Genomic DNA, 115,343 nt, shown 5'->3' with positions numbered 1-115,343 from the left:
ATTGCGGAATCATGCCCTCGTCGAACGCGTCGTTCGTCGCAAGACGAGCCACCACCTGAGCGTTGCCGCGGCGGCGCGCCGTCGGTGCCGTCAACACGCCGACGTCCGCGAGTACGCCCTCCCATTCGAGATACGCGGCCGCAGCGAGTGGCGCGGCGGATTCTGCGGGCCTGTCGTCGTCGAGCAGAGTGAACCAGGATCGCTTGCGGGTCAGATCGGCGGCGATGACGTCGTCGGGTGCGCATCGGCCTTCGAGGTCGAGCACGTGGCCGAGGTCGTGGGAGATCAGCGGGTCGTGTCGATCCAGCTCGGTACCGATGTCGCCCGCGAACGACAGCACGACCGGCCCGTGCGTCCGGCCGGGTGCCTCGCACGACGACGCCAGGGTGCCGCGTCGGGCAAGCTCGTCGTCCGACCTGTCGGACGCCTCGGAGACAGCTGCTTCCGGCCCGACCAGGGCAGTGGCGTCGCCGAGACGAAGAAATGTGACCGACGTCGCCTCCGGGACGACGAGGGTGTGACGGCGTCCGTCACGCAGCGCAGAGTCGGCGAGCCCCAGGTGTCTGGACCATGCAAGGCGGATGATGTCGTGATGATGCGAATCCACCGGGTCCACGCTATCTCGAAGTTTTTTCGCCCCCGACGTTTCGCATGACTCAGAACAATGGCATGATCACGGATGAGATTGGAGCTTCGACGTGAAGGTCCAGCTCGCTACAGAAGGTTTACGGTATGACGCAGGGCAGTGTTAAGTGGTTCAACGGCGAAAAGGGCTTCGGCTTCATCGAGCAGGACGGTGGCGGACCTGACGTGTTCGTTCACTACTCCGAGATCCAGGGAACTGGCTTCAAGACGCTCGACGAGGGTCAGCGCGTGGAGTTCGAGGTCGGCCAGGGTCAGAAGGGCCCCCAGGCAACGGGCGTTCGCGCTATCTGATCCCCTTTCAGGGATCGCCAAACCCGGATTTTGCTGACGGCTCTACGCTGTCCCACTACCGGTGACGAGAGGCCGGACACACGGAGAGAGATCTCCGAGTGTCCGGCCTCTCGTTCGTTAGACGGCGTCGCCGCACGTGCGCGCGAATGTATAGAGGGCTATACATTCGCGCGCACGTGCGCCGAAGGCGCCTACTCGCCGATCCACTCCGCGAGAAGGTGATGAATGTGTCTGATCTTCAATTCCTGGTACCGGGCGAGGGGGATCGTCTTCGCCTGCGTCGTCTTCAGCCCTCGCTGGACCTTCGGCATGTTGTAGGCATCCTGGTCGAACACCCGGGCCGAACTTCCGAGAATCGTTGCCTCCAACCATGATTGGTCGGGGTCGAGCCATTGGGTCTTGGCCGGCTTCGGCCGTTCACCCTTGAACGGCCCGAGGAGGTATACGTCCATGATCGACGTTTCGTGGTCGTCGCCGTTGGGCCGAAACCGGTACACGATTCGCTGGTAGGCGCCCCACGGATGAAAGTTCGGGAACACCGTGTAATAGATGCTGTCGAGTGACTCGGCGTCGGACATGTTGTCCGCCTTGACATCTCCGATGACATCGCGCAGTCCTTCGCGGGCCAGCATGCCCGACATCTCGCGAGCGGTCACGCCGTCCGGAAGCGTCACCATGGGATCTTCGTCGATACGGGCGTCGACCATCGAGTCGAACATTTCCTGCTCGGTGGGGACGAAGTTGATGTGGGGGCTCGGGACTCCGTTGGCAGTGATGCCGCGGTTGAAGTTTCCCCAGCTGTCGTACTGGCTGTTGGAGTCCCCGGTCCCGACGACGCGTTGTGGATGCGTCGTGATCACGTGAAACGCTTCGGAGAACGCCTCCTGCGCGATCTTCCAGTTCGCTTGGATGACCTGAGCGACGTGGGCTTGGATGTACCGATCCTCGAGTGGCCACGCCTCGAAGTGCTTACCGAGATCCCCGAGAAAGCTGTCGAGCGATTCGGATTCGGGGTCCATGTTGATGAACACGAAGCCGCCCCAGGTGCCGACCTTCACCTGCGGAAGGTCCATCTTCCCCTGATCGACCTGTGGAAAGTCCCAGGCGCACGTCATCGACTTCAGGGTCCCGTCGAAGTTCCACGCGAAACCGTGGAAGGGACAACGTATTTCGTTACCTGCAGGTCCGGCCTCCTCGCGTAGCGTTCGTCCGCGGTGCAGGCACGAGTTGTAGAACGCGCGGATGCTCATGTCCTTGCCGCGCACGATGAGGATGGACTTCTCGCAGATCTCGTAGACGAGTGTGTCGCCGGGCTCGGGAATCTCCTCCTCGCGGCACGCCATCTGCCACACCTTGTACCACACGCGGTCTCGTTCGAGCTCGTGATATCTGCGGCTGATGTAGCGCGAGACCGGTACGAAATTCTGGTCCTCGTAGAGGTCGTGGCTTTCTTCGCGCAGGATGGGCGGAACCGGGTGGGTGTCGGTGTCGAGAAGGCGTTGGTAGCCCATTCCGTTCTCGATGAATCCGTCGTCGGTCCCCGACGGCGGGCGATCCTCGATATCGGTCACAGCTTGCCTCCTTTGTCCAGCGCCGCGGCGCGGGCTTCCTCGGCGAGTTTGTCGGCTTGCATCTTCTCCAGTAGCTTCGCGGCTCCCATGAAGCGCCGGTTCTGGGTGATCGGAATAGGTTCTCGCGGACCGAGTCCCACCCAGCGCGCCAGTTCGGGATCGACGGCTTTCACCTCACCGTGCAGGTACCTGCCCTCGGGGTCGAACGTTCCGGTTCGTCCGTCGCGAGTGGTCACCAAGACGTTGAAATCGTCGTCGAATTCGTAGATCGCGTGGCTCATCGGATGCTTGATCTGTCGCATCGCGGTTCTCCTTGAAGCGGGGCTGAGGCCTTACTTAACGTCGAATGCACTTACTGTAACAGTGGCACGTGACGGCAGACACATATTTCTTGAATTGGACTACATAAAGCCCTGCGGTCGAGCGGCCCAGCGCACGGCGCCTGCCACCAGGCGCCGGTACACCGGATCGCCGAGGGTGGCCGCCGAGTCTCCGGGCTGCAGGTAGGCCAGACGGCTTCGACCATTGGTTTTCGTCCACCCGCACAGCGACGAGCCGGGCTCGTGATGCCACCCCTCGCGTTCACCGCGCCTGCCGGCCATGGCGAGGGCGGTGGACCAGTGCACGGCGTCGGTCATCTCGGCGTCACTACGCAGCAGGGGCGTCACGTCGTCCTCGAACACCTGGCAGAGGTACGTCTCGTCGACGATGTCGAAGGTCGGGGGGATTCCCTCGACGACCGGGTGCGACGCATCCGCAACCGAAATTCGTTGGGGTACGTCGAGTCGGTAGCCGGAATCGGGTTCGTCGATTCCGCGAACGACGCCCGGTCGATAGAGATATTTGCCCCCCACGAATTCCGACCACCCCTCCCAGGTCGCCCACGACGCGATGGCGTGGTGCAGGACCACGTATCCCAGTCCCGTCGTCGGTGCCGACGCGATCGCGTCGCGTAACGCAGCGGGGGGATCGGACGGTTCGGGCAGCGTCCCCGGCATGTCGTAGTGGAGGCAGACGTCGAAAGTCGTCAGCTCGGTGGGCCCGAGGGCGACGTCGGCATGTTCGAACCAGGTGACGTCACCGGGCAGAGACTCCAGCAGGGCAGCGAAGGCGTCGCGGTCGAACGAATGGCCTCCGGTGAATGCGGCGATGCGCATGGACACACTCCAGAACTCGACAGAACAACTGTGGTTGCAGTCAAGTTACTCGAATGCGCCGACGTGAGCGGCTGTTTCAGCGACCCACGATCATCTTCGAACACACGTCGTTGATCGCGGCGCGCAGACGCGGTGTGGAGATGTTCGACAGTGGCCCGCCCTCGATGCGCAGAGGCTGAATGGCGATCGTGGTTCCGATCATCGTCCGAACTCGCAACGATCGCGCGGCCTGCTGGGCGGCCGCTGCCCGCTTGTTCGACGGGATCTCGACGGCGGGGAAGTAGTCGAACGCCCGTCGGATATGGCGCTCCATGTACTCCTTGGTCAGCAGGCGTGTCCCGGGAGTGGCTCCGCCCGCGATCTGGAGAAACAGCATGCGCGACGCGTTCGGATGTTCCGCGGTCCAGTCCCACACCGCATCGATGACGGCACGGAACGAGTCCGCGTCGGCGTCCACGTCGTCGGGCCTGGTGTTCTGTGCGGCGGCCGAGCTCGCGTCCATCGCGTAGCCGAGAGCGCTCTCGAACAGTTCTTCCTTGCTCGAGAAGTGGTAGTAGACCGCGGTCGCCACCATGCCTGCTGCTTCGGCGATCTCCTGGATCGACGCCTCGGCGAACCCTTTCGTCGAGAACACTCGAACGGCGGCCTGGACGATGAGATGCCGACGGGACGGCCGATGGGCGGAATTCTTGGTCGATGCAGCAGGCGCGGGGTCGGCAGGCATCGGTTCGTCGCCGAATTCGTCGTCGACCTGCGTCGCGAGATCCTCGTCGACAGCTTTCCGTCGCGCCACAGCGTGCTCCCGTTCTCGTCGGCCCCTCGGGTGGGTCCATCCTCACACACCACGTCCACGGGTCGGGCGACCTGTTCGCGACGAGAAGCGGGTCGCCCACCGCCGGGCCGACACCCTGCCTGTCATGATCTAGGTCATGACAGGCAAGAAGGGGACGGCGAGGAGCACCGGTAAGGCCTCGGAGGACGGGAGCGTCAAACGTGCCGCCCACCGGCCGTCGCGTCGCGAGATGGTGATCGACGCTGCCATGCATCTGTATTCGGTGCGGTCCATCGAGGACGTGACGGTGGCCGACATCGCTGCCGAGGCACAGATGACCTCCGCCGCTGTCTACTACCACTACCCGTCGAAGGACGACGTCCTTCTCGGTGGGCTTCGCCTGTATTCGGAGGGTCTGCTCGACGAATTACGCCGTCGGATCGACAGCGACGACTCGGCTTCTCTGGGCGACGTCATCGTCGGGCTGCTCGAATGGACGGATCAACATCGCCCGGCGTCGCTCGTGTACTTCGTGCACTCACCCGGGTGGAGCTTGTCCATCGAGTCTCTTCGTCGGAGTGTTCGTTTGGCTGTGCTGAATTTGTTCATGGCGGAACTGCGCACCCGGCACGGGATCACGGTTCGGGCGAAACAGGCTGCAGCCGCGACCGCGTTGTCGAGTCTGTTGGAAGTGTCGATGTCGTCCTGGCTCACCGAGGACGCGGTACTGGCCAACCTCGGGCGCAGACGGTTCTCGGACGAAGTGCGCGACGTGGCGGCCGACATCGCAAGCCTGTGACGGGGCCTGCGAAGAAAATTTCTCCCAAGTATCTTTAGACCGACGATAGTTTGTGGTTGACTCGGACCATGCTCAGTCAGCCGCGCGCTCGGTCCATCGACCTCGACAACCCGTTCGCCCCGTTGAACGGTCTGTGCGAGCTGGTGCTCGTGCGTCACGGCGAGCAGAAGTTGAGCAAGGATCTCAGCGCAGGCGAGACCGTCGACCCGCCGCTGTCCGAGCTCGGTGAGCGTCAGGTCGACGCCGTGGCCGAGCGATTGGCTGCAGCCCGTGTGGACGCCGTCTACAGTTCACCGTTGAGTCGTGCACTGCGCACCGGAACCGCGATTGCGGAACGTCACGGGCTGACCCCGTTCGTCCGCTCCGAACTCGTGGAATACGAAGCGTGGCAGAGATTTCCGGCCGACCGATCCCCGTTCGAGGTCCTGCCGCACGACGAGATCGCCGCGATATTCCGTGACCACATTCGAACGCGGCGGTACGAGGTCTTCCCGTACGCCGAGGACGCCCAGGCGTTCCGCGAGCGTGTGCTCGGCGTCGTGGAAACGATCGTGGACGATCACCTCGGTGAACGTGTCGTGGTGACGTGTCACGGAGGCGTCATCAACGCGGTGCTCGCCCACGCGCTCGGCAGCGGTCTCGACATGCCGGTGCGGGTCCACCACACGTCGTTGAGCGTCGTTCGCGGCGCCGACACTCGTCGCGCCGTCCAGTCGGTCAACGACTTCACGCACGTGCTCGACTTCCAGACCCATGTCGGAATCATGAATCAGTAACCGCCGCAACACCGCACACGAACTTTCGACACCGGCGCCCAGCGCCCACAGCAGCCAAGGAGTCATCACATGGATCTCGGTCTCGCCGGAAAACGAGCGCTCGTCAGCGGCGCGAGCCGTGGAATCGGCCTGTCGATCGCACGCACTTTGCTTGCCGAAGGTGCGTCGGTCGGAATCTGCGCGCGCGGAGAAGAACACCTTTCCGACGTCGCCGCCGAATTGTCCGGGGCTGGAACGGTTTTCCACAAGGCGGTCGATGTCGGCGACGCCGCTGCCGTCGCGTCGTTCGTGGACGACGCCGCGGCAGCGCTGGGCGGAATCGACATCGTCGTCGTGAACGCCTCCGCAGCCACCGGCAAGGGCCCGCAGGCTTGGCTGAACAGCTTCAACGTCGACCTGATGAGTCTGGTCAACTTCATCGAGGCGGCGACGCCGCACCTCGAGACGAGCGACGCCGCGTCGGTGGTCACCATCAGTACCACGTCCGCTCTCGAAGCCGGGCCGATCACGACGGCCAACAGTTACGGTGCGCTCAAAGCAGCTGTGCTGCAACACTCGTCGGCTCAGGCCCGAGCGCTCGGTCCGAAGGGAATCCGAGTCAACGCAGTGTCGCCCGGTCCGATCTTCTTCGAGGGCGGGGCGTGGGACACCATTCAGAGCAGCCGCCCGGCCTTGTACGAGGCTGCGCTCGCGTCCGCGTCTCTGGGTAAGCTCGGTGCCGCCGAGGACGTCGCGAACGCGGTGTCCTTCCTGGCATCGCCCGCAGCCGGGCATATCACCGGGACCAATCTGGTGGTCGACGGCGGGTTCACCAACCGCTTCGATTTCTGAGTTCGCGATGGGTGACGACGTGACCACCGCCGCGGACGTGGTGATTCTGGGCGGCGGATCGGGAGGGTACGCGTGTGCGCTTCGCGCCGCGCAGCTCGGAATGTCGGTCGTCCTGATCGAGGCGGGCAAGCTCGGGGGTACCTGTCTGCACAACGGGTGCATTCCGACGAAAGCGCTGCTGCACGCCGCCGAGATCGCCGATTCCGTCAAGGAAGCAACGAGTTTCGGGATCAAGGCGACTCTCCACGGTGTCGACATGAGCGCGGTGAACGGCTACAAGGACGACGTGATCGCCGGCTTGTACCGCGGTCTGCAGGGCTTGATCGCGTCGCGGTCCATCGACGTCGTCGTCGGGCACGGGCGTGTCGTCGGCGAACGTACCGTGGAAGTGACGCACGACGGCGGCGGCACCAGCACCTACCGCGGCGACGCGCTCGTGCTCGCGACGGGCTCGCAGTCGAAGTCCTTGCCCGGCCTGGACATCGGTGGGTCGGTCGTGACGAGTGACGGCGCACTCCAGCTGGGCGACGTGCCCGGCCGCGTCATCGTGCTCGGCGGTGGGGTCATCGGATGTGAATTCGCGAGTGTGTGGTCGTCGCTCGGTGCCGACGTGACGATCGTCGAGGCCGCCCCTCGCCTGCTGCCCACGGAAGACGTGTGGGTGTCGAAGCAGGTCGAACGAGCATTCCGCAAGCGTGGTCTGACGCTGCGCACCGGAAGTTCCTTCGCGAGTGCGGCACAGCGTTCGGGCGGCGGGGTCGATCTGGAGATGGCGGACGGAAGCCGTCTCGACGCCGACCTGCTGCTCGTCGCCGTCGGACGAGGTCCCCGCACCGACGGCATGGGTTTCGTCGAAGCTGGAATCGACCTCGATCGCGGGTTCGTGGTCACCGACGAGTGGCTGCAGACGTCCGTGCCCGGGGTCTTCGCCGTCGGAGACATCGTGGCCGGACCACAGCTGGCCCATCGGGGATTCGCTCAGGGAATTCTCGTGGCAGAACAGCTGGCCGGGCTCGACTGTATGCCCGTGAACGACAAGGGTATTCCGCGGGTGACGTACTCGAACCCGGAAGTGGCGTCGGTCGGACTGACCGAGGCCGAGGCGCGCGAGCAGTACTCGGACGTGTCGACTGTGGTGTACGACCTCGGTGGAAACGGTAAGAGCCGCATCCTGCGCACCTCCGGCGGTGTCAAGCTCGTTCGTGCGGGCGACGACGGACCGGTCGTCGGCATACACCTGGTCGGTGCTCGCGTCGGTGAGCTGATCGGAGAGGCGCAGCTCATCTACAACTGGGAAGCCACGGCAGGCGACGTCGCTCAGCACGTCCATGCACATCCCACGCAGGCAGAGGCGCTGGGTGAAGCGCACCTCGCCCTCGCGGGCAAGGCGTTGCACGCGCACGATTGAAGCCACAGGAGGAACGATGTCGGGACCGGCAGGTCGGATCGACGCGGTGTTGGTGTGCGGCGGGCAGTGGCACGACTTCGACTATGCGCGTGTGGAATTGCTGTCGGAACTGGCCCGGTACGAGAACGTGCGCACCAGGGTGTTCGAGGACTACGACTGCGCTGATGCCCTGGCTGCGGCAGATGTGCTGATCACGTATACCTGCAACCGAATTCCCGACGCGACGCAGCAGAAGACGCTCGTCGACTTCGTTTCTCGCGGAGGCCGTTGGTTGGCTCTGCACGGAACCAATTCGGCAATCGAACGAACTCCGGCCGGTTCGCCGAGCAAGTACGTCACACCTCGAACGCTCGGGGTACTTCCCGCAGTGTTGGGGAGCCAGTTCCTCGGGCATCCGCCGATCGCGCCGTACCGGGTCGAGATCACGGAACCGGAGCATCCGCTCGTGGCCGGTATCGGCCCGTTCGATGCCGTCGACGAGCTGTACGTCAGCGAGCTGCATCCGCCGATTCGTGTTCTCGCACATACACGATTCGTCGGGGAGTCCACGGGATTCGAGGAGGGGCACACCACGGTGGACGAGCCGCGGCCGGTGCTCTACACCAAGGATCACGGTAGGGGTACGGTCTGTTACTTCACCTTGGGACACTGCCGCGGGCGATTCGACGTGCAGGATCTGGGCATCGACGACCTGGGCCGAGTCGATCGGGGAAGTTGGGTCGTCCCGCAGTACCGAGAGATTCTCTCGCGATGCGTGTCGTGGGCCGTCTCCGGTGAGATGACGGCGCCACGACCCGCGTCGGCCGGACAGGTCAGATGATGTCGACCGTGTCCAGAATTTTCTCTGCGTAGGATCTGTCGCCGTCGATCGACACGTGATCCCGCCACGAGCTTCTGGTGGTACCCCACAGAACGAAGTCCGTTGCGCGCGAGGTGATCACGGTGTCCGTTCGAGAAAGACCCGTCTCCACGGTCAGGAGTTCGGAACCGGGAACGAGTGTCCACTCGCCGCCTCCGGCGCCGGTCAACTTCACTCCGATCGGACGGTCGAGCACGGCCGATACCGGCGTACACATCTGAGGCAGGCCCGTCCACATCCACTCGACCGCGACGCGAACCAGATCGTCCTCCGGGTCGGGAATCGGACGCACCACCGGACCGTCGGGACCGAGTAGATCCACGTACATGTGGCACCACATGTCGAATGCGAAGGCGTCCGACAGCTGATGGGTGCGGTAGGTTCCCAGGTCGGTCAGCACCATGGGCTGCTCCGCGAGATCGTCTCGCTGCATCGCCCCGAGCACACCGACCGCACCGTCGAGATGGGCGAGGAACTCGTCCGCCACCTGCGTGTACGTCCGGTCACGCCGCGCGTCTACGAGTCGGTTCTGCAATTCCTCGGCAGTGATCGGCGGCGGTACCGCCGGGTCGGGTCGGTCAACGCCGCGAAGTTCGAACCGGTGTGGGCGACGAGGTCCTTGACGGACCAGCCGGCGCACCGACTGGGCGCCGACCACTCGTCGGGTGTGAGGCTGCGGACGACCACCGAATATCGTTCGGCGAGTTCGCGGCTGGCTTCCAGGCCGGATGTGCTCATCGAAATCCTTCCCGTTCGTCGGCGTCGTCGCTCAGTACGACGCCGTGCCGCCGTCGACCGAGAGGATCGCCCCGGTGATCCCCGCACCGGCGTCGGACGCGAGAAGCATCGCCATCGCCGCGACCTCTTCCACGGTGTTGGGACGTTTGATCGACGATTCCTCGGCGAACATCGCGACCATCTCGTCGAACGTCAAACCCATGGCTTTCGCCGTGTCCGGACCGTTGTTCTTGATGATGTCGGTGATGACGAGACCCGGACAGATCGAGTTGACGGTGATGCCTTCGATGCCCACCTCGCGGGCGATCGACTTCGTCATGCCGTTGATCGCGTGCTTGGCTGCGACGTAGGCGGTGAACACGGGTTTGCCGTGCTTGCCCTCGACGGACGAGATGTTGATGATGCGTCCGTACTTGCGCGGCAGCATGTGTTGCAGCGCGCGACGCGTGGCCCAGAAGTTGGAGTTGAGGTTCCAGTTCATGACGAGCGTCCACTCCTCGTCGCTGAGTTGCGCTGTCGGCTGCAGATCTCGTGCACCGCCTGCGTTGTTCACGAGGACGTCGATGCGGCCGAAGGTGGCGACGGTCTGCTCGATGAAGTCCTCGACGTCCGCTTGGGACGTGACGTCGCCCGCGAAGAACGCGGCACGCTCGCCGACTCCGAAGTCGGCGAGCGCTTTGTCGCCTTTCTCCTTCGAACGGCCGTTGAGTGACACCGTGGCTCCTTCTGCAAGCGCGGCGGCGGCGATTCCGCGACCGATGCCCTGGGTTCCGCCGGTGATGGCGACAACTTTGTCCTGCAGTTTCATCGAAGGTCTCCCTCTACGGATTCGGTCGGGGAATTCGGGAAGTAACTTGCTTCCGAGTGCAGTCTTACATGTAGAGTGTCGTGCATCACAGTCTTTTGTGAATTCGATGTCTAGAAACTGGTTCCACCGCATCCGGTGACGACAGAGACGAGAAGCGCAGTGGCCGAACAGGGTTGGTTGGTCGATACCGTTCCCAGCACGAGACTTCCGGTGTACACACGTCTCAATGCCAGTGACGTGTTGTCCGATCCCATCACGCCACTCGGGGCCGACCTCGGGTGGATCCAGAACATTCTGCCCGGATGGAACTTCGGTTACGCCAGCCTCGGCAGCTACTCGCTGGCCGAGAAGCCCGACGTGGCCGCGTCGTCCGGGATCTTCTACGGACACCTGTACATCAACCTGTCGATGTCCCGGTTGGTGGGCATCCGCGGCGGACTCCCGGTCGAGCTCGTCGACCAGCTCTTCTACGGCGGGGATCCGAACATTCCCGCGTACGTCGGGCATCCGGACGACGAGAACGCCGACGCCACCGAGCGATTGACGGCACGCAACGCCTGGGTCCTGTCGACCGAGACGTTTCCCGAGTTGGAAGAAGACCGGGTGCTCGCAGATCGGCTTCGCGCCGAGCGGCCCGACCTCACGGCTCTGACGCCTGCAGCTCTCGTCGCGCGCGCACGATCGGTGATGCCGCTGGAGCGGGTGGCATGGCGCGGCGAGGTGATCGCGACCAACGGCGCTGCCGTCGGCCCGGCCGTTCTCGGTCAACTTCTCGGCGCCGACCGACAAGACCTGATCGTGTCGTTGGTCGGGGCGGCGGGCGATGTCGATTCGGCAGTGCCGTCGTACGCGTTGTGGGAACTGAGTCGGCTCGTCCGGAGCAACACCGAATTGATGGACGCCTTCGATGCCCGCACCGGGGGTGCCGACGCGTCCGTCTCGGGCATCGACAGCAAGTTCGACGCCACTCTCGAGCGTTTTCTGCTCGACTACGGCTATCGAGGTCCCAACGAATGGGACCTCGGCTCTCCGTCGTGGGAAACGCATCCCGAACTCGTCCTGGGCCTGGTCGACCGCCTGCGACTGCAGGACGATTCGGCGTCGCCGACGGTCCGCTCGTCGGATCACGCGTCGGACTCGGCGGAGGCGCTCGAGCTGGCACGCGCCGCGGTCACGGATGACGACGGGCGCGCGACGCTCATGACGGCGCTTGCGTCGGCGCGACGGTTCTCGGCGTGGCGTGAGCGCGCGAAGACCAACTGCATCAAGGTGCTTCACGAGGCGCGGGTTCCGCTGGTCGAGCTGGGGCGCCGTCTGTACGCGGACGGTGATCTGGAGTCGGCGGACCACGTCTTCATGGCCGTGGACGAGGAACTCGACGTTCTCGCCAGTGCGCCGCACTCGTTGAAGGCGACCCTGGCAGAGCGTCACCGCGAGTGGAAACAGCTGTTCGGGCTCGAGCTGCCGACGTTCCTCGACACTCGTGAACCGTTGCCTGCACTGTCGACGCTGGCCCGTCGGGGAGAGACGGCTGTGGAGCCCGTCGAGGTCGGAGACGTCCTGCAGGGGTCGGGTGCGTCGTCGGGCGTCGTCCGGGGCCGTACACGCGTGGTCACGTCGATGGCGGATCTCGGCGAGTTCCAGGTCGGGGAGGTTCTGGTCGCTCCGCAGACGGACCCCTCGTGGACGCCGTTGTTCATGGTGTCCGCAGGAGCGGTCACCGACGTCGGCGCCATGGGTTCTCACGCGATGATCGTCAGTCGCGAGCTCGGGATCCCCTGTGCGGCAGGTGTTCCGGGAGCCACGCGCCGCATTCCCGACGGTGCGCTGGTCGAGATCGACGGATCGAGGGGCACCGTGACGATCGTGGAGCTGCCATGACCACGGGTGTCGCGAGCACGACCCGCGCCGTATTCCTGAGCGAACGGCCGACGCCGAACCGCCCTCGGCCCGAGCACTTCGAAGTTCGAGAGCTGGCATTGCCCCGGCCCGGCCCGGGACAGGTTCTGGTCCGCAACGTGTTCACGAGCGTGGATCCGTCGATGCGGGGCAGGCTGGGTACGTCGGCGATGCACTACACCAGTAACTTCGTCGTCGATGCACCGCTCGACGGATCGGCACTCGGCGTGGTCGTCGAGGGCACCGACGAGGTCCCGGCCGGCTCGTACGTGCGACACCGACTCGGGTGGAGAGAACACGCTGTCGTCGACCTCGCGGGCGCCACGGTGATCGACCCGCGCGGAATCGAGCTCCATCACTGGCTCGGCATTCTCGGGCAGACGGGTTTCACCGCATACTGCGGACTCGTTCGAGCGGGCGAAATGCACGACGGTGACACCGTTTTCGTGTCTGCTGCGGCCGGCGCGGTCGGCAGCGCTGCTGGACAGTTCGCCAGGTTGCTCGGTGCGTCGAACGTCATCGGTAGCGCTGGGGGACCGGACAAGGCAGCGATGTTGACCGATCGCTTCGGCTTCGACGTGGGTATCGATTATCGAGACGGACCGATCGGGTCGGCTCTCCGCGCAGCTGCGCCGAAGGGTATCGACCTGTACTTCGACAACGTCGGCGGTGATCACCTGGTTGCCGCGTTGTCGTCGCTACGGCAGCGTGGACGGGTCGCACTGTGCGGCATGATCTCGAACGGTGGACCGGACAGTCCTCCCATCGATCATTTGATGAACGCGATCCTGAAGCGAATCACGATTCGCGGGTTCATCGTTCGCGATCACGAAGACCTTCGTGTGGAGTTCGAGAACCGTGTGACCGACTGGCTGTCGTCGGGCGCTCTCGTCGCGGAATCGACGGTGCACGACGGCCTGGACAACGCGGTCGACGCATTCCTGTCCATGCTGGAAGGCGGCAACGTCGGCAAGGCCCTCGTCCGGCTGTCGTGACGGCGGAGTCCGTCAGGCGTTCACCGTGCCACGCAAGTGTGCGGTGTCGTTGATCGACGCCACCACGACCACGCCCGAATCCAACTTCTGCACGCGGGCCACCGAGGTGTAGGCGGGGTTGTGCCAGAACGTCTTCGGCATGTCCAGAACGTCGGCTACCGCTGCATTGATCACTCCGCCGTGCGCAACCGCGACGACGCGTCCGGACGGGTAGCGGTCGAAGATCTGCTCGAGTCCTGACCGTGCCCTCGCCCTGAACTTCGGGAGATCGAGGCCAGGGACGTATGCCTCGAAATTGCCCGTCGTGACGGCAGTGAGGCGTGGGTCGTCGGACGCCATGTCCTCGACGGCCATGTAGTGCTCGGGATCGATGTCGTCGTCCCACTCCCGGAGGTCCTCCAGCACGAGGTCGACGCTGCGGCCCATGCCTGCGGCAAGTTCGTCTGCAGTCTCGCGGGCGCGCACCAACGGACTCGAGACCACGGCGTCGATCTGTTCGTGACGCAACCACGTGGCGAGTCGACGGGCATCGGCGATTCCCTCGGGCGCGAGCGACGGATTTCGTACTCGCGAGACGGGCTGGCCGTGCCGGACGAACAGTACTTCGATCATGGGTGCCTTTCGTGTGGCGGGCGTCAGCCTGCAATGGTGCGAGCGGTGCTCCAGAACGGTGCTCTCAGCGCTTTCTTGTCCAGCTTGCCCATGGCGTTGCGCGTCAGTTCGTCGACGACGACGTACTTCTTCGGGCATTTGTAGGACGCCATCGACCTCTTGGCGAACTGTGCGAGATCGTCGACATCCACGTCGCTGTCGGTGCAGGGAACTACGAGCGCCAGAAGCGCTTCGCCCAGGTCGTCGTCGGGGACCCCGATCACGGCGACCTCGGCGACGTCCGGATGGGTCGACAGCACGCGTTCGCTCTCCGCGGGATACAGGTTGACGCCGCCGGAGACGACCATGTCGGCGACACGGTCCGTGATGAACACGTATCCGTCGTCGTCCACGTAACCGACGTCGCCGAGTGTGGCGACGTTCGGGAGGATGTACGCCGCTGCGGTCTTCTCGGGATCCGCGTGATACTCGATGCGACGTTCGGGCGGCGTTCGGAACCCCAGGACTCCGACCTCGCCGCGGCCCAGTTCCGTGCCGTCGGATCCGACCACGACGGCGTCGAACGGCGGTATGGCCCTCCCCACCGAACGCGGATGTTCGAGCCATTCGGTCGAGTCGATTCTGCAGACGGTACCGATCTCGCTCCCGCCGTAGGACTCGATCAGAACGGGGCCGAACCAGTCGATCATCGACCGCTTCACGTCGGGTGGGCACGCAGATCCCGTGTGCGCCACGTACTTCAAGCTCGTCGTGTCGTACCGCGATCGTACGTCGTGGGGGAGGGCCAACAGCCGCTGAAAGTGGGTGGGAACCATCAGCGTCGACGTCACCGAGTGAGACTCGATGGCTGCCAGCGTGCGTTCGGCGTCGAACCGGCCCATGATCACCACGGGCCGACCGGACAGCAGGTGACGCACCGACGTCAACGGCCCGTTGTGTTGCAGCGGCCCGACGACGAGGTGCACGCCGTCGGGGTAGCCGGAACGCGCGGACACCGCGTCGGCGAACTCGCGGGCGGTGTCGACGGAGTGAGGCAACCATCGCACCTGGGTACCCCGTGCCCTACCGGTGGTGCCGGACGTGTAGACCAGCGGCGGCCGTGCCGGACGGGATTCGGGCGCCGCCGAAATGCGTCCGTCCGCCGGCCGAACGAAGTCGGCCCACGCCACGGTGCCGGGTACCGCAGTGTGACCGTGAACCACGACCGTCTTCGATCCGGACTCGTTCGCGGCGCCCGTCGCGGACTCCAGACCGACCGGGCCCGTCACGACGGCGACGCTCCCCGAATCGACCAACTGATCGGCCATCTCGTTCGACTTGAGCTGCCGTGACACAGCAACGGTCCCCACTCCTGCCCCGATGCACGCGACGTGCGTCAGCAGAGTCTCGATGGTGTTCTCGCCGACCACGGCGATGCGATCGTCCGGCCGTGGGGCGACGTCGACGAACCGCTCCGCAAGGGCGTCGAGGCTGGTCACGACCTCCGCCCACGTCATGGTGCGACGGTCGTCGACCAGGGCGAGACCGTTCGGGTCCTCGGTCGCGCGATCTCGTATGCGGTCGAGCATCTGCCGTCCTCCACAGGTAGGTCGTCGAAAGTGCGCGTGCTCGCGCTCATCGTGCGATTTACTGAACGTCAAGTCAAGTAAGAGGTGTGAGAAGAACCGAGCAACTAACTCGATAGTGATTCTACTTACACTGGGCTACTCTGTCGGTGATACTGAACGTGGAATCAACAAACTCGCTCCGAGAGCCAGAATGAGGTGCACGTGGTGACCGCAACCGCGACCAACGCCGGCCACGAGGCCGTGGAGCCGGTCGGCTCCGACGATCCGACGCCGAGCAAAGAGGTGGTGCTGGACCTGCACAGGCGCATGGTCCGCATCCGACAGTTCGAGACCGAGGCGGGCCGGCTCATGGAGGGCGGCAAGCTCCCCGGCTTCCTTCACCTGTACGTCGGGCAGGAGGCCGTCGCGGCGGGCGCGATGAGCAATCTGCGCGACTCCGATCAGATTTCGTCGACGCACCGCGGGCACGGCCATGCCGTCGCCAAAGGTGCACAGTTCCGTCAGATGTTCGCGGAGTTGTTCGGACGCGTCGACGGGTACTGCAAGGGCCGCGGCGGATCGATGCACATCAACGACCTGTCGATCGGCATGCTCGGCGCCAACGGCATCGTCGGTGGCGGTATTCCGATCGCGGTCGGAGCCGCGTTCGCAGCGAAATACCGCGGCGAGGACTCCGTGGCGATTCCGTTCTTCGGCGACGGCGCCAGCAACATCGGCGCGTTCCACGAGGCCGCGAACATGGCGGGCATCCTGGAACTCCCGGTCGTGTTCGTCTGCGAGAACAACGGCTACGCCGAGTTCACCGCGCTGCGCGATCACATGAAGCTCGAGAACGTCGCAGACCGTGCGGCCGCGTACGGGTTTCCCAGCGAGATCTGTGACGGCATGGATGCGATCGCCGTCCGCGCCGCCGTCGGGCGCGCGGTCGAACGCGCTCGCGCCGGAGGCGGTCCGACGCTCGTCGAGGCAAAGACGTACCGGTACTACGACCACCAGGGAGTGAAAGGTCTGCGCAAGACCTATCGAACGCAGGAAGAGGTCGCGGCCTGGCGTGAGAAGGACGCGATCAAGCTGCTCGAGGCCCGCGCCGTGGCGGAAGGCATCGTGACCGAGGCCGAGTTCGCGACGGACTGGGCCGAGGTCGATGCCGACATCGCCGAATCCGTTGCCTTCGCCGAGGCCAGTCCGTTCCCGGACGTGGCCGACTTCGCACTCAATGTCTACAGCGACTGACCCGAAAGAGCCGACACCGATGTCCACTGCACTAGCTCCGAATACCGACCCGGTCGACGCGCCCCGGGTCACCACGTACGTCAAAGCCTTCAACGAGGCTGTGGCGCAGACGATGCGCGAGGACGACGACGTGTTCGTCATCGGTGAGGACGTCGCTGCGTACGGCGGCGTGTTTCACATGTACGACGGGCTGTTGGCCGAGTTCGGCAAGCGACGCATGGTCGACACGCCGATCGCCGAGATGGGGCTCATCGGCCTCGGCGTCGGCGCCGCCGCGCGTGGTCTCCGCCCCATCGTCGACATCATGTTCATGGACTTCCTGGCCGTCGCTCTCGATCAGGTCGTGAACCAAGCCGCCAAGATGAAATTCATGTACGGCGGCGACGTCAAGGTGCCGATGGTGATCACGGTGGCCTACGGTGCCGGCGTCAGCGCCGGTGCACAGCATTCGCAGAGTCTCGAGAGTTGGCTCGCCCACACGCCGGGCCTCAAGGTCGTCATGCCGTCGAACGCGTACGACGCCAAGGGTCTTCTCGTGTCGGCGGTCCGCGACGACAACCCCGTCGTGTTCATGCTCAACAAGGTGCTGCTCGGGGCGCGCGGCGAGGTGCCGGAAGAGTCGTACTCGATACCTCTCGGGCAGGCCGCGGTTCCGCGAGAGGGAGACGACGTCACCATCGTGGCGTTCGGACGCATGGTCACCGAAGCTCTCGCCGCCGCGGATGCCCTTGCCGAGTCCGGAGTGTCGGTCGAGGTGGTCGATCCGCGTACCGTGCAGCCGCTCGACACTGCCACCATCGTGAGGTCGGCGTCGAAGACCAACCGCATCCTGGTCGTGCACGAAGCCGTGACGTTCGGTGGAATCGGCGCCGAAGTTGCCGCACAGATCCAAGAGGAGGCGTTCGACTACCTCGACGCGCCGGTCCTGCGACTCGGTGCCCCGTTCACGCCGGTGCCGTTCAGCACCCCACTCGAAAACGCGTACGTACCCGACGCCGACCGTATCGTCGCCGGGGTTCGTCGTCTGCTCGAAAGGAACTGACCCGTGGCTCAGGAGATCGTGCTGCCCAAGTTGGGGCTCACGATGCAGGAAGGCGTCATCGGTGAATGGTTGGCCCAGGCCGGTCAGCACATCGGAACGGGCGACGTGCTGTTGCGGCTCGAAACCGACAAGGTCGAGGTCGACGTCGAAGCCGAGGCGAGCGGGATCTTGGCGACGACGGCGAAAGTCGGCGAGGTGTTGCCGGTCGGTGCCGTGATCGGGTGGTTGCTCGCCGACGGCGAAGTCGCACCGACGGGTGCCGACGGATCCAGCTCGTCTCCGGCGGACCCGAAGGCTTCTTCGACGACCGCAGCATCGCCCGCGGCGTCGACCGACGGCCCGCTGAAACAGGGTGAGCGGATCAAGTCCTCGCCGAACGCGCGTCGCGTCGCCGCGGAGTCCGATGTCGACCTTGCCGAGGTGCGGGGTACCGGACCGGGCGGCCGAATCGTATCGGAGGACGTCGAGGACTACGTCGCGGCTGTGTCCGTCGTGGAGCCGGAGCCGGAGCAGGCACCCGATGTTCCGCAGCGCGAGAAGAGTTCGTCGGCACAGGCTTCGAGCGCGCACTTCGTCGGCCCGCTCGTTCGCCGCCGTGCACGCGAATTGGGTGTCGATCTGGGCACCGTCGCCGGCAGTGGAGTCGGCGGACGCGTCACGACCGCCGACGTCGAACGGGCTGCAGGCCACCTGTCCACCGACACGACGGAATCCACAGCGCCTGCGGGCCCTCGGGCAGGCGAGGTCGTCCCGCTGAAGGGCATGCGAGGCGCGATCGCGCGGAACATGATCGACAGTCTGCAGACGATGGCGCAGCTGACGCACGGCTACGAAGTCGACGTGACGGCGTTGGTCGCCGTGCGTGACAGCCTGAAAGCCGAACTGGCAGAAAACGGTTCCCGACCACCGAGTCTCAACGACTTCGTCGTCAAGGCCGCAGCTCTGGCGTTGGTCCAGCACCCGATCCTCAATGCGGGCATCGTCGGTGACGAGATCCGTTTGTTCGACACGATCGACATCGGTGTGGCGGTGGCAGTTCCGGGCGGACTGGTGGTTCCTGTCGTTCGAGGCGCGAACTCGCTGTCCGTCGGCGAAATCTCCGGACGAACCAGCGCTCTCGCTGCCGCGGCGCGGGGTAACACCCTCGGGCTGAGCGACATGGAAGGTGCGACGTTCTCGGTCAGCACTCTCGGTGCTTACGGCGTCGACTTCTTCACACCCGTCGTCAATCCCGGCAACGTCGCCATTCTCGGAGTCGGTCGGGTGAAGGACGGATTCCGCTGGGAGGGTGAGACTCCGGTCCGCACCCAGGTACTCACGTTGAGCCTGACGTTCGACCACAGGGCAGTGGACGGGGCGCCCGCTGCGGAGTTCCTGCGCACGATCGCGTCGATCCTGTCTCGGCCGTACGCTCTGCTCGCAGGGTAGCCGAACACAGAACATCGGCCGAGTCCTCGAGAGGACTCGGCCGATGTTCTGTATCTGCTGCGTGTCAGCGGTGTTCGAGCGTCGCGTGGGCGGCAGCCAGCCGCGCGACCGGGACACGTCGCGGCGAGCACGATACGTAGTGCAGTCCCACCGAGTCGATGAACGAGATCGACCGGGGGTCACCGCCGTGCTCACCGCACACTCCCAGCTTGACGTTCGGGCGCGCAGCGCGCGCCGCGTCGGCAGCCATGGAGACGAGGGCACCGACGCCGTCGCGGTCCAGAAGGGCGAACGGGCTGTCCGTCACCAGTCCGTGGTCGAGGTAGTGAGCAAGCATGGCTTTCTCGACGTCGTCCCGTGAGAACCCGTAGGTGAGCTGCGTCAGATCGTTGGTGCCGAAGGAGAGGAACTGTGCGTCGGCCGTCAGGTGGCCTGCGAGCAAGGCCGCGCGCGGAGTCTCGACCATGCTGCCGACATCGTACGGAACCTGAATCCCGGTGTCCTCGAACACGGTTCGGGCGGCACGATCGACCTGCGCGATTGCTTCCGCCAGTTCCCCGGGCAGCGAGACCAGCGGGATCATGACCTCGAGTTTCGGAGATCGGCCCTCGGCGTTCACGGTCACCCACGCCCGGAACAAGGCCTCCGCCTGCGCGGGGTACAAGCGGGTCTGCACCATCGCGAAGCGCACCCCGCGCAGACCGAGCATCGGGTTCGATTCGTGTGCTGCAGCGGCACGTTCTGCTCGAGCAGAGTCACCGTAATTACCGTCCGACGGCAGAAATTCGTGCAGGGGAGCGTCGAGCAGACGCACGGTGATGGGCCGATCGCCGACGACCCGGAGCAGTGCCGTGAAGTCCGATTCCTGGGCGGCGGTCAGCGCCGCGATCGCCTCGATCTCTTCGGCTTCGTCGTCGGCCAGGACGAGTCTCTGCACCAGAGGAAGCTGGTCTCCGAGGAACTGATGTTCGGTGCGGCACAGACCGATTCCTTCGGCACCGAGGCGAAACGCGGTTGCCGCGTCCTCCGCGTTGTCCGCGTTCGTCCGTACGCGAAGCCGGCGAATGTCGTCGGCCCAGCCGAGTAGAACCTCCAGCTCGTCGGACGGTTCCGCAGGCCGGATCGGAACGGAACCGATGTAGACGTCGCCGGTACGGCCGTTCACCGAGACGACGTCGCCTTCGTGCAGCGTGAAGTCGCCTGCGGTGACCGTGTTCGACGCCGTGTCGATTCGTAGCGTCGTCGCTCCGCAGACCGCAGGTCGGCCTGCACCACGTGCCACGACCGCCGCGTGCGATGCCAGACCGCCGTTCGACGTGATGACCGCGGTGGCGGCGAGCAGCGCCGGTACGTCCGCGGGTGTGGTCTCCGCCGAGACGAGTACGACGTTCCGTCCCTCGGCGGCGAGCCGTAGTGCGGCGTCGCTCGACAGAGCTATTTCGCCGACGGCAGCACCTGGCGACGCCGGAAGGCCGTGCGCGAGAAGTTGTTCCCGTCCTGTCAGGGTCAGTTGAGCGTGCAGCAGGTCCTGCATGAGGTCCGGCTTCAACATCCGCACGGCATCGCTTCGTTCCATCGAGCCCGCGTTCGCGAGATCGACGGCCAGGTGAGTGATGGCGCGGGGACCCGGATGTTCCAGCGGCCCTGCGCTGAGCAGGGCGAGTTGCCGGTCGCGGACCTCGAACTCCACTTCGGCGACAGCCCGCAGATGCGGTTCCAGGGTGGCGAAGATCTGATCGAGTATCTGGGTGCCGCCGGGAGTTTGGGTGAGCGGGTCGCCGGGCCCGGGGTTGGGGTCGGCACGGCGAACTCCGAGATGGAAGACGCCGTGCGGCGCGTATCTACCGGTCTCGAGGTCTCGGCTGATGGCGGAGCCGTAGCCCGATTCGTTCCAGGACCCGAGCCGGAGAGCTCGGACGTGCAATGCGATTCCCGTGTCCTCGGGTAGCGACAGCGCGCTTCGGGCTCGACGGCCACGAGGTGACGCCCAACGATTCAGCATGGCCTTCGCCGCGAGACCGAGCTGTTCGGCGGGATCGACGGGAAACGCTGCGCCCGTGGAGTTCTCGATCAGATCGAGGAGGGCGGGCACACGCGTCCTGCTGTCCGGGTGATCGTCTTCCACGTCGTCGAGGTCGTCGGCGTCGACGTCGAGAGCCTCTTCGGCGACGAACCGCAGATTCGAGGCCCACGAGTCGTAGATGTCACGGTCGCGTCCGATCACGTCGACCAACGCGTCGATGTTGCGGTTCGACAGCCCGATGACGGAAATTGCGGGCGGGAGAGCGGAGACCGGAACCGGCGCGCTGCAGCGCAGATGCATCAGCATCGGTCTGCGGTCTTGTCGAACCGCAGGCCAGATGCCGCGCACCGCGAGTTTCTCCAGCAGGTCGATGACGGTGTCGGCAGTCTCGCGATTCTGCAGTCCGGCGCCGGACCCGATCGGTACGGTGAGACCGGGAACCACCGGAAGACCGAGGGCGACCAAGTTGTCCATCTCGACGCCGTGAACGCCCATGACGTCGGCACCGAGTCCGCGAGCGCGACCCTGTCCGTACGGAACGGCCGATCTAGTCAGCGCCTGAACGCTCGTGTCCGACACGGTCATTCGGAGCTACCGGAGACGAGCTTCTCCTCGAGTGCCTCGTCCTCGGCGCGGGTGAGACCCAGCATCATCAGCAGGTGCTGGTGGAGCCACATCCACACGGTGTGATAGCCGTCGGTCAGGGGTGACGTCAGCGACGCGGTGTCGCCGTCGTCGAAACGCGTCAGGGCGCCGTTCAGACGCTCTCGGTAGTCGAGGAGCACGGGGCACTGCTTGCCCGCGCGGCGCAGCATCTTGGACACGTCGGAATGGATGTCCTCGAGCTGGTCACGCAGTTTGGCGTCGTACTGCGCGTCCGAGTGGTCGTTCGGGGAGCCGTCGGGACGGCACTGCCATGCGGTGCACAGCTCGCGAAGGCGGCGATTGACGGGAAGGAACACATGCAGAAGATCGTCGACGACGGTGCGCTCGGCCGAAGCGTCGGGAAGCCGAACAAGTGCATGGGCATTGTCGATGCCCGCTTGGGTCGGCATGACCACCGGACCCTTGGCCACGGCGTCGCCCGCGTCGATCACCGCTTGCAGTTCCGGAGTGACGGGGCCACGAATCATTCCCTTGATCACCAGATCGACCACCTCGCTCGGCGCTGCGGTGGGAGCGGACGTGTTGGTCGCGAGGTCGTTCATGGTGCTCCTCGGGGCATGTCCGGTCCCGGTTCGGGACCGACGTGATCGTGTGGTGTGTTCACACCGTCGACGGAACTGTGACGGTGCTCATAACCTAGCCGATCAGGAGTAGTTGTCAAGAAAGAAACAGCTAAATATGTACAGACTTTGGAATGTCTCGTTTCTTGACATCGAGTACGTAAAGTCGTTTACGCTCGATGTGATGGTTGCCACTCCACGAACGGGGCATGGCATGGACGGACGAAGCGAGGCGCGGGATGGACGATCGGCACGAGCTCTACATCGGCGGTAAGTGGGTCCCCTCCGTCGACGGCGGCACGATCGACGTGCTCGAGGCGGCGACGGGCACCGTGTTCGCCCGCGTTCCGTCCGGGACGGAGCAGGACGTCGACGACGCGGTTGCCGCGGCTCGTGCCGCGTTCGGCTCCTGGTCCGAGTCGCCGATCGAGGAGCGAGTGTCGGTTCTGCGACAGATCGCCGACGGGTTGGTCGCGCGCGAGACGGAGCTCGCCGAGACCATGACTCGAGAAGTCGGTACGCCGATCGCCCGGTCGCGCTCGGTCCAGGTGGGTCTCGGTGTGACGATCTTCCGATCCATGGCGGACATCCTCGAGAACACCACGCTCGAGGAGCGCCGGGGCACCTCGCTGATCCTCAAGGTCGGTGTCGGTGTCGTCGGTGCGATCACGCCGTGGAACTATCCGCTCTACCAGCTGGCGGCCAAGGTAGCGCCTGCGATCGCGGCGGGCTGCACGACGGTGGTCAAGCCCAGTAGCGTTGCGCCGCTGGCCGCGTTCGCAGTCGCGGAGATCGCCGAGTCGATCGGTCTGACGCCGGGTGTCTTCAACGTCGTCACCGGGCCGGGAGGACGGGTCGGAGAACGGCTGGCCGGCCATCCGGACGTCGACCTCGTCAGCCTCACCGGTTCCACGGCGGCCGGCGCCCGAGTAGGTCAGGTCGCCGCAGCTGGTATCAAGAAAGTGACGCTGGAGCTCGGGGGTAAGTCCGCGTTCGTCGTCGCCCCGGATGCGGACGTCGACGCAGCCCTCAGCGCAGCCGTCCGCGGCTGCTATGTCAACAACGGGCAGACGTGTACGGCCACGACGCGTTTGCTCGTTCCTCTCGACCGGCTCGACTACGTCGAAGAGAAGTTGGCGCAACTCGTGGGGTCGCAGAAGGTCGGAGACCCGCTCGACGAATCCACCGACATCGGGCCCATGGCGTCGGCCGAGCAACGACAGTCCGTGCTGCGGTACCTGTCGGAGGTGCCGGCAGAGGCGAAGTTCGTCGTCGGGGGACCGGGTGAGGTCGCGAACCTGCCGGACGACCTGAGGTCCGGGTTCTACGTCAGGCCCACCGTGGTCAGCCGCATCGACAACAACTCGTCGATCGCGCGTGAGGAGGTGTTCGGACCGGTGCTCGCCGTTCTGGCGTACGACGGGATCGACGACGCCGTCGCTATCGCGAACGATTCCGATTACGGCCTGTCGGGGGCGGTGTTCGCGGGCGACGACGACGCAGCCATCGCGATCGCACGTCGGCTCAGGACAGGCCAGGTCTCCATCAACGGCGGTCGCTTCAACGCGTCGGCCCCGTTCGGTGGGATGAAGAAGTCGGGCATCGGCCGCGAGTTGGGGCCGGAAGGTCTCGACGAGTACTTCGAGAAGATCTCCCTCCAACTGCGTACGGAAGCGAACTGACATGGACGGTGACATGGCCGGCGACGCCCATCGGGACATCACGAAACTGATGGCACGGTTCGCCCGGGCTATCGACCTTCGGGACTGGGAGCTGTATCGATCGGTCTTCACCGACGAGATCGAGATCGACTACACGAGCTACCGCCCGGGCAACGGAGGCCTGTTCAAAGCCGAGGACTGGGTTCAGCGGGGACGCATGCTGTTTCCCGGTCTCGCTGCGTCGCAACATTTTCTGTCCAACCTGGACATCACGGTCGACGGCGACGACGGCACTGTCGTGTCCTACGTCCGGGCCGAACACGTGCTTCCGAACACGGCGGGCGACGCCGTCTTCACGATCGGCGGTTACTACACCGATTCGGTCGTGCGAGTCGGTGGGGAGTGGAAGATCTGCCGCAAGCAGTTGACGGTTCTGTGGAACACGGGCAACCCGCAGGTTCTCACGATGGCACGTGAACGGGCGGCGGAGTTGCTTCGGTCCGCCTGATTCGGGCTTCGCCGGCAATCACATCTCCCGCACCGGTTCGTAGCCGTCCCAGTCCACGGCGGCCTCGGCGACCCGTCGGTACAGCGCCAGGATGCTCGGGCGAGCCTCGTAGATCTCGACGAGGTGCCCGAGCTCGGCGCGTGCGTCGTGGAATGCGAAGGCGTTGCCGTTCGGCGTCGTTGCCGTCAGCAACGCCGGCCAGCCCAGGTCGCTGAACTTCTTCTGCTGTTCGGTGAAGGATTCGACCATCATCGCAACGTGGTGGACACGTCCCAATTCTGTCGTGGTGTCGGCGAATTCGGTCGGCGCTGCCGCATGCGTCTGCACCAGTTCGATCTGCGTGCGACCCCATTGGCCGTACGCCGAGCTGTGATCGAACATCGCGGGGCGACCGTCCGGACCGACTGCGTCGGTGATTCGGTTGCGACGCACCAGAAACGGTCCGGCGCCGGTGGCCGCCGCGAATCGTGCAGCGGCCGTGCGTACGTCGTCCACGAGGTACGCCGTCTGGACGACCGTGCCCAACTGGAACTCGTCGGCTCTCACCATGTTGTCCATCCGTTTCTTGTCGATGCCTACTGATAGAGACGCGTTCGCGGCCCTAGGTTCGAGCCGAAAACTCGTGCTGGACTTATCTCTGTACATAGTTGAGTATGACCTAGGTAACAAATGCTGGGTTAAAGTAACCCACCTCACAGGGGTAGGTGTCATGGCAGACGCGCTCTGTATCACCGGGCTCTCGAAGACTTTCGTGGGCCAGCGTGCTCTCGACGGTATCGATCTATCGCTCGCGCCGGGAGAAATCCGTGGATTGGTCGGACAGAACGGCTGCGGCAAGTCGACGCTCATCAAAGTGCTTGCGGGCTATCACGACCCGGACGACGGGGCGCGCATCGAGGTCGGCGGGGCCGAGTTGCACCTGGGTGTTCCCGGCAGCGGCGAGGCCGCAGGACTGCGCTTCGTACATCAGGATCTCGGATTGGTCGAAAGCCTCGACGTCGTCGACAACCTCGCTCTCGGGCACGGCTACGCGACCACGGCCTTCAAAACCATCGACTCCCGAGCCGAGCGCGCGCGGGCACGTGCGGCGCTCGCCGAATTGGGGTTCGACTTACCGCTCGACAAGCTCGCCGGCTCGCTCAGCATGAGCGAACGCACGATGCTGGCAGTCGCACGAGCCGTCCAGGACCGGTCCGGGGCGACGACTGTCCTCGTGCTCGACGAACCGACTGCGAATCTGCCTGCTGCAGAGGCGGTTCGCCTTTTCGATCTGGTTCGTCGCATCAGGGACCGCGGAGTCGCGGTGCTGTTCGTCTCGCACCACCTGACGGAAGTGTTCTCGTTGTGCGACAGCGTCACCGTCATGCGGGACGGAAAGATCGTCAACACGCGAGATCTCGACGGACTCGACGAGGCAGGGTTGGTCGAACTCATGATCGGCCGTCGCGTGGTGGAATTCCTGGCCGAGCCGGAAGCGACGACGACTGGTGTCGGCTCGCCGGTGTTCGAGGTCAGCGGACTGTCCTGTGGGGCGCTCGCGGACCTCGATTTCTCGGTTCGCTCGGGCGAAGTACTCGGCATCGCCGGAATCACCGGCTCCGGACGTGAACAAGTAGTGCCCGCATTGTTCGGGGCGGAGGCTCGCGCCGGGGTCGTGGCGGTCGAGGGCCGCGTCGTCGAGCAGGGTCGTCCGGATCTCGCGATGTCGGCCGGCGTCGGATGCGTACCCGCCGAACGTGTTTCCAATGCGGCGTTCGTCAACGCATCGCTACGTGAGAACGTGTCGGTCGCCGACCCGTGGGCCTATTCGCGATACGGATTCTCGCGGACGAGGCGCGAGAAGTCCGATGTCGCACACTGGTTGGAGCGGCTCGGTGTACGACCGGCGGGCGACACGGAGCGCACGCTCGGCACCCTCAGCGGTGGGAACCAGCAGAAAGTCGTTCTGGCACGGTGGCTTCGACGTAACCCGCGAGTGCTGCTGCTCGACGAACCCACCCAGGGCGTGGACGTCGGAGCGAAAGCCGACATTCACACGCTCGTCGACTCGGCAGCGCACAGCGGCGCCGCCGTCCTCGTCGTCTCGACCGATCACGGGGAGCTGACCCGCCTGTGCGACAGGGTGATCGTTCTGGCGGGTGGAGGGGTCGTGGACGAGTTCACGCGGCCACGGATCGACCCGGATCGGCTGACCGCATCGACTTTGAAGAAGCCTGCATCGACGGCGAGTTCGTCCGCGTCCGCGGACAACCGGTGAAAGGATCACCATGACAACACAATCGCACGAGGGAACGTCGGCCGCGCCGCACAGCTCTCCGTCGGGTGGCGGTACTCCGACGCCGACCCGTGACCGCAAGCGTCTGCCCAAGCTCGGACTCGATCGTTTCAGCGGCCTCTACGTCTGGGTTGCCATCATCGTGTTGTTCGCGATCTGGATTCCCGACACCTTTCTGACCGAGGGGAACTTCAGGATCATCGCGGGCGACCAGGCGATCACGGCCATGCTCGCGATCGGACTCATCGTCCCGTTGGCCGCAGGTGTGTTCGACCTGTCCATCGCAGGAGTGATGGGTTTCTCGGTCGCGATGGTGTCCTATCAGCTGTCGCAGGGTATCGGTGCACCGGTAGCCGTCGTCACGACGCTGTTGTGTGGTGCGCTGATCGGCGCCGTCAACGGCTTCGTGGTGGTGAAGCTGGGCGTCGATTCGTTCATCGCGACCCTCGGTATGTCGAGCATTCTGCTGGCCGGAACCTACTGGGTCACGGACGGAAAGCAGATCACGGAGGGATTCACCGATGGATTCCTCGACATGGGCAGCAAGCCGTTCCTCGGGCTGCCGTTGCCGTTCTTCTACATGATCGTCGTGGCCGCTGTGATGTACGTCGTTCTGGAGAAGACCCCCTTGGGACGGTACCTGTACGCAACCGGTGGTAACCGCCAGGCGGCACGCCTGGCCGGTCTTCGTGTCGAACGAATCATGTTCGGCGCGTTGGTCACATCCGCCACGGTGGCCGCATCGACGGGTGTGGTGCTCGCCGCCAAGCTCGGCACCGCGGCTCCCGACATCGGCCCGTCCTACCTACTTCCGGCGTTCTCGGCAGTCTTCCTCGGTTCCACTCAGATTCGTGCCGGACGGGTCAACGTCCTCGGCACGCTCATCGCCATCTATCTACTCGCGACCGGCGTCAAAGGGCTGCAGCTCGCCGGCTCACCCAGCTTCGTCAACGACCTCTTCAACGGTCTGGCACTCATCGTCGCCGTGGCACTCGCCGCGCGCACGGCTCGTCGCAAATGAACTCCTCGAAAGGAACGCGTGTGTTCACTGGAACCAGGACCAGGGCCTTCGTCGCCGTCGTCTCCGCATGCCTGCTGGCGTCCGCCTGCAGCAGCAGTTCGGCCGACGAAGGCACCGGGCAAGCGGCCGACGTGGCCGGTGCGCAGGCGGTCGCCGATCGGTACGAGGCGGCGCCGACCGATCTCGTTCTCGACACGCCTCTCAGCAGGGCGCCCGACTCAGGAAAATACGTCATCAGCATCGAGACGCCGCAACCGATTTCGAGTGCCAAGAACGACGCGATCCAGCAGGCGGCCGACGTACTCGGTTGGCGTTACCAGCGCATCTTGATGGGCACCGACGCCGAAGCTGCGCCCAAGGCCGTCGACCAGGCCATCGCGCTCCGGCCGGACGCCATTCACGTCTCGGGCACTCCGCTCACCATGTTGTCCAAGCAGATCGAATCGGCCCGAGCGGCAGGCATTCCCGTGATCGCGGACAGTATCGCCGGACCACCGGTGCCCGGGGTGATATCCACCGCGCTCGACGGTGACGCCCAGGTGCAGGAGTGGGGCAAGATGGTGGCCAGCCAGGTGATCGCGGACAGTGACGGCGACGCGAACGTCGCGATCTTCTCCATCACGGACTACTCGATCCTGAACGTGTTCACCGACGCCTTCACCGCGCAGCTGAAGGAACAGTGCCCGGACTGCAAGGTCCAGCTCGTCAATCAGCAGGTCACCGATCTCGGGACGAAGACTCCTCAGAGCGTCGTCAGTACGTTGCAGCGTGATCCGACGATCAACTACGCGCTGTTCTCGTTCGGTGACCTCGTGCTCGGCGTCGACGCAGCTCTGCGAGGGGCAAGTCTGCAGGACCAGGTGACGTTCGCCGGTCAGACACCCACTCCCGACAACCTCCAGTCGTTGAAGGATGGCGACAACAGCGTGTGGGTCGGTTTCCCGGTCCAGATTCTCGGCTGGCGCGTTCTCGACACGCTTGCCCGACAGTTCAACGGCGACGACATCGCAGTGGCCGACGCCGCATTCCTGCCCACTCAACTGTTGAACGCGGACAACATCGACTCGGCGGTTCTCGACGAGGCCACCGGATACTACGCGGGAGTTGCCGACTATCAGCAACAGTTCGAGACTCTCTGGCAGAAGTGACAGGCCGCGATACGTGAACGAGGCAGCCGGTCGACGCGTCATGTCGCTGTCGCATCTGTCGGCCTTACACGTACCGCCCCATCGGTTCGTCGAACTCGCCGCCGCGGGCGGGTTCGACGCCGTGGGCGTCCGCGTCGCGCAGTCGGGGGAGAGCAGAGGGTACGCGCTCCCGTCGGGATCGGCGGCATTGCGTGACACCAGGAGTGCGTTGTCCGACAACGGGTTACGAGTGTTGGACGTCGAAGTGGTGAAGCTGCATGCCGGGAGCACGAGCGACGACTGGACGGCCGTGATGGAGGCCGGGGCGGAGCTCGGCGCGGAGTATCTCCTCGTCACGGTGCTGGACGACGATCTGCCCCGTGCCGCTGCTGTTCTCTCACACCTGGCAGCGTCGGCCTCGGAATACGGCCTTCGGTGCTGTCTGGAACCGATGGTGTTCTCGTCCGTTCGTGACGTACGGGCAGCTACGAAAGTACTCGACGGCATCGATGCCGGTCTGTTGGTCGACACTCTGCATTTCGTACGCGCAGGATCGACGCCGAGCGATCTGAATCCTGTGTCGAGACAGCGCTTTCCGTACTTTCAGATCTGCGACGCGTCGTTCGCGGGGCCGGCGGCCGATCCACACGAGGCCCTCTCGGAAGCGCGGACGGACCGGTTGGCGCCGGGGGACGGCGTACTGCCGCTGCTGGATATCGTGCGGGCACTTCCGAGAACTGCTGCGGTCAGCGTCGAGGCTCCGTCGTCACGAGGCATCGAGGACCCCGGCGGCTGGACAAGTCATCTAGGCGCGTCGACACGTGCGCTGCTGACACGCGCGGACGATGACGTCGAACAATCGGTGTTCGTTCATCCCACCGAGGCAGGGGCGGGCAACGGTACCGTTTGACCGCTGCCGCACGTGGCGCCACCGTCGACCGGAATCGCGGCACCGGTGACGAACGACGCCAGCGGTGACGCGAGGAACGCGATCACTTCCCCGACCTCACGCGCGGTCCCCCAACGATGAAGCGGCACCATGGCTTTCAAGGCCTCGTACCGTTCGGGGGTGCCGACTGCGATGCGTTCGGTCATCCCCGTGCCGATCGGTCCCGGGCAGACCGCGTTGACTCGAATGCCGTCGTTCGCGAGATCGATTGCGAACGACTTCGCGAGATTGACGACGCCGGCCTTGGCTGCCGCGTAGGGCCATCGATTCGGTTCGCCACCCAGCGCCGTGGCCGACGCGGTGATGACGATGGACCCGCCACCTGCTCGCCGGAACGCCGGAATGGATTCGCGCACACCCAGTACGACGGCTCGTAGGTTGACGTCGATGGACCGGTCGAACACGTCCATGTCAAGCGTCTCGATCGAACCGGACGCGGGCACACCGGCGTTGAGAACGAGAGCGTCGAGTCGGCCGAACGCACGCTCCGCCTCGGCGACGGCTGCGCGGTTGTCGGCAGGGTGCGTCACGTCGCCGACGAACGGGACGGCCCGGTCGATCCCGGCCAACCACTCCATGGCTTCGGGCGTGGTGTCGAACGCGACAACGGAACCTCCTCGTTCGAGGAGGATTTCCGTTGTCGCGCGGCCGATCCCGGATGCCGCGCCGGTGACGACGGCGACGAGCGGTCGGGAATCTCGTGACGCGGCGGAGGTCACGGTGCGTCCGCAGTCGCGAGCTGCGCGGACAGTTCGTCGGCTTTCTCGAGAAGCGGGGCGAGTCGAGAGGGCGCCGCGACCCAGTCGGCCGACGAGCGCATCTCGTCCCAGAAGTTGAGTTCCACGATCAGCTGTTCGGCACCTGTGACGAGGGCTGTTCGAATGTCGTTCTCGACGCCGGTGATGCCCTGCCCGCCCGATCCGACCGCGTCCGTCGGCCGTTGGAGGTACGAACGAAGGAACAATCGAACCGGACTCATTCCCTCCGGCCGCATCCCCGCCATGGTGTCGAGCTGGTCCAGCAGGGCTTCGGGAGTTCCGCTGCTGGGGTTCCAGATGTCGAACAGTGCCGCCGTCCTCGTCAAGCCTGCCGCGGAGCGCAAACCCGACAGCAGCGGGGGATGCGGTGTCTGCACCGGCTTCGGGCGAACCGCCGATCGCGGAATGGTGAAGAAGTCGCCGTCGAACTGGACCGGATCCGGACCCCAGCACGCGCGGACCGCCTCGACCAGTTCGCTCATACGACGGCCCCGCGTACGTGGATCGACATCCATCTGAGCATGCTCCTCGTCCGACCAGCCGGCGCCGAGTCCGGCGACGAGCCTGCCGCCGGACAGCACGTCGAGAGTGGCCAGCCGCTGTGCCAGCTCCACCGGTCGGTGGTAGCCGGCGACCAGGATGCTGCTGCCGATGGAGACGGTTCGGGTACACGCGGCGACGAAGGCCATCAGTTCCGTGGCGCCGAACACCGACCGATACGCCGGATGGACGCTCGTCGTGTGTCGACCGCCGTACACCGACTCGTTGGCCTCGGGATAGAACAGGTGTTCCTGGACCCACAGGCTGGCAAAACCGAGTTCCTCGGCAGCGACGGCGAATTCGCGTACTGCGACGGTGTCGACGTGCTCCCCGAGTTGGGGAAGCGACAGCCCGATACGAAGGCTCACAGGACGGTCACCGTCCCGGTGTTGCCGTCGACCTCGATCATGGCGCCGTCGGGAATGCGTGCCGTGGCATCCTGCACGGAGACGGCACACGGAATGCCCAGCTCGCGGCACACGATCGACGAGTGTGTGATCGTCGCGCCGACGTTGACGACCACGCCGCCGGCGAAGACGAACAGTGGGGTCCACGCGGGGTCGGTCTGTGGCGCGACGATGATGTCACCCTCGGCCAGATCGCCCACGTCGTACGGATCGTGGAGAATCCGCGCGCGTCCGCGAACGGTGCCGGGCGCGCCGCCGACGCCCGTCAGCGCGTCACCCGGCACTGCCGCCTGTGCCTTGTGTTCCTTCCGCTTGGGCCACTGCGACAACGGAAGTGGTTCGAACAGGAAGAACGGCGGTTCCAGGTCGAACAATGCGAGGTACTGCTCGCGACGTTCGGCGATGGTCGACGCGAAGGACTCGGGATCGGCGACGAAGGCGTCGAGTTCGTCGTCGAGCAGCATCGTGATGTCGTGGTGGTCGTCCATGACGCCGCGCGCGACCATGCGCCCTCCCAATTCGTACAGGGCGGTACGCATTTCCCCCATGACCTTCACGCACGCAGTCTTGGTGCGTTCACGCCACGGCATGAACTTCGTGATGGACTTGGCGGCGTCGAGAAAGCTCTGTCGCGTCGCGTCGTCCGGCATCTTGTCCGCGAGTTCGGCGGTGAGTGCGATCCTCTTGGCCTCGTTCCGCTCGCGAATCTTCTCGGGGTCCGACTCTTCGGGGCTGAGGCGCATCCCGTTCACGGCGAGAAGAGCGAGAACGGGCTTCGATTCCCAACTGTCCGAGCGAATGTCCCACTCGTTCGGTGCGCGAGAGCCGTACTTGTACAGGAAGTCGTCGAACTCGATGCGGAACTGCTTCGCATCGGAGGAGTCGCTCGCGTCCACCGCGTCCAGAAGAGTCGAGAGACCGTCGTCGAACAGTCGGGTCAATTCCTCGGACCCGGCGACGAGGCGGCCCATCTTCCACAGGGCGTAGGACGGGGCGGCGGAATCCACTCCACCGAGTCCGCTCAGGAGATCGCCGAGTTTGTCGGCTTCGCCGATGGCTTCCAGAAGCGCGCCGGCGACCGCGGGACCCATGGTGGACAGCGTCGTGGTCACCGGGTGATAGGCGTAGCAGAAGATCAGATCGGGAACGAACGACCGAGCGTGGTCGACGAGCGCCTGATCGGTCAGCTCGCGGACGTCCGGGCGGTTGGCGCGTGCGAGGTCGGCACGTTTCTTCGCCTCTTCCGCCTCGGGGAACGTGTCCGTGGTGAGCGCCCACGCAGTCTTCTTCTCGAGACCTTCGGTGAGCTCGGCATTGTTGTGCCAGGGCTTTTCGACATACTCGGGGATGTCAGGGTGATCGCCCACCCACAGTGTGTTCCACACCGGGACGGTCAGCCCCGGCAGACGGGCGCCGTTGAGCTCGGTCATCGAGAAGTTCGTGTAGTGGTACCCGCCGAAGTTGCCGATGATCTCGGGCATGGTCTCGTCGATCTCGGAGGCCAGGTGCGTGCCGAGATGGTCGACGTATCCCTCGCGCCAACCGATGTTGAGGCCCTTGTTCCACACGAGGGTCACGTTGAGTGGACTGGACGGATCGGGAAGAACTTCACCGGCGTTGGCCCGCGTGTACACGGGGTAGCGCTCGCTGAAGTCCCAGTCGGTGATCCAGCGGTCGGGTGTCTGCTCGTCGCTCATCGAGTCCTCCTCGGAGGGGGTTGGACTGTATTTCAAGTCACACTATAGAAAGTTCGTGCCAATGAAACCATGTACAGAGATTTCCCGCGGCAAGTTGACCAGGAAAATCGAGAGAAGATCTGGTTTCAGTAACTTTAGTTCAGATCTAGTATCGAATCGATAGATGTGCGAGACTCGGGTCGTATCCCGGTGAGCGACGATCGCTCGCGCCGCCGTCGTCGCGGCGCCCGCCGGCTCAGGCTCACCCGAGAGGGGCCACCATGTTCGAGAAAGTCCTCGTTGCCAACCGCGGAGAAATCGCCGTCCGTGCGTTCCGTGCAGCGGTCGAGCTGGGCGCATCCACCGTCGCCGTCTATCCCTTCGAAGACCGCAAGTCGGCGCACCGCGCCAAGGCGTTCGAGTCGTATCAGATCGGTGAAGTGGGCCATCCGGTGCGCGCGTACCTGTCCGTCGACGCGATTCTCGACGCGGCAAGGACGTCGGGTGCGGACGCCGTCTACCCCGGCTACGGATTTCTCTCCGAGAACGCGGAATTGGCGGCGGCGTGTGCGTCCGCGGGCATCACGTTCGTCGGACCGTCGCCGGAGGTTCTGAGGTTGACCGGAGACAAGTCACGTGCGGTAGCAGCGGCGAAGGCTGCGGGCCTGCCCGTCCTTGCGTCCACCCCTCCGTCCGACGACGTCGACGAGTTGGTTGCCGCCGCCGAACGTATCGAGTACCCGTTGTTCGTCAAAGCGGTCGCGGGCGGGGGAGGTCGCGGCATGCGACGCGTCGCCGAGCCCGGGCAGTTGCGCGATGCGATAGGCGCCGCATCCCGCGAAGCCGAGACGGCGTTCGGGGACGGAACCGTCTTCCTCGAACAGGCGGTGGTCGACCCACGCCACATCGAAGTGCAGATCCTCGGCGATTCGACGGGCGAGGTCGTCCATCTGTTCGAGCGAGATTGCTCGTTGCAGCGGCGGCATCAGAAGGTGGTCGAGGTCGCTCCCGCGCCCGGTCTCGATCCTGTTCTGCGACAATCGATGTGCGACGACGCCGTCCGCTTCGCGAAGCATGTCGGCTACACGTGCGCCGGCACGGTCGAGTTCCTTCTGGGCCCCGACGGCAGGTACGTGTTCATCGAGATGAATCCCCGCATCCAGGTCGAGCACACGGTGACGGAGGAGATCACGGACGTCGATCTCGTGGCGTCGCAGTTGCGTATCGCGTCGGGTGAGACTCTGTCGGATCTGGGACTGACGCAGGACGACATCTCGGTTCACGGTGCTGCTCTGCAATGTCGCATCACGACAGAGGACCCGACCGATGGATTCCGGCCCGACACAGGCGAAGTGACCGCCTACCGCACTCCGGGCGGCTCGGGTATCCGGCTGGACGGCATCGTCGGAGTCGGTTCCGAGATCGGTTCGCACTTCGACTCGATGTTGGTGAAACTGACCTGTCGCGGACGTGATTTCGCGACGGCATGTGCGCGGTCCAGGCGCGCTCTGGCGGAGTTCCGTGTGCGCGGCGTGGCGACCAACATCCCCTTCCTGCAGGCGGTGCTGGGTGATCCGGACTTCGAGGCGTGGCGCGTCACCACGACGTTCATCGAGGAACACCCTGAACTGTCGACGCAGAACGTCTCTGCCGACCGCGGTTCGAAGATTCTGCGGTACCTGGCCGATGTGACCGTCAATCGTCCGCATGGAGAACGCCCGTCGTCGATCTACGCTGTCGACAAACTGCCACCCGTCGATCTGGCGGCGGCACCTCGAGCAGGTTCACGTGACCGGCTCGCGGCTCTGGGTCCCGACGCCTTCGCAGCCCATCTTCGTGCATCGTCGGCGCTGGCGGTGACCGACACGACGTTCCGAGATGCTCATCAGTCGTTGCTGGCGACGCGTGTGCGGACACGCGACCTCGTTGCCGTCGCACCTCATGTCGCCCGTTTGACGCCGCAGTTGTTCTCGGTGGAGGCATGGGGCGGAGCCACCTACGACGTCGCCCTTCGATTCCTGCACGAGGATCCCTGGGAGCGGCTCGCGACGTTGCGCAAGGAGATGCCCAACATCTGCCTGCAGATGCTGCTTCGGGGACGCAACACGGTCGGCTACACGGCGTATCCCGACCGCGTCACGCACGCATTCGTGCAGGAAGCTGCCGCGACAGGCGTGGACATCTTCCGAATCTTCGACGCGCTCAACAACATCGATCAGATGAGACCGGCGATCGATGCCGTTCGTGACACCGGTGTCGCAGTGGCGGAAGTCGCCATGTCGTACACCGGTGACCTGTCCGATCCGAACGAGACCCTGTACACGCTTGATTACTACCTCCGGCTGGCGGACAGCATCGTCGACGCAGGCGCGCACGTCCTGGCGATCAAGGACATGGCAGGCTTGCTCCGCCCCGCGGCTGCAGCGACGTTGGTGGGGGCGCTTCGTTCGCGCTTCGACCTGCCGGTCCATCTGCACACCCACGACACCCCGGGCGGTCAGCTGGCGACGTACCTTGCGGCATGGCAGGCAGGCGTCGATGCGGTCGACGGTGCGAGCGCCGCGCTGGCGGGAACCACCAGCCAACCTGCGTTGTCGGCCATCGTCGCAGCCACCGAACACACCGACCGTGACACCGGTATCGACCTGAGTTCGGTGTGCGACCTCGAACCGTATTGGGCGGCAGTGCGTTCGATGTACGCACCGTTCGAGTCCGGCATCCCGGCCCCGACGGGCCGCGTCTACACGCACGAGATTCCCGGTGGTCAGTTGTCGAATCTGCGTCAGCAGGCAGCTGCGCTGGGACTGTCGCATCGATTCGAGGACATCGAGACCGCGTACGCAGGTGCCGATCGGGAACTGGGGCGACTGATCAAGGTGACGCCGTCGTCCAAGGTGGTCGGCGACCTCGCACTTGCGTTGGTCGGTTCGGACACGACCGCAGCCGAATTCGCCGAGCAGCCGCAGAGCCTCGACATCCCGGATTCGGTCGTCGATTTCCTGCGCGGCGAACTCGGTGAGCCCGCGGGCGGATGGCCCGAGCCGCTTCGTAGCCGCGCGCTCGTCGGTCGTCCGGACAGACCCGCCGTCACGCAGCTGAGCGACAGCGACATCGCTGCATTGGGCGAGCCGGGTGACCGACGGCGGAACACGCTCAACCACTTGCTGTTTCCCGGTCCGGCCGGCGAGTTCGAGAAGCATAGACGTGAGTACGGAGACACGTCTCAGTTGTCGACGAACCAATACTTCTACGGACTGAGGCAAGACGAAGAACATCGCGTGCAGCTCGAGAAGGGCGTCGAGTTGATCATCGGCCTCGAGGCGATTTCGGAGCCGGACACGGATGGGATGCGGAACGTCCTGTGCATCTTGAACGGGCAGTTACGTCCGGTTCGAGTGCGCGACCGCGGCGTCGAGTCGTCGACGACGCAGGCCGAGAAGGCCGACCGCGCGGACCCGAAACACCTGTCCGCCCCGTTCACCGGCGTCGTCACGCTGTCCGTGAAGGAGGGCGACACGGTCGAGGTGGGCGAGACCGTCGGCACGATCGAGGCCATGAAGATGGAAGCGTCCATCACGTCGACGAGGGCCGGTGTCATCACGCGGGTGCCGATCGCGGCCGGCGCACAGGTGGATGGCGGCGATCTGTTGTTGGTGGTCGGCTAGGGCGGCTTCGCCTCGTGCGCGCGAATGTATAGCCCTCTATACATTCGCGCGCACGTGCGCCGAAGGCGCCTACAGCCCTAGATCCCGGCCGATCAGTTCCTTCATGATCTCGTTCGATCCTGCCCAGATCTTGGTGACCCGAGCGTCCTTCCAGGCTCGGGCAGCGCGGTACTCGTTCATGAAGCCGTAGCCGCCGTGGAGCTGGACGCAGTGGTCGAGGATCTCGTTCTGCACCTGCGACGTCCACCATTTGGCCTTGGCGGCGTCGATGGCGGTCAGTTCACCGTTGCCGTGCGCGACGATGCAGTTGTCCACGAACGCCTGTGCCACATCGAGTTTCGTGACCAGCTCGGCGAGCAGGAACTTGTTCCACTGCAGCGAGCCGATCGCCTGACCGAATGCCTTGCGGTCCTTGGCGTACTGGAGCGTCTCCTCGAGGATCGGCCGGACGTGACCGAGGTTCGCCACCGCCGCACTGATGCGCTCCTGCGGCAGCAGCTGCATCATGTGGATGAAGCCGCCGTCGAACTCGCCGATCATGTTGGACGACGGCACCCGCACGTTCTCGAAGAACAGCTCGGCCGTGTCCGATTCGGGCTGACCGACCTTGTCGAGCTTGCGTCCGCGCGAAAAGCCTTCGGTTCCGTTCTCGACGGCGAACAGCGTGATGCCGCGCGCCTTCTTCTCGGGCGTGGTCCTGGTGGCGACGATGACGAGGTCGGCGCTGTTGCCGTTGGTGATGAACGTCTTCGACCCGTTGATGATGAAGTCGTCGCCGTCCTTCACTGCGGTGGTCTTCAGGGACGCCAGGTCCGATCCGCCCGACGGCTCGGTCATCGCGATCGCCGTCAGCAGTTCGCCACTGCAGAAGCCGGGCAGCCAGCGCTTCTTCTGCTCCTCGGTCGTCAGCTGGACGAGGTACGGGGCGACGATGTCGTAGTGAATGCCGAAGCACGACGCCACGGCGGCGCTCGATCGAGCGAGTTCCTCACCGAGGACTGCATTGAAGCGGTAGTCCTCGGCGCCGCTGCCGCCGTATTCCTCCGGCACCTCGAGGCCGAGGAAGCCGTTGCGCCCTGCTTCGAGCCAGATCTCCCGGTCGATGAAGCGCTGCTCGATCAGCTTTTCCTCGACGGGAGTGATGGTGCGTGTCACGAACTCGCGGACGGATTCGCGGAACGCGTCGTGGTCCTTCTCGAACAGGCTGCGCCTCATGTGTGTTCCTCCAGGTAACGGTAATCGAGACGCAATATACTCGTCGGTAACTACGCGTCGCGCAGCGTATGGCACTCTGACACCATGGCTGACCAACCCACTTCGCTCGTCAGGTACACCACCGATGCCGGTGCGGAGGTCGCAGTGTTGACCTTCGACCACGGGCCCCTCAATCTGTTCGATCAAGCGATGTTCGACGCCGTGTGCGCGAACATCGCCGATCTGACGGCGTATCCACCCCGCGCGGTGCTGCTCAGGGCCGAGGGCAAGGTCAACTCGGCGGGCGTCGACGTGCATGTCTTCGACGGCTTGTCGGCCCAACAGGGCGCCGATCTGTGGCGTCGCCTGTTCGACGAGATCGCGCATCCGCTCGAAGCGTTGCCGTGCCCGGTCGTCTACGCGGCTCACGGACTGACCTTGACGGCCGCGTTCGAGATCTCCCTTGCCTGCGACATCATCGTCGCGTCACCGAAGGCCAAGTTCGGCCTCGTGGAAATCGTCGTCGGCCTCACCCCGTCCATGGGTGGCCCGCAGCGCCTCGCCGAACGCGCCGGCTCCGGACGTGCGCGCGAGTTCGTGATGACGGGCGACCTCTACGACGCGGCCACCATGAAGGAGTGGGGCGTGGTCAACAGCATCCACGACGACGTCGACGCCTCTGCCCGTACCCTGGTCGAGCGCTTGGCCGCCGGACCGACGGTGGCTCACGCTGCCACCAAGAAGATCGTGGCAGCGTGGCGTTCGGGTGGTGTCGCTCATGCGGACGAGATCACCGCGGGCGTGTCGGGGGCGCTGTTCGAGACCGAGGACCTGAAGGGTGCGGTGAAGAGTTTCCTGGCGAACGGCCCGGGGAAGGCGACGTACATCGGTAAGTAGACTTTCTGCGATGACTACCCCGCTCGCCGAACTGCACATGCACATCGAAGGTTCGCTGGAGCCTCCGCAGATCTTCGCACTCGCCGAGCGCAACGGAATTGCGTTGCCGTACAACGACATCGACGAGTTGGCGGCCCGGTACGAGTTCACGGATCTGCAGTCGTTCCTCGATCTGTACTACGCCAACATGTCGGTGCTCAGGACTGCCGAGGATTTCGGTGATCTTGCGCGCGCGTATTTCCGTCGTGCTGCCGCAGGTGGTGTGACGCAGGCGGAGATCTTCTTCGATCCGCAGGCGCACACGGCGCGGGGTGTCGCGCTCGAGGCCGTCGTCGAGGGCTTGTCCGATGCGGTGGCGTCGAGCGAGCGGGAATTCGGGGTGAAGAGCGGGCTGATCGCGTCGATTCTGCGGGACGAACCGGTGCTGCATGCCAACAAGCTGCTCGACGATCTGCTCGCGATGCAGGCCCCGATCATCGGGCTCGGCCTCGATTCCGCTGAGGCCGGTTTCCCGCCGTCGTTGTTCGTCGACGTGTTCGCGAAGGCGCGAGCCGAGGGCTTGCACGTCGTCGCGCACGCGGGGGAGGAGGGCCCGGCGGAGTACATCTGGCAGGCCCTCGACCTGCTGGGTGTGGAACGCGTCGATCACGGTGTCCGCTGTCTGGAGGACGACGCTCTCGTGAATCGTCTTGTGGACGAGGAGATTCCGCTGACGGTCTGCCCTCTGTCGAACGTGCGGTTGAAGGTGTACGAGGATCTGTCGGAGCATCCCATCCGGCAGATGATCGAGCGCGGTCTGATCGTCACGGTCAACTCGGACGATCCGGCGTACTTCGGCGGCTACGTCGACGACAACTTCGCCGCCCTCGAGACCGCGCTCGGTCTGACGGCTCGTGAGCGAGAGATCCTGTACGACAACAGCATCAAGGCGTCCTTCATCGGACGGTGACGAACGCTTTCGGATAGCCGGTTGCCCCGTCGGGCACGGTGTCGGCCGTCATCGACGTCTGGATGTCGCCGTTCCCGTCGGTCGCGCGGGCACGGATGGTGTGCTGGCCGGGCGTTGCGGCCCACTCGTAGGTCCACTGTCGCCACGTGTCCGTCGAGTACTCCTCGGACAGTGTTGCTGCCACCCAGTTTCCGTCGTCGATCTGCACGTCGACGCCGGAGATTCCGGTGTGTTGATGCCATGCGACGCCTGCGACGACGACCGTTCCCGCGTCGACCGCTGCTCCTGGCTTGGGGGTGTCGATGCGCGACGCGGTCTTGATCGGGCCGCGCTCACCCCAGCCGCGGTCGGTCCAGTAGGCGCTGGCCTTGTCGAATCGGGTGATCTCGAGGTCGGTGACCCACTTCGTCGCGGACACGTACCCGTACAGGCCGGGTACGACGAGACGTGCCGGATAGCCGTGCTCGACGGGGAGCGGTTGCCCGTTCATGCCGACGGCCAGGAGCGCGTCGCGGCCGTCCAACAGCACCTCGAGCGGCGTGCCCGCGGTGAAGGCGTCGTGACTGGACGACAACACCATGTCCGCGCCGTCCTGGATTCCGGCCTCCTCGAGCAGGTCCTTCAGCGGGTAGCCGATCCAGGTGGCGTTCCCGACGAGATCGCCGCCGACGATGTTGGACACACACGTGAGCGTGACGGTGCGTTCGACGGCCTGCCTCGTCGCGAGGTCGGCGAACGTGATCTCGAGTTCGCGGTCCACCATCCCGTGGATGCGCAGCGACCAGTCCTCCGACGCCACCTGCGGCACTACCAGTGCGGTGTCGATGCGATAGAACTCGTCGTTCGGCGTGATGTACGACGCCAGCCCGTCGATCCGCAGGTCCGCGCCCGCGGGGATCGGGGGCTGAGGCGTCGGCGTTGGGAGCCTGAAGCCGAGTCGGTTGGCGGTGACGTCACGCGCCTGGCCGAGAAGCCGGCCTGCGGTGCCTGCCGCGACGGCGACGACTCCGGCGGTGACGGCAAGGCCGAGGAAACTACGCCGCGACATACCGTCGGCGACGGGTTCTTCGGTTCGCAGAAGGGCGTTCAGTACGACGATCCCCGCCGCGACGCCGATGATCGTCGGTAGTGCGGACAGGGGAGTGGCGGTGCTGCGTGTGACGGCGGCGAGTACGCCGACCGCCCCGAGCACCCCGAACAGCACTGCTCCCCACGGCCGTCTCAGCACCCCGGCCGCAGCGGCGATCGACGCGATGACGACCGCCATCCCGACGAACAGGGCAGTCTTGTCCGACGTGCCGAACGTGTCGATCGCCCACTCCCGTACCGCTTCGGGGGTGTTGTCGACGACGGCGGATCCGACTGCGAAGAACGGTGACGAGTTCGGCCCGAACGGCACGGCGACGAGTTCGCCGACGCCGAGAACGACTGCGGCAGCGAGAAGTCCGGACAACACGTGAGCAGAAATGTATAGCCCTCTATACATTTCTGCTCACATGCAGCGCAGCTGCCAGATACTCGTTCCCGAACATCCCGCCCGGATCGAGTTTGTCCCTCATCGCGACGAAGTCACCGAAATGCTCGTACATCTCGGCGAAATCGTTCGCCGTCTGCGAGTGCAGCTTCCCCCAGTGCGGCCGCCCGCCCACGCTGCGGGCGATCTTCTCCACCGCGTCGAAGTACTCGCGGTGCTCCCGCCGGTGATACTGGTGCACCGCGACGTACGCGCTGTCGCGGCCGTTCGCCGTCGACAGCCAGATGTCGTCGGCGGCCGCGAAGCGCACCTCGACGGGGAACGCCACCGCGAAACCCGACGACTGAAGCCATCGATCCACCTCGCGCACCACGTACGTGATCGACTCCGCAGGCACCGCATATTCCATCTCGCGGAACCGAACGGTGCGCGAGGACGCGAACACGCGATAACTCCGGTCGGTGAACTCGCGCGCCGACAGTGCCCTCGACGAGAAGGCGTTGACCCGTGGGATCGCGGCCGGGAAACGAGTCACCGCGCGGTTGACGATCTCGAATGCACGGTTCGCCAACAATTCATCGTCGAGATAAGCCCTGACACGACCGAGTGGCGCCAACGGACTGTCGGCAGGCAACCGAGTATTCGTCTTCGTCAGCACCCGGTCGGTGTGCGGAAACCAGTAGAACTCGAAATGATCCGTCTGCTCGACGACGTCCGGCAGCGACGACAGCGTGCCGGTCAACGTCGACGGCGCCTCGACGGCATGCAGCGCGAACGCCGGCTCGCATCGCAACGTGACCTTCGTGATGATGCCCAGCGCGCCGAGTCCGACGCGGGCCGCGTCGAACATGTCCGGCTCCGAGTCGCGGGAACACGTCACGACGCTGCCGTCGGCGGTCACCATCTCCAGTGCCTGTACCTGAGTCGCGATGCCGCCGAATCGTCGTCCGGTCCCGTGCGTCCCCGTCGAGATGGCACCCGCGATCGACTGTTCGTCGATGTCGCCGAGGTTCGTCATCGCAAGGCCCAGGTCCCACAACCATGCGTTCAGCGCGCGCAGACGCGTCCCGGCGAACACCGTCACCGACGCAGAACCGTCGGGCATCGGCACGACGGATTCGATGCCCTGCAACCGGTCGAGGTCGACGAGGATTCCGTCGGTCACCGCGATCGACGTGAACGAGTGGCCGGCGCCGACGCACTTGACGCGCAGTCCGGTCTCGCCGGCATGGAAGACCGTGCGTCGCACTTCCTCGACGGTTTTCGGACTCACCGCCTCCTGCGGGCGAGCGCTCTGATTCCCGGCCCAGTTCCGCCACTCGACTCCGTTCATCGCACAACTATGAATGTGCACCGTCGACACGGTCAATCGCCAGTCCGCAGAGGGGCTGCCCGCTTACTATCGGGGCATGCAGACCCGGCTGTCGGCGGACACGAGGCGTGCACAGCTGGTCTCGGCTGCCCTCGATCGCGCCGAACGGGTCGGAATCGAAGCATTGACCGTCCGCGGTGTCGCCGACGAAGCGGGGGTGAGCCAGGGGGCGGTGTACTACCTGTTCGAGTCGAAGGAGTCGCTCGTCATCGCGATGGGCGAGGGCCTCGTCGTCGACGTGACGCGAGCGCTGCAGGCTGCGTTCACCGACTCCGTCAATCTGCCGGGGGTTCCGGGTCTGCGAGAACTCGTGCACAGCGGGCTCAGCGCCATCTGGCCGATCGTCGAGAAGACCGCCGACCGGCAGCTTCTGTCCTACGAGATCAAGACCTACCTGCTACGCCATCGTGCGTTGGGGTCGGAGTTGGCCGCGTCCATCGCGACCGGGCAGTACCGCATCCGCGACGACGAGACCCTGCTGTTCTTCCAACGCTGCTCGGAGTTCACCGGCACGCGGTGGATCGAGCCCATCGAGGCCGTGGCGCGTTTCGGTATGGCGACGGTGGACGGGCTGATCCTGCGGTGGCTGGTCGACCACGACGACGTGGCGGTCATCGCCGCTCTCGACGATCTGTCCGGCATCATCGCCTCGAAGGCTGTAGAAGTGTGAGGACACTGCCTTCGGACGACAGGACGAGGAACTCCGTGACATCACTGCTGCCACGAACCGTGCACGGCCGTACCGCGTTGGACCGCATCGCAAGCGCCACCGAGTCGCTCCGACCACCGTTCGCGGCGGTCGACGCCGTCGCGCTCGACGCCAATGCCGCCGACCTGTGCCGTCGATCAGGCGGCATGCCGGTGCGCGTCGCGGCGAAGTCGGTGCGAACCCGAGCCGTGCTCGAACGGGTTCTCGGTCCCAATCTGACTGCAGGAGGCGGCTTTCGCGGGATCATGACCTACTCGCCCGCCGAAGCGCTCTGGCTCGCCCGGCTCGGTGCGCAGGACGTTCTGATGGGATATCCGACGGTCGACGCCGACTCCATCGCCGAGATCACCCGCGACAGAGTGCTGTCCGGGCGGATCACCCTGATGGTCGACGACGTGGCCCACCTCGACATCATCCGTGCCGCCGCCGGTTCCGACCGGATCAAGCCGCGTATCTGCATCGACGTCGACGCGTCCCTGCGGATCGGGCCACTGCATCTCGGGGTGCGTCGCTCGCCGCTCCGTGAGCCCGACCAGGTCGCCCGGTTCGCGGCGCGGGCGAAGGACCGCGGCTTCCGCGTCGTCGGAATCATGTTCTACGAAGCGCAGATTGCCGGGTTGCCCGATTCGAGTGTGGCCATCGAGCTGGTCAAGCGCGCGTCGGCCGCCGAGTTACGCACGCGCAGAGGAGCTGTCGTCGACGCAGTGACGGGCGTCGTCGGAGATCTGGAGTTCGTCAACAGCGGTGGGACCGGCTCGCTCGAGGTGAGCAGTGCGGACCCGGTCGTGACCGAGGTGACGGCAGGTTCGGGTCTGTTCGTGCCGACGTTGTTCGACCGCTACAAGGCGTTCGCGCCCAATCCTGCTCTGTACTTCGCACTTCCGGTCGTTCGGACGCCCACTCGCTCGGTGGCGACGGCGTTCGGCGGCGGGTACATCGCGTCGGGGCCTGCGTCGAAATCGAGGGTGCCGACGCCTGTCGCCGTCTCGTCCGCGGCGCGCGGCCTCCTGCTCGGCGGATTGAAACTGCTGCGCAACGAGGGTGCAGGCGAGGTACAGACACCCGTTGCCGGGGCCGGAATCTCGATCGGCGACCGTATCTGGTTCCGGCACGCCAAGGCAGGCGAGGTGTGCGAGCGGTTCGACGCGCTGCACATCGTCGAGTCCGACGGCAGCGTCACCACCGTGCCGACCTACCGGGGCGAGGGGAAGAACTTCGGCTAGCCGGTCTCGCCGAGTGCCATGAATGCGCCCAACGATTCGAGGCCGTGCGGTGTCGACGGGAGATACTGCGTCAGCGTCGACGACTGCACCAGCAATGCCGCCCACTGTCCGCGCGAGATCGCGACGTTGAGTCGGTTCTTCGACAGGAGAAAGCTTGCGCCCCTGGGTGATTCACCCAGGTTGGACGCGGTCATCGACACGATCGCGATCGGTGCCTCACGGCCCTGGAACTTGTCGACGGTTCCGACGAGCACGTCCCCCAGACCGGCGCCGTCGAGGTGTTCTCGAATGCGGGCCACCTGCGCGTTGTAGGGCGCGACGACGATGAAGTCGGTGGGTTCGAGGCCCCGGCTTCCGTCGTGGTTCTTCGGGTCGGTCCACTGCTTGCCGACGAGCTTCTCGATCTGTCGACGGATCTCGTCGGCTTCCTCGGGGGAGTCGGTGGTGTTCGCGTGATGGTCGACGTACACGGTGTGCAGGCCCGCGCGGAGTCCGACGAGGTTCCGCTGCAGCGTGTGCGCCTCGTTCGAGAAGAGCTTGCCCTCGTACGACAGAGCCGACACGGGTGCGCACAGGTCGGGGTGCATGCGCCATGTGCGACTGAGAAAGTAGCCGCGGTCCTCGGGCAGTGCGCCGTGCCCCGCCGACAGCCAGCCCAGAGCGGACTCGTCGACCGGTTCGGGGTGCGTGCCCTGACTGACCTGTGGTAGTTGCTGAGGATCGCCGAGCAGCAACAGATTTCGAGCGGATTGCGCGACCGCGATCGTGTTCGCGAGTGAATACTGTCCCGCTTCGTCGACGACGAGAAGATCCAGCGAGCCGGGTTCGACGCGATTCGAGTTGGAGAAGTCCCACGCCGTGCCGCCGACGACGCAGCCGTCCACGGAATCCCCGATGAACGACGGGTAATCGCCTTCACGGAGTTCGGTGAGTCCGTCGGGTGCCTTCTTCTTGCCGATCTGCTGCGCAGGAACACCGGCTTTCGCGATGCCCTGCAGTAGATTGTCGACGACCGAATGCGACTGTGCGACAACGCCGATCTTCCACCGATGCTCGCGTACCAGGGTCGAGATGACGGATGCGGCCGTGTACGTCTTGCCGGTTCCGGGAGGCCCCTGGACGGCCAGGTACGAGTTGTCCAGATCGAGCAATGCGGTGCGAATGGCCCCGATGTAGTCGCTGCCGACGAGCGTCGGAAGTGGCTTGCCGGACAGTGTTCTCGGTGTCGCTCGGGAGGTCAGGTCGGCGACGGCGGTCCGCGGAAGGTCCGGCAGTCCCCGCTGCACCTCCTCGGCGGCAGCGGTGATGGCGGCTTCCAGACTCGCCGACGGAATCGGCGACGTCGGAGCCAAAGCCATCGGGAGGTCGGCGTACGGGTCCGCACCGGCGGCGAGCTTCTCGTCGACGACGACGAACGTGTCTCCGATTTCCACGACATCGCCTCGGCTGCACGAGCGATACGTCGGGTGCGGTTGTTCGAGGCCGTCCGGGGCAGGCAGGTCGTACAGCAGTCGCACGGACTTCTCGACGCCGCCGTTGCCGATCAGACGAAGACGTCGCCGGAGCAACTTCTGCCGTGGGGTCGTCTTCGACCACTCCGACTCGATCGTTCCCGACTCGACCACGAATACGTCTGCAGCGTCGGCCCATTCGTCGATCGGCTTCTGCAGCCGGTCGAAATGAGCCCACCAGAACGGTTTTCGCTCGCGACGGTGATATCCGATGGATCCGCCGTACAGCGCGACGGCCTGCCGCACCGCGTCTCGTTCGCCGATGCCGGCGAAGTCTCGAAGCGACTGTTCGAGTGGTGACGCTTGATCGTCGATCTCGAGGGGGATCTCGGAGATCGGATCTGGTGTGACGCCTGCCTCGGATGCCCTCTCCAGCAACCAGTCTCGCAGCCGGATGGTGGAGACGCAGTCGTACTCGTTGTAGTCGGCGATGGCCGACAGGACGGCGTCCGCCTCCTCGGTGCGGCCTTCGTCGCGCAGGTCGCACCAGTTGGCGTATTCGACGATCGACGCGGCCGCATTGGTGACGTCGCCGTCGCGATCGGCAGGCATGTAGAGCGGTTCGAGTTTCTTGATGCTGTACGAGCGTTCGCCGATCCGCATCGACGACCGGACGATCGGGTAGAGGTCGACGAGCACGTTCTGCCGCAGCAGATTGTCGACGACGTCCTCGCCGACGCCGTAACGTCCGGCGAGTCGAAGCAGGGCCGTCTTCTCGTACGCCGCGTAGTGGTAGACGTGCATGCCGGGGAAGCGTCGACGCCGTTCGACGACGTAGTCCAGGAAGTCTCCGAGCGCCTGGCGTTCCTGCGCGCGGTCGTGTGCCCAGAACGGCAGGAAGGTGCCGTCGGCTTCGAGCACGCCGAACAGGTACTCGAGACCCCAGTCGTTGGAACCCGGCTCTGCCCACAACGGGTCACCCTCGAAGTCGAAGAAGATGTCGCCGGGGTCCGGTTCCGGGATCGAGCCGAGTGCGTCGGCGTCGAAGATCTCGTATTCGGCGACGCCGCTGTCGGCCTGCGCGAGCTGCAGAGCCGCCTGCGAACGCAGGTTGGTCAGAATGCGATGCGAGATTCCGTCCACCGAACCGTCGTGTGCTGCAAGTGTTCTCGTCGTCGTGATGCCCGCGTCGATCAGATGTGCTCGATGGCCACCGCTCAGTCCCGCCACGAGAAGAAGGTCGTCGCGCGCGACCACTTCTTCTTCGCACGCGTCGCACCTGCCGCACGCGGTGTACCGCGGATCGGCCCAGTCGACGGGTTCGTCGTCGGCGATGTGCTCGTCGAAAATGTCCTCGAGGTGTGCGCGCTGACGACGATAGACCGGCAGCAGGTCCTTGCGCGCGTGATCGGTGGTGGTGCCGTCACCGAGCATCAGGTGCAGCGAGTCGGCGACCTCGATGCCGTTCCGCTCGAGTGCGTCGGCGTACGCGGCGAGCTGGAGCAACGCAGGCACCCGAGCGTGCCGGGACAACTTCGTGTCGTAGACCGAATAGCCACGATCCTCCTTGACGAGGAAGTCGCAGAATCCGAGGAATCGTCCGTCGAAGAACGTCGCTTGGTACAGGACGTCGTAGCCCCACAACGCCGTTTCGACGGTGGCCGCGTTCGCGTCGGCGTAGGCGACACGCGTGCGCTCCGGCCGCGGCATGATCGACACACCGGCGCCGAATTGTTTCTGGAACGCCTCGAGTTGCCGACGTTCGTGCGCGAATCCGAGCGCCGATGTGCGTTCGAGCATCGGGTCGGCAGCAGCGACGCCTGCCTCGACACGGCCGAGGTGCGCGTCGAGCGTGCGCAGCAGCGCGTACTCGCACACCGCTGCCGCGGAGAGGTCGCTCGCGCTGAAGACCACCCGGTCGTCGAGGAGGAACACGCGGACAACTGTAGGGGACTGCTGCGACATCGAACCGAGCCAGGCAAAATAGTCGAATGCCGTTTTTCGAAGGAGTCACCGGTGCTGTCCACTACCGCTCGTGGACCACAGCTCATCCACGTCTTGTCCTGGTGTTTCTTCACGGTCTCGGACAGAACAGCGGTCATTACCACCGTCTCGCCCGCGTGCTCAACGGCGAGAACATCGATGTCTGGGCCGTCGACCACGTCGGCCACGGACTGACCGAAGGGGAGTTGTCCGACGCGTCGCAGATCGGTGGTCTGGCCGACAACGCGCTACAGCTCGCCGAGATCGCCAGGTCCGAGCGCGCGGGCGTGCCGATGGCTCTGATGGGTCATTCCCTCGGCGCGGCGACGGCGATAGCAGCCCTCCACAAGGATCCGGATCATTTCGTCTCCGCAGTGTTGTGCGGAACTCCGACGTCGACGACGGGTAAGGCCGGGGATCTGAACTCGTCGACGGTGCCGTTGCTGGCGATGCACGGTGTCGACGACCGGATGGCCCCGATCGACGCGGTGCGCGAGTGGATCCCGTCCGTCCCCGGTGCCCGGCTGAGGGAGTTCGAGAACGCCGGCCACGATCTTCTGCACGAGAAGGTCCACCGCACGGTCACGCTCGAAGCCGCGGATTTCCTGCTCTCTCACGTGTGACGTGCAGGCCGGGTACCTGCACGTCACACGAAAAGGACTACTTGGCGTAGATCGCCTCGATCTCGGCGCCACGCTCCTGATGGATGATGTTGCGCTTGAGCTTCATCGTCGGCGTGAGTTCGCCGGTCTCGACGGTGAAGTCGACCTCGAGGATCTTGTACTTCTTGATCTGCTCGGCCTTCGAGACCTTCTTGTTGGCGTCGGCGACGGCCTTGTCGATCTCGGCGACGAGGTCGGCGTGCTTCGACAGTTCGTCGAATGCGATGCCGTCGGCGATGCTGTTGCGTTCTTTCCACCCGGGAAGCGCCTCGGGATCCAGCGTGATCAGCGCGCCGATGAACGGCTTGGCGTCGCCGACGACGAGGCACTGGCTGATGAGGGCGTGCGCTCGAAGTGCGTCCTCGAGCACAGCGGGTGCGACGTTCTTGCCACCCGCGGTGACGATGATTTCCTTCTTGCGGCCGGTGATCGAGACGAAGCCGTCCTGGTCGATCGAGCCGAGGTCGCCGGTGTGGAACCAGCCGTCGACGATGGATTCGGCGGTCGCCTTGTCGTTGTGCCAGTAGCCACCGAAGACGACCGGTCCCTTGACGAGCAGTTCGCCGTCCTCGGCGATCTTCGCCGCGTGGCCGTTGATCGGCTTACCGACGGTGCCGACGCGCTGGTCCTTGGTGGTGTTGACGGTGACGGCCGCGCTGGTCTCGGTGAGTCCGTATCCCTCGTAGACCGGGATGCCGACGCCGCGGAAGAAGTGGCCCAGCCGTGCGCCGAGTGCTGCGCCTCCGGACACCGCGCGGTCGCATTCGCCACCGAGTGCAGCGCGGAGCTTCGAGTAGACGAGCTTGTCGAACAGCGCATGCTTGAGGTTCAGCACCAGGCCGGGGCCGCCCTTGTCCTTGGCCTCGCTCCACTCGATCGCGGTGGCGGCAGCCTTGTCGAAGATCTTGCCCTTGCCGCCGTCGTGCGCCTTCTGCTTCGCCGAGTTGTAGACCTTCTCGAACACACGCGGCACCGACAGGATGAAGTTGGGCTTGAAGAGGGCGAACTGGTCGAGCAGCGTCGAGATGTCGGAGGTGTGTCCGACGGTCGTCTTGGACTCGAATGCGCCGAACGAGATTGCACGGGCGAACACGTGTGCCATCGGGAGGAACATCAGCGTCCGCCTGCCCTCCTTCATCGCGTCGCCGAGTGCGAGCTGAACGGCCTTGGTCTCGGCGTAGAAGTTGGAGTGGGTGAGCTGCACACCCTTGGGCCGACCGGTGGTTCCGGACGTGTAGATGAGCGTCGCGGGCGACGACGCGGTGACCTGACCGCGGCGGGCATGCAGGTCCTCGTCGCTGACGTCCACGCCGCGGGTGGTCAACTCGTCGAGCGCGCCTGCATCGATCTGCAGAACCTCACGCAGCTCGGCGGCGCCTTCGGTGACCTCTTTCAACGCCTCCGCGTGGGCGGGAGTCTCGACTACGAGGAGCTTGGACGAGGAATCCTCGAGAATCCACTGCGCCTGATCGGGTGCGGACGTCTCGTAGATGGCAACGGTGCAGCCACCTGCGGTCCAGATGGCGTAGTCGAGGACGACCCACTCGTAGCGGGTGGCCGACAGGATGGCGACACGGTCGCCGAGTTCGATGCCCGATGCGATGAGGCCTTTGGCGACGCCTGCCACTTCCTGCGCGAACTGCTTCGCGGTGACGTCGACCCAGGAGCCGTTCACGAGACGCTGGAACGGCACCAGGTTGGGGGACTCCTTCTCGTACCGAAACACGGTATCGGCCATCGAGACATCATCAGGAATGGTGAATGATGCCGGCACAGAATATTCGCGCACTTGAATCCCCTCCGAAAAACTGACGTATAGGTGTGCATTTCATCACATTCCGAGCCGTAGTGCACTACCGATGGTTGTCCGGTTTGCGAATTTCCGACCTGTCCTGCGGAGTTAGGTGTGACTCGAATGCACAATAACCGTAACGGGTCACATTCTCGACACCGAGTGTCGGTTCGGTCACAGAAGCAGGGCGGTGACCTCGTCGTCCGTCAGTTGGTGAAAGTCGCCGTACGCAGCGCCGACGCCGTCGAGGTGGGAGTCGACGCGGCACCGGACCTCGTTCACGAGCGGCTGGATGCGGGCAACCGCGTCGGGCGACGCGACCGGGACGGCCAACACGATTCCCGCCGCACCTTCGGCAGCGGCGACGCGGCAGGCTGCCTCCGCGGTGGCACCGGTCGCCATCCCGTCGTCGACGATCACCGCGAGCCTGCCCCGACGCGAGCGTGGGCCGTGGCGTCGCCACCGCTGCGCACGCCGCGCGAGCTCGATCTCTTCCTGACGTCTGACGTGGTCGATGTCGTCGGCCGTGATCCTCAGGTGATCGATGACGTCGCGGTTCAGGATCAGCGTGCCGTTCTCACCGATCGCGCCCATCGCGAGTTCGGGCTGTCCCGGTACTCCCAGCTTGCGGACAGCAATGACGTCGAGTTCGGCCCCGAGCGCGGAGGCGATCTCGGCCGCGACGGGCACGCCGCCTCGTGGCAGCGCCAGTACCAGCGGATTCTGCCCTGCGAGGTGACCGAGATCCTTGGCCAGGATGCGGCCGGCTTCCATACGATCGGCGAACATCATCACTGTCGACGCTAGAACGCCGGACGGCCGTTCGCTCGACAATCCAGCCACGAGGTCATCGGCGGTTCATGACAGGGACTAAACTCGGTTGTATATGAGCACAACAGAGCCGAATCAGGATGCCGCCGTGACGTCTGACGAGTCCAGTTCCACCAGCCCGGTTTCGTCCGACGACAGCGCACAGGCGACGTTCGCGGACCTCGGTATCGACGAGAGAGTCCTGAAGGCTCTGCATGCCGTCGGCTACGAATCTCCGTCGCCGATCCAGGCCGCCACGATTCCGCCGCTGATGAACGGCAGTGACGTCGTCGGCCTCGCGCAGACCGGAACGGGTAAGACCGCAGCGTTCGCGATCCCCATCCTGTCGCGCCTCGACGTCGAACGTCGGATCCCGCAGGCGCTGGTTCTCGCGCCGACGCGTGAGCTTGCGCTGCAGGTAGCCGAGGCGTTCGGCAAGTACGCTGCCAACATCCCCGGTCTGCACATCCTCCCGATCTACGGCGGCCAGGCCTACGGCATTCAGCTGTCGGGGCTGCGCAAGGGCGCGCAGATCATCGTCGGAACGCCGGGACGCGTCATCGACCACCTCGAGAAGGGGACGCTCGATCTGTCGCAGCTCGAGTACCTCGTCCTCGACGAGGCCGACGAGATGCTGAAGATGGGCTTCCAGGACGACGTCGAGCGCATCCTGTCGGACACCCCCGAGTACAAGCAGGTCGCGTTGTTCTCGGCCACCATGCCGCCCGCGATCCGCAAGATCTCGAAGCAGTACCTGCACGACCCGGTCGAGATCACCGTCAAGACCAAGACCACCACGTCGCCCAACATCACGCAGCGCTACGTGCAGGTCGCGCATCAGCGCAAGCTCGAGGCGCTCACTCGAATCTTCGAGGTCGAAGAGTTCGAAGCGATGATCATGTTCGTCCGCACCAAGCAGGCCACCGAGGAACTCGCCGACAAGTTGCGCGCACGGGGATTCTCGGCGGCCGCGATCAACGGCGACATCGTGCAGGCGCAGCGCGAGCGGACCATCGGTCAGCTGAAGAACGGCACGATCGACGTCCTCGTCGCCACCGATGTCGCGGCCCGTGGTCTCGACGTCGACCGCATCTCGCACGTCATCAACTACGACATCCCGCACGACACCGAGTCGTACGTGCACCGCATCGGCCGTACCGGTCGCGCGGGCCGCGCCGGTCAGGCACTGCTGTTCGTCGCGCCGCGGGAGCGGCATCTGCTCAAGGCCATCGAGCGCGCGACGCGTCAGCCCATCACCGAGATGCAACTGCCGAGCGTCGACGACGTCAACGCGCAGCGCGTCCAGAAGTTCGGCGACTCCATCACCGAGAGCCTGAACTCGCCCAACCTGGGTCTGTTCCGCAAGCTCATCGAGGACTACGAGCGCGAGCACGACGTGCCGCTCGCCGACATCGCCGCCGCGCTGGCCGTCCAGTCACGGGACGGCGAGGAATTCCTGCTCAAGCCGGAGCCGCCCGCCCCGCCGCGTGCTCCTCGCGAGAAGCGCGAACCGCGCCCGCCCCGCAGCTTCGACGAGGATGCGGCCAGCTCGCATCACCGCAAGACCGGACAGGCGATGGCGACGTACCGCATCGCCGTCGGCAAGCGGCATCACGTCGTGCCCGGTGCGATCGTCGGCGCCATCGCGAACGAGGGCGGCTTGCGTCGAAGCGACTTCGGGCACATCAGCATTCGGCCCGATCACTCGCTCGTCGAACTTCCCGCCGATTTGGCCGACGAGACCATGGAAGCCTTGCGACGCACCAGAATCAGCGGCGTGTTGATTCAGCTGCAGCCCGACCAGGGTCCTCCCGGGGGAGGCCGCGGTGGTCGCGGCGGTGGCAAGTTCGGCGGCGACCGGCGGGGTAAGCGTCCGCGCAACTGATCTGCTCGCCGTCCCCTCCCTTTCGGCATCGATGGCCCGCCACAGCTGATAGACGGTGTGGATGGTTCATCGATGCGCAAGGTTGCCCGGTTTCAGACCGGATATACGAATGCCTCGGATCGAATTCGATCCGAGGCATTCGGTTTATCGCGGACCGAGCTGTAAATAGAAACAGCGCAGTCGTTTTACTGTTCAGCGGATCCGCTGAAGAAGTCCAATGCGCCGAACAGGTCGGAGAAGGCGCCGAAGAAATCGGACAGGAATGCGAGGTCGAACATGGTGACTCCTTGCAATGAGGGGTGTGGAGCAGGCGCATCGGTGCGCCGCACCCCACGCTAGACGCTCGGTCCACCACGCAAAAGGGTGTAACGAAAAGTACTCTCGGCTTTAACAAAAGGGCCGTAGGTCGCTTTGTCGAATTCACCGATCGTTCACGGTGGTGACGAAAGACTCCTGAGGAATCGGAGTCAGCGAGAAAACCGAACGTCAGTATTGCGGAGAATGCCGTAGGCGCCGAATTCGAGATTGTGCATCCGATCGTGAATCGAATGCACAACCTCGATCTGTCGGAATTGTCTACAGCGCAACCGTGAAGCTGTTCATCACGCGGTCCGCCGCGTCGAGGTCGGCCTCGCTGTTGGCCTGTACGGCCACCAGGGTGAGGTAGCGACCCGAATCTGCCTTGGCCGCAACGAGAATGTACGTTGCTGCGGTCTCGCCGCATCCGGTCCACACCTCGAATCGGCCGGTGTGCAGCGCGTCGCTGTAGTCCTCGCGGCCGGTCGAGACGCATCCCGACTCCGGCAGAGACTTCGTCGCCCAGTTCAGCAGATCCTCCGGTGAGGAGTTGGACACCGCGGTGTCGGACGCCATCACCGACGTGCCGACCGCGCCCCACCCGCCCTGGTACTGCTCGAGATTCGAGCTCGCTTCGACGCCGTAGAAGTAGTTGTTCCGGTCGTCGACGAACTTGGTGCCGTCGACCTGGTTCCACCCCGCCGGGACGTCGACGCTGACGACACCGTCGTTGTCCTCGACCGTCGTGAACCCGCCGGTGCTGGTCTGCGAGACGCTGCTGCCGCTCTGCGGAGTCGACACCCGGGACGAGACGGTGGTGGTTTCCTCGATCGCGTCGCCGTTGATCTGACCACGTAGGTAGGAATCGGTCGAGGGGCGGTAGACCTCGACGGACAGCGTCGCGTCCTGGCCGTGGGTGCGCAGGACGCTGCAGTAGTCGGCCATCGTGCCGTCGGTTCCGAGGGTGACCCCTTCCATGCTGGTCAGCAGGTCGCCGGCTTCGATGCCTGCTTTGTCGGCAGCGGATCCCGACGCGACCGAGTTGACCCAGACGCCGAGGCCGGTGTCGGAGTCGTCGGTCAGTGCCTCGCCGTTGATGCCCAGGCTGAGGACGTTCTTGCCGTCCTTGAGATCGTCGACGACGTTCTGCACTTCGTCGCGATGGATGGCCATGTTGGTGTCGTACTTGTCGTTGCCCGCATAGTTGACGCCGACGAGTCGGCCGTCCGGGTCGACCAACGGGCCACCGGAGTTGCCGCTGCGAATCTTCGCGTCGTGCTCGATGACGTGGTCGAGGGAGGCCCACGGGGTGTCACCGGCCGTGTCGGCCTTGGACACGATGCCCTTGGTCATCGTGAACGTCGGATCGCCGAGAGGGTAACCGGCAGCGTAGATTTCGTCGGCGGTGTCGATCTCGCCCTCGTGGAAGGCGACGAACGGGAAGTCGTCGCCTTCGAGCTTCACGACGGCGAGATCGAGGCATTCCGACGAGCCGACGACGCGGGCGCCGAGTGTGTCGCTCTGGTCTCCGCCGCGCCAGACCTTCAGGGTGCCTGCACCGGTGACGACGTGGTTGTTGGTGAGTGCGTAACCGTCGGACGAGATCAGGAATCCGGAACCGCGTCCCGCAGCCTCGTATCCACCTTCCTGCGGGGAGACGAAGGTGCCGAGCGCTTCGAGCTGGATCGTCGCGGATTGCAGGTCGTCGAATTCGACGGCGCCGTCGGGAGCTGCCTCGGCGTCGCCACCGGTGCCGATGGAGAAGGAACATGCGGACAGGAGGGTGGCGCCGGCGATCAACGCCAGAGCGGATGCAGAGGCTCTGCGGGCTGTTGTAGTCATGGGAGGAACTGTGGCCGGGTCCACTTGGAGACCGGTTGTAAGCGACTTGGACTCGGGTGGAACGGCGGCGTCGTGTCGGTGCGATCTCCTACAGTCCCGGCATTCCCCCGCCCCGGACCGGTAGAAAGGCCATCACTTGCCCTCACAAGCCTGGATAACCCTGTTGGTCGGGCTACTCGCCGTCGTCGGCGTGATTCTGACGGTCGACCAACGAACCCGCGCTGACAATCGAGCGAGCACCCCGTTCATCGCCAGGACTGACCGGGACACACTTCAGGCGCTGGCCGATTACGCTGTGACGGTAGCCGGCACTGACCTGGCAGAAACCGAACACACCAGCGACAATGGACCCCACAGTGCCTACAAGGAGCAGTCATGACGAGCACCGAAGCGCGCCGGTCCTGGACACCGGAGCAAAAGCGCCGAGTTCGCGCGGCCGCCGCAGGAGCGTCCATCAAGCTGCGCGAATACGACAACAAGCCCGTCCCTCAGTGGCTTCGCGACATAGCAGCAGGTGAGGATACCGCTCTGACCGACAAGCCCGATCGTTCGTAGGCCGGTCGGTTTCCATCGTCCTCCGGTCGTTCTGCGATATCACCGATAGTTCGCTCGTGAAAAAGGCGAACCTCAACACCCCGCGTGGATCTCGTCCGTGACGCATGATTGCACGGTGATCGCGCAGACTCGGTACGGCCAGGTGGAAGGCGTCGTCGACGACGGCATCGTCGTGTGGAAGGGAGTGCCCTACGCGTCACCGCCCGTCGGTGATTTCCGACTGCGGGCACCTCGGCCGCCGGAACCGTGGACGGGCGTGCGGGCGGCGACCGAGTTCGGACACATCGCGCCGCAGAGCGCGCACGGTCCGATGCCGATCGATCCGGGATTGACGCTCGACGAGGACTGTCTGACCCTCAACGTCTGGGCACCGGAGCGGGAGTGGAGCCTGCGGAATGACCCGGTGGGCAAGAGCGCGAGCGGGCTTCCGGTCATGGTGTGGATTCACGGTGGTGCGTACTTCATCGGGTCGTCTGCGCAACGAATGTTCGACGGCCGCAACCTGGTTCGCCAGGGCGGCGTCGTGCTCGTGACGATCAACTACCGCCTCGGGGCGCTGGGTTTCCTGGACTTCTCGTCGTTCGGGGATTTCGACACGAACCTGGGTCTCCGTGACCAGATCGCTGCGCTCGAATGGGTGCGCGACAACATCGGTGCATTCGGCGGCAACCCGTCGAACGTGACGCTGTTCGGTGAATCCGCAGGGGGCGGCGCCGTCACGACCCTGCTGACGTCGCCTGCTGCCGACGGTTTGTTTCATCGTGCGATCGCGGAGAGCTCGCCTGCGACGTCCGTCTACGGCGCAGCGCGAGCATCGTCGATCGCGGAGCGTTTCCTCGAACTGGCCGAGGTGAAGGCGGACCGCCTGCGCGAGCTGTCCGTCGACGACTTCGTTCGGGTCGGCGCCGAGCTGGTTCGAGACATTCCGTCGAAGGTGCCCGGAACGTTGGCGGTGGCACCGACGGTGGACGGCGACATCGTGCCGCACTATCCGGTGGCGTCGTTCCAGAAGGGGAGGCAGGTGCAGGTGCCTCTGCTGATCGGGACCAACCGAGACGAAGCGTCGCTGTTCAAGTTGATGAAGTCGCCGTTGATGCCGATCACACCCGACAAGATTCACGAGATGTTCCAGGCCATCGCCGCCGATCACCCACAGTTGCCGGAGGACGAGGAGGCGGAGATCGCGCTCGCGTACCCGCACTATCCATCGAAGAAGACGGCGATGGAGATCTCCCGGGACGCGGCGTTCCGCATGCCGACCTTGTGGATCGCGGAGGCGCACAGCCGGGTCGCTCCGACGTACGTCTATCGGTTCGACCATGCATCGCCGCTGTTCAGGCTGACCGGAATCGGCGCGACGCACGGTACCGAGGTGCCGTACGTGTTCGGCAACTTCGGTGTCATCCCGAAGGATCCGACATACAAACTCGGCGGTCGCAGAGCTGCGCAGACCGTCGCACGGCGCATGCAGCAGCGGTGGATCGACTTCGCGCACGGCCGCGAGCCGTGGACGAGGTACGACGAGACCGCACGGACGACGCTGTTGATCGACAAGCAGGACCGGGAGGTCGACGATCCGGACTACGAGCTCCGGCGGGCGTGGGGCGAGGAGGTCGTGGCCTTCACCTGAGCCCCCATGTGCGCGCGAATGTAGTATAGCCCGCTATACATTCGCGCGCACGGGTAATCTTTTGGATACCCTAACCTTCGTTGGGCCGCAGGGCGTTTGAACGTTTGACGGCCCAGGCGCAGGGTAACCGAGCGGCCATGAGCAGAGTCACACTCCGCGTGAACGGCGCCGACCACGACATCGACTGCGACGTGCGGACCACGCTGCTCGATGCACTCCGCGAACATCTCGACCTCGTCGGCGCCAAGAAGGGCTGCGATCACGGACAGTGCGGCGCGTGCACGGTCCTGGTCGACGGCAGGCGCATTAACAGTTGCCTTGCCTTGGCGATCGGGTACCAGGGCCGTGACATCACCACCGTCGAAGGTCTCGCCGACGGAGATGTTCTTCACCCGGTCCAGCAGGCCTTCATCGACAACGACGCGTTCCAGTGTGGCTACTGCACGTCGGGACAGATCTGCTCCGCCGTCGGCATGCTCGAAGAAGCCAAACAGGGGTGGCCCAGCGCGGTCACCGACGACCCGCCCGAGGCCGACGTCGAACTCGATCGCGACGAGGTCCGCGAACGCATGAGCGGCAACCTCTGCCGATGCGGCGCCTACGCGAACATCATTCCGGCGGTGCTGGAGGCAGGCCGATGAGGACGTTCGCCTACGACGTCGCAACCGATGTCGACGACGCCATAGCCCGACTCGCTGCCGACCCGGGCGCCTCTCTTCTCGGTGGCGGAACGAACCTCGTCGATCTGATGAAACTCGGTGCGACGCAGCCGTCCTCGCTCGTCGACGTGTCACGCCTGCCGCTGACCGAGATCGGCGTCGCCGACGACGGTTGTCTGCACGTCGGTGCTGCGGTCACCAACAGCGATCTGGCTGTGCATCCCGTTGTGCGCAGCCGTTATCCGGTGCTGTCGCGAGCGTTGCTGTCCGGCGCGTCGGGCCAGCTCCGCAACATGGCCACGACCGGCGGCAACCTGTTCCAGCGCACCCGTTGCGTCTACTTCATGGACGCGAGCAAGCCGTGCAACAAGCGTGAGCCCGGATCCGGTTGTCCCGCAATCGAGGGTGAGCATCGCAACCTCGCCATTCTCGGGGCGTCGGAACACTGCGTTGCGACGCACCCCTCCGACATGGCGGTCGCGCTCACGGCGCTCGATGCAGTCGTCGTCGTCGCGGGACCCGGTGGGACACGCACGGTTCCGATCGGCGAGCTCTACCGCCTGCCCGGCGATACGCCGCAGAAGGACACCAGGATCGAACACGACGAGATCGTGACCGGACTTCGCATCCCCGCGCTGCCCCCAGGCACGATGTCGATGTACCGCAAAGTGCGCGACCGGGCGTCGTATGCGTTCGCGCTGGCGTCCGTCGCGGCGGTGTTGCGGGTGGAGGACGGCCAGGTGACCGAGGCGCGCATCGCGCTCGGCGGTGTTGCGCACAAGCCGTGGCGTGCATACACGGCCGAGGGGGATCTGCTGGGGCGCCTCGCCAGGCACGAGGTGTTCAGAGAGGCCATCGATCTCGAATTGAAGGCGGCACATCCGTTGCGCGACAACACGTTCAAGATCCCGTTGGTTCGCAATCTCGTGACCGAGGCGTTGACCGAACTGACCCGCAGGGAGGCATCGGTATGAGCACGGCAGCCATCGGTCAGCCCCTCGCGCGCACCGAGAGCATCGCCAAGGTCACCGGTGCTGCGCGGTACGCAGTCGACCAACCGGTCGACGCGGCCACGGCTTACTGCGCCATCGTGCCCGCGACGATACCCACGGGCAGGGTCGTCGACGTGCGAGCCGACGATGCCGTCACCCTGCTCTGGCACCGCAACGCGGAGAAGCTCGGTGAGATCGAGGACGGCGAACTCGCTGTGCTGCAATCGGATCGGGTGTTCTACCGCGGTCAGGTGGTGGCAATCGTCGTCGCCGACTCGCTGGAAGCGGCGTGGGATGCAGCGAAACGCGTCCAGGTTACGTACGCGGACGAGCAGACGCCGGACAACGGTCTGTCGGCGGAGCATCCGTCGCTGTTCGCGCCGGAGTCGGTCAACGCAGGATTTCCGACGGACGTGACCGAAGGAGACCCGGATGCGGCGCTGGCGTCGGCGACTCATGTCGTCGACCGGTGGTATTCGACGGCGGCCAATCACAACAACCCGATGGAACCACACGCAACTACTGCCGAGTGGTCGAACGGCGTTCTGACCGTCTGGGATTCGACGCAGGCGCCGTCCGGGGTGCAAGGCGATCTCGCGACCCTCTTCGGTCTCGACTCCTCGGCGGTGCGGGTCGTGTCCGAGAACGTCGGCGGCGGTTTCGGCTCCAAGGGCAGCACGCGGCCCAACGCGGTGTTGGCGGCGATGGCGGCCCGTGCGACCGGACGAAAGATCAAGCTCGCACTGCCGCGGCAGTCGCTGTTCGATCTCGTCGGATATCGCACGCCGACTATCAGCCGTTTCCGCCTCGGTGCCGACGAGAACGGCAAACTCACCGCGCTCGTGCATGATTCGTTCCAGCAGACGTCGCATGTGTTCGAGTTCTGTGAACAGACGTCCGAGTCGTCGCGCCACATCTACGCGTCGCCGAACCGTCGTACGACGCATCGGTTGGCCGTCCTGGACGTTCCGACGCCGCGGTGGATGCGCGCGCCGGGGGAGGCGCCCGGAATGCTCGCGCAGGAGACGGCGATCGACGAGTTGTCCTACGCCGTCGGCATCGATCCGATCGAGTTGAGAATCCTGAACGAACCCGATGTCGATCCCGCGAGCGGCAACCGATTCTCGTCGCGCAGCCTCGTCGAGTGTCTTCGTACCGGTGCCGAGCGATTCGGGTGGTCCGAGCGCGACCCTCGCCCCGGTCACCGACGCGACGGCCGCACACTGATCGGGATGGGTGTCGCCACGGCGAGTTATCCCGTGCTGATCAGTCCGTCGTCGGCGTCGGCGTCGCTGGGTGAGGACGGCTCGATCACGGTGTCCGTGGCCGCGTCGGACATCGGTACCGGAGCGCGGACGGTGCTGCGGCAGATCGCCGCCGATGCGCTCGACGTATCCGCCGATCGCGTCGAGCTGAAGCTCGGTGACAGCGCGCTGCCGAAAGCGCCTGGCGCCGGCGGTTCTTCGGGAACCTCGTCGTGGGGCTGGGCCGTCACCAAGGCGTGCAGGACGCTCGTCGAACAGGTAGGGCCGATCGCCGATGCGACAGGGCCTGCCGAGGTGTCCGTCGACACCTCCGACGACCTGGAAGAGCAGAAAGAGCTGGCGCGCATGGCGTTCGGCGCACACTTCGCCGAGGTGGAGGTCGACGTCGACACCGGTGAGGTGAGGGTGAGGCGCATGCTCGGCGTGTACGGGATCGGGCGGGTGATGAATCCGAGGTTGGCGCGATCGCAGCTGATCGGCGGGATGACGTTCGGGCTCGGGATGGCGCTGATGGAGGTGGGCAACACCGATCGCGAGTTCGGCGGCTTCTCCAACCACGACCTCGCCGAGTATCACGTGCCGGTGTGCGCGGACACGCCCGACATCGACGCGATCTGGGTCGAGGAGAACGACGACGAGCTGAATCCGATGGGCGGCAAGGGGATCGGGGAGATCGGTATCGTCGGCTCACCGGCGGCGATCGGCAACGCCGTCTACCATGCGACGGGTGTGCGGGTGCGAGATTTCCCGATCACCGTGGACAAGGTGCTGCCGCACCTGTGAGTGCGAATGTACAGAGGGCTATACATTCGCACTCACATGAGGATTCGCTCCAGAAACTTCCTGGTCCTGGCCTCCGACGGATCCCGTAGGACCTTCGCCGGCGCACCCCGCTCGACGACGACGCCACCCTCGATGAACAACACGTCGTCGGCCACCTGTTCGGCGAAGCGGATCTCGTGTGTCACGACGACCATCGTCCACCCCTGCGCAGCAAGGCCTTTGATCACGGACAGCACTTCGCCCACCAGTTCGGGATCCAGAGCCGACGTCGGTTCGTCGAACAGCATCAGCTTCGGCTTCAACGCCAACGCCCGTGCGATCCCGACGCGCTGTTGCTGACCGCCCGACAGCTGAAACGGGTACTGGTCGGCTTTCTCGGCCAGACCGACTTGCTTCAGCAGCTCGCGTGCGTCGGCGATGGCGTCGTCCTTCGGCCGCTTCTGCACGATCACGGGACCCTCGATCACGTTCTGCAGCACCGTCTTGTGCGGGAAGAGGTTGTGCTGCTGGAACACCATGCCGCTCTGGGCACGGTAGGCGCGGAGCGATGTCGAGCTGACCGACGAGTTGAAATCGACCGTCACGTCACCGATCCGGATCATCCCCGCGTCTGCCGGATCCAACGCGTTCAACGCCCGGAGCACCGTCGTCTTACCCGACCCCGACGGCCCGATGACGACGGTCACCGTGCCTGTCGGCACCGAGAACGACACGTCCTTCAAGACTTCGTTGTCTCCGAACGATTTACGCAGACCCTGTACGTCGAGCAGATCGGTCATTTCGTCACATACCTGTCGAGTCGGACTTCGAGTTTGCCTTGGAAGAACGAGAGGATCATGCAGATGACCCAGTAGTAGATCGCCGCAACGCTGTACAGCGCGAAGAAGTCGAACGTCGGTGCCGCCGCGAGCTGTGCGACGCGCAGCAACTCGGTCACCAGAATGGTCGACGCGAGCGAGGTGTCCTTGAGCAACGAGATCAACGTGTTGGACAGCGGCGGGACGGCGGTGCGTAAGGCCTGCGGAAGAATGATGCGCTGCAACGACGTCCGATAGCCCATGCCGATCGTCTCGGCCGCCTCCCACTGGCCCTTCGGCACGCTGAGTATCGCGGCTCTGATCACCTCGGCCGCATAACCGCCGACGTTCAGACTGAACGCGACGACCGCAGCAGGGAACGGATCGATCACCACCCCGAGCTCGGGCAGCGCGTAGAACACGATGAACAGTTGCAGTAGCAGGGGAGTGCCGCGGATGATCGAGACGTAGAACCTCGCGACGCTCGACAGAGCCTTGTTCGACGAGATCCGCGCCAGGGCGACAGCGAGCGCGATCACCAGACCGATCACGAAGCTGATCGCGGTCAGCGGAATGGTCATCGTGACAGTGGCTTTCAGCATCGGCCACAGGTTGTCGAGAATCAGATCGAGTTTCGATCGGCCGTCCGACGCGGCCGCGTCGGACGTCGGCGCCTGTGTGTCCGCGGTGGGTGCGGCGACGTCGGAGCCGAAGTACTTCTCGGAGATCTGCGCAAGAGTGCCGTCGGCCTGCAACGTGTCGATGGCCGAATCGATCTCGTCCATCAGCCCGGTGTCCTTGCGGGCGACGAACGCCTGGTAGCTGGTGTCGCCGGTCTGGGCGGCGACCTTGACCCCGGTGTCGCCCGTCGTCTTCAGGTACTCGGCGATCGCGAGGCTGTCGTTGACGGTGGCGTCGACACGTCCGTCCTTGACGAGCGTGACGGCCTGAACGAATCCTTCGACGGCCTCGACGTTCGCACCCGCGTCGGAAGCGACTCCGGCCCAATTGCTCGTCGACGATTGTGCTGTCGTCTTTCCCGCGAGGTCGGCGGTGGAGGTGATCGACGTGTTCGCTGCCGTCGTGAGAATCTCGCCCTCGGACACGGTGTACGGCTTGGACAGGTCGTAGGCGCCTTGTCGCTCGGGGTTGATCGTCACCTGGTTCGCGATCAGGTCGAAGCGCTGGGACTCCAGGCCGGCGAAGATCGAGTCGAACGGTGTCTGCACGAATTCGACGCGCACGCCCAATTCCTGCGCGACCGCGTTGACGACGTCGATGTCGTAGCCGGTCAGCTGTCCGTCGGAACCCTGGAAACTGAACGGACTGTAGGTCCCTTCGGTGCCGACGACGATGACACCCTTGTCCTCGATCTGTTCGAGCAACGGTCCCGACGACGATCCGCACCCGGCCACGGCCAGCAGCGCAGCGATGGCGGCCAGTAATGCAAACGCGCGCTTCATTGGGCCTCTCTAGCCGTCGATTTCGATCTCCGCCGATACAACCACGGCGTTGTTCATCGGTAGCGCAGCCACTCCGATCGCGGAACGCGCATGTGCTCCGATCTCGGGTCCGAACACCTGGACGATGAGGTCCGAGAAGCCGTTCATCACCGTCGTGGTCTGCGTGAATCCGTGGTCTGCGTTGACACTGCCGGAGACGGTGAGCCACGCGCTGATCCGATCGAGATCACCGATGGCGCGTTTGATACTCGCCAGCGCGGCCAGCGCTGTGTCCCTCGCGGCGTCGGTGGCGTCGTCGACCGAGACCTCCGACGGGACGGCCCCGAACGGGCCCGCGAGGGTGCCGTCCGCGTGTTGCGGGGAATGGCCGGAGACGAAGACACGGCTGCCGCATACCCGAACCCACTCGAAAGCGAACTCGAATCCTTCGGGAGCCCGAGGCGGCTCGGGCAGCACGAACCCGAGTTCGTCGATTCGTCGTTCGATCTCCATGTCACCAGACCCTTCGAGCGGCTACACCGTTGATCGTCTCCACGGTCCATTCGGTCCCGTCGTGCGTCAGTGTCGACACACCACAGTTGAGAATGCGTGGCGACGCGACCCCGCTGATCGCGTCGAGTATCGCGCGAATGACCCCGCCGTGCGCGACGGCGATGACCGACTTGTCCGGATGCGTCGACGCGATCTCGTCGACGGCTCGGACACCGCGAACCATCAGGTCCCGGCGGGGTTCCAAGCCGGGATACATGCCGTGCGGCCACCGTGAGTAGGCGTCGTAGTCGGTGAATCCCTCGGCCTCGCCGAAGTGACGTTCGGCGAGATCGGGGTACGTCGCCGTGCGTTCGATGCCGAGGTGCGTGCCGATGATGTCGGCGGTCTCGGCGGCCCGAGAGAGCGGCGAGCTGACGAGAAGGTCCCACTGCCGATCGTCGAGTTCGTACCCGGCTTCGCGTGCCTGCGCACGTCCCGTCGAGTTGAGCGGGATGTCCGAGCTTCCCTGCAGGCGCCCGTGCAGATTCCAGTCGGTTTCGCCGTGCCGCACCAGAGCCAGAAAAGTCATAGTTACTGCAGAATAGACCAGTTACCGGAGAGTACGGTCGAGGTGACAGCTGTGGTGCTAGAAGCGGAGGGACCAGAATGAATCTTGCCCTGACAGAAGAGGAAGCTGCGTTTCGCGACGAGATGCGGACGTTCTTCACCACCGAGATTCCCGCGGAGATTCGCGAGAAGAACAGGGTGGGGGTCGAGCTCACCAAAGAAGACGTGGTGACGACGATGCGGATCTTGAACGCGAACGGACTCGCTGTTCCGCATTGGCCGACGGAGTTCGGTGGACGGGATTGGACGGACGCGCAGCGGCACATCTGGCTCGACGAGATGCAGCTGGCGTCGGTGCCGGAGCCGTTGACGTTCAACGCGTCGATGGTCGGTCCGGTCATCGCGACGTTCGGTTCGCAGGAACAGAAGGAGAAGTTCCTCCCGAAGACCGCGAATCTGGACATCTGGTGGTGTCAAGGGTTCTCCGAGCCGGAGGCGGGTTCGGATCTCGCGTCGTTGCGCACGACGGCTACCCGTGACGGCGACGACTACATCGTCAACGGCCAGAAGACGTGGACGACGCTCGGCCAGTACGCCGACTGGATCTTCGCTCTCGTGCGCACCGACCCGGATGCGCCCAAGAAGCAGGCGGGCATCTCCTTCCTGTTGATCGATCTGAAGACTCCCGGCATCACGGTCCGCCCGATCAAGCTCATCGACGGTAGCGTCGAGGTCAACGAGGTGTTCTTCGAGAACGTCCGCGTTCCGGCGGAAAACCTTGTCGGAGAAGAGAATCAGGGCTGGAGCTACGCGAAGTTCCTGCTCGGCAACGAGCGCACCGGCATCACCCGGCTCGGCCACACCAAGGTTGCTCTGGAAGAGGCCAAGAAGCACGCTGCGGCAACGAAACTCGGCACCGGCACGCTCCTCGACGATCCGCTGTTCGCCGCGCGCATCGCGGAACTCGAGAACGACATCGTGGCACTGGACATCACCCAGCTGCGCTTGGTGTCGGGTAGTTCGGACGGCAAGCCCAATCCGGCGTCGTCCATTCTGAAACTGCGCGGATCCGAGCTGCAGCAAGCCGTCACCGAATTGCTGATGGACATCGCCGGCCCGGATTCGCTGCCGTACGAGGCGGGAGACGACATCGAGAGCGAGGGCTGGGCACAGCGATCGGTGCCCACGTATCTCAACTACCGCAAGGTGTCGATCTACGGCGGTTCCAACGAAGTGCAGCGTCAGATCATCTCGTCGACGATTCTCGGATTGTGAGGTTTCAGCCATGGATTTCGAACTGAACGAAGAACAGAAACTTCTCCGAGACACCACCCGTGAGGTGCTCGTCCGGGCGTACGACACGGAGAAGCGAAACAAGATCGTCGCCGACGACCCAGGCTGGTCGACCGACGTGTGGAAGCAGCTCGCCGAGGTCGGCCTGCTGGGGCTGAGTTTCTCCGAGGACGACGGCGGCATGGACGCGGGCCCCGTCGAGATCATGGCCGTCATGACCGAGGTCGGACGACGCCTGGCACCCGAGCCGATTCTCGACGCGGTGCTCGTCCCCGGCGGATTGATCGCCGACGTCGGGAGCACGGATCAGCGGGGGCGAATCCTACCGGGCGTGGCCGAGGGAACGACGCTGCTTGCGTTCGCGCACAACGAGACCGGCAGTCGCTGGCCGCACATCGACGTCACGGTGTCCGCGACCGAGGACGGCGGGGCCTGGGCGTTGAACGGGGTCAAGAATCCGGTTCCGCACGGCGCGAATGCCGACCTTCTCGTCGTCAGTGCGGCGTTGCCCGGCGGTGGCGTCGGACTGTTCCTGGTCGACGGTGACGCACAGGGACTGACGCGCAAGGGGTATCGCACGCACGACGGTGGGCGTGCGGCACAGTTGTCGTTCTCGGACGTCGCTGCGGAACCGTTGGGTGAGGGCTCGGACGCGACCGATGCCATCGTCGCGTCGGAGGTGCGGGCGCAGGCTGCCCTGTGCGCCGAGGCCGTCGGCGCGATGGAAGAGGCATTGCGGTTGACGACGGATTATCTCAAGCAGCGCAAGCAGTTCGGCGTTCCGCTCGCGAAGTTCCAGGCGCTGACGTTCCGTGCGGCGGACATGTACGTGCTGCTCGAACTCGCACGCAGCATGTCGCTCTACGCAACGATGAATCTGGCCGACGGCGTCGTGGATCCCACGGTCGCGTCGCGGGCGAAGCTGCAGATCTCACGGTCGTCGCGCAAGCTGGGGCAGGAAGCGATCCAGCTGCACGGTGGAATCGGCGTCACCGCGGAATACCCGGTGGGACACTATGTTTCGCGGCTGGTGGCGATCGAGCACACCCTCGGCGGTGGCGACGAACACCTCAGGAGTCTGACCGCGCACGTGCGCTGAGCGCCTAAGACGCCTGAATCACCAGATCGACGACGGCACCCGGGTTCGACACGAGAATCGCGTGCGACCCGGGTACCTCGGTGATCTTCGCGCCGGCACGCTCGGCCATGAATTTCTCCGATGCAGGCGGGATGATCTGATCCTGCTGGGGGATCAGCGCCCAGCTCGGTGTGCCCGCCCACGACGGCGGTTCACTAGGTTCGACAAGTGCCACCGCGGCAATGGACTTCTGGGTCGCAATCATTTTCGCGGCCTGTTCGTCGCTGACATCGGGCGCGAAATACTGCTTGAACAGCGTCGGCTCGATGAAGGAATCGACGTTCTTCCCGAGAATGTTGGACGAGTCTTCGACGACCTCGAGCCCGAGCACCGGCGGTAGTAGCGAGGTCAGTCCGAACCAGAACGGATCCAACGCCAGTGCCGCGGGTTCGCCGGCCGCCGGTACGAACGCGGCAACGTAGACCAACGATTCGACGTTCGGCGAATGCACGTTGGTGATGACGGTTCCGCCGTAGGAATGTCCGACGAGCACCACCGGCCCTGTAATGCCGTTCACGACCTCCTCGATCGCGTCGGAATCGAAGCCGGGTCCGCGCAGCGGATTGTCGGGGACGACGACGTCATAGCCGCGCGCGCGAAGGTCGCCGGCGACACCGTCCCAGCTGGAGGCGTCGGCGAAGGCGCCGTGCACCAGCACGACCGTCGGCAGATCCTGTGCGACGGCCGTGCCCGCGCCGAACGTCAGACTTGCGGCGATTGCTGTGGTGACGGCCGCGATCTTCGAGCGGGCGAACTTCATGGCGCACTTCCTCTCGGCTGGGGGCGTGCGTCTCAATCTAGATCACCCTGAGACAGTGCGGATTGCAAGAGCAGCGGCGGTCTTGCTCAACCTTCTGTCGCGTGTCCACAACTGGGCATCAGGCGTCAGCCTTGTTGCGGCGAGCAATTGGACGTCCACGAAGCCAATCCCTCGGCCGTACAGTCTTTCTCGTTCGATCATGGTGAAGAGTTCGGCGGGCTCGGCGACGGACGCCTGCGGAAGGTTCGTCAGCAACCCGAGAATTTCGGTCCGGTTGTGGAGGTTTCCCAGAGCAATTTCTCCAGTGACCCAGGGGTGAACGAGCACCACACCGATGGGTCAAGTAGTGGGCGAGGTCGTCGTTTCCAGAACGAAGATGGTCTATCCAGATCGATGTATCGACCAGGATCACGCGGGCTCGCTTCGGCGGCGCGGGGTGTTGGTGAGGCCCGGCTCGGTGCCGCCGAGGCGTGCCAGTCTTCTGGCGCTTTCACGTTCGATCAGCGCGCCGAGAGCTTCCCTGACGAGCGCAGCTTTTTCCATGGTGCCGGTCAGGCGCTGAGCCTCGGCGACAAGATCGTCGTCAAGGGCAAGAGTGGTACGCATTCTAGTCTCCCGTCGTCGATCCTCACCACATGATGCCACTATTCGTGCCGCAGAGTGGGCTGCTGCCGGGAGCTTGTCGGAAGCGCTGCGGCAGCAATCAGCAAACCCGCACCAACTCCGAGCACATCGAACAGCGCGTCGTCCACGCCGCCGGTGCGGCCGAGGGGGAGGACGGCCTGCAATATTTCCGACGCCACCGCGAACGCGACGATCCATGCTGCGGTTCGCGCCACCGAGATGCCCGCGAACCGCGACGAGTAGGCCAACGCGGTGAACAGGAGAAAGTGAATGATTCTGTCGCTGTGCTGAAACCCGCTGGGCACTCCCGACGCCGGCGTGAACAAGATGATCAGTGCAGCGGTCATCGAAATCGTCAGCGGGACGTAGTACTTCAGCGGCATTCGGTCCACTCTCGCCGCTACCCGACCGAATGTCACATCCGGTCACTCCGAGTGACCGGAAGGCCACATTCGCTCCGACCGGCCTCCGCCCGCCCCCGAGAGCTAGGGCGTCCCTCGCTCACTCTGAGTGACCGGATGGCCACATTCGGTCAGCTCGCGGCACGCCGCAGCAGCACCACCACATCCATTCGCTCGGCGGGAGTCCCGTCGGGATCGACAGCCGGACGCGGCCGGTCCTCGGCGACGACCGTCGTCCATTCCGCGTCGTCGAACAGAGACGTGATGGCGTCGACGTCGAACAACAGTTGACTGTGCTTGTGCTGCGACGCGAGGTGGTCGTTCGGGCTGTGTCCGACGATGAGCAGATGTCCACCGGGTGCGACGGCACGGCCGAAGCGCTGGAACGCGGGCCCGGTCTGGTGGGCGGGGAGCTGGAAGAAGTGAGCGGTGACGAGGTCGTATCGGCTCGTAGGCTCCCACTCGAGTAGGTCGCGGTGCAGCCATTCGATGTTCCGGTCGCCCTGCTCGTCGCGTGCTCGCTGCAGCGCGACCTCGGAGATGTCGGCGCCGGTGGTGGTCCAGCCGTGATCGGCGAGCCAGCGCGCGTCGCCACCTTCGCCGCTGCCGATGTCCAGTGCGGTGCCCGGCGTCAGCTTCGATACCTCGGTGACGAGGACGGGATTGGCGTTGCCGCTCCAGCGCTGCGCCTGCTCGGTGTAGAGGTTGTCCCAGAACGGCTGATCGAAGACGGGCTGCTCGTCGTGTGTGTGCATGTCACGAGAGTGCCAGTGAAATGCGGAATGCGCAACATGTTTTGCTGTATCGGCAAACCGGGCGTGAGTGGAAAGTTGCAACCTGGGCCAACTATGCGCGCACGGGTGCCGAAGGCGCCATAATCGCCACCATGAGCGAACCCGCGCGCGAAGTCTTGACCTGGGAAGCGTTCGGCGCCGCGTCCCGCGAGCTGACCGAGAAGATCGTCGACGACGGATTCGTCCCGGACATCGTCATCGCCATCGCTCGCGGTGGCCTCATCCCCGCGGGCGCGATCGCCTACGCGATGGGCGTCAAGGCCGCGGGGACGCTGAACGTCGAGTTCTACTCCGACATCGAGGAGACGCTGCCGGACCCGATCGTGCTCGAGCCGCTACTGGACACCGATGCCGTCGTCGGCAAGCGGCTTCTCGTCGTCGACGATGTCGCCGATTCCGGGCGTACGCTCGCCCTCGTCGTCGAACTGTTGAAGAAACACACCGACGAGGTGAAGTCGGCGGTCATCTACACGAAACCGCGGTCCATCGTCGCCCCCGACTTCTCGTGGCGTGAAACGGACCGGTGGATCAACTTTCCGTGGTCGACCCTGCCGACCATTTCGAAATCATGAGTGCGCGACTGCTTTTCGTTCACGGCGCCGGGGGATACCTCGACGACAGGCCGCTGGCCGACGGCATCGGCGAGCTGCTCGGTCTCGAGACGGACATGCCGGAATTCTCCGGCGAGGACATGTCCTTCGAAGGATGGGCGACGCCCCTTCGTCGCAGGCTGGACGCGCTCGGTCCCGACGACCGTGTCGTCGCACACTCTTTCGGCGCGTCGATTCTGGTACGCGTTCTGGCGGAAGAGCCGCGACCTCTTCGCACGGCCGTCGTGCTCGCGATGCCGGACTGGTCGCCGCGCGGTTGGGACGTGCCGGACTATGCGCTCGGGGACGCCGAGCCCGAAACCGTTCTGTCGCTGCATCATTGCCGCGACGACGACGTCGTACCGTTCGATCATCTCGCGCTGAACGCCGCAGCCCTGCCGTCGGCCCGTGTCACCGTTCATGCGACGGGTGGACACCAATTTCTCGGCCTCGAGAACGGTATTGCCGACGACATCCGGTAGAACTGACGACATGGACTCGACCGGACTGCTCCAGGAACTCGTCGCCCGACGGACCGTGTCGGGCGACCCGGATCCGCAGCGGCTGACCATGGAGACCGTTGTGTCCGTGGTGAAGTCGAAGGTAGGCACCGTGGACGTCCAGGGTGAACCGGACGGCGCGCACCCTTGGTTGTTGCTCACCAACGATGCACCGCCGTCGGCGACACGACTCGTGTTCGCATGCCACGTCGACACGGTGCCACCCGGTGACCTCGTGCACTGGGAGTTCGATCCGTTCGCCGCATCGGTCGAGAACGGTCTACTGCACGGCCGGGGTACGTCGGACATGAAGGCGGGACTCGTCGCCGCGACGGCTGCAGTGATCGACGCGGCCGAGCGCGGTATCCCGATCGCGCTGCTGCTGACGAGCGACGAGGAAATCGGGTCGCTCGGAGCGCAGGCGGCCCGGCATGCCGTTGCCGACTGTTCGGTGGGTGCCGTCATCGTTCCGGAGGCGACCGGGAACGGTGTGCACCTCGGACATCGTGGCGCGTTGTGGCTCGACGTCGCGACGAAAGGCGTTGCTGCGCATGGAAGTACGCCGCAGAAAGGCGAGAGCGCCATCATGAAGCTGGTCGACGTGCTGGCCCGTGCGCGCACCGAACTCCCTCTCGCAGAAGACCCGTTCCTCGGCGCCGAGACGTTCAACGTCGGCACGATCGGCGGCGGTTCGGCTCCGAATATCGTGCCCGACGCGGCGCAGGTGATCGTCGACCATCGCACCGTCGGAACCGGAGAGAACCTGCTCGCCTGGTGGCGCAGTCAGCCGGAGGTCCACAGCGTCGAGGCGCGGATCGACCTCCCGGGCGTGCGGACGCCTTCCGGCGATCCGTGGGTGCGCTCGCTGGCCACCGCTGTCGCCGACGGCCCGGTCACGTACTTCACCGACGCGTCGATTCTGGCGGCTACCGCGCCGTCGGCACCGATCGTCGTCTGGGGCCCGGGAACTCCCGCCTTGATGCACGCCGCGAACGAGAGCGTCTCGCTCGCGGAGGTCGACGCCGCCGCCCGGGCCTACACCGCGGTGGCGCGTGCCTGGCCGACGGTCGACTGACGTACTACCAGTTCGGGTTTCAGTGCGATGTGCGCGGCGCCGGTGACGGTGTCGTTCATCGCCTGATCCAACAGACGGGCGGCCTCGATCGCAATGCGTTCCTGGGGTTGACGCACCGTCGTCAGCGGGGGACTGCTGAGTGCCGAGAACGGGATGTCGTCGAAGCCGGTGACCATGACGTCGCCGGGTATGGACAGTCCGAGGGCGCTGCACGACTGCAGAACGCCGAGCGCGATCAGATCGTCGGCGCACACCACGGCGTCCGGGCGAGAGTCGTTGTCCAAGATGGTATGTGACGCCGCCCGTCCCCATTCGATGGAGTACGAGCCGAGGAGCGTCCACTCTTCGCGCGTCTCGATTCCTACCCGCGCGGCGTGGCGGAAGAACCCTGCTCTGCGTAGCTCGGTGGACGAGTTGGTCAGTGTCGAACTGATGAAGGCTGCGGTCCGCACACCCAGGGAGTCGAGATGGTCCATGACGAGTGCTTGCGCGGCATCGTCGTCGACGCCGACCCAGTCCGTGTGCGTGTCCTTGGCGAAGCGGTCGAGTTGCACGACCGGGAGCGCCTTCGCGCTCGTGCGCACGGCCTCGGCGGAACGCGCTCCGTGGCACGGGCTGATGATGATGCCGTCGACCTGACGGGACACCAGACTGCGCAGTCGCTGCGCTTCGACGTCCGGGTCGGAGCGTGAATCGCACAGGAACAGCTGGAGGCCGCGCTGCGACAGTACGTGTTCGACGTTCTCCACGAGCGAGGTGAAGAACGGGTTGGCGATGCTCGGCACCACCATGCCGACGGTGTCCGTCCTGCTGCGACGGAGCGAGCTGGCGATGATGTTGCCCGAATAGCCGAGGTCGTCGGCGGCTTTCCGAATGGTTCGGGCCAGCTCGTCCGAGACCGGTCGGGAGCCGGACAGCGCTCTCGACACGGTTGCCGTCGAGACGCCTGCACGCTCTGCGACGTCGCGGATGGTTGCCTTGCGCATTCGTCTCCTTTCGAGTGCGAGATCAGCGAACCGACGGGTCTGGAAGACCCTGGGTAACACAATAGAGGCAATCGTTTACATAAACGACTCGAGAAATCCTTGACACAACCAGGTGTCGATCGCCTACGGTGCATGTACGCAAGGCAATCGATTACATCCGAACGTTCCGCAGTTCAGTCCAAGGAGCAGTTTTCGTGAGTACGTCCTCGCTGGGAGTCTTCCCGGCAAAGCCGTCGGCGCTGGCCGAGATGTTCACCGGCAGCCCGTCCCTCATCGGCGCGATTCACCTTCCGGCGTTGCCCGGGAGCCCGCACTACAAGGGCATGCCGGTATCCGAGATCGCAGCCTTCGCCGTGGAGGAGGCCCACGCCTACATCGACAACGGATTCGACGGGGTCATCGTCGAAAATCATTGGGACATACCGTTCCTCAAGCCCGGTGAACATGGATACGAGACCGCGGCCAGCATGGGCGTCGTGACGGCGGCTGTCGTGGGCGAGTTCGGCAAGAGCGTCGGCGTCTCCATCCTGTCGAATGCGGGTGAATGCGGTGTCGCCGCAGCGTGGGCCGCAGGTGCCAGTTTCGTTCGCGTCAACCAGTGGGCCAACGCCTACGTCGCCAACGAGGGATTCATCGAGGGTCAGGCTGCCAAGACCACCCGATTCCGCCATCGCATCGGCGCCGATCCGGTGCGGATCTTCGCGGATGTGCACGTCAAGCACGGTGCGCACGCCATCGTCGCCGACCGCACCATCGCGGAGCAGACCGAGGATGCCGAATTCTTCGACGCCGACGTGCTCATCGCGACCGGTTCGCGCACCGGCGACGCTGCCTCCGTCGACGAGGTGTCACTGATCAAGTCGAACACCGTTCTGCCCGTCATCATCGGGTCCGGCATCACCGCCGAGAACGTCGCGACGTTGATGAAAGAGTGCGACGGTGCGATCATCGCCTCGTCCGTCAAGGAGAACAGCCGCTGGTGGGGCCGCGTCGCAGGCGACAAGGTCCGTACCCTGGCTCGTGCGGCGGGCAAGTAAGTCATGATCGTCTTCTGCGGATACGCCAACAACGATGTGACAGTGCAGGTTCCGCATGTACCCGTGCTCGGTGAGCGTGTCCAGGCCACGTCGATCGTCTCTATCGACGGCGGCATGAACGCCAACGCCGCGGTGTCGGCCGCACGGATGGGCGCGCGGGTCTTCTTCGCGGGTGCCGTCGGGCCGGACGTGCGGTCGACCGAGTTTCTCGAGAATCTCGAACGGGGCGGCGTCGACACCAGTTGGGCGCCGCGCGACGCGTTCCTGTCGACGGCCGTGGTTCTCATCGCCGACGGTGGGGATCGCTCGATCATCAGCCAGGACGACGCCAACGACGCGGGCCGGATCGCCGCGGTGATACGGAGAATCGCAGACGCAGGTGGTGGACGGTTGTTCGTCGACGGCTACCGAGCGGCGTTCCTTCCCGAACGTCTGCCCGACGGCGTCGACGTCGCAATCGATCTCGACGGGTGCGAGGATCGCGACGCGGCGCTGCGTGCCTTCGCGCTCGCCGATCACGTCATCGTCGGGCGCAGCCTGTGGGAGCGGGCCTTCGGCATCGACGACGCCCGATCCGCCGAGCTGGCCTCGCAGCACGACACCTACCTCGTCCTCACCGACGGCGAGCGGGGCTGGAGCCTCGTGACCCCTACCGGCGAGGTCACCACCGAACCTGCTGTTCAGGTCGACGTCATCGATGCCGTCGGCGCCGGAGATTGCTTCTGCGGCACCTATATCGCCTTCGTCGACGCGGGAACACCTCCTGTCGACGCGGCACGTCTCGCCGGTGCCTCCGCCGCGTTGGCCTGCGCGACCGCCGGCCCGCGCGGCTGCCCGACTCGCACCGAACTGCTCGCCTTCATGAACCACAGCTCACTCGACCTCCAGGAGATCCCATGATGAAACGCGCTCTTCCGCTCGTGGTCGGCGCCGCACTGGCGCTGTCACTCACCGCCTGCGACTCGGCGTCGTCCAGCGACACGGGCGACGGCTCGACCGCAGCGGCGTCCATCCCGGAGCCCAGCCGCGTCGCCGAAGCCTGCGAAGGCAAGAACGGCACGTTGAAGGTCGGTCTCGTGACGATCAACCTGCAGGCGCTGTTCTTCAACCAGATCAACACTGCTGCACAGAAGATCGCCGATCGGACCGGCGTCGACCTGCAAATCATCAGCGGCAACGACGACTCGGTCACGCAGGCCAACGCGTTCGACAACCTGATCGCCTCCGGTGTGGACGCGATCATCGTCGACGCGATCGACACCGACGGCATCAAGCCGTCGATCGTCAAGGCAGACGCGGCCGGCATCCCCGTCGTCGCCGTCGATGCCGTCGTCGACGACCCTGCTCTGTCGACCCAGGTCGGAACGGCCAACGAGGAGGGCGGTAAGCAGATCGGCGCGACCCTCACCGAGATGTCCGGTGGCACAGGCACAGTCGGAATCGTCGGTGCGTTGAACAGTACCGTCCAGCTCGAGCGTCAGAAGGGTTTCACCGACACCGTGTCCGCCGCGGGCATGACCGTCGGAACCGTCGTCGACGGCCGGAACATCCAGGAGAACGCGCAGGCCGCGGCCGAGAACTTGCTGACCGGCAACCCCGACATGGAGTACGTCTACGCGACCGGTGAGCCCGCGCTGATCGGATTGGTCGCCGCGGTGAACAGCCAGAACGCACAGGACCGTGTCCAGGCCGTCGGCTGGGATCTGTCCGACCAGGCCGTCAGCGCACTGAACGCAGGCTGGCTGAAGGGCGTCGTGCAGCAGAACACCTTCGAGTTCGGCTACGAAGCCATGAACGCCGCCATCGACCTCGGCTGCGGCCGCGAGGCGCCCGCCGACATTCCGGTTCCGACGCAGATCGTCACCCCCGACAATGTCGACGACTACCTCTACTACCTGGAGAAGTGATGGCACCTACGAGCGCGCCGTTGATCGAACTGTCCGGGATCACCAAATCGTACGGCCCGGTGAAATCCTTACGCGGAGTCGATCTTCGACTGTCCAAGGGGGAAGTACTCGGGGTCGTCGGAGACAACGGCGCCGGCAAGTCGACGCTCATGAAGATCCTTGCCGGCGCCGTCCAACACGACGGTGGCGAAATGCGTGTGAACGGCGAGCCGGTGAAGTTCTCGACGCCGCTCGACGCGCAACAGAAGAAGATCGGCATCGTCTACCAGGATCTGGCGCTGTGCGACACGCTCGACGTCGCCAGCAATCTGTTCCTCGGGCGCGAGCCGCGGAAGGGCCCGTTCCTCGATCGCCACGGCATGCATTCCAAGGCCGCCGAGATCCTGGCCGACCTGCACGTCAAGGTGAAATCGACGTATCAGGAGATCGGTCAACTGTCCGGTGGACAGCGCCAGACCGTCGCCATCGCGCGTGCCGTGTCGTTCCGACCCGACGTACTCATCCTCGACGAGCCGACGGCCGCGTTGGCCGTCGCCGAGGTGGAATCGGTGCTGAAGCTGATCACCGACGTCGCAGCACAGGGCGTCGGCGTCATCCTGGTGACGCACCGACTGCAGGACCTCTTCCGGGTCTGCGACCGCATCACCGTCATGTACGAGGGTGAGAGCGTCGACGACGTACCCATCGGCGATCTGAACATCGAGTCGCTGGTCGGTCTGATCACCCGCACACCTGTTCCGCAGGGAGGACAAGCATGATCACCATCGACAAGAGCGCACAGCCGTCGGTGAGCACGCTCGCGGCCAGGCCCACGTTCTGGCAGTCGCTGAACAAACCGACGCTCGCGATGCTGGCCGTCACTGTCGCTGTGGCACTGGTGTTCTCGGTGACGACGTCGTCGTTCCTGACCTTCACCAACATCTCGAACCTGGCGACGCAGATCGCGCCGGTGCTCATCATCGCGGTGGCGATGACGTTCGTGATCACGACGGGGCAGATCGACCTGTCGGTCGGCGCAACGGTGGCATTCGTCGCCGCGATGAGCGCCGAACTGATCCAGGCGGGTGTCGATTCGTCGATCGTGTTCGTCGCCGCTCCGCTGATGGGGGCGGCGTGGGGCTTGGTCAACGGTTGGCTCGCTGCGTATCAAGGTATTCCGCCGTTCATCGTCACGTTGGCGACACTGTCGATCATTCGCGGTATCGCGCTGTACCGCACCGAGGGATTCTCGGTCCCGATCACGCCGGACACGTACTTCGCGAAGCTCGGCACCGCGTCGTGGCTGGGCTTCTCGGCGAGTGCATGGATCGCGTTGATCGTCGTCGTGATCGGTGCGATCGCGTTGAACCGCACGAGGTTCGGACGCTACGTCACCGGCATCGGATCCAACGTCGAGTCGGTGCGACGCTCGGGCGTCAACACCCGTCGCGTCCTGATGATGACGCTGGTGTTCACCGGCCTCGCTGCCGGCATCGCCGGTCTGCTCATCGCAGCGCGACTCGGATCGGGATCGGCCAACTCCGCCAACGGATTCGAGCTCACGGTCATCACGGCTGTCGTTCTCGGTGGTACCAACCTGTTCGGTGGCCGCGGCACCGTCGTCGGTACGGTCATCGGTGCGGTGCTGACCGGCATCATCGCCAACGGCCTCACGCTGCTGGGTGTCAGCCCGTTCCTGACGCCGATCATCACCGGAATCGTTCTGCTGGTCGCGATCTGGATCAACATGCGCGGCCATTCGCTGGCGCAGCTGTGGAAGCACCTGCAGAACGCGCCGGGCGGACAGTGAGAGTACAGACGGTCACCGGCCCGATCGACTCGTCCGAGCTCGGTCTCGTTCTGCCGCACGAACACCTGCACAACGACGCATCGGTGGCGTACAGCGAGTCCTCCGACCCGCGTGTCGCCGAGATTCTGCAAGGGCAGGTCAGGGCCGAGGACGCGTGGCTGCTGCACGACAACCCGTACCACAGCCTCGACAACTGCCGGGTCGACGACGCGGCTGCCGTCCTCGACGACCTGAAAGCGTTCGCGGACAACGGCGGAACGACGGTCGTCGATCTGACCCCGCCGGGAATCGGCCGTCGACCGGGGATTCTGGCCGAATACTCGGCGGCGTCGGGAGTCCGCGTCGTGATGGGCTGCGGTTGGTACCTGGAATCCACGCACCCGGCCGAGGTCGAGGAACTCGGCGTCGACATGCTGGCGGCGTCGTTGATCGAGGAGTTCGCGCCCGGTGACCGCCCGAGTCCCGGCGTGATCGGCGAGATCGGTGTCTCGCCGTGGTTCACGCCCAACGAGGCCAAAGCGCTCAGGGCGGCGTGTGTGGCCCAGCGGGAAGTGAACGTCCCCCTGTTCGTTCACCTTCCGGGCTGGAAGCGGTACGGCCACGACGTCCTCGACATCGTCGTCGACGAGATGGGCGTCGACCCGGGCTCGGTGGTGTTGTGCCACATGGACCCGTCGGGCAACGACCCCGAATATCAGTGTTCGATCGCCGACCGTGGCGTGTACCTCGAATTCGACATGATCGGAATGCCGTTCGAGTTCCCGGGTGAAGGGCAATCGCCGTACCCGGCGGAGACGGCACTCGCGATCCAGGGTCTGGTCGGCGGTGGCTACCGCACGCAGTTGCTGCTGAGCCACGACCTGTTCCTGAAATCGATGCTCCGCAAGCACGGTGGCAACGGATTCACCTATGTACCGGTCTCGTTCGCCGCACGATTGGTGCGCGGCGGAATGGAACCGGAGCACGTGTCCTCGCTGATGCGAGACAACCCCAGGGCGCTCTTCGAGCACGCCGGAAAAGGATAGAGAGTTTCATGGGCAAGAAAGTTCTGATCGCAGGCGAAAGTTGGATGACGACGTCCACGCACGTCAAGGGCGTCGACGAGTTCACCGTGCATTCGTACGTCGAGGGTGTCGGGCCGCTGAAGGACGCGCTGACCTCGCGCGGCCACGACGTCGTGCACATGCCGGCCCACCTGGTGCCGACGCAGTTCCCGGGTACAGCCGAGGCGCTCGCCGAGTTCGACGTCGTCGTGCTGTCGGACATCGGCGCCAACTCGATTCAGTTGGCGCCGGGGGTGTTCGACCGTTTTCAGCCCGGTGAGGACCGTCTCGCCGCGTTGCGTGACTGGGTTGCCGGCGGTGGCGCGTTGATGATGATCGGCGGGTATCTGTCGTTCTCCGGTTTCCAGGCTCGCGGTGCGTTTCGCCAGACCGCGTTGGCCGACGCGCTGCCGGTCACTATGCTGCCCGAGGACGATCGCGTCGAAACTCCCGCGGGCATGGTGCCGCAGGTCGACGACCCGTCGCACGCCGCACTCGGTGGCGCAGGAACGGAATGGCCGGGACTGCTCGGGTACAACCGCGTCGTCGCGAAGGACGGTACCGCCGTGCCCGCGACGATCAACGGCGACCCGCTCGTCGTGGCGGGGGAGTACGGTACGGGCCGTTCGGTGGTCTTCACGTCGGACTGCTCGCCGCACTGGGCACCCCCGGAGTTCTGCGAGCAGTGGGCGGGGTACACCGACCTGTTCGACGGCCTGATCACGTGGGTAGCGGGGGAATGAGTCGGGCGGCCGCGCTGATCGAGCGTCACCAGGTAGCTCTCGCGGAGTCGCGCGCGGTGACGTTCATCGCCGAATCCATCGCGGGGACACTGTCGGACAACGGTTTTCGACGATATCTGGTGATCGAGGAGGCGTTCGTGCTGACGGCCGTGCGCATCCTCGGTCTCGTGGTGGCGGAGTCGGAGTCGTTGGACGACGCCCGCGACCACGTCGTGTCGATGTCCAACCTCGTCGGCGAGCAGCGTGACTACTTCGCCGATCTACGCGAGAAGTTCCCGTACGACGGCGATGTCGATGCGCTGGTGGCCGAGTCGTCGGTGCTGTCGAGGTATGCATTGGGTCTGGCGCGTGAGCACGGACGAGCCGCAGCGCTCGTCGGGATGTTCGCGGCCGAGACGCTGTACCTGTCGTGGTGCCGCGAAGCGCTCGCGTCGGACGTCGAACGTGAACCGGCACTGCAGGATTGGATCGTCATGCACACCGAGCCTGCGTTCGTCGCGCAGGTGGAGGCGTTGGCGCGTGAGGTCGATGCACTGCCCGCACGTATCGACGACGCCACCCTCGACGACTGGTTCTCCGGGATGTTGCAGGCGGAGAACCAGTTTCACGGGGTGGCGGCATAGCCTCACGTGCGTGGGAATGTATAGCCCGCTCTACATTCCCACGCACGTGAGCCGAAGGCCCCTAGATGTCGATCAGCACCTTGCCGACGGCACCGTTCTCGACGGCGTCGTGGGCGGCCGCGGTGTCCTCGAGCGAATACCGGTGCAGCGGAAGGCCCGCCGCTTCACCGACCTCGAGGACGCCTGCCCGTGCTGCCTCGCTCACGTCCTCCTGCGCAGCCCTCAACGCCTGGTCGCCGACGGTGTACAGCAGCACGAACTGGTAGCGTGCGTTCGAAATCATGTGCGGCCGGATGTCGAGGGTGAAGGCGTCGCCGCCGTTGTTCGCGTACACCGCGATCGATGCACGGTTGCCGGCGACAGCTGCGTTCAATTTCGCGTTCTGCGCGGGCGCGACCTCGACGATCAGGTCGACACCCTCGGGCGCGATCTTCTTGATCTCGGCCTCGGCGTCACCGGTCTTGTAGTTCACGACGTGATGAGCGCCTGCCGCGGTGGCGAGTGCACCCTTCTCGGGGCTGCTGACGGTCGTCACGACGGTCGCGCCCGACCACCGCGCCAACTGAATCGCCGCATGTCCGACGGCCCCTGCTCCACCCGCGACCAGGACGGTCTTGCCCTGCAGCGCACCGGGGTGTAGACGCGTCGGCCCGTCCTCGGACACCGTCAACGCGCGGTGCGCGGTCATGGCAGGCACGCCGAGGCTGGCGCCGACGTCGAAGGACACCTCGGAGGGCAGCCGCACCACATGCTCGGCGAGAACGACCGTGTACTCCTGTGCGGTGCCCGTCGGCCGCTGGTACTGGGAAAGATAAAGCCAAACGCGGTCGCCGACGGCCAGACCTTCGACGCCCGGTCCCGCCGCGTCGACGATTCCGGCCCCGTCCTGGTTCGGTACGACCTCGTCGAATCCGAGGGAGCCGGTGGCGCCGGTGCGGTTCTTCCAGTCGGTCGGATTCACGCCGGACACGACGACCTTGACCCGGACTTCACCCGGACCGGGCTCACCGGGCTCTCGCTCGACGAGGTTCAGTACGGAGGACGGTCCGGTCTCGGTATACGCAATTGCCTTCATTCTCTGTGCAACGGGCGTCGCGGTGATGAAAATTCCGAACGTGGGTATGCGCTTCGCACCCGTGCGCGAAAAGTTGGTCCAGAGGCCAACTGACCGCGCACGGGTGCGAAGCCGCACAGAAGGAGCCCCGATGAATCATGCCGCTGTACTCGTCGACGCGTTCGAACGCATCAAGGGCGTCGTCCACGACACTCTCGACGACATTCCGGACCAGGCTCTTTCCTTCCGTCCGGATTCCGACGCCAACACGGTCGCGTGGTTGATCTGGCATCTCACGCGCGTGCAGGACGATCACGTCGCCGGCGTCGCGGGCAGTGAGCAGGTCTGGACGGCGGACGGCTGGCACGAACGGTTCGCGCTTCCCTTCGACGCCGGCGACATCGGGTACGGACAGAGTTCCGACGACGTCGCGGCCGTCACGAGCAGCGCGGAGTTGCTCCGCGACTATCACGACGCCGTCCACGCCAGGACGAAGGCGTACGTCGAGTCGCTGACCGCGGAGGACCTCGATCGCGTCGTCGACGACAACTGGGATCCGCCGGTCACCCTCGGTGTTCGCCTGGTGTCGGTGGTGTCCGACGACCTTCAGCACGCGGGGCAAGCGGCGTACGTCCGAGGACTCTTCTCGCGAGCGTAGGTCGCTAGCTCGTCGTCGCGTATGCCTTCTGCAGGTTGTCCAGCGTCTTCCGGATGTTGCGACGCTGGAACTGCGGGAACGTCCTGCCGCGGGTGACGATCTTGTCGAACACGAGGGCAGCGACGTCGGGCCACTTTCGGCGGTCGTCGGTCCACGTCTCGGTGACCTTCGTTCCGCCGGCGACGGATTCGAAGTCGTAGCGCCACGTGGCGTTCGCGGCATTCAGGCGAGGCTTCTTCACGCCGATCGCGTGGACGCGAAATTCGAACGCCTTACCCGGATCGGCGACCGTGACCGTGCAGCGGGTCACCCACGTCGCGCCGCCGCGCTTGTTCCGGCCCACGAAGTGCATCCCGACGTAGGCAGTGTCCCGTGGATCGGTCACGACGGCTCCGAGATTCTCCGGACTCCAGTCGCCCATCTTCGTGGGATCGCTGATGGCGGCGTACAGGGTGTCCGGATCGGCGTTCACCACGACGCTGTCCGAGACGGTCATCTCACGGGTCATCGTCCCCTCCGAAGTCCGGGATGGTTGCGAGCGAGGATGGGCACCAACAGCTTTCGGGGCGTCACCGCGGCGAACACCGACGCGACGCGGTTGACGGTCCCCGGAATCGCGACCATCTGGCCCTTGGCCATACCGTCGACGCCGGTCTTGGCGACGGCGTCGGCGGGCATCCACATGACCGACGGCAGTGCGGCTTCGGCGTCCTCCTTCGAGAAACCCGCTGCTTCACCGAAACCGGTGTCGACCGGGCCGGGGCACAGGGCAGTCGCGGTGACGCCCGTGCCGTTCAGCTCTCCGGTGAGGCTCTGTGTGTAGGACAGAACGAACGCCTTGCATGCGCCGTACCCGGCCTGACCGGGGAGGGGCTGGAACGCGGCGGTCGACGCGACATTGAGGATCGCACCGCGTCGTCGCGACGTCATGCCGGGGAGGAACCGGCTGCACAGGTCGACGACGGATGCGACGTCGACCTCGATCATGTTGAGCTCCGCCTCGGGATCGGACGCAGCGACGGGCCCGAGCGTGGACAGTCCCGCGTTGTTGACGAGGATGTCCGGCGTCAGGCCGAGGGCTTCGATGCGGCCCAGCAATGCCGCGCGATCGGAGCGCTTCGACAGGTCCGCGGCCAGCACGTGCGCTGTCTCGCCGAGTTCGGCGGCCAACGCGGCCAACTTGTCCTCGCGCCGCGCGACGAGGGTGACGCCATGACCACGCCGGGCGAGTTCGCGGGCGATCTCTTCACCGATGCCCGACGACGCGCCGGTCACCACTGCCGTGCGATCGGGGCCTGGCTTGGGAAGGCTCATGGGACCACCGTACGTGCATCGAAGTTTCACGGAATTTGAAATTTCATAGTAGGTAAGCCTATGGTAAACCGCCTGTGAGCAGAAATGTATAGAGGGCTATACATTCGCGCTCACCTAGCGAAAGGGCTTCGATGCGACACCTCCCTCTCCGGCGCACCGCGATGCTGTCCGGCTTCCTGGCTGCAGCCCTGGTCGTCGCGGGGTGTAGCTCGTCGACCGACGACACCACCGCGGACGCGTCGGGCAGCGAATTCGAGACGGTGACGATCGATTCCGCGCTCGGCCAAGCCGTCATCAGCGAGAAGCCCGAGCGCATCGTCACCCTCGGCATGGGGTCCGCCGAGACCGCCATCGCGCTGGGCACCGTGCCCGTCGGTATCGAGGAGTACCAGTGGGGGAGCGACGACACCGGCTATCTTCCGTGGATTCACGATGCAGTCGCCGCCGACGAGCTACCCGAACAATTCACCGGTGGAACGGAATTGAACATCGAGGCCGTCCTCGCGCTCGATCCCGACCTCATCCTCGCACCGTGGTCCGGCATCACGCAGGAGCAGTTCGACGCGCTGAACGACTTCGCTCCCGTCGTCGCGTACGAAGAGCAGCCGTGGACCATCACGTGGGAAGACCAGATCTACGTCATCGGCAAGGCCATGGGTGAGGAAGCCAAGGCCGCCGAGGAGATCGAGAAGATCAAGAGCCAGTTCGCCGACGCCACCGCCGCACATCCGGAGTACAAGGACGTCACGTTCTCGTACATCTACAACACCGGGCCCGCGACGCTCGGTGTGTTCCTCGCCGAGGAGCAGCGCGTCGCGATGGTGCGTGCACTCGGCCTGGAGGTCGACCCCGTCGTCTACACGCTGGACGAGACCGAGGGCACCGACTCGGCGGTCATCGGGCTCGAGAACGCGAATCTGCTGAACGATTCGGATCTGATCTTCACGTTCTACTCGGACGCCGAGAACCGCGCGGAGACCGAAGCCCAGCCCGCCTACAACCAGATTCCGGCCATCGGGCGTGGGTCCGTCGTTGCACCGACCGAGCAGCCGTTCGTGACCGGGTCGTCGATCATCAACCCGCTGACCGTGCCGTGGGCACTCGAACGCTACGTGCCGATGATCGACGAGGCCGTCGGGAAGCTGTAGTGCGTCAGCGTCCGTCCCGTTCCTCCTTGAACCGAGTCCACTCGCTGCGGAGCATGCGGTTGTCGATGATCCATCCCATGTAGTCGCGCATGTTGAGGACACGGAGGTAGGCCGGACCGTTCGGGTCGGCGTACTTCAATGCCTCGGTCGCGAGCGCGCGTTGGTTCTCGAGGTAGGCGTGCTCGTTCTCGAGAAAGCCGCCCCACACGTCGGAATCCATGACGTAGTAGTGCATCCGGTCTCTCGGCCGCCGCACCTGTTTCACGAACCCGCGTGCGATGAGGCGTCGGATGTAGTTGGACACCGATCCGCGGGAGGTGCTCAGCGCCTCTGCGAGCTGAGCGGCGGTGACGCCGGGTGATTCGTCGACGAGCAGGTAGCCCATGATCCGACCCTCGATGCGCGACGCGCCGCCGGACTGCCAGTAGTCGGCGAAGCGTTCGACGAACCAGTCGGGGAACGCTTCTTCACTGGGTCCCGACATGTTCGGTGATTCTGCCACGGGCCGTTCAGTACACCTCGCGCTGGCGCTCCTGTTCGAGCACCTGATCCAGGTCGGCCAGCCGGTTCATCGACGACACCTGCCTCGCCGTTCGGTGGTTCTGTGCCAACCGATCTCGGTGCTTGTGTACGAACGCCCAGTATCCCGCGGTGAACGGACAGGCATCCGTGCCCAGTCGTTTCTTCGGGTTGTATTCGCATCCGCCACAGTGATCGGTCATGCGGTTCAGATACGCGCCGCCCGACGCGTACGGTTTCGTCGCGATCAGACCGCCGTCCGCGTGTTGGCTCATGCCGATGACGTTGACGGGCATGACCCACGCGAAGCCGTCGACGAACCGCGTCGCGAACCATTCGGTCAGCGCTTTCGGGTCGTAGCCGCGCTGCAACGCGAAGTTGCCGAGGATCATCAGTCGCGGAATGTGATGGACCCACCCGCGGTCGCGGAGCTCGGACAGAGTGTGCGACAGGCACGCCGCGACCGGTTCGTCTCCGTGCAGATCGTCGAACCACTCCGGTAGCGGTTCGTGAGCGTTCAGCTCGTTCCTGTCGAGATACTCGGGACCGAAATGCCAGTACAGGTGCCAGACGTATTCGCGCCACCCGAGGATCTGACGGACGTAGCCCTCGGCCGACGACAGAGGCGCGCCGCCGTCGCGCCAGGCTTGTTCGACGGACTCCGCGACGTCCAGGGGCTGCAACAGCCCGAGATTCAACGGCACCGACAGCAGCGAGTGAGCCATCGTCCAGTCGTCGGTCATGACGGCGTCCTCGTACTTGCCGAAGTCCGGAAGACGATAGGAGACGAAGTGCTGCACCGCTTTTCGTGCTTCGTCCGCGGTGACGGCGAACACCCGCGGGCCGTCCTCGCCCACGGTGTCGAGTTCCATCTCGTCGAGGTCCGTGCGGACCTGCTCGTCGATCTCGTCCTCCTCGGGCCACCACGGTGCGTCGACGCCGAGCGTGACGCGCTTCTTCGGCGGCGGCTCGCGGTTGTCCTCGTCGAGATTCCACCGTCCGTCGACGGGTTCGTCGCCCTTCATCAGGACGTCGAAGCGCCTGCGCTGATCGCGGTAGAACGTCTCCATCAGAAAGTGAGTGCGATTTCCGGCCCACTCGGCGAAATCGCCGCGGCTGAGCGCGAACATCGGCGTCGGTAGCACGTCGACGACGAGGCCTTCCTCGGACAACGTCTCGACGAAGCGCTCTGCCGAGTGCGACGTGGGTTCGAATACGAGGACGGGTCTGCCGAACTCCTCCAGCGCGTCCCGGTAGGTCTCGGTGCGCAGGTAGGTCGCGCGGTCGCCCAGTTCGTCGGCGAGATGACGCATCCCCGACAGCACCAGATGCAACTTCTGGCGATGGAACCGTCGTCGTCGTAGAACGCGGGCGCTCTCGACCAGCAGAACATCCCGATGTCCGTGCTCTTCCGTCGAATGGAAATGCGGCCCGAGTTGATCTCCGAAGAGCCACAGCGGATCGGAGGATGTCATGGACCGGAGAGTGCTCGGATCGATACCTCGGCAAACCTCGTCGTGTATCTCCGGTGAACTTTCGAGCCCGGTGGCCAGGTCGACTTGACCACGCGCCGAAGTTCGAATGAACTAGCTCGGTGCGCGACAGACAAGGTGTGTCCAGGCGGGGATTTCTGCGTTCGTCATCGGTAGCGATCGCGGCGGCTGGAGCAGCATCGGCGATGCCTGCCGTCGCCTACGCGCAGGGAACGGAGTTCGTTCCGTTCCAGCACGGCGTCGCGTCCGGGGATCCGACGCCGGATGCAGTCGTTCTGTGGACGCGCGTCACACCGGGTCCCGACGCCACTCCTGGGTCCGGGCTCGGTCCGGCGACGACGGTTCGGTGGCGCGTGGCCACCGACCGCGAACTGACGATGCTCGTGCGCAGCGGCACGGTCGTCACCGACGTCGCCAGCGATCACACCGTCAAGATCGACGTCGACGGCTTGTCTCCCGCGACGACGTACTACTACTGCTTCGAGATCCAGACGGGCGAGGCGGCCGGGACGCAGTCCGCCGTCGGAACCACGCGCACCGCGCCGAGCAACGACGCCGACCTCGAACGGGTTCGTTTCGGTGTCGTCTCGTGCTCGAACTGGGAGTCGGGCTTCTTCGCCGCGTACCGGCATCTCGCGGATCGACGGGACCTCGACGCGATCATCCACCTGGGCGACTACATCTACGAGTACGAGACAGGCGGCTTCGCAGGCAAGAACGGCGTTGTGCGGCAACACGATCCGGTCCACGAAATCGTCAGTCTCGACGACTACCGAATCCGCCACGGCCAGTACAAGAGCGACCCGGACCTGATGGCGGCGCACCTCGGAGTGCCGTGGATCTGCACGTGGGACGACCACGAGAGCGCCAACGACGCGTACGACGGCGGCGCCCAGAACCACCAGCCCGAGACCGAGGGGCCGTGGGCCGAGCGCAAGGCCAATTCGGTGCAGGCCTACTACGAGTGGATGCCGGTCCGCACCGCCGGAACACCGCAGAACCGTCACCTGTATCGACGGCTGCGTTTCGGCAACTTGCTCGAGCTGTCCATGCTCGATCTGCGCACCTATCGGTCGCAGCAGGTCTTGCCGTTCCAGGGTGGCGACGTCGACTCCCCGAACCGCACCATCACCGGCAAGGACCAGATGGAGTGGTTGACGGAAGGCATCGTGTCGTCTCCGACGCGGTGGAAGATCGTCGGCAACCCCGTCATGATCACCCCGGTTCTGCTGCCGCCGCTCGAGAGCGAGGCCGCGCGCGGTCTGACGGCTCTGCTGAACATCCCGGAGGGCGGACTGCCCTACAACGCGGACCCGTGGGACGGCTACACGGCCGACCGCGCGCGTCTGCTCGGCGCGATAGCGGACAACGGAGTCACGAACACCGTCTTCATCACCGGTGACATCCACTCCGCGTGGGCGTGCGACATCCCGCAGGACGCGTCGCGCTACTTCGAGACGGGCGGCGTCGCCACCGAGCTGGTCGTGACGTCGGTGACGTCGGCGAACATCGACGATCTGACCAAGACGCCGCCGCACACCCTCGGCCGCGTCGCCGAATCCGCGCTCATGACGTTGAACCGGCACATTCGCTACGTCGACCTCGACAGCCACGGCTTCGGAGTGTTCGAGGTGACGCCGACGGGCGTGCAGATGGATCACTGGTACCTCGACGCCAAGGAAGACCCGCTGACCCGCGTGTACTGGGGTGCGGGTTTCACCGTCGCCGACGGGGTTGCCCGGGTCGAGCCTGCGCCCATGCCGGTTCGGGCGGACTGAAACACCCTGCTGTCCGACCGAATGTCACGTTCGGTCACCTCGAGTGACCGGATGCGGCCATTCGCTCCCCGCCGATTCGGACCCGGCCCGCCGACCACGGCATACTTGCAGCCATGGCTGTACCGAAAATCGTCCTGTTCTACGTGTTCACCCCGCTGCCGGACCCCGAGGCCATCCGGCTCTGGCAGCACACCCTCGCCGCGTCGAACAACCTGACCGGCAGGATTCTGATCTCCGAACACGGGATCAACGCGACGGTCGGCGGTGACGTGAACGACGTCAAGAAGTACGTTCGCGGCACCCGCAGCTACGCCCCGTTCAAGAACGCCGACATCAAGTGGTCGGAGGGTCTCGGCGACGACTTTCCGCGCCTGAGCGTCAAGGTGCGGAACGAGATCGTCACGTTCGGCGCGCCCGACGAACTGAAGGTCGATGCGGACGGCGTGGTCGGCGGGGGAGTGCACCTCAGCCCGCAGCAGGTGCACGAACTGGTCGGCGAGCGAGGCGACGACGTCGTCTTCTTCGACGGACGGAACGCATTCGAGGCGCAGATCGGCAGATTCGAGAACGCCGTCGTGCCGGACGTGGAGACGACGCGCGATTTCGTCGCCCAGCTCGATTCCGGTAAGTACGACCACCTGAAGAAGAGCCCGGTCGTCACGTACTGCACGGGCGGCGTGCGCTGCGAGGTGTTGTCGTCGCTGATGCGGTCGCGCGGGTTCGAGGAGGTCTATCAGCTCGACGGCGGAATCGTTCGGTACGGAGAGACCTTCGGCGACGACGGGTTGTGGAAGGGGTCGCTGTACGTCTTCGACAAGCGGATGACGACCGATTTCTCGGAACACACCGAGGTCATCGGCCGATGCACGGTCTGCGCGAACCCGACGTCGCGCTACCAGGACTTCGACGACGACGACGGACGCGGCCTGCGCCTCGTGTGCATCGACTGTGCCGTCTGAACCCCTACCCTTCCGGGATGGGCTGGCGCCGTTGCGGATTCGACTTCCGCACGGTGACGTCGCCCGAACGCTGCTCGAATTCCTGACGCGCGAACACCCGATGGATCCGTGGATCGATTCCATGGCCGCCGGCGAGGTCGTCGACGAGAAAGGTCGACGCTGGGATGCCGAATCACGGTACGCTCCCGGCCGATTCGTCTACTTCTATCGGGTTCCGCCGCCGGAGATTCCGGTCCCCTTCGACCTCGACGTCCTGTACGACGCGGACGGCATCGTCGTCGTCGACAAGCCCCACTTCTTGGCGACCATCCCGCGCGGCATGCACGTCACCGAGACCGCGACCGTGCGGCTGCGTCGCATGTTCGACGACGCGGATCTGACGCCGGCTCATCGACTCGACCGCGCCACCGCCGGTGTCCTGTTGTTCACGCGCGACATGGCGTTGCGGCGCCCTTACCAGGAACTCTTCTCGACCAGGCAGGTCCTGAAAGAGTACGAGGCGATCGCCGGATACGACCCGTCGCTCGAGTTTCCGCGCACTGTGCGCAGTCGAATTCTCAAGGACCACGGCGTCATGGTTGCACGAGAGGAGCCGGGCGAACCGAACAGCGAGACGCGTATCGAATTGATCGAGGAACTCGGCGACAGGGCGCGCTACCGGTTGTTCCCGCACACGGGTCGTACGCACCAACTGCGAATTCACCTGTCGTCGCTGGGCATTCCCATCCAGGGCGATCCGTACTACCCGAACTACACGCGCACGGCCGCAGATGACTTCGGCACCCCGCTGCAGTTGCTCGCGCGGGCAGTCGAATTCGACGACCCGATCACCGGGGAGCGTCGCAGATTCGAAAGTCGCCGCACCCTCGCCGGCTGGACGCTCACGTAGTTGTCAGGTGCACGCCACATTGCTGGCCAGTTGCCGTGCATCCAGCGAAAAGGTGAGCATCTGTGCCCCGACACGACAACACCCCCGGCCTTGTGCGAGGCCGGGGGTGTTGCGTCGGAACCACTTACGCCTGGGTGCGGGCCATTCCACGCTCGACCGCTGCGATGAGCTGCGGGCGAAGCTCGGCGGCCGGGACGATGTGGTGCACCGATCCGACTTCCTGAGCGCGCTGGATGTTGTGGATCGCCTCGAACTCCGACGCCACCTCGCCGAGCTTGGCGTTGCGGACGTCCGTCTTGACCTGCGCCAGCTCGACACGCAGGTGCGTGCGCTCCGCGTCGGTCTCGGCGGCGGCGAGACGGGCCTCGATGTCCTTGACGGCCGGGTCGGCTGCGGTGCGGGCGTTGACGTCTCGGGTGAAGACGACCGCTGCCGCCGGAGCTCCACCGAGCACCGAGGCGAACGAGCCCTCGACGGCCAGCACCTCCATGTTGTCGTTCAGCGCTCCGGAGAACACGACGAACGCTCCACCGTGGTAGCGGGACACGACACAGAAGACGACGGGACCGTCGAAGTTGACGATGGCCCTACCGATTTCGGCGCCGTACTCGAGCTGGATGTTGCGCAGCGACTCGGGGGAGCCGTCGAAGCCGGACAGGTTGGCCAGCACGACGATCGGACGGCTGCCGCTGGCGGCGTTGATCGCGCGAGCCGTCTTCTTCGACGAGCTCGGGAACAGCGTGCCCGACGTCCACTGGTCGGGTCCGTCGGCCGGGAACCATCCCTTACGCGGGATGGCCCGCGACTCGATACCGATGACGCTGACCGGAATTCCGGCGAGGTGCGCGTCGAAGACGACCGAGGTGTCGGCGTCGGCCATGTCGGCCCAGCGCTCGAGCACCGAGTGATCCTGGTCGACGACCGCACGCATGACGGTGCGAATGTCGAACGGCTTCTTGCGATCCGGGTTGGTTTCGGACGAGAAGATGTCGCCGACGGTGGTGAAGTCGCTCGACGGATGCACGTGCGGGTAGCTGCGCACGTCGCGGTCGGACGGGTCGGCCGTGACGGCGCGACGCGGGAACCGCTCTCCCGGCAGGACGTAGGCGTGGTCGTAGTGAGCGAACAGAACCTCTACTGCGGCACGGAGATTCGGTGCCCAGTACTGTGCCTGGCCGTTCGGTCCCATGACGCGGTCGTAACCGCCGATGCCGAAGTTGTCCTCGGCCGAGACGCCACCGGAGTAGTCGAGAGACTGCTTGCCGGTCAACACCATTGCGCTGTCCGGGGTCATCACGAGGATGCCCTTCGTGTGCGCCAGCATCGTGGCTTCTGCGTTCCAGTACGGCTGCGCGCCGACGTTGATGCCTGCGACGACGATGTTGATCTCGCCGCCTGCCTGCGTGAACGTGATGATGCGACGCAGACCGCGTGAGACCCAGTCCATGTTCTCGGTACCGGTCGCCATCGAGATGGTGGCACCGGAGGACAGTGCGAACCACTCGACCGGCGCACCGAGCTTCTCGGCCAGGTCGATGGCGGCGACGATGCGCGAGCACTCGGCCTCGGCGACGGTACCGAGCGCCTTGGTCGGGTCACCGAACAGTGCGACGCGAGTGATGCCCTCGGGGTAGCGCTCGGACGGCGTCGTGACGAGGCCGGCGATGATGCCTGCCTTGTTACGGCCGTAGGGGCGATCGACGGCCACGAATGCGCCGCTGTCGTCGAAGTCGTACTCGGTGAACGCGCCCTTCGAACCGGTGAGCAGCGGAATCAGCTCGTACGGGTACACCGTGCCGCGGGCCTGCGAGCGCTGCACCTTCTGCGTGTACTCGTCGAGCGGACGCAGCGGCTCGGTGGGCTTGGCCGTCACCTTCGCGATGACGCCCGCACCCGATCGGTACGAGAAGCGGATGGCCACGTCGCGGACCGGGGCGTCCGGGCCACTCTTGAGGCGCGCGATCATCGTGATCTCTTCCAGGCCTGCACCGATCGTCGACGGCGCGATGTGCCGGGCGATCGTCGCGAGCTTGTCCTCGGGAACCTCGAGCACCGGCCACACGTACAGCGTGATGCGGTTGGCGTCGAGACGCTTCTTGCGTCCTGCCTGAGCACGGCGGATGCCGTCGAGGCACGCGGCGACGGTGCGCTCGATCTCGGGAACCGCGACGACGTCACCGTTCTCGTCGAGTTGTGTTGTGACGCCGCGGATCTCGGCGAGCGCCATGAGACGCTCGTCGGCCGGGTTCTCCTTGGCCTGCAGCTGGAACAGGTAGGTACCCGGTGTCGCGGGCAGACGCTTGCCGTCGAAGTTCTTCAGACGCCACAGGTCGAGACGCTGACCGGTGAGCGGGTGCATGTCGCGGATGACGGTGTCCTCCGCGAGGGGCTGCGACCCTTCGGTGGTCGGGCGACGGAACGTCACGTGGCGAACATCCGTGCCGCACACCGTGATCGTGATGCGACGCCATCCGCTGGTGCGAGGATGTGCCGACAGAACCGAATGAATGGTCGACGAGATCTCGTCGCCGTCCTTCGGTGCGTTCGGCCACGCCAGGTACAGGTCGACGGCCAGGTGCTCGGGCGCAGGCCCGGCGATGTCGTCGATCGCATCGATCGTTCGTGCCAGGTCGTCGAACGCGGTCGCCGTCGAAACCAGCTGCAGCCGTTCGCCGTTCAGCTCGAAGTTGCCGGTGACGAAGTGCTTGCCGTCGCGGTCGAACGCCTTGACGTCCTCGAGGGTGCGAATCTCGTAGTACTGACGCGTGACGACCTCGAGCAGTGCACCCGGATCCGCGACGCGGGTTGCCAGCAGGTCCAGCAACGGCTCCGGCGTCGACACGAGCGCATCGATGCGCGCGGCGTAGTCCGGCGCGTCGGGGTTCTCGGCGAGGTACTGCAGGCTACCGCGGACGCCGTCGTAGACCTGCTCGCGCGACCGTGCGATCTGCGGGGCGTCGAACAGCCGGAATCGCAGGTTGCGGGCGACGTCGCCGATGAGCGGGTAGCGGGCCTGGGTTGCGACGATGAGGCGTTCGAGGACCTCGCCGATGGCCGAGCCTGCCGCGGGCTGCGTCGACGAGTCGGACAGCCAGTGATCGAGCAGCGCGGCGACGACGGGAACCTGATTCTCGATGCGCTGCAGCGCGAGGAAGACACGGTAGACGGCCTCCTCCAGCTCGGGTCCGCGCTCGAGGTCCTCTGCGTCGTAGTGACGTAGCGCGCGAGAGAGCTTGCCGCGGAACGTATCCGGCAGTCCCTGGATGTCCGCATCGAGCGACTGCAGGAACGAGTGGAAGTGCTCGCGAGGCGAGTGGACGCGAGTGTCGGTGTTCTCCTCGTCCATCGTCGGACGGTTACGAGAGAGCTCGCAGATGTCGGCGAACGTGTTGAGCAGAGCCAATTCTGCGTCGACGACCTGACGATCGTCGCGCGGGACCTGGCTGCGCAGCGTCTCGTAGTCGGACAGGAGCGTCCGTGCACGAGATGCGTTGACGTCGAATCCGGTGATGAGAGCGGCCAATTCGTCCAACTGGGCCAGAGCGAGGCAGCTCGCCGTCTCACCCTCGGGGCGAGTCACGGTGCGGAAGTCCACGCGCGCGGTCTGCGACGACGCCTTCTGCTCACCGGCTTCGTCGACGCGCAGCAGCGGGGCGCCGGAGTCGACCTGACCGTTGACGGAGGCGAGGACCTCGCTGACCCGGCCCGCGTACGGCGAGCGAACGGCCGTTTCCATCTTCATGGCTTCGAGCACCACGAGGGTCTGGCCTGCCTCGACCTCGTCGCCGACGGCGACAGGAACGGCGACGACGACCGCTGGCGCGGGTGCGCGCACGAGGCCTGCCTCGTCCTGGCTGATCTGGTGGCTGATGCCGTCGACCTCGACGAGGAAGTGCGCGGCCTGCGCGACGGTCACGACCTGGTAACGACTGTCGCCGACGACGAGGCGGCTCTGGTAGTCACCGAGACGTTCGACGTCGACCTGGAGGTCCCCGCTGTCACCGTCGACGCGGTAGCGGTGCGGGCCGATCTGGCTGACGCCGAGTTTGTAGGCCTGGCCCTGGTAGCTGAGCTCGACCGTGCGGCCGATGGTGTGGCTGGCGCGGGGTCGTCCACCACGGGCGGAGGTCAGGAACGCGGCGCGCTCGCGAGCCTCTTCGGCGTCGTACGCGTCGATCGCGGCGGCGACGATGGCGATGTCGGCTTTCGCGGTCGGGCCCGTCGCGGTTCCGGCGTCGGTGCGGTCGAGCCAACCGGTGTCGGCGGATGCCGTGATGACCTCGTCGCGGTCGAGCAGGCTCAGGAGGAACGACTTGGTCGTCGTGCCACCGTCGATGACGACGGTCGTCTCGCGCAGCGCGGTCCGTAGACGGGCGAGGGCCTCGCTACGATCGCGTCCCCAGGCGATGACCTTGGCGACCATGGAGTCGTAGTCGGGCGGGATGACATCGCCCTGCGCAATGCCGGTGTCGACGCGGATGCCGGATCCGAGCGGGAACTTCAGCAGTTCGACGCTGCCGGGCGCGGGAGCGAATCCGTTGTCGGCGTCCTCGGCGTTGAGGCGAGCTTCGACGGCGTGGCCGAATTCGGGAGGGCAGTCACCTTCGAGGCGCTCGCCGTTCGCCACCAGGATCTGCAGCTTGACCAGGTCGAGGCCGGTGGTGAACTCGGTGATCGGGTGCTCGACCTGCAGGCGGGTGTTGACCTCGAGGAACGTGAAGATCTTCTGCTCGGGCTGGTACAGGTACTCGACGGTGCCTGCACCGGAGTACTCGGCGGCCCGGACCAGTTCCGCGGACACCGCACGCAGGTGGTCGGACTGTTCCTTCGTCAGCAGCGGAGAGCTGGACTCCTCGATGACCTTCTGGTTGCGGCGCTGGATCGAGCAGTCGCGGACGCCGGGAGCCCACACGTTGCCGTGGTTGTCGGCGATGACCTGCACCTCGACGTGGCGGGCATCGGTGACCAGGCGCTCGATGAAGACGACGGGGTCGCCGAAGGATCGCTCGGCTTCACCCTGGGTGCGCTCGAGAGCCAGTTCGAGCTCGTCCTCGTGGAAGACCTTGCGGATACCGCGACCGCCGCCACCGCTGCGTGCCTTGATGATGAGCGGGTAGCCGATCGCCTGCGCGTGACGCCGGGCATCGGCGCGAGTGGAGACGGGACCACCGGACCACGGTGCGACGGGGACGCCGACCTTCTCGGCGAGCAGCTTGGCCTCGACCTTGTCACCGAGCAGGCGCATCGCGCTCGCGGACGGGCCGATGAACGTGATGTTCAGTCGGGAGACGATGTCCGCGAACGCGGGGTCCTCGGCGACGAATCCCCAGCCGACCCACACCGCATCGGCACGCGATTCGACGAGTGCAGCTTCCAGAACCTCGTAGTCGAGGTACGCCGACCCGGAGGCGGGTTTGTTCAGTGTCACAGCTTCGTCGGCCTGACGGACGAACATTGCCCGTCGTTCGGCCTCGGTGTGGAGGGCGACCGTCCGGATGCCGTAGTCGTACTCGGCGTTGAGTTCCTTGACGGCTCTGATCAGGCGTACGGCCGCTTCGCCTCTGTTGACTACTGCTATCCGCTTGAACAACGTGTCTCTCTTCGTCAGGTGGTGGATGTCGTCGGTCGAGGGTCGACCGCCAGCGGGAGGGAATCGAATCGTCGGCGCGTGCGCGGGCAAGAGACGCCGGCAAGTCTGCGAGGGCGGATCACCACCCGTTGCAGGCCCCCCGACAACCGTCTTCTTCGCTCGTGCCGTCCATCCGATTCTGATTTCTCCCCGCCCCGCGAAATCTTCAGGCGCTGGCTGAACGAGAACTGATTCTAGCGGCTCGGCAGTGTTTTTCCATGTCAACTACTTTCGGGCAAACTGTGATTGATATCGCTTCCTTCAAAGGTCAACCAACACAGTGTTTTTCACGGAGTTGCCGCGAAAAACTTGTGAAAAGACCCTGGGGTCTTGACGGGATACTGACGAGTAGCGTTGTTGGAATTGACATTTCGCGCTCACGGTCATGTCTTTACTTACCCGTCGGTACGTTACCGATCGGTACCGGTGTGCTGTCGGAGGCTCGTCAGGACGTGCGGTCTGCTGTTTGCGGCAAGGATCGACTTCGGGTATCTTCCGCGATCTTTCAGGCGACGCGTTCCGAGATGACGGACGCGCGCACGTGTGTTCTTATGCCTGTTCGAAAGACGTTGTGCATCACGGTGATCGATCGCTGCGTATCCGCTCGGCCGTCGGTGAGCATTCCGGACCTGTCGACTGTGGCTGCTGACCGTCGAAAGCGGACGCGTTTTGTGAAATCCCACGACAAAGAAGACCGATGGTTCGGAGATCGTGAAGAAACGCGTCGTGCCGACTAGTCTGTTCCGAGCGTGCAAGCTCCGTCCCTGTTCGAGAACGGCCGTTTCGAAGAGTTCAGAGGTTTTCACTGTGTCGACCGCACCGGTTCCAGGCCCCGAGCCTTCTCGTGCCAGCCCCGAGCCTTCTCGTGTCAGCCCCGAGCCCTCTCGGGACCATGCAGGTGGCGACGCCCCGGCCGGCGACGTTCGAGACAGAGTGTTGCGGTTGCTGCGGTTCCTCCGCGAAACAGTGGTGGCGCGAACCGAGCCGATACTGCACTTCGAGGGTCATCTGCGGACTCGCTGGTTGCACGACGGTGCGGTCGTCCCCACGGTCGACGCATCGGTCGAATCGGGCGGCGTGCTGTTACGCGTGCGCCCTGTGGAGGTCACCGACCCGCCCGTAGTCCCGGAGATCCTCATCGGTTCCATCGATCCGTCGATGATCGAGGACAGCCGGTACCGCGCACTCGAACTGACCGACACTGCGATGCCGTCGACACCCGGCGACGACGCGGATTCCGACGCGGATTTCGACGTGCGGCGGGCGTACGAGATTCGCACCGCATTCTCTGCATATTCGGCCCGATGGCGAAAGTGGGCCGAGGTCGACCGCGTCGCGCGTCCGAAAGCGTCGCTGTACGAAAGCCTGCAGCTGATGATGCACGAGCTGTCGTCGCGACCGGAGTCGGTCGAACTGGTCGTCGCATCGGGCCTGCTGACACTGGCGTCGGCCGAGTCGGGTGCGAATGTCTGCACCCACCTGATCGCGCAGGCAGCGACGGTCGAACGGGACGTGCGCACCGGAGATCTACTGGTCAAGCTGCCGTCGAACGGTCGGCCGCGGCTCGAGGACACCCAGCTTCTCGCCGGACGGCCGGGTTTCGACGCGTCCAGGTCCACGGATCTGCAGCAAATTCTCACCGCCCGCGTCGCGTCGCCCGTGTCCGCCGAGATCGTTCCGTTTCTGTCGGAGTGGGCCGAGGCGACGCTCGCGTTTCCGGTCGACGTGCGGCCGGACCTCGACAGGCCGTCGACGTTCGCGACCGCGGATCGAGCGAGTCTGACGGTCTCGCCTGCACTCGTTCTCCGCAAGCGTGATTCGTTCGCGCTGCGTGACTACTACGAGCAGATGATCGCCGATCTCGAAAGGTCCGACGACGGCGTGCCGCTCGGCCTCGCTCAGCTGGTCGAACCCATCGAGCCCGCAGATCGGCTGGCATGGTTGTCGCGCAGCTCGAACAGCAGGGGCGTCCCTGCAAGTTCCGCTCCCGGGTCGGGTGACGCCGCGTCGATCGCCGAGGATCCGCTGTTTCCGCTGCCCGCCAACGCCGAACAGTCACAGATCGTTCGACGTCTCGGCCTCGACAGCGGGGTGGTCGTCGAAGGGCCGCCCGGGACGGGCAAGACGCACACCATTGCCAACCTGCTGTCCGCATTGCTCGCGCGTGGGCAGCGCGTACTGGTGACGAGCGAGAAGTCCCAGGCGTTGCGCGTGTTGAGGGACAAGCTGCCACCCGAACTGCAAGAACTGTGCGTGGCAATCACGGATCTGTCCCGTGGCGGTGCGGAGGAGCTCAGCCGAAGCGTGTCTCGGATCGCCGACCGCAAGGCGTCGTACAACGAGGTCGACGAGTCGGAGAAGATCGCATCGCTGCGTGCCCGGCGCGACGAGGCAGTGGCGAGGCGTGCGGCCCTGCTGCAGTCGGTGTCCGAACTGCGTGACGCCGAAACCGTCGTGCACCCGTTCGTCTCCGACGGGTTCGACGGCACGGCGGCGGCCGTCGTCCGCAAGATGGTCCTGACGCAGGAGGCGCACGAATGGCTGCCCGGCCCGCTGTTCACGGATCGGCCGCCGTTGACCGGCACCGAGGTCGAGAATCTCCGCACTCTCATCGCGACAGCCCCGGACGGGCGCACGCGTCGAGCTCGCCAGTCACTGCCTCGCCTCGACACGGTTCTGCCCAACTCGGCCGAGCTGCGGTCGCTGTGCCAACGCGCGAACGCGCACGTGGCCACGGGTTCCGAGCAATCGACGCACCTTGTCGAGTTCCTCGGCGGGGTCGATCCGGCTGCTGCGTTCGAGATCAGGCGCCTCTGTGAGGAATTGGACGCGCGCGTGCGAGAGGTGTCCGAACTCGACGCCGTCTATCGGCAACTGACCGATTCGGTGTTGTCCGGTGAGTCGGCCCACCTGTGGTCGCGGGTCAGTGGCATCGTCTCGATGGTCGACACCGCCGCGCGGGCCGATCGTTTCGTCGGAGCCCACGACGTGCAGTGTTCGACGACCACCACCGCGGCGTTGCACGCGATGGAATCCCTTGCCGTGGCGCTCGAATCGGGAATCGAATGGAAGTCCCGGTTCCGCAGGAGCGCGCAACAGAAGGCCGTCGAAGAACTGGGAATCACGGCCTCCGTCGACGGTCTGCCGCCGACGACTGCTCTTGCGGCACGTCTTGTCGCCGAACACATTCGAGCGCTGCACATCGTTGCGACTGCCGCCGTCCTGCTGGCGGATCTGCGAATCTCGGTGTCCACGGAGGGTTCTCGTTCGAGACAGGTCAACGACCTCGGGCTCGTCACCAGTCAACTGACGCGCGTCTCCGGTGTGCTGCATGCTCGAGACGCCCTCGTCGAGCGGTTGTACGCGGTGTCGCCGTCGGCGCCGTGGATCAAGAGCCTCGACGACGCGTCGGCCTTCGCCGGTTCTGCTGGGGCCATCGCGACGCGCATCGATGCCGACGTGGCCCGCGCGGAGCTCGATCGAGCAATGTATTCGCTTGCGACACAGATCGATTCCGGACCCTCACCGGAAGGGACGGCTCTGGTTTCGGCGTTGGGCGACGCGGACGAGGACGCCGTCGCAGCGGCCGTCGTCGCCTACAACGCGGCATGCCTGGAGCAGGAGGATCAGCAGAAGCAGGACGAGCTCGCAGCCACGCTGTCCGAGGCGGCGCCCGCACTGTACGAACTCGTCGTCGACACGGCAGGCAATTCGGACTGGGACGAACTCAGCTGGCAGATGTCGAAGGCGTGGGCGTGGCGACGGGCTCGCGAATGGGTGACCGAGCAACACGAGGCCGGTCTGGAGCTGAAGCTCGAAGCGGAACTGAACGCCGCCGACGCCGATCTGAGCTACCTCACCGGCCGGCTTGCGGCCGCGATGGCCTGGCGGGACTGCCTCGAACGCATGACTGCCGTGGAAGTGCGTGCGCTGCAAACGTATCGAGAACACGTCTCCGCGATCGGAACGGGTGCGGGCCGCTACGCCGAGACCTTCCGAAGTGCCGCGCGGTCGGCGATGGGCGACGCGCAGACCGCGGTACCCGCATGGGTGATGCCGCTGCAGCAGGTCCTGGCGTCGATCCCTCCCATTCGGAACAGCTTCGACGTCGTCATCGTCGACGAAGCGAGCCAGGCCGACATCGCCAGCCTGTTCCTGCTCTACCTCGCGCCGCGGGTCATCGTCGTCGGCGACGACCGGCAATGCGCACCTGCCGACGTGCCGCAGTCAGGGACGCTCGAGGACGTCTTCACTCGTCTCGACGCGTACCTACCGGACCTTCCCGAACATGTACGTGCGACGCTCACGCCACGGTCGAGTCTGTTCTCGATGCTGCGGACGCGCTTCGGACAGGTCGTCCGACTGCGAGAGCATTTCCGTTCGATGCCCGAGATCATCAACTGGTCGTCGCAGCAGTTCTACGGCGACTCCCCACTCGTTCCGGTGCGGCAGTTCGGTGCGGATCGACTTCCACCGCTGCGTCATACCTTCGTGCCCGATGCCGAGGCCGTCGGGTCGGGGACGTCTCTCGTCAACCGAACCGAAGCGCTCGCCATCGTCGGCCAGATCGTGAAATGTCTCGCGGATCCGGTGTACGACGGCATGACGTTCGGCGTCGTCGTTCTGCAGGGCACGTCCCAGGTCGACGAGATCAGGAACGAACTGATCAAACGAATCGGCATCGAACAGTGGGAGGACCGGCGTCTGCGCATCGGCACACCACCGGACTTCCAGGGCGACGAGCGCAACGTGGTCATGCTGTCGATGGTCGTCGCGCCGACGCAGAATTTCGTGGCGCTGACGGCGAATCAGTACAAGCGACGGTTCAACGTGGCTGCGTCGCGCGCCAAGGACCAGCTGTGGCTTTTCCATTCGGTGACGGTGGACCGTCTCAAGCGAGCGGACCTGCGCAACTCGTTGCTCGGCTACATGGCGTCGGCGTCCCCGGCGCCCGCCGATCCGATGCCGGAGGGCGTCACCGCCGACACGCGTCGTTCCGAATTCGACACGATCTTCGAGCAGCAGGTGTTCGTCGAACTCCGTGATCGCGGGTTCCACGTCAACCCGGGTGTCGTCGTCAACAATCGACGTATCGACCTCGTCGTGACCGGGCGGTCCGCACGACTCGCCGTCGAGTGCGACGGCGACGTCGTGGTGACGACTCCGGAACGTCGATCGGCCGACCTGCAACGCGAGCAGGAACTCAAGCGGTGCGGGTGGACGTTCTGGCGGGTGCGGGAGTCCGAGTACTGGCTCGACCCGGAGGCCGCGATGAGCAGCCTGTGGACCACGTTGGCGTCACTGGGCATCGAACCGAACACCGTCTCGATCGACGCTGCCACCCCGGCCTCGGACTGGTCACCCGTCGATCTCGATCCTCCGCAGGACGAACTGTTCGGTGACGTGCCGCTGCCGAATCGCCGCCCGTCGGTAGGCGAGATACGGGCCGAGGCGTGGAACGGGTGGCTCGGGGCCGGAAACCCTGCACCAGCACGGGGCGCCGACGTCAGCCCCGAGATGTGGACCGTACCGTCGGAATCGAACGGGTCGAAAGAATTGCCGGTGAACGGTTTCCACGATGGGGGAACCGACAGACGCCCGTGATTGGCGCGCGGTGGCGGTGGGTACCGTGGAACTTCAGTGCCGTCCGTCGTCGAAGGAGCTGTTCATGTCACGAGTCGTGGTATTCGGAGGTCATGGGAAGGTGGCGCTTCGAGCGGCGCCGCTCCTCGTGGGGGCCGGTCACGAGGTCGGGGCCATCGTGCGGAACCCGGATCACGTCGGTGACGTAGCCGACGCGGGTGCGACGCCCATCGTCGCCGACATCGAGTACCTGGACGTCGCCAAGATCGCAGCGCTGATCGAGGGATACGACGTCGTCGTCTGGTCTGCCGGTGCAGGAGGCGGCGATTCGAAGCGGACGTACGCGGTGGATCGTGACGCTGCCATTCGGTCGATGGACGCTGCAGGGCGTGCGGGTATTTCGCGCTACGTCATGGTGTCCTACTTCGGCGCAGGTCTCGATCACGGTGTGGATTCGGGGAATTCGTTCCACGCATACGCGCAGGCGAAAGCGGAGGCGGACGACTACCTGAAGTCGACCTCGCTCGACTGGACCATTCTCGGACCGAGCGCGCTGACCCTCGACCAGGGCACCGGGCTGATCGACACGAAAGACGCCGGGGCGACAGGCGGTTCCGTCACTCGCGACGACGTCGCTGCCGCCGTGGTCGCTGCGATCGCAAGCCCAGGAACCATCGGCCGGTTCATCGAGTTCGACAACGGCTCGACCCCGATCGCCGAAGCGTTGGGTTGAGCCGCCCCGACCCCAGAAGTCGATCGCTAGGCTTGCATCTCCTCGAGCTCCATGCCCTTCGTCTCGGGGATCTTGGATTTCACGAAGAAGAACGACACCGCAGCCATCACCGCGAAGAAGCCGTAGATCACCCACAGGCCGACTGCCTGCGTCAGCGGCGGAAAGGCCAGCGTCACAGCGAAATTCGCGGTCCAGTTGGCCGCGGTACCGATGCCGAGGGCAACAGCGCGCATCCGGTTCGGGAACATCTCGCCGAGCAGAACCCACATGATCGGACCCCAGGTGGCGGCGAAGAAGATGACGAACAGATTCGCACCGACGAGCGCGATGGCTCCCCACGGGCTGGGGAGTGACACGTCGTCGCCGCTGCCGATCTGCTGCGAGAACGCGACGGCGGCCATGAGCAGACCGACGAACATTCCGGTGGATCCGGCGAGCAGCAGCTTGCGTCGACCGATGCGGTCGACGAACAGTATGGCGACGAACGTCATCGTCACGTTGATGATCGACGTGATCACGGACGTCACGAACGACTGGTCCTCGGTGAACCCGACCGACTTCCACAGCGTCGTCGAGTAGTAGAAGATCGCGTTGATGCCGACGAACTGCTGCAGCACGGCCATGATGATGCCGACCCAGACGATCGGTTGGAGCCCGAACCGCGGACCGCGAATGTCCCTGATGGACGACCGTTCTTCCTTGCGCAGCGTCAGTCGGATCTCGTGGACACGCTCGTCGGGATGCAGCTCACCGGTGATGTTGGCGAGGATCTCGGCGGCCTCCTTGTCGAGGTGCTTGCCGACGAGGAACCGGGGCGATTCGGGAATGGTGACGGCCAACAGACCGTAGACCAGCGCGGGAACGACGCCGACGAGGAACATCCACCGCCACGCCTCCAGCCCCCACCACAGATCGTTCGACGCACCGTCCGCGGCGCCCTGGAGCAACGCGTCGGACAGAAGGGCCGCGAAGATACCGACGGTGATCGCGAGCTGCTGCAGCGAGGCGAGGCTGCCGCGCCATTTCGCCGGCGCGATCTCCGAGATGTACGCGGGAGCGATGACGGATGCGATGCCGATCCCGAGGCCACCGAGAATGCGCCACAGCATCAGGTCGGGGACGCTGAACGCCAGGCCGGACCCGAGCGACGATATCGTGAACAGCGCCGATCCGAGGACCATCACCTTCTTGCGTCCCCAGCGATCGGCGAGCGAGCCGGCGAACCATGCGCCGACGGCACATCCCACGAGTGCGATGGCGACGACGAAGCCTGTGGTGAACGATCCGAGCGAGAATCGTCCTTCGATGGCGTCGACAGCACCGTTGATGACCGAGCTGTCGAAGCCGAACAGGAAACCACCGACCGCTGCGGCCACACTGACACCGATGACCTTGGCATTGTGGTTGCCCGTAGCGGGTCGGGTCGGCTGCTCTGACATGGGGACGCACTCCTTCCCGGTCGGGAAGCTCAGCGCTCTCGGCCGCGACGAAACATGCGCGACGGATTCGGCGCGCCGACTGTCTTATGCCCGATGGTTCGCCGTGCGAAACACCGCTGTCAGGACGGAAACGGCGCGGTCATTCGAGTCGAAACGCCGAATCGGACACCGTGAAGCCGTGGCCCACCTGATCTCGGCACGAGACCCCGGTCTTCTCGTCGACGCGGCACGACAGGCCGTTTGACTCTCCGCTGCCCGGGACGGCCAGAGTCTCGCCGTAGGCAAGTGCGCGTGCGGTGCCGTCGAACCGATGGAAGCGCGGATCTCCCGAGCTGAGGAATCGTGCGGGTGAGCCCGCCGTGAGTTCGACGGTGTTCGGTGCGACGGTCGATCCCGGTGCGCCGCTGCCCTCCACGCGCGGTGCCGTCGGTGGGAAGTCGCCGTGACAGCCTGCGACCGACGTCTCGGTGACGACGATCGCGCACTCGAACTTGCCGCTGGGGCTGGTGAAGAAGTAGAAGCCGGGTTGCCCCTCGTATTCGGAGGCATCGGCGGTCGGCGGGGCTTTCGACGTGGTGGTCGGGGTGGTCGACGACGTGGTCGTGGTGGTCGGTGCCTGCGTCGTCGTGACCGGTGGTGTCGACGGTGCCGTGGTTCGAATCACCGACGGTGGATTCGTGTCGACGGTGGCGAGCGGGGCCGTCGCGCTGCCATCGACGCTGGAGGTGCATCCGGCGAGGACCAGCAGAAACAGGGCTGCGGTGGAACGACCGAGTACCCGGCGTCGATACATCGTCACAGCTTAGACAAGTCGTCACGTCTCACGAAGTTGGTACGTTGGCGAGCATCGGTCGAAAGGGGAGGTGTCATGATCGAGGTCGAAACCACAGGTGGGACGACGCGGTCGGTCGACACTGCGTACGGGGAGGCCATCGGGTACCGCGACGGCGACGTCTTCGCGTGGAAAGGCATTCCGTACGCGGCCGCTCCCGAGGGGAACTTCCGTTTTCGGGCACCACGCCCCCCGCAGCCGTGGACCGAACCACGCGAGTGCCGTTCGTTCGGTGCGATCGCACCCCAGAGTCGGAACGGCCCGGTTCCCATCGACCAGGCCATCCCGATGTCCGAGGACTGCCTGTCCTTGAACATCTGGGCCCCCGAGCCGGATGGCACACCGCGACCGGTCATGGTGTGGATTCACGGTGGCGCGTACTCGATCGGCTCGTCGGCGCAGAGCGTGTACGACGGCAGAAATCTCGCCGAACTGGGCGATCTCGTCGTCGTCACGATCAACTATCGGCTTGGCGCGTTCGGATTCCTCGACCTGTCGTCGTTCACGACCGAGGATGCGGTGTTCGAGACCAATCTCGGACTGCGGGATCAAATTGCCGCGCTCGAATGGGTGCAGCAGTGCATCGCCGCGTTCGGCGGAGACCCGGAACAGGTCACGGTGTTCGGCGAATCGTCCGGCGGCGCGTCGATCACGACGCTGATGACGTCGCCGAAGGCGGACGGCCTGTTCTCGCAGGCCATCGTGCAGAGCGCGCCCTCTACGTCGGTGTACGGCCCCGAACGCGCCGCCGTCGTTGCGTCCCGGTTCCTCGAGCTGATCGACGTCACCCCGGATCGCATCGACGAGCTGTTGTCGATGGACTTCAAGAAGCTCGTCGCAGCGGGGGACACTCTCTGTTACGAGATTCCGACGCGATCGCCCGGCACCCTGGGGCTCGCACCCGTCGTCGACGGCGATGTCGTTCCTCGCTATCCGGTGGCTGCCTTCCAGAAGGGCCACGCTCACCGAATTCCGTTGATCATCGGCACCAATCACGACGAAGCCTCGATCTTCCGGTTGATGAAGTCACCGTTGATGCCGGTCACGTCCGACACGGTCTCCGAGATGTTCCGTGCCATCGCCAACGACCATGCCGATCTCCCTGCGTTTCGCGTCGCCGAGATCATGTCCGCCTATCCCGACAGATCCAAACCTGCCGGGGCACTGGCGATGTCGCGAGATGCCGGGTTCCGCATGCCGAGCCTGTGGATCGCCGACGCGCACAGCCGCCACGCTCCGGTCTGGGTGTACCGCTTCGATCATGCGACCCCGATGCTGAGAGCTGCGCGCATCGGGGCCGGACATGCCACCGAATTGCCGTACGTCTTCGGTAATTTCGGGACCCTCAACCGCGATCCGACGTTCTGGCTCGGTGGCCGGAAGTCGGCGACGGCGGTGTCGGCGCGAATCATGAAGCGGTGGGTCGCGTTCGCGCGTCACGGAGTGCCCGCCACGCTCGACGGAGCCAAGCATTGGGCGCCGTACACCGAACCCAGGTGGTCGACGCTGGTGATCGACTCGCAGGACCAGCTCGTCGACGACCCGGACAGCGCCATGCGAGCCGCATGGGGCGACAAGGTTCTCGGCTTCAGCTGAGCTCTTCCGAAACTCGCGGTTAGCTGTCGGTGGTTCGGGTTACGTTCAGAGCGTGCTGTTCACACGAATCGTCGACACGTCCGTGGCAGTGGGTGCAACGCGGTCGCGCAAGGCGAAGACCGAGGCATTGCAGACGCTGCTGGCCGATCTCCGACCCGACGAGGTCGAGACCGTCGTCGCGTGGCTGTCCGGTGAGATGACGCAGGGCCGCATCGGTATCGGCTGGCGCACACTGTCGGACATCGAGGCCGATCCCGTCGAGCAGCCGGTGCTCACGATCGACGAGGTCGACGACGCGTTCGGTGCGGTGGCGTCGACCTCGGGTTCCGGTTCGACGAAACGACGCCGAGACCTGCTCGCAGAATTGTTCGGCCGGTCCACCCGGGGCGAGCGGGACTTCCTCGTCCGATTGATGACGGGCGAACTGCGCCAGGGCGCACTGGAAGGCGTCATGACCGACGCCATCGCGAAGGCTGCAGGGTTGCCGCTCGAACCCGTCCGACGCGCGTTCATGCTGTCCGGGCGTCTTTCGGTGACGGCAACCGCCGCGTTGTCGGGCGGCGAGCAGGCGCTCGCCGAGTTCGTCCTGACGGTCGGCAGGCCGATTCGCCCGATGCTCGCGTCGCCCGCCGAAACGCTGGCGGGGGCGTGGACCGAGTTCGGCGGCGATGTGAGCGTCGAATACAAACTCGACGGCGCCCGAATCCAGGTGCACCGATCAGGCGACGAGGTGCACGTCTACACACGGACGCTGCGGGAGATCACGTCCGGCGTCCCGGAACTCGTCGAGCTGATTCGTCAATTGCCCTGTACCAGTGTGGTTCTCGACGGAGAGACGCTGGCGCTGACGGACAGCGGGCGACCGAGGCCGTTCCAGGAGACGATGAGCAGATTCGGGGCCGACAGCGCACACGACCTCCTGCTGCATCCGTATTTCTTCGACTGCATCCACCTCGATGGCGTCGACCTGCTCGACGAGCCCCTCGAGCGAAGGCTCGACGCCCTGGACCGCGTCGCGCCGCAGCATCGGATACCGGCACTGCTTCGCCCCGACGCAGACTCTGCCGCAGCGCATTTCGACGCAGCCCTCGACGCAGGACACGAGGGTGTCATGGTGAAGGCCTTGTCCTCGTCGTACGCGGCCGGCAGGCGCGGCAGAACCTGGCAGAAGGTCAAACCCGAGCACACACTCGACCTCGTCGTCCTCGGTGCGGAGTGGGGGTACGGCAGGCGGACGGGCTGGCTGTCGAACCTTCACCTCGGTGCGCGGGACCCCGACGGTGGCCCGCCGATCATGGTCGGCAAGACGTTCAAGGGTCTCACCGACGCGTTGCTGCAGTGGCAGACCGACGAGTTTCCGAAGCACGAACGCAGCCGCGACGACCACACCGTGTACCTCGAACCCGACCTGATCGTCGAGATCGAGCTCGACGGTGTTCAGGTCAGCACGCGCTATCCCGGCGGCGTCGCGCTCAGGTTCGCGCGGGTGTTGCGCTACCGGCCCGACAAGACGCACGCCGAAGCCGACACGATCGAGGCCGTCAGGGCGCTGTTGCCGACGCAGAGCCGCTAGTTACAGAGCTGAAACCAACCGGGCCATGTTGTAACACGATTGCACCGACACGCATCCCGCCGAGTGTTTATGTTGAGGAGGCCAGCCAGCCGAGGATGGAGTGACGCATATGTCGACGGTTCGAGCGGCCTTGGTCCAGACCACCTGGACAGGCGACAAAGAAACGATGATCAAGGCGCACGAGGACTACGCCAGAAGCGCCGCCGAGCAGGGCGCGAAGGTCATCTGTTTTCAGGAATTGTTCTACGGCCCGTACTTCTGTCAGTTGCAGGATGCATCGTTCTACGACTACGCCGAATCCGTACCCGGTCCGACGGTGGACAGATTCGCCGCGCTGGCAGAAGAACTCGGCATCGTCATGATCCTGCCGGTGTACGAGCAGGAGATGCCCGGCGTTCTGTACAACACCGCTGCCGTCGTCGACGCCGACGGCCGATACCTCGGCAAGTATCGCAAGCACCACATTCCGCACGTACACGGCTTCTGGGAGAAGTTCTACTTCCGCCCGGGCAATGTCGGGTGGCCGGTCTTCGACACCGCGGTCGGTCGCGTCGGCGTCTACATCTGCTACGACCGGCATTTCCCCGAAGGATGGCGCGCCCTCGGCCTGGCAGGCGCGGAGATCGTGTTCAACCCGTCGGCGACGTCTCGTGGTCTGTCGAACTACCTGTGGAAGCTGGAGCAGCCTGCCTCCGCGGTCGCCAACGAGTATTACGTCGGTGCCATCAATCGCGTCGGCGTCGAAGCCGATTTCGGCGACGACGACTTCTACGGCACCAGCTATTTCGTCGACCCCGAGGGCGCGTTCGTCGGAGAGGTCGCGTCGGACACCGAGCCCGAACTCCTCGTCCGTGACCTCGACATGGATCTGATCAAGGTCGTGCGTGACCGCTGGGCTTTCTACCGCGATCGCAGACCCGACGCCTACACGCCCCTGGTGGAGCCATGACGACCTTCGTCCACGGCGGCACCGTCGTGTCCCCGACGGGGGCGCAGCTACTCGACGTCCTGATCGACGGCGAGACGATAGTGGCTGTGCTGCAACCCGGTTCGACCGCGTTGGGCGCCGATCTGACGCAGTCGGCCGACGTCGTAATCGACGCCTCGGGAAAGTACGTGCTTCCCGGAGGGGTCGACGGCCACACTCACATGGAGATGCCGTTCGGCGGGACGTTCGCGTCGGACACGTTCGAGACGGGAACGCGAGCCGCCGCGTGGGGAGGCACGACGACCATCGTCGACTTCGCGATTCAGACTCCGGGACAACGGGTTCAGGACACATTGGCGCAGTGGCACGACAAGGCTGCCGGATCGTGTGCCATCGACTACGGCTTCCATCAGATCGTCGGCGACGTCGACAGCGATTCGCTGAAAGCCATGAGCGAACTCGTCGCCGAGGGTGTCACGAGCTTCAAACTGTTCATGGCGTACCCCGGTGTCTTCTACTCCGACGACGGCAAGATCCTGCGCGCGATGCAGGCCGCAGCCGACACCGGTGCACTGCTGATGATGCACGCGGAGAACGGAATTGCGATCGACGTGCTGATCGAGCAGTCGGTGGCGCGGGGCGACACGGCGCCGTACTTCCACGGAACCAGCAGGCCATGGCAGCTGGAGGAGGAAGCCACCCACCGCGCGATCATGCTGGCGAACGTGACCGGTGCGCCGCTCTACGTCGTGCACGTCTCGGCGAAGCAGGCGCTGGAACAGATTGCGCACGCACGAGGCAACGGACAGAACGTGTTCGGTGAAACGTGCCCTCAGTATCTGTACCTGTCACTCGAAGAGCAGTTGGGCGCACCGGGTTTCGACGGGGCGAAGTGGGTGTGCTCGACGCCACTGCGGTCTCGCGCCGAGGGGCATCAGGACGAACTGTGGCGCTATCTGCGCACCGGAGACGTCTCGACGGTCAGTACCGACCACTGCCCGTTCTGCATGAAGGACCAGAAGGAACTCGGTCTCGGCGACTTCTCGAAGATTCCCAACGGAATCGGATCCGTCGAGCACCGCATGGATCTGATGTACCAGGGCGTCGTGAGCGGAAAAATCGGTCTCGAGAAATGGGTCGAGGTGTGCTGTACGACGCCGGCGCGCATGTTCGGCATGTACCCGAAGAAGGGCATCGTCTCACCGGGCGCCGACGCCGACCTCGTGATCTACGACCCCGACGGGCACACGAGCATCGGACTCGGAAAGACCCACCACATGAACATGGACTACTCGGCCTACGAGGGTTTCGAGATCGACGGGCACGTCGACACCGTCATCTCGCGGGGCAGGGTGATCGTCGACCACGGCGACTACCTCGGCCGCCCAGGGCATGGGCGGTTCGTCAAGCGGTCACTGGCACAGAATCTGTTGTGAGACATGGACATCGGGGTTGTTCTGCAATGCACGCCACCGGCGTCGAGCGTCATCGACCTCGCGTGTCGCGCCGAGAGGTACGGCTTCTCGCATGTGTGGACGTTCGACTCGCATCTGCTGTGGCAGGAGCCGTACGTCATCCACAGTCGGATCCTCGCGGAAACCCGTCACGTGATGGTCGGTCCCATGGTTACCAACCCCGCAACCCGCGACTGGACCGTCACAGCGTCGACGTTCGCGACGCTCAACGAGATGTTCGGCAACCGGACGATCTGCGGAATCGGCCGCGGTGACTCGGCCGTCCGAACCCTCGGGGAGAAGCCGACGACGCTCGCGACCCTGCGCGAGGCGGTCCGTGTGATTCGAGAATTGGCCAACGGACGGTCCGTCTCCCTGGGGGACACGACGGTCCAGTTACCGTGGGCGCAGGAATCGACGCTCGATATCTGGGTGGCCGCGTACGGCCCGAAAGCGCTCGCCCTGACCGGGGAGATCGCCGACGGCTACATACTGCAGCTCGCGGACCCGGACATCGCATCGTGGATGATCGGTCGCGTACGTGCTGCCGCCGAGTCGGCCGGGCGGGACCCGTCGGCGATCTCGTTCTGCGTCGCCGCACCCGCGTACGTGACCGACGGCAGCGCCGACGCCCTGGCCCATGCCCGCGACCAGGTTCGGTGGTTCGGCGGAATGGTCGGCAATCATGTCGCCGACATCGTCGCGCGGTACGGACACCACGGCGGTGTGCCCGACGCACTCACCGACTACATCGACGCGCGCACCGGCTACGACTACAGCGAGCACGGCAGGGCAGGCAACACGCACGCGGAGTTCGTGCCCGATTCGGTGATCGACCGGTTCTGTGTGCTCGGCAGTCCGGCCGATCATCTCGCGAGGCTGAAGGAGCTGAGCACGCTCGGCGTCGATCAGTTCGCCGTTTATCTGCAGCACGACGCCAAGGCCGCGACGCTGGAGGCCTACGGGGAGGCGGTAATCCCCCTCGTGCGTGCGAATGTATAGCCCGCTATACATTCGCGCGCACGTGCGACGAAGTCGCCTACAAGACCGCCCCAGGATTCAGGATGCCGTCCGGATCGAGGGCTGTCTTGATGCGCTGCGTCAGCTGCATGACGTCGTCGCCCACCTGATCGGGGAGCCACGCTTTCTTCAGCCGACCGACGCCGTGTTCGCCGGTGATCGTGCCGCCCAACGAAATGGCCAGATCCATGATGGCGCCGAACGCGACGTTCGCTCGACGCTCCATGTCGGAATCGGACGGGTCGAACACGATGAGCGGGTGCGTGTTTCCGTCACCCGCGTGCGCGATGACGGCGACCAGAACGTCGTACTTTTCGGAGATTCGTTCGATCCCCTCGACGAGATCCGGCAGCGCGGGTAACGGAACGCCGACGTCCTCGAGCAGTAGGCTGCCGAGTCGTTCGACGGCCGGGATAGCGAAACGTCGTGCAGCAGCGAATGCTTCGCCTTCCTCGGGGTCGTCGGTGGTGAAGACGTCCGCTGCGCCAGCCGCAGTGCACGCGTCGGCCATGATCTCGATTTCGCGCGCACGGTCGGCGCCGGGGGAGTCCGACCGTGCGATCAACATCGCCTGCGCGTCACGGTCGAGGCCCATGTTCATCGCGTCCTCGACGGCGCCGATCGACGCGCGGTCCATGAACTCGAGCATCGCCGGACGCAGTGACCGGGTGATCGCGAGGATGGCCGTCGTCGCATCCCGCACCGACGAGAACGAGGCGACGACGGTGCTCGCCGGTGGCTGCGCCGGAATGAGCCGCACCGTGACCTCGGTGATGATGCCGAGCGTGCCCTCGCTGCCGATGAACAGTTTCGTGAGTGACAGTCCCGCAACGTCTTTCAGTCGCGGGCCGCCGAGTCTGACCGCGGTCCCGTCGGCCAGCACCACTTCGAGTCCGAGCACGTAATCGGTCGTCACGCCGTACTTGACGCAGCACAGGCCGCCCGCGTTGGTGGCCGCGTTGCCGCCGATCGAACACATCTCGAACGACGACGGATCGGGCGGATACCAGAGTCCGTGTTCGGCAGCGGCCTTCTTGACCTCCGCGTTCAGCAGACCGGGCTGCACGACGGCGACGCGTGTCACCGGGTCGATGCTGATGTCGCGCATGAGTTCGGTCGTCAGCACGATGCCGCCGTCGACAGCCGTTGCGCCACCGGACAATCCGGATCCGGCACCTCGCGGTACGACGGGAATGCGGTGCGCGCTCGCCCATTTCATGACGCTCTGCACGTCCGAGGTGGAACGCGCACGCACCACGGCGAGCGGTGTTCCCGCATCCGGATCCTTGGCCCAGTCCTGGCGGTAGCGTTCCGTCACGTCCGGGTCGACGAGGACGGCCCCGTCCGTCAGCAGGTCCTGCAGCTCGATGAGGGCCGCGTCGAAAGAGTTGCTCATGTGAAGAAACACTATGGGCCGACGCGGCGTCGCGTCACTGGTTTCGCTGCAACGTCAGTTCGGCGAGCCGAGTGGCGGCCGCGCACGGGTCGCCCGCGCCGCTGCGGTACTGCACCCACCAGGTGATCGTTCCCGAGTACGCGGCGGTGATGCCACACGACGCCGCATCGCCGGGTCGCCTGGACAGGAACGCGGTGGCACCGGCCACCGACACGTCTTCGACGGCGTATCCGATCTCCTGCGACAGAGTCCTCTCGCGTCCGAGCGAATTGGTCTCGAACCACGCGAACGTCACGTCGACTGCTCCCGCGGGCCCGGATCCGTCCCACATGCAGACCGCCCCGAAGAAGTACTGGTAGACCCCGTCCGCCTGTACGGTCTCGGCGATCTTGTCGTCCGGGACGGCGGTGCATTCCTGGAGAAGCTTCGCGAAGTCGGCATCGGCGTCGCCTGCATACCCCTCCGCCGTCGGCGTTCCGGTGACGGTCGTGCTGCAGCCGGCGAGCAGTGCGACGGCCGACACCGCCGCTGCGAGTGCACGTCTCCTACTTCGCATTGGCGACCACCGCTCGCGCCAGGTCGCCGACGATGTCGCAGATCTCGCGCGTCGGCGTCGCGTACACGTAGTTCACGGACCAGTGGATGAACCCGTCGCCGGACTCCACGCCGACCTCGCACGAGTAGTCGTCGGCTCGCGCGCTGAATCCGGGATGTCCCTCGATGTCGAAGGCGCGTATCTCGCGTCCGATCCGTCCCGCCACGGTCCGTTCGCGAGCGATGGGACTGCCCCGATACCACGTGAACATCGCGTACGCCCCGCTGTCGGAGGCCTCGAAGCGGCAGCGAATTCCGTTCTTGGACACCGCGGCGAGGCCGGGCACCCCGGTGATGTCGACGACCTGCTCGTCGGTCACGGAACCGCATTCGCCGACGAAGAGTTCCTCGCTGACGGGCGCGGGTGCCCGAGTTGTCGTGGCCGTCGGGGAGGGGTCGTCGGCCGAGTGTCCGCATCCGGCTGCGGCCAGCGCCAGGACGCTCAGGCCGATGCGAATTCCAGGCTTCCCCACGAGCAGTGACCCTACCGAGTCGAGAATGAATTCGCCCGGTTCCCACAGTGCGGAGCAAGTCCCAATAGTCACACCCGTCACTTCTGTTACCCGATCGATGCGTGCGCGACACGGAATCGTGCGGCTGCGGGGTCTAGCGTCCCAGCCAGTGGACTTGAAGGAGGCCCAACATGATGAATCCACACAGCACGTCGTGGGATTACGTGGCCGCGATGTTCTCGTACGAATTCCAAGGCGGCGGAATCGATTACGACACCCTCGAAACGCTGCACCGCGGTGACGTCCATGAGTGGGTCGAGGCGTTGGAACATTCGGGGTTGTTCGACGGACCCACGATCGCCGACGCGAAAGCTCGATGGAAGCATCGCCCTCGGCTCCTGCTCGACATCCTGCTGCTCGACGCGGACGAGATGACCAGGAAGCGCTGCGACATGGCGTGGTCCTCGCTCGACCGCCTCGCGCCGTTCGCGCAGTCGGGCTAGATCCGTTCCTGCCGGTCGCCGTCGACCACCAGCACCTGGTCGTCGTCGAGGGTGACGAACGGAGTTCCGTCGCGGCGGTAGCGCTCCACCATCGTCGCACCGGAATTCGTGTCGTCGAGAATCGATCCGTAGTGCGGGATCAGGGACGTCTCGACGAAGCCGAGGCCGTCCCAGATCACGTCGCCGCCGGTAGTCGGGTGCACGTCGGCGGGATCGTCGGCAGTCTCGATGCCCCGCAACGACGTCGACGCGACGCACGCGCCCGCGCTGTAACCGCCGTAGACGAGCCGGCCGTCACGGACGCGTCGTGCAATTTCGTTCTCGGTGCCCGACAGGGCGAGGCGAGAGCGCAGCACGAAGGTGTTGCCGCCACGGACCCATACGACACCGACCGAATCGAGCATGGCGGCAATGGCTTTCGTGCTTCCGCGTAGGTCCAGCTCCTCGGGCTCGAATCCGAGTTCGCGCAGGCTGCGAAATTCGCTCGTCACCGCCGACGCGCGGGCCGCGTCCGGCCAGCTGTCGCACGCGTTCGCGATCACCGCGATGCGTCCTGGTGTGCCCGTCATGTCGACGAACGTGTCCGGGTGCGCGCCGAATCGGTACGACGCCAGAAACAACTTCACGCGTCGTTCTCTTCGCTGAGACGTCGAAGACCCGTCCGAATCGCGTCCGCGGTCTCCTCCGGCCGACGCGAACGCCGTGTCACGAATCCTGTCGCGAACCGGAGTTTGTCTCCCGTCCACCGTGGGACGACGTGCAGATGCGTGTGAAACACGGTCTGAAACGCGGCCTTGCCGTCGTTGACGACGAGGTTCGCGCCGTCGGCACGAAGGTCGGATCTGCGCATCGCGCGAGAAAGCTGTTGCCCGGCCGCGAACACGGACGCGCCCAGCGACGGCTCCAGGTCGTCGAGGTCGGACGCATGTGTCTTCGGCACCACCAACACGTGGCCGCGCGCGATCGGGCGGATGTCCAGAAAGGCGAGCACCGAGTCGGTCTCCAGAACTCGCGTTGCGGGGGCGTCACCCGACACGATGCAGCAGAACACGCAGTTGTCCACGGCCAACACTGTAGGTGCACACCCTGGCTTATGATGTCGATCACACAACCCCGTCGAGCTGCACGTCACGCCGTTTCGGATTCGATTCAGACCGCTAAATGCTGTGGCGTGGGTTACCTGAGGGCTGCCTACTCTGGCTATCATCAGTCTCCTCGTGCCTTGACGCTGGGCGCCGCCTGTTCGCCGCACGGTTACCCCCGTTCGCCGAACCGCAGGCACCATTCACTTTTTTACGGAAGTCGGAGAATTGGATACATCGCACAGCACAGAGAACGGGACGAGCGGCCATGTGACGACGCGCGTCGGCGTCGTCCGCGAGTCGGGTGACGGCGAGCGTCGTGTGGCGCTGGTTCCGAAGGTCGTGTCCTCGCTGGTGAACAAGGGTGTACACGTCGTCGTCGAGTCGGGCGCTGGTGTACAGGCCCTGATTCCGGACGAGTTGT

General features: G+C 65.3%; 100 protein-coding genes and 1 pseudogene (1 of these 101 running past the window's edge). 56 read left to right on the top strand and 45 right to left on the bottom strand.

The window, feature by feature from the left end:
* Positions 1–607, bottom strand: the 5' portion of a protein-coding gene (locus HQ354_RS09530) for a GNAT family N-acetyltransferase (RefSeq protein ID WP_167678336.1). 95 nt of this gene lie to the left of the window's left edge; the window shows 607 of its 702 coding nt (coding positions 1–607); it begins with the start codon at positions 605–607; its stop codon lies off the left edge, out of view.
* A 125-nt stretch (positions 608–732) separates the two neighbouring features.
* On the opposite strand from HQ354_RS09530, the gene HQ354_RS09525 reads away from it, so the two are divergent.
* Entirely contained in the window at positions 733–936 is a 204-nt protein-coding gene (locus HQ354_RS09525) for a cold-shock protein (RefSeq protein ID WP_068428143.1), read from the top strand.
* Between the two features lie 191 nt (positions 937–1,127).
* Here HQ354_RS09525 and HQ354_RS09520 read toward each other — a convergent pair whose 3' ends face one another.
* From HQ354_RS09520 to HQ354_RS09505, 4 genes are all read right to left on the bottom strand, one after another.
* On the bottom strand, positions 1,128–2,507 hold the full coding sequence (locus tag HQ354_RS09520) for an SRPBCC family protein (RefSeq protein ID WP_068428146.1): 1,380 nt from the start codon (positions 2,505–2,507) through the stop codon (positions 1,128–1,130).
* Positions 2,504–2,809, bottom strand: a complete 306-nt coding sequence (locus HQ354_RS09515) for a hypothetical protein (RefSeq protein WP_068428148.1) — start codon at positions 2,807–2,809, stop codon at positions 2,504–2,506. Before HQ354_RS09515 ends, HQ354_RS09520 begins: the two co-directional genes overlap by 4 nt.
* A gap of 99 nt (positions 2,810–2,908) precedes the next feature.
* A complete protein-coding gene (locus HQ354_RS09510; RefSeq protein ID WP_222635164.1) occupies positions 2,909–3,664 on the bottom strand; it encodes a ThuA domain-containing protein in 756 nt (251 codons plus the stop codon).
* Between the two features lie 76 nt (positions 3,665–3,740).
* Positions 3,741–4,457: a TetR/AcrR family transcriptional regulator gene (locus HQ354_RS09505; protein WP_254303563.1), complete on the bottom strand. Its 717-nt coding sequence runs from the start codon at positions 4,455–4,457 to the stop codon at positions 3,741–3,743.
* A gap of 136 nt (positions 4,458–4,593) precedes the next feature.
* Here HQ354_RS09505 and HQ354_RS09500 point away from each other — a divergent pair, with 136 nt between their 5' ends.
* From HQ354_RS09500 to HQ354_RS09480, 5 genes are all read left to right on the top strand, one after another.
* On the top strand, positions 4,594–5,235 hold the full coding sequence (locus tag HQ354_RS09500; protein WP_068428154.1) for a TetR/AcrR family transcriptional regulator: 642 nt from the start codon (positions 4,594–4,596) through the stop codon (positions 5,233–5,235).
* 68 nt (positions 5,236–5,303) lie between these two features.
* On the top strand, positions 5,304–6,011 hold the full coding sequence (locus HQ354_RS09495; protein WP_068428156.1) for a histidine phosphatase family protein: 708 nt from the start codon (positions 5,304–5,306) through the stop codon (positions 6,009–6,011).
* 69 nt (positions 6,012–6,080) lie between these two features.
* Positions 6,081–6,842 (top strand): SDR family NAD(P)-dependent oxidoreductase, encoded by a 762-nt coding sequence (locus HQ354_RS09490; protein WP_068428159.1) that lies wholly within the window; start codon positions 6,081–6,083, stop codon positions 6,840–6,842.
* A 7-nt stretch (positions 6,843–6,849) separates the two neighbouring features.
* On the top strand, positions 6,850–8,250 hold the full coding sequence (gene lpdA, locus HQ354_RS09485; protein ID WP_222635165.1) for a dihydrolipoyl dehydrogenase: 1,401 nt from the start codon (positions 6,850–6,852) through the stop codon (positions 8,248–8,250).
* A gap of 16 nt (positions 8,251–8,266) precedes the next feature.
* On the top strand, positions 8,267–9,070 hold the full coding sequence (locus tag HQ354_RS09480) for a ThuA domain-containing protein (RefSeq protein ID WP_222635166.1): 804 nt from the start codon (positions 8,267–8,269) through the stop codon (positions 9,068–9,070).
* On the opposite strand, the gene HQ354_RS09475 is transcribed toward HQ354_RS09480, so the two are convergent.
* The 3 genes from HQ354_RS09475 to HQ354_RS09470 are packed head-to-tail and all read right to left on the bottom strand — an operon-like array spanning position 9,063 to position 10,655.
* Positions 9,063–9,596: a hypothetical protein gene (locus HQ354_RS09475; RefSeq protein WP_261768825.1), complete on the bottom strand. Its 534-nt coding sequence runs from the start codon at positions 9,594–9,596 to the stop codon at positions 9,063–9,065. The two genes, HQ354_RS09480 and HQ354_RS09475, sit on opposite strands and share 8 nt — an antisense overlap.
* Before the next feature lie 29 nt (positions 9,597–9,625).
* A complete protein-coding gene (locus HQ354_RS25540) occupies positions 9,626–9,847 on the bottom strand; it encodes a maleylpyruvate isomerase N-terminal domain-containing protein (protein ID WP_261768826.1) in 222 nt (73 codons plus the stop codon).
* A 31-nt stretch (positions 9,848–9,878) separates the two neighbouring features.
* Positions 9,879–10,655, bottom strand: a complete 777-nt coding sequence (locus tag HQ354_RS09470) for an SDR family NAD(P)-dependent oxidoreductase (protein ID WP_222635167.1) — start codon at positions 10,653–10,655, stop codon at positions 9,879–9,881.
* A gap of 159 nt (positions 10,656–10,814) precedes the next feature.
* Here HQ354_RS09470 and HQ354_RS09465 point away from each other — a divergent pair, with 159 nt between their 5' ends.
* Together HQ354_RS09465 and HQ354_RS09460 are read left to right on the top strand one after the other, a co-directional pair.
* Entirely contained in the window at positions 10,815–12,536 is a 1,722-nt protein-coding gene (locus HQ354_RS09465) for a PEP-utilizing enzyme (RefSeq protein ID WP_222635168.1), read from the top strand.
* Positions 12,533–13,549: an NADP-dependent oxidoreductase gene (locus HQ354_RS09460; protein WP_222635169.1), complete on the top strand. Its 1,017-nt coding sequence runs from the start codon at positions 12,533–12,535 to the stop codon at positions 13,547–13,549. Before HQ354_RS09465 ends, HQ354_RS09460 begins: the two co-directional genes overlap by 4 nt.
* Before the next feature lie 12 nt (positions 13,550–13,561).
* Here the strand turns inward: HQ354_RS09460 and HQ354_RS09455 are convergent, their stop codons facing one another.
* Together HQ354_RS09455 and HQ354_RS09450 are read right to left on the bottom strand one after the other, a co-directional pair.
* Complete coding sequence (locus tag HQ354_RS09455; protein WP_068428172.1) at positions 13,562–14,161, bottom strand: histidine phosphatase family protein; 600 nt, start codon at positions 14,159–14,161, stop codon at positions 13,562–13,564.
* Positions 14,162–14,184: 23 nt separating this feature from the next.
* Positions 14,185–15,729 (bottom strand): AMP-binding protein, encoded by a 1,545-nt coding sequence (locus HQ354_RS09450; protein WP_222635170.1) that lies wholly within the window; start codon positions 15,727–15,729, stop codon positions 14,185–14,187.
* A 204-nt stretch (positions 15,730–15,933) separates the two neighbouring features.
* Between HQ354_RS09450 and HQ354_RS09445 the strand changes: the two genes are divergently transcribed.
* The 3 genes from HQ354_RS09445 to HQ354_RS09435 are packed head-to-tail and all read left to right on the top strand — an operon-like array spanning position 15,934 to position 19,432.
* Positions 15,934–16,962: a thiamine pyrophosphate-dependent dehydrogenase E1 component subunit alpha gene (locus HQ354_RS09445; RefSeq protein WP_308115212.1), complete on the top strand. Its 1,029-nt coding sequence runs from the start codon at positions 15,934–15,936 to the stop codon at positions 16,960–16,962.
* A gap of 19 nt (positions 16,963–16,981) precedes the next feature.
* Positions 16,982–18,004: an alpha-ketoacid dehydrogenase subunit beta gene (locus HQ354_RS09440; RefSeq protein ID WP_114328515.1), complete on the top strand. Its 1,023-nt coding sequence runs from the start codon at positions 16,982–16,984 to the stop codon at positions 18,002–18,004.
* Between the two features lie 3 nt (positions 18,005–18,007).
* Positions 18,008–19,432 (top strand): 2-oxo acid dehydrogenase subunit E2, encoded by a 1,425-nt coding sequence (locus tag HQ354_RS09435; protein WP_222635171.1) that lies wholly within the window; start codon positions 18,008–18,010, stop codon positions 19,430–19,432.
* Positions 19,433–19,496: 64 nt separating this feature from the next.
* Here HQ354_RS09435 and HQ354_RS09430 read toward each other — a convergent pair whose 3' ends face one another.
* A complete protein-coding gene (locus HQ354_RS09430) occupies positions 19,497–22,040 on the bottom strand; it encodes a putative PEP-binding protein (RefSeq protein ID WP_222635172.1) in 2,544 nt (847 codons plus the stop codon).
* Positions 22,037–22,663: a hypothetical protein gene (locus tag HQ354_RS09425; RefSeq protein ID WP_068428184.1), complete on the bottom strand. Its 627-nt coding sequence runs from the start codon at positions 22,661–22,663 to the stop codon at positions 22,037–22,039. The genes HQ354_RS09430 and HQ354_RS09425 overlap by 4 nt, the downstream gene beginning before the upstream one ends.
* Positions 22,664–22,890: 227 nt before the next feature.
* Between HQ354_RS09425 and HQ354_RS09420 the strand changes: the two genes are divergently transcribed.
* Together HQ354_RS09420 and HQ354_RS09415 are read left to right on the top strand one after the other, a co-directional pair.
* A complete protein-coding gene (locus HQ354_RS09420; protein ID WP_222635173.1) occupies positions 22,891–24,363 on the top strand; it encodes an aldehyde dehydrogenase family protein in 1,473 nt (490 codons plus the stop codon).
* 13 nt (positions 24,364–24,376) lie between these two features.
* On the top strand, positions 24,377–24,850 hold the full coding sequence (locus tag HQ354_RS09415; protein WP_068429065.1) for a nuclear transport factor 2 family protein: 474 nt from the start codon (positions 24,377–24,379) through the stop codon (positions 24,848–24,850).
* Positions 24,851–24,868: 18 nt separating this feature from the next.
* Here the strand turns inward: HQ354_RS09415 and HQ354_RS09410 are convergent, their stop codons facing one another.
* Positions 24,869–25,399, bottom strand: a complete 531-nt coding sequence (locus HQ354_RS09410) for a VOC family protein (protein ID WP_222635174.1) — start codon at positions 25,397–25,399, stop codon at positions 24,869–24,871.
* A 160-nt stretch (positions 25,400–25,559) separates the two neighbouring features.
* Here HQ354_RS09410 and HQ354_RS09405 point away from each other — a divergent pair, with 160 nt between their 5' ends.
* The 4 genes from HQ354_RS09405 to HQ354_RS09390 are packed head-to-tail and all read left to right on the top strand — an operon-like array spanning position 25,560 to position 30,183.
* Positions 25,560–27,107 carry a sugar ABC transporter ATP-binding protein gene (locus HQ354_RS09405; protein WP_167678311.1) on the top strand — a complete coding sequence of 516 codons (1,548 nt, stop codon included), beginning with the start codon at positions 25,560–25,562 and terminating at the stop codon, positions 27,105–27,107.
* Positions 27,108–27,117: 10 nt separating this feature from the next.
* Positions 27,118–28,146, top strand: coding sequence for an ABC transporter permease (locus HQ354_RS09400; RefSeq protein WP_240931354.1), 1,029 nt, complete (start codon positions 27,118–27,120; stop codon positions 28,144–28,146).
* Between the two features lie 20 nt (positions 28,147–28,166).
* Complete coding sequence (locus HQ354_RS09395; protein WP_165839487.1) at positions 28,167–29,294, top strand: substrate-binding domain-containing protein; 1,128 nt, start codon at positions 28,167–28,169, stop codon at positions 29,292–29,294.
* 13 nt (positions 29,295–29,307) lie between these two features.
* Positions 29,308–30,183 carry a TIM barrel protein gene (locus tag HQ354_RS09390; RefSeq protein ID WP_308115213.1) on the top strand — a complete coding sequence of 292 codons (876 nt, stop codon included), beginning with the start codon at positions 29,308–29,310 and terminating at the stop codon, positions 30,181–30,183.
* Here HQ354_RS09390 and HQ354_RS09385 read toward each other — a convergent pair.
* Genes HQ354_RS09385 through HQ354_RS09375 form a run of 3 tightly spaced genes read right to left on the bottom strand, consistent with a single transcriptional unit; the run spans position 30,144 to position 33,624 of the window.
* A complete protein-coding gene (locus tag HQ354_RS09385; RefSeq protein ID WP_167678309.1) occupies positions 30,144–30,941 on the bottom strand; it encodes an SDR family NAD(P)-dependent oxidoreductase in 798 nt (265 codons plus the stop codon). The two genes, HQ354_RS09390 and HQ354_RS09385, sit on opposite strands and share 40 nt — an antisense overlap.
* The gene (locus tag HQ354_RS09380; RefSeq protein WP_068428207.1) at positions 30,938–31,888 is read right to left on the bottom strand and encodes a TIGR03619 family F420-dependent LLM class oxidoreductase; all 951 of its coding nucleotides are present in this window, start codon (positions 31,886–31,888) and stop codon (positions 30,938–30,940) included. The genes HQ354_RS09385 and HQ354_RS09380 overlap by 4 nt, the downstream gene beginning before the upstream one ends.
* The gene (locus HQ354_RS09375) at positions 31,885–33,624 is read right to left on the bottom strand and encodes a PEP-utilizing enzyme (protein WP_068428210.1); all 1,740 of its coding nucleotides are present in this window, start codon (positions 33,622–33,624) and stop codon (positions 31,885–31,887) included. Before HQ354_RS09375 ends, HQ354_RS09380 begins: the two co-directional genes overlap by 4 nt.
* Positions 33,625–33,884: 260 nt before the next feature.
* Between HQ354_RS09375 and HQ354_RS09370 the strand changes: the two genes are divergently transcribed.
* On the top strand, positions 33,885–37,268 hold the full coding sequence (locus tag HQ354_RS09370) for a pyruvate carboxylase (RefSeq protein WP_222635175.1): 3,384 nt from the start codon (positions 33,885–33,887) through the stop codon (positions 37,266–37,268).
* A 69-nt stretch (positions 37,269–37,337) separates the two neighbouring features.
* Here HQ354_RS09370 and HQ354_RS09365 read toward each other — a convergent pair whose 3' ends face one another.
* Entirely contained in the window at positions 37,338–38,483 is a 1,146-nt protein-coding gene (locus HQ354_RS09365) for an acyl-CoA dehydrogenase family protein (protein ID WP_068428216.1), read from the bottom strand.
* An 84-nt stretch (positions 38,484–38,567) separates the two neighbouring features.
* On the opposite strand from HQ354_RS09365, the gene HQ354_RS09360 reads away from it, so the two are divergent.
* On the top strand, positions 38,568–39,359 hold the full coding sequence (locus HQ354_RS09360) for an enoyl-CoA hydratase/isomerase family protein (protein WP_222635176.1): 792 nt from the start codon (positions 38,568–38,570) through the stop codon (positions 39,357–39,359).
* A 10-nt stretch (positions 39,360–39,369) separates the two neighbouring features.
* On the top strand, positions 39,370–40,308 hold the full coding sequence (locus HQ354_RS09355; protein ID WP_068428220.1) for an adenosine deaminase: 939 nt from the start codon (positions 39,370–39,372) through the stop codon (positions 40,306–40,308).
* Here the strand turns inward: HQ354_RS09355 and HQ354_RS09350 are convergent.
* A complete protein-coding gene (locus HQ354_RS09350) occupies positions 40,295–41,794 on the bottom strand; it encodes a molybdopterin-dependent oxidoreductase (protein WP_222635177.1) in 1,500 nt (499 codons plus the stop codon). The genes HQ354_RS09355 and HQ354_RS09350 overlap by 14 nt on opposite strands.
* Positions 41,787–43,115, bottom strand: coding sequence for a D-arabinono-1,4-lactone oxidase (locus HQ354_RS09345; protein WP_222635178.1), 1,329 nt, complete (start codon positions 43,113–43,115; stop codon positions 41,787–41,789). Before HQ354_RS09345 ends, HQ354_RS09350 begins: the two co-directional genes overlap by 8 nt.
* Positions 43,116–43,191: 76 nt before the next feature.
* On the opposite strand from HQ354_RS09345, the gene HQ354_RS09340 reads away from it, so the two are divergent.
* Together HQ354_RS09340 and HQ354_RS09335 are read left to right on the top strand one after the other, a co-directional pair.
* Positions 43,192–43,824 carry a TetR/AcrR family transcriptional regulator gene (locus tag HQ354_RS09340; protein ID WP_068429073.1) on the top strand — a complete coding sequence of 211 codons (633 nt, stop codon included), beginning with the start codon at positions 43,192–43,194 and terminating at the stop codon, positions 43,822–43,824.
* Positions 43,825–43,859: 35 nt separating this feature from the next.
* Positions 43,860–45,086 carry an alanine racemase gene (locus HQ354_RS09335; RefSeq protein WP_084423879.1) on the top strand — a complete coding sequence of 409 codons (1,227 nt, stop codon included), beginning with the start codon at positions 43,860–43,862 and terminating at the stop codon, positions 45,084–45,086.
* Here the strand turns inward: HQ354_RS09335 and HQ354_RS09330 are convergent.
* Positions 45,083–48,472 carry a TM0106 family RecB-like putative nuclease gene (locus tag HQ354_RS09330; RefSeq protein WP_222635179.1) on the bottom strand — a complete coding sequence of 1,130 codons (3,390 nt, stop codon included), beginning with the start codon at positions 48,470–48,472 and terminating at the stop codon, positions 45,083–45,085. The two genes, HQ354_RS09335 and HQ354_RS09330, sit on opposite strands and share 4 nt — an antisense overlap.
* A 56-nt stretch (positions 48,473–48,528) precedes the next feature.
* Between HQ354_RS09330 and HQ354_RS09325 the strand changes: the two genes are divergently transcribed.
* The gene (locus HQ354_RS09325; protein WP_114328548.1) at positions 48,529–49,143 is read left to right on the top strand and encodes an alpha/beta hydrolase; all 615 of its coding nucleotides are present in this window, start codon (positions 48,529–48,531) and stop codon (positions 49,141–49,143) included.
* A 37-nt stretch (positions 49,144–49,180) separates the two neighbouring features.
* Here the strand turns inward: HQ354_RS09325 and HQ354_RS09320 are convergent, their stop codons facing one another.
* The gene (locus tag HQ354_RS09320) at positions 49,181–50,971 is read right to left on the bottom strand and encodes a long-chain fatty acid--CoA ligase (RefSeq protein WP_068428231.1); all 1,791 of its coding nucleotides are present in this window, start codon (positions 50,969–50,971) and stop codon (positions 49,181–49,183) included.
* 177 nt (positions 50,972–51,148) lie between these two features.
* On the bottom strand, positions 51,149–51,766 hold the full coding sequence (locus tag HQ354_RS09315; RefSeq protein ID WP_167678296.1) for a phosphoribosyltransferase: 618 nt from the start codon (positions 51,764–51,766) through the stop codon (positions 51,149–51,151).
* A gap of 94 nt (positions 51,767–51,860) precedes the next feature.
* Between HQ354_RS09315 and HQ354_RS09310 the strand changes: the two genes are divergently transcribed.
* Positions 51,861–53,669: a DEAD/DEAH box helicase gene (locus HQ354_RS09310; protein WP_068428238.1), complete on the top strand. Its 1,809-nt coding sequence runs from the start codon at positions 51,861–51,863 to the stop codon at positions 53,667–53,669.
* A gap of 576 nt (positions 53,670–54,245) precedes the next feature.
* Here HQ354_RS09310 and HQ354_RS09305 read toward each other — a convergent pair.
* On the bottom strand, positions 54,246–55,808 hold the full coding sequence (locus tag HQ354_RS09305; protein WP_157105369.1) for a S1C family serine protease: 1,563 nt from the start codon (positions 55,806–55,808) through the stop codon (positions 54,246–54,248).
* 375 nt (positions 55,809–56,183) lie between these two features.
* Here HQ354_RS09305 and HQ354_RS09300 point away from each other — a divergent pair, with 375 nt between their 5' ends.
* The 5 genes from HQ354_RS09300 (at position 56,184) to HQ354_RS09280 (ending at position 61,692) form a co-directional block, all read left to right on the top strand.
* Positions 56,184–56,363 carry a hypothetical protein gene (locus tag HQ354_RS09300; protein ID WP_222635180.1) on the top strand — a complete coding sequence of 60 codons (180 nt, stop codon included), beginning with the start codon at positions 56,184–56,186 and terminating at the stop codon, positions 56,361–56,363.
* 115 nt (positions 56,364–56,478) lie between these two features.
* Positions 56,479–57,993 (top strand): carboxylesterase/lipase family protein, encoded by a 1,515-nt coding sequence (locus tag HQ354_RS09295; RefSeq protein WP_222635181.1) that lies wholly within the window; start codon positions 56,479–56,481, stop codon positions 57,991–57,993.
* Between the two features lie 137 nt (positions 57,994–58,130).
* Positions 58,131–58,634, top strand: a complete 504-nt coding sequence (locus tag HQ354_RS09290; RefSeq protein WP_167676367.1) for a 2Fe-2S iron-sulfur cluster-binding protein — start codon at positions 58,131–58,133, stop codon at positions 58,632–58,634.
* On the top strand, positions 58,631–59,626 hold the full coding sequence (locus tag HQ354_RS09285) for a xanthine dehydrogenase family protein subunit M (RefSeq protein WP_222635182.1): 996 nt from the start codon (positions 58,631–58,633) through the stop codon (positions 59,624–59,626). The genes HQ354_RS09290 and HQ354_RS09285 overlap by 4 nt, the downstream gene beginning before the upstream one ends.
* A complete protein-coding gene (locus HQ354_RS09280) occupies positions 59,623–61,692 on the top strand; it encodes a xanthine dehydrogenase family protein molybdopterin-binding subunit (RefSeq protein WP_222635183.1) in 2,070 nt (689 codons plus the stop codon). The genes HQ354_RS09285 and HQ354_RS09280 overlap by 4 nt, the downstream gene beginning before the upstream one ends.
* Positions 61,693–61,724: 32 nt before the next feature.
* On the opposite strand, the gene HQ354_RS09275 is transcribed toward HQ354_RS09280, so the two are convergent.
* The 4 genes from HQ354_RS09275 to HQ354_RS09260 are packed head-to-tail and all read right to left on the bottom strand — an operon-like array spanning position 61,725 to position 65,012.
* Positions 61,725–62,471, bottom strand: a complete 747-nt coding sequence (locus HQ354_RS09275) for an amino acid ABC transporter ATP-binding protein (RefSeq protein ID WP_308115214.1) — start codon at positions 62,469–62,471, stop codon at positions 61,725–61,727.
* Positions 62,468–63,952: an ABC transporter permease subunit gene (locus HQ354_RS09270; protein ID WP_222635184.1), complete on the bottom strand. Its 1,485-nt coding sequence runs from the start codon at positions 63,950–63,952 to the stop codon at positions 62,468–62,470. Before HQ354_RS09270 ends, HQ354_RS09275 begins: the two co-directional genes overlap by 4 nt.
* Before the next feature lie 9 nt (positions 63,953–63,961).
* Positions 63,962–64,444, bottom strand: a complete 483-nt coding sequence (locus tag HQ354_RS09265) for a RidA family protein (RefSeq protein ID WP_068427076.1) — start codon at positions 64,442–64,444, stop codon at positions 63,962–63,964.
* 1 nt (position 64,445) lies between these two features.
* Complete coding sequence (locus HQ354_RS09260; protein WP_222635185.1) at positions 64,446–65,012, bottom strand: histidine phosphatase family protein; 567 nt, start codon at positions 65,010–65,012, stop codon at positions 64,446–64,448.
* A gap of 77 nt (positions 65,013–65,089) precedes the next feature.
* On the opposite strand from HQ354_RS09260, the gene HQ354_RS09255 reads away from it, so the two are divergent.
* Positions 65,090–66,265: an acyl-CoA dehydrogenase family protein gene (locus HQ354_RS09255; RefSeq protein WP_222635186.1), complete on the top strand. Its 1,176-nt coding sequence runs from the start codon at positions 65,090–65,092 to the stop codon at positions 66,263–66,265.
* 10 nt (positions 66,266–66,275) lie between these two features.
* On the top strand, positions 66,276–67,382 hold the full coding sequence (locus tag HQ354_RS09250) for an acyl-CoA dehydrogenase family protein (protein ID WP_222635187.1): 1,107 nt from the start codon (positions 66,276–66,278) through the stop codon (positions 67,380–67,382).
* Positions 67,383–67,386: 4 nt separating this feature from the next.
* On the opposite strand, the gene HQ354_RS09245 is transcribed toward HQ354_RS09250, so the two are convergent.
* The 4 genes from HQ354_RS09245 to HQ354_RS09230 all read right to left on the bottom strand — a co-directional run bounded on the left by HQ354_RS09245 (position 67,387) and on the right by HQ354_RS09230 (position 69,961).
* Positions 67,387–68,181 (bottom strand): alpha/beta fold hydrolase, encoded by a 795-nt coding sequence (locus HQ354_RS09245; RefSeq protein WP_222635188.1) that lies wholly within the window; start codon positions 68,179–68,181, stop codon positions 67,387–67,389.
* Between the two features lie 408 nt (positions 68,182–68,589).
* Complete coding sequence (locus tag HQ354_RS09240) at positions 68,590–68,787, bottom strand: type II toxin-antitoxin system VapB family antitoxin (RefSeq protein WP_068427065.1); 198 nt, start codon at positions 68,785–68,787, stop codon at positions 68,590–68,592.
* 38 nt (positions 68,788–68,825) lie between these two features.
* On the bottom strand, positions 68,826–69,188 hold the full coding sequence (locus HQ354_RS09235; RefSeq protein ID WP_222635189.1) for a VanZ family protein: 363 nt from the start codon (positions 69,186–69,188) through the stop codon (positions 68,826–68,828).
* A gap of 149 nt (positions 69,189–69,337) precedes the next feature.
* Positions 69,338–69,961, bottom strand: a complete 624-nt coding sequence (locus HQ354_RS09230; RefSeq protein ID WP_222635190.1) for a bifunctional 2-polyprenyl-6-hydroxyphenol methylase/3-demethylubiquinol 3-O-methyltransferase UbiG — start codon at positions 69,959–69,961, stop codon at positions 69,338–69,340.
* A 131-nt stretch (positions 69,962–70,092) separates the two neighbouring features.
* On the opposite strand from HQ354_RS09230, the gene HQ354_RS09225 reads away from it, so the two are divergent.
* The 3 genes from HQ354_RS09225 to HQ354_RS09215 are packed head-to-tail and all read left to right on the top strand — an operon-like array spanning position 70,093 to position 72,165.
* Positions 70,093–70,572 (top strand): phosphoribosyltransferase, encoded by a 480-nt coding sequence (locus tag HQ354_RS09225; RefSeq protein ID WP_068427059.1) that lies wholly within the window; start codon positions 70,093–70,095, stop codon positions 70,570–70,572.
* Entirely contained in the window at positions 70,569–71,072 is a 504-nt protein-coding gene (locus tag HQ354_RS09220; protein ID WP_068427057.1) for an alpha/beta fold hydrolase, read from the top strand. Before HQ354_RS09225 ends, HQ354_RS09220 begins: the two co-directional genes overlap by 4 nt.
* A gap of 10 nt (positions 71,073–71,082) precedes the next feature.
* Positions 71,083–72,165 (top strand): M20/M25/M40 family metallo-hydrolase, encoded by a 1,083-nt coding sequence (locus tag HQ354_RS09215; RefSeq protein ID WP_222635191.1) that lies wholly within the window; start codon positions 71,083–71,085, stop codon positions 72,163–72,165.
* On the opposite strand, the gene HQ354_RS09210 is transcribed toward HQ354_RS09215, so the two are convergent.
* Positions 72,126–73,151: a LacI family DNA-binding transcriptional regulator gene (locus tag HQ354_RS09210; protein ID WP_167676351.1), complete on the bottom strand. Its 1,026-nt coding sequence runs from the start codon at positions 73,149–73,151 to the stop codon at positions 72,126–72,128. The genes HQ354_RS09215 and HQ354_RS09210 overlap by 40 nt on opposite strands.
* Before the next feature lie 194 nt (positions 73,152–73,345).
* Here HQ354_RS09210 and HQ354_RS09205 point away from each other — a divergent pair, with 194 nt between their 5' ends.
* Genes HQ354_RS09205 through HQ354_RS09170 form a run of 8 tightly spaced genes read left to right on the top strand, consistent with a single transcriptional unit; the run spans position 73,346 to position 80,293 of the window.
* On the top strand, positions 73,346–74,188 hold the full coding sequence (locus tag HQ354_RS09205) for a BtpA/SgcQ family protein (RefSeq protein ID WP_068427051.1): 843 nt from the start codon (positions 73,346–73,348) through the stop codon (positions 74,186–74,188).
* Between the two features lie 3 nt (positions 74,189–74,191).
* Positions 74,192–75,088, top strand: a complete 897-nt coding sequence (locus HQ354_RS09200) for a carbohydrate kinase family protein (protein WP_068427049.1) — start codon at positions 74,192–74,194, stop codon at positions 75,086–75,088.
* On the top strand, positions 75,085–76,095 hold the full coding sequence (locus tag HQ354_RS09195; RefSeq protein ID WP_068427047.1) for a substrate-binding domain-containing protein: 1,011 nt from the start codon (positions 75,085–75,087) through the stop codon (positions 76,093–76,095). The genes HQ354_RS09200 and HQ354_RS09195 overlap by 4 nt, the downstream gene beginning before the upstream one ends.
* Positions 76,095–76,853 (top strand): ATP-binding cassette domain-containing protein, encoded by a 759-nt coding sequence (locus HQ354_RS09190; protein ID WP_068427045.1) that lies wholly within the window; start codon positions 76,095–76,097, stop codon positions 76,851–76,853. The genes HQ354_RS09195 and HQ354_RS09190 overlap by 1 nt, the downstream gene beginning before the upstream one ends.
* A complete protein-coding gene (locus HQ354_RS09185; RefSeq protein WP_167676349.1) occupies positions 76,850–77,884 on the top strand; it encodes an ABC transporter permease in 1,035 nt (344 codons plus the stop codon). Before HQ354_RS09190 ends, HQ354_RS09185 begins: the two co-directional genes overlap by 4 nt.
* Entirely contained in the window at positions 77,881–78,909 is a 1,029-nt protein-coding gene (locus HQ354_RS09180; RefSeq protein ID WP_222635192.1) for a phosphotriesterase, read from the top strand. The genes HQ354_RS09185 and HQ354_RS09180 overlap by 4 nt, the downstream gene beginning before the upstream one ends.
* Before the next feature lie 8 nt (positions 78,910–78,917).
* Complete coding sequence (locus tag HQ354_RS09175) at positions 78,918–79,670, top strand: glutamine amidotransferase (protein WP_068427041.1); 753 nt, start codon at positions 78,918–78,920, stop codon at positions 79,668–79,670.
* Positions 79,667–80,293 (top strand): TenA family protein, encoded by a 627-nt coding sequence (locus HQ354_RS09170; RefSeq protein WP_222635193.1) that lies wholly within the window; start codon positions 79,667–79,669, stop codon positions 80,291–80,293. Before HQ354_RS09175 ends, HQ354_RS09170 begins: the two co-directional genes overlap by 4 nt.
* A gap of 61 nt (positions 80,294–80,354) precedes the next feature.
* On the opposite strand, the gene HQ354_RS09165 is transcribed toward HQ354_RS09170, so the two are convergent.
* Positions 80,355–81,368, bottom strand: a complete 1,014-nt coding sequence (locus HQ354_RS09165; protein ID WP_167676341.1) for an NADPH:quinone reductase — start codon at positions 81,366–81,368, stop codon at positions 80,355–80,357.
* A 130-nt stretch (positions 81,369–81,498) separates the two neighbouring features.
* On the opposite strand from HQ354_RS09165, the gene HQ354_RS09160 reads away from it, so the two are divergent.
* On the top strand, positions 81,499–82,005 hold the full coding sequence (locus HQ354_RS09160; protein WP_068427036.1) for a DinB family protein: 507 nt from the start codon (positions 81,499–81,501) through the stop codon (positions 82,003–82,005).
* Positions 82,006–82,009: 4 nt separating this feature from the next.
* Here HQ354_RS09160 and HQ354_RS09155 read toward each other — a convergent pair whose 3' ends face one another.
* Together HQ354_RS09155 and HQ354_RS09150 are read right to left on the bottom strand one after the other, a co-directional pair.
* The gene (locus tag HQ354_RS09155; protein ID WP_167676339.1) at positions 82,010–82,513 is read right to left on the bottom strand and encodes an SRPBCC family protein; all 504 of its coding nucleotides are present in this window, start codon (positions 82,511–82,513) and stop codon (positions 82,010–82,012) included.
* Complete coding sequence (locus HQ354_RS09150) at positions 82,510–83,319, bottom strand: SDR family oxidoreductase (RefSeq protein WP_167676337.1); 810 nt, start codon at positions 83,317–83,319, stop codon at positions 82,510–82,512. Before HQ354_RS09150 ends, HQ354_RS09155 begins: the two co-directional genes overlap by 4 nt.
* A 131-nt stretch (positions 83,320–83,450) precedes the next feature.
* Here HQ354_RS09150 and HQ354_RS09145 point away from each other — a divergent pair, with 131 nt between their 5' ends.
* Positions 83,451–84,467 (top strand): ABC transporter substrate-binding protein, encoded by a 1,017-nt coding sequence (locus tag HQ354_RS09145; protein ID WP_068427028.1) that lies wholly within the window; start codon positions 83,451–83,453, stop codon positions 84,465–84,467.
* A gap of 4 nt (positions 84,468–84,471) precedes the next feature.
* On the opposite strand, the gene HQ354_RS09140 is transcribed toward HQ354_RS09145, so the two are convergent.
* Complete coding sequence (locus HQ354_RS09140) at positions 84,472–84,951, bottom strand: GbsR/MarR family transcriptional regulator (RefSeq protein WP_068427095.1); 480 nt, start codon at positions 84,949–84,951, stop codon at positions 84,472–84,474.
* A 25-nt stretch (positions 84,952–84,976) separates the two neighbouring features.
* Positions 84,977–86,461, bottom strand: coding sequence for a cryptochrome/photolyase family protein (locus tag HQ354_RS09135; RefSeq protein ID WP_167676334.1), 1,485 nt, complete (start codon positions 86,459–86,461; stop codon positions 84,977–84,979).
* A 203-nt stretch (positions 86,462–86,664) separates the two neighbouring features.
* On the opposite strand from HQ354_RS09135, the gene HQ354_RS09130 reads away from it, so the two are divergent.
* The 3 genes from HQ354_RS09130 to HQ354_RS09120 all read left to right on the top strand — a co-directional run bounded on the left by HQ354_RS09130 (position 86,665) and on the right by HQ354_RS09120 (position 90,105).
* Positions 86,665–88,257, top strand: a complete 1,593-nt coding sequence (locus HQ354_RS09130; RefSeq protein WP_240931017.1) for an alkaline phosphatase — start codon at positions 86,665–86,667, stop codon at positions 88,255–88,257.
* A gap of 113 nt (positions 88,258–88,370) precedes the next feature.
* On the top strand, positions 88,371–89,216 hold the full coding sequence (locus HQ354_RS09125; protein WP_222635194.1) for a rhodanese-related sulfurtransferase: 846 nt from the start codon (positions 88,371–88,373) through the stop codon (positions 89,214–89,216).
* The gene (locus HQ354_RS09120; RefSeq protein ID WP_167676328.1) at positions 89,206–90,105 is read left to right on the top strand and encodes a pseudouridine synthase; all 900 of its coding nucleotides are present in this window, start codon (positions 89,206–89,208) and stop codon (positions 90,103–90,105) included. The genes HQ354_RS09125 and HQ354_RS09120 overlap by 11 nt, the downstream gene beginning before the upstream one ends.
* A 124-nt stretch (positions 90,106–90,229) precedes the next feature.
* Here the strand turns inward: HQ354_RS09120 and HQ354_RS09115 are convergent, their stop codons facing one another.
* Entirely contained in the window at positions 90,230–95,695 is a 5,466-nt protein-coding gene (locus tag HQ354_RS09115; protein ID WP_167676326.1) for a carboxyl transferase domain-containing protein, read from the bottom strand.
* Between the two features lie 972 nt (positions 95,696–96,667).
* Between HQ354_RS09115 and HQ354_RS09110 the strand changes: the two genes are divergently transcribed.
* Positions 96,668–101,338, top strand: a complete 4,671-nt coding sequence (locus tag HQ354_RS09110; RefSeq protein WP_167676372.1) for an AAA domain-containing protein — start codon at positions 96,668–96,670, stop codon at positions 101,336–101,338.
* A gap of 64 nt (positions 101,339–101,402) precedes the next feature.
* Positions 101,403–102,050, top strand: coding sequence for an SDR family oxidoreductase (locus HQ354_RS09105; RefSeq protein ID WP_167676324.1), 648 nt, complete (start codon positions 101,403–101,405; stop codon positions 102,048–102,050).
* A 26-nt stretch (positions 102,051–102,076) separates the two neighbouring features.
* Here the strand turns inward: HQ354_RS09105 and HQ354_RS09100 are convergent, their stop codons facing one another.
* The gene (locus HQ354_RS09100; protein ID WP_068427019.1) at positions 102,077–103,489 is read right to left on the bottom strand and encodes a sugar porter family MFS transporter; all 1,413 of its coding nucleotides are present in this window, start codon (positions 103,487–103,489) and stop codon (positions 102,077–102,079) included.
* A 139-nt stretch (positions 103,490–103,628) separates the two neighbouring features.
* Entirely contained in the window at positions 103,629–104,282 is a 654-nt protein-coding gene (locus HQ354_RS09095; protein ID WP_206030755.1) for a hypothetical protein, read from the bottom strand.
* Between the two features lie 75 nt (positions 104,283–104,357).
* Between HQ354_RS09095 and HQ354_RS09090 the strand changes: the two genes are divergently transcribed.
* The 5 genes from HQ354_RS09090 to HQ354_RS09070 all read left to right on the top strand — a co-directional run bounded on the left by HQ354_RS09090 (position 104,358) and on the right by HQ354_RS09070 (position 110,874).
* On the top strand, positions 104,358–105,917 hold the full coding sequence (locus tag HQ354_RS09090; protein WP_222635195.1) for a carboxylesterase/lipase family protein: 1,560 nt from the start codon (positions 104,358–104,360) through the stop codon (positions 105,915–105,917).
* A 52-nt stretch (positions 105,918–105,969) separates the two neighbouring features.
* Positions 105,970–107,490, top strand: coding sequence for an ATP-dependent DNA ligase (locus tag HQ354_RS09085; RefSeq protein ID WP_222635196.1), 1,521 nt, complete (start codon positions 105,970–105,972; stop codon positions 107,488–107,490).
* Positions 107,491–107,599: 109 nt separating this feature from the next.
* On the top strand, positions 107,600–108,439 hold the full coding sequence (locus HQ354_RS09080; RefSeq protein ID WP_167676318.1) for a nitrilase-related carbon-nitrogen hydrolase: 840 nt from the start codon (positions 107,600–107,602) through the stop codon (positions 108,437–108,439).
* Entirely contained in the window at positions 108,436–109,854 is a 1,419-nt protein-coding gene (gene hydA / locus HQ354_RS09075) for a dihydropyrimidinase (RefSeq protein WP_222635197.1), read from the top strand. The genes HQ354_RS09080 and hydA overlap by 4 nt, the downstream gene beginning before the upstream one ends.
* Before the next feature lie 3 nt (positions 109,855–109,857).
* On the top strand, positions 109,858–110,874 hold the full coding sequence (locus HQ354_RS09070) for a TIGR03842 family LLM class F420-dependent oxidoreductase (protein ID WP_222635198.1): 1,017 nt from the start codon (positions 109,858–109,860) through the stop codon (positions 110,872–110,874).
* Positions 110,875–110,911: 37 nt separating this feature from the next.
* On the opposite strand, the gene HQ354_RS09065 is transcribed toward HQ354_RS09070, so the two are convergent.
* Genes HQ354_RS09065 through HQ354_RS09055 form a run of 3 tightly spaced genes read right to left on the bottom strand, consistent with a single transcriptional unit; the run spans position 110,912 to position 113,355 of the window.
* Positions 110,912–112,288, bottom strand: a complete 1,377-nt coding sequence (locus tag HQ354_RS09065) for an FAD-binding oxidoreductase (RefSeq protein ID WP_222635199.1) — start codon at positions 112,286–112,288, stop codon at positions 110,912–110,914.
* A 34-nt stretch (positions 112,289–112,322) separates the two neighbouring features.
* Positions 112,323–112,844 carry a DUF3558 domain-containing protein gene (locus HQ354_RS09060; protein ID WP_068427004.1) on the bottom strand — a complete coding sequence of 174 codons (522 nt, stop codon included), beginning with the start codon at positions 112,842–112,844 and terminating at the stop codon, positions 112,323–112,325.
* Complete coding sequence (locus HQ354_RS09055) at positions 112,834–113,355, bottom strand: DUF3558 domain-containing protein (protein ID WP_254303529.1); 522 nt, start codon at positions 113,353–113,355, stop codon at positions 112,834–112,836. The genes HQ354_RS09060 and HQ354_RS09055 overlap by 11 nt, the downstream gene beginning before the upstream one ends.
* Before the next feature lie 170 nt (positions 113,356–113,525).
* On the opposite strand from HQ354_RS09055, the gene HQ354_RS09050 reads away from it, so the two are divergent.
* A complete protein-coding gene (locus HQ354_RS09050) occupies positions 113,526–113,837 on the top strand; it encodes a hypothetical protein (RefSeq protein WP_068427002.1) in 312 nt (103 codons plus the stop codon).
* On the opposite strand, the gene HQ354_RS09045 is transcribed toward HQ354_RS09050, so the two are convergent.
* Positions 113,834–114,463, bottom strand: coding sequence for a Type 1 glutamine amidotransferase-like domain-containing protein (locus HQ354_RS09045; protein ID WP_222635200.1), 630 nt, complete (start codon positions 114,461–114,463; stop codon positions 113,834–113,836). The two genes, HQ354_RS09050 and HQ354_RS09045, sit on opposite strands and share 4 nt — an antisense overlap.
* On the bottom strand, positions 114,460–114,900 hold the full coding sequence (locus tag HQ354_RS09040) for an HIT family protein (protein ID WP_068427084.1): 441 nt from the start codon (positions 114,898–114,900) through the stop codon (positions 114,460–114,462). The genes HQ354_RS09045 and HQ354_RS09040 overlap by 4 nt, the downstream gene beginning before the upstream one ends.
* Before the next feature lie 289 nt (positions 114,901–115,189).
* Between HQ354_RS09040 and HQ354_RS09035 the strand changes: the two are divergent.
* Positions 115,190–115,343 (top strand): annotated as a pseudogene (locus tag HQ354_RS09035) (NAD(P)(+) transhydrogenase (Re/Si-specific) subunit alpha); the annotation flags it as partial.

The organism is Rhodococcus sp. BP-261 (assembly GCF_019835205.1).
Lineage (GTDB): Bacteria > Actinomycetota > Actinomycetes > Mycobacteriales > Mycobacteriaceae > Rhodococcoides > Rhodococcoides kyotonensis_B.
The sequence above is the reverse complement of the archived record's forward strand: the minus strand, read 5'-3'. Positions and strand labels throughout refer to the sequence as shown.

Bases quoted from the DNA above. Each gene is read 5' to 3' on its own strand.
- HQ354_RS09430 (WP_222635172.1), bottom strand. From the start codon at position 22,040: ATGACCGTGTCGGACACGAGCGTTCAGGCGCTGACTAGATCGGCCGTT.
- HQ354_RS09325 (WP_114328548.1), top strand. From the start codon at position 48,529: ATGCCGTTTTTCGAAGGAGTCACCGGTGCTGTCCACTACCGCTCGTGG.
- HQ354_RS09050 (WP_068427002.1), top strand. From the start codon at position 113,526: ATGATGAATCCACACAGCACGTCGTGGGATTACGTGGCCGCGATGTTC.
- HQ354_RS09315 (WP_167678296.1), bottom strand. From the start codon at position 51,766: ATGATGTTCGCCGATCGTATGGAAGCCGGCCGCATCCTGGCCAAGGAT.
- HQ354_RS09265 (WP_068427076.1), bottom strand. From the start codon at position 64,444: ATGGAGATCGAACGACGAATCGACGAACTCGGGTTCGTGCTGCCCGAG.
- HQ354_RS09100 (WP_068427019.1), bottom strand. From the start codon at position 103,489: ATGTCAGAGCAGCCGACCCGACCCGCTACGGGCAACCACAATGCCAAG.
- HQ354_RS09400 (WP_240931354.1), top strand. From the start codon at position 27,118: ATGACAACACAATCGCACGAGGGAACGTCGGCCGCGCCGCACAGCTCT.
- HQ354_RS09200 (WP_068427049.1), top strand. From the start codon at position 74,192: ATGATCGTCTTCTGCGGATACGCCAACAACGATGTGACAGTGCAGGTT.
- HQ354_RS09350 (WP_222635177.1), bottom strand. From the start codon at position 41,794: ATGTATAGAGGGCTATACATTTCTGCTCACGTGTTGTCCGGACTTCTC.
- HQ354_RS09155 (WP_167676339.1), bottom strand. From the start codon at position 82,513: ATGACCCGTGAGATGACCGTCTCGGACAGCGTCGTGGTGAACGCCGAT.
- HQ354_RS09370 (WP_222635175.1), top strand. From the start codon at position 33,885: ATGTTCGAGAAAGTCCTCGTTGCCAACCGCGGAGAAATCGCCGTCCGT.
- HQ354_RS09160 (WP_068427036.1), top strand. From the start codon at position 81,499: ATGAATCATGCCGCTGTACTCGTCGACGCGTTCGAACGCATCAAGGGC.
- HQ354_RS09235 (WP_222635189.1), bottom strand. From the start codon at position 69,188: ATGCCGCTGAAGTACTACGTCCCGCTGACGATTTCGATGACCGCTGCA.
- HQ354_RS09270 (WP_222635184.1), bottom strand. From the start codon at position 63,952: ATGAAGCGCGCGTTTGCATTACTGGCCGCCATCGCTGCGCTGCTGGCC.
- HQ354_RS09065 (WP_222635199.1), bottom strand. From the start codon at position 112,288: ATGAGCAACTCTTTCGACGCGGCCCTCATCGAGCTGCAGGACCTGCTG.
- HQ354_RS09420 (WP_222635173.1), top strand. From the start codon at position 22,891: ATGGCATGGACGGACGAAGCGAGGCGCGGGATGGACGATCGGCACGAG.
- HQ354_RS09305 (WP_157105369.1), bottom strand. From the start codon at position 55,808: ATGACTACAACAGCCCGCAGAGCCTCTGCATCCGCTCTGGCGTTGATC.
- HQ354_RS09425 (WP_068428184.1), bottom strand. From the start codon at position 22,663: ATGAACGACCTCGCGACCAACACGTCCGCTCCCACCGCAGCGCCGAGC.
- HQ354_RS09185 (WP_167676349.1), top strand. From the start codon at position 76,850: ATGATCACCATCGACAAGAGCGCACAGCCGTCGGTGAGCACGCTCGCG.
- HQ354_RS25540 (WP_261768826.1), bottom strand. From the start codon at position 9,847: ATGAGCACATCCGGCCTGGAAGCCAGCCGCGAACTCGCCGAACGATAT.
- HQ354_RS09170 (WP_222635193.1), top strand. From the start codon at position 79,667: ATGAGTCGGGCGGCCGCGCTGATCGAGCGTCACCAGGTAGCTCTCGCG.
- HQ354_RS09510 (WP_222635164.1), bottom strand. From the start codon at position 3,664: ATGCGCATCGCCGCATTCACCGGAGGCCATTCGTTCGACCGCGACGCC.
- HQ354_RS09480 (WP_222635166.1), top strand. From the start codon at position 8,267: ATGTCGGGACCGGCAGGTCGGATCGACGCGGTGTTGGTGTGCGGCGGG.
- HQ354_RS09095 (WP_206030755.1), bottom strand. From the start codon at position 104,282: ATGTATCGACGCCGGGTACTCGGTCGTTCCACCGCAGCCCTGTTTCTG.
- HQ354_RS09410 (WP_222635174.1), bottom strand. From the start codon at position 25,399: ATGGTGAGAGCCGACGAGTTCCAGTTGGGCACGGTCGTCCAGACGGCG.
- HQ354_RS09105 (WP_167676324.1), top strand. From the start codon at position 101,403: ATGTCACGAGTCGTGGTATTCGGAGGTCATGGGAAGGTGGCGCTTCGA.
- HQ354_RS09450 (WP_222635170.1), bottom strand. From the start codon at position 15,729: ATGCTCGACCGCATACGAGATCGCGCGACCGAGGACCCGAACGGTCTC.
- HQ354_RS09455 (WP_068428172.1), bottom strand. From the start codon at position 14,161: ATGATCGAAGTACTGTTCGTCCGGCACGGCCAGCCCGTCTCGCGAGTA.
- HQ354_RS09215 (WP_222635191.1), top strand. From the start codon at position 71,083: ATGGACTCGACCGGACTGCTCCAGGAACTCGTCGCCCGACGGACCGTG.
- HQ354_RS09470 (WP_222635167.1), bottom strand. From the start codon at position 10,655: ATGAAACTGCAGGACAAAGTTGTCGCCATCACCGGCGGAACCCAGGGC.
- HQ354_RS09140 (WP_068427095.1), bottom strand. From the start codon at position 84,951: ATGTCGGGACCCAGTGAAGAAGCGTTCCCCGACTGGTTCGTCGAACGC.
- HQ354_RS09080 (WP_167676318.1), top strand. From the start codon at position 107,600: ATGTCGACGGTTCGAGCGGCCTTGGTCCAGACCACCTGGACAGGCGAC.
- HQ354_RS09210 (WP_167676351.1), bottom strand. From the start codon at position 73,151: ATGCGCAAGGCAACCATCCGCGACGTCGCAGAGCGTGCAGGCGTCTCG.
- HQ354_RS09375 (WP_068428210.1), bottom strand. From the start codon at position 33,624: ATGAGCGACGAGCAGACACCCGACCGCTGGATCACCGACTGGGACTTC.
- HQ354_RS09230 (WP_222635190.1), bottom strand. From the start codon at position 69,961: ATGCACACACACGACGAGCAGCCCGTCTTCGATCAGCCGTTCTGGGAC.
- HQ354_RS09150 (WP_167676337.1), bottom strand. From the start codon at position 83,319: ATGAGCCTTCCCAAGCCAGGCCCCGATCGCACGGCAGTGGTGACCGGC.
- HQ354_RS09280 (WP_222635183.1), top strand. From the start codon at position 59,623: ATGAGCACGGCAGCCATCGGTCAGCCCCTCGCGCGCACCGAGAGCATC.
- HQ354_RS09275 (WP_308115214.1), bottom strand. From the start codon at position 62,471: ATGACCGATCTGCTCGACGTACAGGGTCTGCGTAAATCGTTCGGAGAC.
- HQ354_RS09290 (WP_167676367.1), top strand. From the start codon at position 58,131: ATGAGCAGAGTCACACTCCGCGTGAACGGCGCCGACCACGACATCGAC.
- HQ354_RS09135 (WP_167676334.1), bottom strand. From the start codon at position 86,461: ATGACATCCTCCGATCCGCTGTGGCTCTTCGGAGATCAACTCGGGCCG.
- HQ354_RS09245 (WP_222635188.1), bottom strand. From the start codon at position 68,181: ATGAAGTTCGCCCGCTCGAAGATCGCGGCCGTCACCACAGCAATCGCC.
- HQ354_RS09125 (WP_222635194.1), top strand. From the start codon at position 88,371: ATGGCTGTACCGAAAATCGTCCTGTTCTACGTGTTCACCCCGCTGCCG.
- HQ354_RS09355 (WP_068428220.1), top strand. From the start codon at position 39,370: ATGACTACCCCGCTCGCCGAACTGCACATGCACATCGAAGGTTCGCTG.
- HQ354_RS09240 (WP_068427065.1), bottom strand. From the start codon at position 68,787: ATGCGTACCACTCTTGCCCTTGACGACGATCTTGTCGCCGAGGCTCAG.
- HQ354_RS09175 (WP_068427041.1), top strand. From the start codon at position 78,918: ATGGGCAAGAAAGTTCTGATCGCAGGCGAAAGTTGGATGACGACGTCC.
- lpdA (WP_222635165.1), top strand. From the start codon at position 6,850: ATGGGTGACGACGTGACCACCGCCGCGGACGTGGTGATTCTGGGCGGC.
- HQ354_RS09220 (WP_068427057.1), top strand. From the start codon at position 70,569: ATGAGTGCGCGACTGCTTTTCGTTCACGGCGCCGGGGGATACCTCGAC.
- HQ354_RS09285 (WP_222635182.1), top strand. From the start codon at position 58,631: ATGAGGACGTTCGCCTACGACGTCGCAACCGATGTCGACGACGCCATA.
- HQ354_RS09495 (WP_068428156.1), top strand. From the start codon at position 5,304: ATGCTCAGTCAGCCGCGCGCTCGGTCCATCGACCTCGACAACCCGTTC.
- HQ354_RS09255 (WP_222635186.1), top strand. From the start codon at position 65,090: ATGAATCTTGCCCTGACAGAAGAGGAAGCTGCGTTTCGCGACGAGATG.
- HQ354_RS09060 (WP_068427004.1), bottom strand. From the start codon at position 112,844: ATGCGAAGTAGGAGACGTGCACTCGCAGCGGCGGTGTCGGCCGTCGCA.
- HQ354_RS09365 (WP_068428216.1), bottom strand. From the start codon at position 38,483: ATGAGGCGCAGCCTGTTCGAGAAGGACCACGACGCGTTCCGCGAATCC.
- HQ354_RS09300 (WP_222635180.1), top strand. From the start codon at position 56,184: ATGACGAGCACCGAAGCGCGCCGGTCCTGGACACCGGAGCAAAAGCGC.
- HQ354_RS09340 (WP_068429073.1), top strand. From the start codon at position 43,192: ATGCAGACCCGGCTGTCGGCGGACACGAGGCGTGCACAGCTGGTCTCG.
- HQ354_RS09190 (WP_068427045.1), top strand. From the start codon at position 76,095: ATGGCACCTACGAGCGCGCCGTTGATCGAACTGTCCGGGATCACCAAA.
- HQ354_RS09360 (WP_222635176.1), top strand. From the start codon at position 38,568: ATGGCTGACCAACCCACTTCGCTCGTCAGGTACACCACCGATGCCGGT.
- HQ354_RS09345 (WP_222635178.1), bottom strand. From the start codon at position 43,115: ATGAACGGAGTCGAGTGGCGGAACTGGGCCGGGAATCAGAGCGCTCGC.
- HQ354_RS09225 (WP_068427059.1), top strand. From the start codon at position 70,093: ATGAGCGAACCCGCGCGCGAAGTCTTGACCTGGGAAGCGTTCGGCGCC.
- HQ354_RS09260 (WP_222635185.1), bottom strand. From the start codon at position 65,012: ATGACTTTTCTGGCTCTGGTGCGGCACGGCGAAACCGACTGGAATCTG.
- HQ354_RS09440 (WP_114328515.1), top strand. From the start codon at position 16,982: ATGTCCACTGCACTAGCTCCGAATACCGACCCGGTCGACGCGCCCCGG.
- HQ354_RS09090 (WP_222635195.1), top strand. From the start codon at position 104,358: ATGATCGAGGTCGAAACCACAGGTGGGACGACGCGGTCGGTCGACACT.
- HQ354_RS09415 (WP_068429065.1), top strand. From the start codon at position 24,377: ATGGCCGGCGACGCCCATCGGGACATCACGAAACTGATGGCACGGTTC.
- hydA (WP_222635197.1), top strand. From the start codon at position 108,436: ATGACGACCTTCGTCCACGGCGGCACCGTCGTGTCCCCGACGGGGGCG.
- HQ354_RS09130 (WP_240931017.1), top strand. From the start codon at position 86,665: ATGCCTGCCGTCGCCTACGCGCAGGGAACGGAGTTCGTTCCGTTCCAG.
- HQ354_RS09195 (WP_068427047.1), top strand. From the start codon at position 75,085: ATGATGAAACGCGCTCTTCCGCTCGTGGTCGGCGCCGCACTGGCGCTG.
- HQ354_RS09165 (WP_167676341.1), bottom strand. From the start codon at position 81,368: ATGAAGGCAATTGCGTATACCGAGACCGGACCGTCCTCCGTACTGAAC.
- HQ354_RS09145 (WP_068427028.1), top strand. From the start codon at position 83,451: ATGCGACACCTCCCTCTCCGGCGCACCGCGATGCTGTCCGGCTTCCTG.
- HQ354_RS09070 (WP_222635198.1), top strand. From the start codon at position 109,858: ATGGACATCGGGGTTGTTCTGCAATGCACGCCACCGGCGTCGAGCGTC.
- HQ354_RS09405 (WP_167678311.1), top strand. From the start codon at position 25,560: ATGGCAGACGCGCTCTGTATCACCGGGCTCTCGAAGACTTTCGTGGGC.
- HQ354_RS09490 (WP_068428159.1), top strand. From the start codon at position 6,081: ATGGATCTCGGTCTCGCCGGAAAACGAGCGCTCGTCAGCGGCGCGAGC.
- HQ354_RS09310 (WP_068428238.1), top strand. From the start codon at position 51,861: ATGAGCACAACAGAGCCGAATCAGGATGCCGCCGTGACGTCTGACGAG.
- HQ354_RS09250 (WP_222635187.1), top strand. From the start codon at position 66,276: ATGGATTTCGAACTGAACGAAGAACAGAAACTTCTCCGAGACACCACC.
- HQ354_RS09500 (WP_068428154.1), top strand. From the start codon at position 4,594: ATGACAGGCAAGAAGGGGACGGCGAGGAGCACCGGTAAGGCCTCGGAG.
- HQ354_RS09525 (WP_068428143.1), top strand. From the start codon at position 733: ATGACGCAGGGCAGTGTTAAGTGGTTCAACGGCGAAAAGGGCTTCGGC.
- HQ354_RS09460 (WP_222635169.1), top strand. From the start codon at position 12,533: ATGACCACGGGTGTCGCGAGCACGACCCGCGCCGTATTCCTGAGCGAA.
- HQ354_RS09515 (WP_068428148.1), bottom strand. From the start codon at position 2,809: ATGCGACAGATCAAGCATCCGATGAGCCACGCGATCTACGAATTCGAC.